Here is a 114,392-nt window from a genome sequence, read left to right on the forward strand (position 1 = left end):
GTTCAGCCATACGCCGGCCAGCCGATGAGCCAGGGAATGCAAGTTCAGCCATACGGCAGCCAGCCGATGAGCCAGGGAATGCAAGTTCAGCCATACGGCAGCCAGCCGATGAGTCAGGGAATGCAAGTTCAGCCATATGGCGGCCATCCGATGGGCCAAGGAATGCAGGGTCAGCAAATGTATGGTGAATATCCGCCAGGTCAAGTTTCTCAAGGTTATGGTGATATGTCCGGAGGGCAAGTATCTTACGGCGGTAATCCCCCAGCGCAGCAAGGACAAATGGGTCAGATGCAAGGAATGCCAAATCCATACTCACAGGCGCAATACCGTGATGGCTCGTTAGACAGCCAAGATCAAGATGAAGAGTAATTCATACGGAGACGGTTTCAAAAAAAAGCGTCTCTTCTTAAGTAGCCTTACTGAGAAAGGGCTGGATATTAAAAACCATTATTTTGTGAAACACAATGTTTGTATTATTGAAACCAAAGCAGGAACTTATGTGCTTAAAGGGTTCTCCAGAAAGGAAGAATGTCAGGAGCAATTGAAGCTGTCCCGGTGGTATTCTCAGCAATCAAGTCCGATGATGGGAATATATACGGCTTTTCCGACCGGAAAGAAAATACATTACTATGGGAACATGTATTGGGGCATCATGCCTTTTTATAAAGGTGATGAACTTGATCTGAATGACGAAAAGGACATTAGAGACGGAATCCATGCGATTCGAAAGTTCCACCGCCAGAGTATCTTTCAGTCTGACTCCTATCTCTCGCTTCTATCGAGCTATTCACTTATCGAAAAGTGGACCAAACGATTTAATGCTTTTAAAAGAAATAGTAAAAAACATCATATTTCTCATGAGATGAGTGAAGCTTTTCAGGAGATGATTGGGTGGGGGAAATGGTCATTGAGCAAATTGAACCGAAGAGAACTGGAAAAAATGGAACAGAACGCAAGACAAAAGGGTGAAGTATGCCACGGAGATGTAGCTCCTCATAATTTTATGCGCTTAAGCGGGGACAACGTAATCTTAATCGATTACGACCTGTTTTCCGTCGTCCCGCATGATTATGACATTCTTCAATATGTAAACCGGATCATGCCATATTGGGATTGGTCCCCATCCATATTGCGAAAATGCCAAGACCCTGAACTGGAATCGCTTCTTCGTAAAAAATGGTTTTTAATCGCCCTTGTTTTTCCGACGGATCTATACAGAGAATGGAATCGTGCATTCGAAGCGGGGAAAGATCAGATCAAAGAAATGACGGCCTTTACAGAAGAAGATCTTCCGTTCCGGAGAAAGTTTATAAAAACAATACAGGAATTGATCAAGAATCCCACGTAATATCCAGAAATTATATGTCTTACCGGTATGTAACAGAGTAAAAAGAACCTCCGAATGCCATTCTAGTGGTGAAAGGAGGTTTTTGCATTGAAGATTTTACTAAGTGGAATAACGGTTCTTGCATTAACAGCAGGTCTGGTGGGCTGTAACAACAACAAAGGTGCGCTCGACCGCAACGATAATGATGTAAGGCCGATCGGATATTATTCCAACGAGGGTGACAACCGCGGTGATTTGGACCGCAGTAAAGGCCCTGTTACTGACATGATGGATAATAACCGTACCGACCATAATGTAACGTATCATGAGGACTATGATGGTGCGCTTGCCGAGAAGATCAGGAACCGTGTCAACAGTATGAACAATGTAGACGATGCTCACGTTATTTTGAATGATAACAACGTCATTGTCGGAATAGATACCAGTGAAAACGATAAAAGCGCTGTCAATCAGAGAGTGTATAGAGAAGTGAAAAAGCTGGTTCCCAATCGGGATGTTCGCGTGACAACTGATGACTCGATCGTGAATCGAATCAAAAACGTAGATAATAATCTCCGTGACGGCAAAACAACCAATGAAGTCAGCTCTGACATCAAGGGAATTATGGCGGATATCGGAAAAGCAGGCACCAACTTAGGAAATGCAGTTAAACGACCTTTCGAAAATAATCGTTAGAGAACAGAATTTTTTCTGTTCTCTTTTTTTATTTCTTTGAACAGAAGCATTGCGATTTTTGTGTTAAACTCCCCGTTCGGGCTGACTCTGTGATACAATACTGACAGAAACGTATGGTCGCTTTTTGTGATGTCTAGCTCCAGCGCTTGTCGGCGCTTCCGCTTTTCTAGAAGGAGAGAACATGATTGATTGAACATATAAATGGAAAGATTGAACACGTGTCTGCTGAATATGCAGTTCTTGAAGCCAATGGGATTGGTTACCAAATTTTTTGTCCGAATCCATTCATCTATCGTCCCGGTCAAGCTGAGACGATCTACACATATCATTATGTGAGGGAAGATTTGATCGCGCTGTATGGGTTTAAAACACGCAAAGAGCGAGATTTATTCTTAAAATTATTAAACGTATCAGGAATAGGCCCAAAAGGAGCCTTAGCCATCATGGCATTCGGACAGCCAGAACAAGTGATCCGGGCCATTGAAGCTGAGGATGAAGGGTTTCTTGTGAAATTTCCGGGTGTAGGGAAGAAGACGGCCCGCCAGATGATATTGGACCTTAAAGGAAAGCTTTCGATCTTCACTGAAGAGCCAATGGAGGGATTATTTGCCGGCCAGGTTTCCGACAGTTCTGAACAGCTTGATGAAGCGGTTGAAGCGTTAACGGCTTTAGGGTATGCCAAGAAAGAAATTAATAAAGTGCTGCCTTCCCTTAAAAAGGAAGATCTGACAACAGATCAGTACATAAGGAAAGCGCTGCAGAAGCTAGTGAACCATTAGGGGCGTGATCGCTTTGGACGACAGAATAGTATCGGGTGAAAGCTCAAAGGACGATTTTTTTGAATTGAGTTTGCGTCCGGAATATTTGCATCAATACATAGGCCAAGAAAAAGTAAAAGAAAATCTAAATATCTTTATTCAGGCGGCTAAGCTTAGAAATGAGGCCCTTGACCATGTTTTGCTATACGGGCCTCCGGGTCTTGGGAAAACAACGCTCGCATTTATCATTGCGAAAGAAATGAACGTCAATTTCAGAACGACAAGCGGACCCGCAATTGAGCGGCCGGGTGATCTGGCAGCTATCCTCACAGCACTTGAACCTGGGGATGTGCTGTTTATTGATGAAATTCACAGGCTATCAAGAGCGATCGAGGAAGTGCTCTATTCCGCGATGGAAGACTTCTGCCTGGATATTGTAATCGGAAAGGGCGAAACAGCTCGATCTGTCCGGCTGGATCTGCCTCCGTTTACGTTAGTAGGGGCGACTACCCGTGCCGGGTCTCTGTCCTCACCGCTCCGTGACCGATTTGGTGTGCTGGCACGTCTGGAATACTACAATAATGAAGATTTAACCGAAATTGTTACACGGACCAGTGAAGTATTTGGCATGAAGATTGACAGGCCGTCTGCCCAAGAGATAGCCCGCCGTTCAAGAGGGACGCCGAGGATCGCCAATCGTCTCTTCAAAAGAGTACGGGACTTTGCCCAGGTCGATGGGACGGATACGGTGAGTATCAGCCTCGCAGACAGGGCGCTGGAAATGCTTCAAGTTGACCGTTTAGGATTGGATCATATTGACCATAAATTATTACAAGGGATCATCCATAAATATAAAGGCGGCCCGGTAGGTCTTGAAACCATTTCAGCTACGATCGGTGAGGAATCCCATACGATTGAAGATGTTTATGAACCCTACCTGCTGCAGATTGGCTTTATACAGCGCACCCCAAGGGGGAGAGTGGTGACTGCCCTTGCTTATGAGCATTTTAATATGGAGGTGCCGAATCCTTAATGGGAATACCCCGGCTGTTAATACTGATGGGAGTCATCTTGATCATTATCGGTGGTTTATGGACGTTCGTCGGCAAGATTCCCGGCGACATCGTTTTTAAAAAAGGAAACACTACTTTTTATTTTCCCATCGTCACATCCATTATCATCAGCATTTTGCTGTCTTTGATATTTTATGTGATCGGGCGTTTTAAATAGTTAGAGAAACAGGAGAAGAAAATGGACATCAATTTGTTTGATTTTGAATTGCCGGAAGAGCTGATCGCTCAGACACCGCTGAAAGACCGGACGGCTTCAAGGCTCATGGTGCTTGACCCGGTAACCGGACAGATACAGCATAATACATTTAAAAATATAATCGATTATTTGAACCCGGGAGACTGTCTTGTCCTGAATGATACGAGAGTACTGCCGGCAAGACTGCTCGGAGAGAAAGAGGATACAAAGGCAAAGATTGAAATATTGCTGTTGAAAGAAACAGGCAGCGACACGTGGGAAACACTGGTGAAACCTGCAAAAAGAGTGAAACCGGGTACCGTTGTTTCTTTTGGAAACGGTCTGCTTAAAGCTGTTTGTCTGGAGGAAACGGATCAGGGCGGGCGTATCTTTAAATTTGAATATGAAGGTATTTTCTATGAAATTCTGGACGCTCTTGGCGAAATGCCGCTGCCTCCTTATATTAAAGAGCAGCTGGAGGAGCGGGAGCGGTATCAGACGGTTTTTGCTAAACACCAAGGGTCGGCAGCAGCCCCTACTGCGGGTCTTCATTTCACCGAATCCTTGCTTGAAGAGATAAAGAACAAAGGGATTCATGTTGCTTTTATCACGCTTCATGTGGGATTGGGAACTTTCCGTCCTGTTTCTGTTGAAGACATCGAAGAACACGACATGCATGCTGAGTATTACCAGCTGACAAAAGGCACGGCTGCACTTTTGAATGAAGTAAGAAACAATGGCGGCCGAATTATTTCGGTCGGTACCACATCAACCCGCACCCTTGAGACCGTCGCCGGAAAATACGATGAATTCAAAGAGGATTCAGGATGGACAGATATCTTCATCTATCCTGGGTATACCTTTAAGGCCATAGATGGAATGATTACGAACTTCCATTTGCCTAAATCTACATTGATTATGCTGATCAGCGCGCTTGCAGGCCGTGAAAATGTACTGAACGCCTATAATGAAGCTGTGCGTCAACGGTACCGCTTCTTTAGCTTTGGAGATGCCATGCTGATTTTGGAAGGGGAGTACAAACATGACAGCAGCCGTTCGGTATGAATTAATCAAAACTTGTAAGCAGTCAGGAGCGAGGCTCGGAAAAGTCCACACGCCCCATGGCGTATTTGAGACTCCGGTATTCATGCCGGTAGGAACACTCGCTACCGTTAAAACAATGAGCCCTGAGGAGTTAAAAGACCTTGGCGCCAATATTATTTTGAGCAACACGTATCATCTCTGGCTTCGTCCGGGACATGAGATCATCCGTGAAGCTGGCGGCCTTCATAAATTCATGAACTGGGACCGTTCCATCTTAACGGATTCCGGCGGTTTTCAGGTATTCAGCTTAAGTGATTTGAGAAAGATCACAGAAGAAGGCGTGCATTTCAGGAACCATCTGAACGGAGAAAAGCTGTTCCTGAGTCCTGAAGGAGCCATGGAGATTCAGAATGCCTTAGGCTCGGACATCATGATGGCATTCGATGAATGCCCGCCGTATCCAGCTGAGTATGAATACATGAAATCCTCTGTAGAAAGGACGAGCCGCTGGGCTGAAAGGTGTCTGGCTTCCCATGAACGTCCGAATGACCAGGGGCTTTTCGGAATCGTTCAGGGTGGTGAATACGAAGATCTACGCCGTCAAAGCGCAGAGGACCTTGTTTCTCTTGATTTTCCAGGTTACGCGGTCGGCGGGCTTTCTGTCGGTGAACCTAAGGATGTTATGAACCGAGTGCTAGAATTTACGACGCCGTACCTGCCTGACAACAAACCAAGGTATTTAATGGGTGTCGGATCGCCTGACTCGCTGATTGATGGAGCGATCCGCGGTATTGATATGTTTGACTGCGTACTGCCTACACGTATTGCAAGAAACGGAACGCTTATGACAAGTGAAGGCCGCCTCGTCGTCCGGAATGCGAAATATGCACGTGATTTCAGGCCTCTTGATGAAAATTGTGATTGCTATACGTGCCGAAACTATTCACGTGCTTATATCCGCCATCTGGTGAAGAGCAATGAAACGTTTGGTTTCAGGCTCACAAGTTACCATAACCTTTATTTTTTGGTAAACTTAATGGAGCAGGTGAAGCAGGCCATCCGCGAGGACAGGCTGCTTGATTTCCGTGAAGAATTCTTTGAACAATACGGATTTAATAAACCCAACGCCAAAAACTTTTAATGGATGTTTAACTAATAGAAAGGGGTGAAATAAATGGGTTCTTTAGGTTCTCTTTTACCAATTTTACTGATGTTTGTTATTTTTTACTTTTTGCTGATCAGACCTCAGCAGAAAAGACAAAAAGCGGTTAAAACCATGCAGAGTGGCTTGAAAAAAGGTGATCACGTTGTAACTATCGGCGGTCTCCATGGCACAATTGAAGTGCTGGAAGAAAACACGGTGGTTATTAAATCGAAGGACGGTTCAGCGCTTACGTTTGACCGTAACGCGATCCGTGAATCAAGAGAAGTACAATAAAATAAAAAATGGCAGAAGCCCCGTTGCTTCCTGCCATTTTTTATTGAGCTATTTATGGCTGCTGAAATTGACGCCCATGATGGCTCCCAGCATACAAAGGAGTAAAAAGATTCCGTGATACATGTACTGCATGGATGTAAATGTGGTTTGGTATCCTAAATATTGCACTAAAAACACGAGCAAGGAGAAAAGCAGGGCTGTACCGGAACCAAGCATAATGCCTTTTTCTTTTCCCTTTTTACCTGAAAGAAATCCTCCAATAAAGAGAGAAAGAAAGGAAAGACCAGTCGTCACCCATTTTAAAGATGATTCTGTCAGAGAGGTGAACCGCAATAGAAGAGAAAGAATAAGACTGCTTATGATAATGGCAACTAAAATTGTGGCAACACCTTTTATCATTGAAGAAAACATATGTCGAACAGCCACTTGGATTCGTCCTCCTTTACATACAAGCCTTCCTTATATCCATATTCACCGTCCCGAAAAATAGACGAACATTTTTTGTCCTTCTCCCTGGAAAATGCCCATTATTTAATTCAATTACCAAAACATTCGCCTCATGTTCATTCATCACGATGGTCAAACTAATTATGATGAAAATGAAAGGAGGGAAAGCAATGGAATATTATACAATTATTTTGAGGACAATCTTTGTTTATTTTATTTTGATTGGCGTATTTCGGTTGATGGGAAAACGGGAAATTGGAAAATTATCTGTACTTGACTTTGTTGTTTCCATTATGATCGCCGAACTGGCGGTCATCTCGATTGAAGATCCGAAAGTACCGATGCTTAAGCATCTGGTTGGAATTTTTGTACTGTTTCTCATTCAAATTTTCCTTGCGTTCCTTTCATTAAAAAGCAAAAAGGTTCGAGAGATCGTTGACGGCAAGCCTTCCATTATCATTGAGAACGGACAAATTAATGAATCTGAAATGAAAAAACAGCGCTATAATTTTGATGACCTGCTGACTCAATTAAGGGAGAACAACATAAAGAATGTGGCGGATGTAGAATTTGGAATTCTGGAATCAACAGGGAAGCTTTCCGTCATTACAAGAGAAGTTGAGTGTGACAGGAAAACAAATTCAGCAGTAAGCCCGCTCCCTCTGGTGTTCCCGGTGATATTGGATGGGAAAATTCAGGAAGACCATCTAAAAAAACTGGATAAAACCTCTTTATGGCTACGCCAGGAACTGCGCAAGATGGGAATCAGGGATACAAAAAATATCTCTATCTGTACGATAAATAATAATGACTCGCTGTATGTAGACAAAAAAGATGATTAAAGCCTCTCTAGAGTTCGAGAGGCTTTGTTTTATGCAATCCATCTTTTAATTAGCGGAAGGTGAGCGAGGTCTTCTCTCTTCACCAAGCGGAAAAACAACAGAGCAAGAAGATAAACGATACTTGTTAAGACGAGGCAGAGGCACATTCCTGCCACCCTTGAGAACTGAGGGAAGATATACGTATAGATGAGCTGTGAAACAAATCCGGTGATCATGATGGAAAAGAAACCGTAGATGAAATCCTTAGCTTTGATCGTATAGCTGATCGCTTTGGCCACACTTGCAAAATGAAGGAGAGTGACTACGACGATGCCTAGAACGATGGCCATGGCCACACCCATGATGCCGAATTCAGGCCTTGTAGCAAGAGCAAAGACAGCAGCAAGTTTGACGGCTGATCCGATCAGGCTGTTCATCATAGCCGCTCTGGCAAGATTCATGGCCTGTAACACTGCCTGAAGAGGCCCCTGAAAATATAAAAAGAAAAACAGCGGTGTCATGACCTTTAAATAAGAAGCAGAAGCAGGAGAGTTATACATAAGGTCCATGATTGGAACGGCATACACGTAGGTAATTACTGCGGCGATGCCTCCAGACAGCATGGAAAGCCGCAAAGACTGATTCAGCCGGTGTTCAATCAAGGAATACTTTTTATTGGCGTTTGCTTCACTGATGGCAGGGACGAGTGAAACAGATAACGAATAGGTAATAAATGTAGGCAAGTAAAGCAAGGGAATGACATAACCTGCCAGTTCCCCGTACTGTCTTGTTGCGGCAATGATGCTCACCCCGGCAATCGCCAGACTTCGAACAACCACAATCGGTTCAAAAAAGTAAGAAACAGAACCAATCAGCTGGCTTCCGGTGGTCGGAAGAGCGATTCCGAGCAGTTCGTTTAATGTGGAGCGACCGCCTTTTAGCTGTCCGAAAAATCCTTTTCGGACCTTCATGTTTTTTTTTAACTTAAACATGGAGAACATATATAAAAGGGAAGCGAGCTCTCCGATGATAACTGAGATCATCGCTCCGGCCGCTGCATACTCGACACCATAAGGAAGAAAGAGTCCGGTAAGAAGTGCTACAAGAGTAATCCGCACAATCTGCTCAATGACCTGGGAATAGGCGGAAGGACGCATGTTCTGAAGTCCTTGAAAGTATCCTCTCAGCACAGAAGATGCAGCGATGACGGGCACTACCGGTGCAATTGCGATTAAAGGGTAAAAGGTTCTTTTGTCTGTAAAGAAATAATGAGACAATATAGGAGCAGCCGCGATCATGGCAGTTGTAAAAATGATGCTGAGCACACCAGTTACGGCCAGGGAGACGATCAGTATCTTTTTGATCTTTTTGCGGTCGCCTTTCGCATCGGCTTCGGCCACTAGTTTAGAGATGGCGATGGGAAGCCCCATTCGTGTCAAGGTGATGGCTAATAGCATCGTCGGCACAGCCATCATATAAAGGCCGACGCCTTCCTGTCCCATCACCCGGGCGACAACTATGCGATTGATAAACCCAAGGATCCGTGTGATCAATCCGGCGAGAATGAGCAGCAGTGTTCCCTGGATAAGGGTTTGTTTTGACATATCGGGCCCTACTTTCTTATCAGATATGAGTTTGACATCGGTTTTCCGTGTAACCCATTTATATGGAGAAAATGGACAAAGCATGACAAGTTGTTTTTTATCCGCAAAACGCAGGAGAGGTGAACGAATCATTGGATGTGATGAGTTTTGAAGACATGAAAACAGAGGTTGAACCAGCTCTGCAATGCAAAGCTGAAGAGTTTCATTTTCTTGGGTACGAGAGTGTTTCGAATGAAGAAGTATGGAATTGTGTGATGCGTAAGGCTCAAAAGAAAAAAGAGGAAGCAAAATTGCATGTTCTTGTTGGTCTGATACTTGGTTTATCATTGACCGATTTTATGAACTGGCTGACACTCGAAGCGTTTAAGAGGGATGTGGAATAAAAGGGCCATCCCCGGCGGGGTACCCTTTTTTGCTGCTTATCAAAGAAACGCAAAAGATAGGATTATGTAAAGTTTTACAAAGTTTTCGGAATGAAATTGACAGAAAAAAACAACTGTCGCTATAATGGGGAAGATTGCACTTTTCTATACATATTCATTATCGTGCTTAAAAGTGTGTCGGCAGCATGAAGGAGGAAAGAAGGAATGGTGAAGAAGAGCAAGATCCTTACATTTTTTATAATCCTTGCCGTAATTGTTGGTCTGATCGGCATGACAACAAAGGGGATTGTAAATAATATTAAGCTCGGTCTGGATTTACAAGGGGGATTTGAAGTACTTTACGATGTAAAACCAGCCAAAGAAGGCCAAAAGATTACAAACGATGTTCTAAAAAGTGCGGTAGAAGCACTCGATCGACGGGTAAACGTACTTGGTGTTTCGGAGCCGAACATCACAATCGAAGGGAAAAATCGGATCCGGGTTCAGCTTGCAGGAATCAAGGATCAGAACAAAGCAAGAAAACTCCTTTCTACACAGGCTCAGTTGACCTTCAGAGATGTCAATGACAAGGTATTGCTTGATGGATCGGACCTTAAAGGCGGCGGTTCAAAAGTAACCTTTGACCAGAACAATCCGAACCAGCCGATCGTTCAGCTGACTCTGAAAGATCCGAATAAGTTTGCTAAAGTAACGAGAAAAGTCATGAACATGGGGCCTGGACAAAATCAGCTCGTCATCTGGCTTGATTATAAAAAAGGCGATTCATATAAAGAAGAGGCGACAAAGAAAAAACCTAAATTTATCTCTGCGCCATCTGTCACTAAAGAATTGGATCAGAAAACTGTCGTTATTACTGGGCATTTTTCCCAGGAAGAAGCGAACAACCTGTCTTCTATCCTGAATGCCGGAGCACTTCCTGTGAAATTGGATGAAAACTATTCGAATTCTGTTGGTGCTAAATTCGGGAAACAGGCTTTGGATGAAACGGTCACTGCCGGAATTATCGGTATTGCTCTCGTCTTCCTTTTTATGGCGTTTTACTACCGGTTCCCAGGCCTTATCGCTATTGTCACACTCAGTTTTTATATTTATTTAAACCTTCTCATTTTTGATTGGATGGATGCGGTACTGACTCTTCCAGGAATCGCTGCCTTTATCCTTGGAGTAGGTATGGCTGTAGATGCAAATATTATAACCGCTGAAAGAATTAAAGAAGAAATTCGTTCCGGAAAATCAATCGCTTCCGCTTATAAGTCGGGGTCAAAGCGCTCGTTTGCTCCGATCTTTGATGCGAATTTAACCTCCATCATCACAGCAGCAGTTCTATTTGCATATGGTACAAGTTCAGTTAAGGGATTCGCTCTCGTACTAATTGTGAGTGTTGTAACCAGCTTCTTTACCAATGTGTACGTATCCCGAATTTTGCTGGGCCTCTGGGTAAACAGCAAGTTCTTGAACAAAAAACCGGGTTACTTCGGAGTGAAAGAGAGTGATATACATGAGCTTTAGAAACCCGAATTTTCATTTTGATGTTGTAAAACAGCGGAAGAAATTTTTTATTTTCTCCTCTCTTTTAACCATCGTAGGGCTCATTTGCCTTTTAACCATAGGTTTGAAATTAAGTATCGATTTTGAAAGCGGAACGAGGGTTGAAATCAGCGGGAACCATTTAAAAGCTGCTGAGCTCAAGAAAGATTTTGAAGACTTAGGTCTTAAACCGGATGGCCAGCCGCTGATCTCTGGTAAAAATAGTGACAGAGCGACAGTATCCTTTGTTGGTATGCTCTCACGTGAAGAAGTGGCAAAAGTGAATACGGCCATTAAACAGAAATACGGAGATGAGCCGAACATCAATACAGTATCACCAACGGTTGGCCGGGAAATGGCCAGGAATGCGATCATTTCTGTACTGATTGCCTCCATCGGAATCATCATCTACATCAGCCTGCGTTTTGAATGGCTAATGTCATTGGCAGCGATTGTTGGATTATTGCACAACGCATTTTTGATTGTAGCCGTGTTCAGCATTCTGCGGCTTGAAGTGGATCTTACGTTTATAGCAGCCGTATTAACCATCGTAGGTTACTCGGTACATGATACGATCATCACGTTTGACCGAATCCGCGAAAACATGAAGTTTACGAAGGTGAAAAATGTTGAGACCCTCTACAAGGTGATCAACGACAGTATTATGCAGACTCTTACCCGTTCCATTAATACGGTATTTGCAGTAGTGCTCACGGTAGTTGCATTGCTGATCTTCGGAAACGCGTCCATCATGAACTTCTCGATCGCCCTGTTGATCGGACTGGTTTTTGGAACGTATGCATCTATTTGTATTGCTTCTCAGCTCTGGTTTGTACTTAAATCCAGACAGTTGAAAAAACTTAAATTCAGTTCTGCCAATAATCAGGCATAGGAATTCATTGTCACCTCGTAACCCATTTTGTATAATAAATAGGTTATGAGGTGATTTTTTTATGTTGAAAGCACGAACGAGGTGGAATGTCCGAACTTTAGATGAAGATAAAGTAAAGGAATTAGCCTCTTCTTTAAAAATCCCAAAGTTAGTAGCCAACCTATTAGTTGCAAGGGGAATGGAAACAAAAACTAGTGCTGAACAGTTTTTGTCCAGTGGAACGGAGGCTTTTTATGATCCCTTCTTAATGGATGGGATGAGAGAAGCTGTTGATCGGATCCAACAGGCTGTTGCCAGCCAAGAAAAGATTCTTATTTTTGGTGATTATGATGCAGATGGAGTAAGCAGTACATCTGTTATGGTATATACATTAAAGGCGTTAGACGCCAATTTTGATTTTTACATACCAAATCGTTTTACAGAAGGCTATGGACCAAATGAACCCGCGTTAAGATGGGCGAAGGAACAAGGTTTCAGTCTTGTTATTACAGTCGATACGGGGATTTCAGCTGTGAATGAAGCACGTGCGGCGAAAGAGATGGGACTGGATTTTATCATTACTGACCATCATGAGCCTCCTCCTGTTCTGCCTGATGCTTATAGTATTATCAATCCCAAAAAACCTGGATGCCCATATCCTTTTAAAGGGCTGGCGGGAGTAGGTGTCGCGTTCAAAGTTGCGCATGCTCTGCTTGGCAAAGCTCCGCTGCACTTATTGGATATTGCCTCCATTGGCACGATTGCTGATCTGGTTCCTCTTGTGGATGAAAACCGCATCATTGCAAAAGAAGGAATAAAGGCACTGGAGAGAACCACTAAGACAGGATTAAAAGCACTTTTCGAGGTTGCTGGTTTAAAAGATACGGTGCTGAATGCAGAGCATGTAGGGTTTGCGATTGGCCCCCGTGTTAATGCGGTTGGAAGACTGGATTCTGCAGTTCCTGCGGTTGAGCTTTTTACGACTGATGACAAGGAAGAAGCTGCCATGCTTGCCGCTGAAATTGATCAATTGAACAAAACACGTCAAACCATTGTATCTGAGATCACAAAGGAAGCCATTGAATTGGTGGAACAAAAGTATCCACCTGATAAAAACAATGTTCTTGTTGTCGCAAAGGAAGGATGGAACGCAGGAGTCATCGGTATCGTAGCTTCCCGGCTAGTCGAACAATTTTACCGTCCGACAATCGTTTTAAGCATCGATGAAGAGAAGGGCCTTGCCAAAGGATCGGCAAGGAGCATTGAAGGCTTTGATATGTTTGAGAACTTATCGCTGAGCCGTGATATACTTCCACACTTTGGAGGGCATCCTATGGCGGCAGGCATGACTTTGGCCGTAAGTGATCTGGATGAACTGAGAAGCCGGCTTAACCGCCAGGCTGGTGAACAATTAACAGAAGAAGATTTTAAACCCGTGACTTCTATTGATTTGGAATGCTCACTTGATGAAGTATCCATTGAAACCATTGAACAAATGAACAAATTGGCTCCTTTTGGCGTCAGTAACCCTACTCCGCGCGTACTGATACCTGATGTTAGAATCAGCGAGATCAAGAAGATCGGCAGCCAGTCCAACCATTTGAAAATACAATTCTCAGATGGCAAATCGAAGCTGGATGCGATTGGTTTTCATAAAGGCCCGCTAATGGATGAGCTAAGCTATCATTCCCCGCTCTCAGCGGTAGGAGAGCTATCAATCAATGAATGGAACGGGTTCCGGAAACCGCAGCTTATGCTTAGTGATCTGGCCGTAAAAGAATGGCAATTATTTGATCTGAGAGGGATAAGGGACGCTCAGAAAAAACTGTCCGGCCTCCCTAAGGACAAGGTTCTTCTCATCGCCTTTGAGGCAGATACGAAGGAACATCCTGCGTTTTCAGACTTGAAAGAGCAGATCCGGCTTTATCCGCAGGAAAAAGAAAGCCTGAATTTTGAAGAAAAGTATGTTGTTTTTCTCGATGTTCCAAAAACAAGGGAAGAATTCTTTTATCTTCTGGAAAGCAATCCAGAACCCGAAAGAACATATGTCATCTTCCACCAGGAAAATGATCAGTTCTTTTCCACTGTTCCGACAAGAGAGCAGTTCAGATGGTTTTATGCGTTCTTAACCAAACGTAAAACATTTGATGCCAGCAAGCACGGAGAGGAACTGGCTAGACTTAAGGGATGGTCGCGTGAAGCAGTGCCATTTATGTCAAAAGTGTTTTTTGAGCTGGATTTTGTTACAATAGAAGATGGTGTTATTTCGATTAATGATCGTCCTGACAAAAAAGACCTGAAGCATTCATATACATATAGGAGTAAATTAGAACAAGCGGAGATTGAAAATCAACTTGTCTATTCATCCTATCAGGATTTGAAGAACTGCTTTGATCAGTATAAAGGGAAATAATCAGGCGTTGATACAGGAGGAAAAAAGAAGATGGATTACAAAAAATATATCTCTGTAGTGGAAGATTTTCCGCTTAAGGGTATTCGGTTTAAAGATATTACCACACTTATGCAAGATGGCGAAGCTTACGCTAAAGCTGTAGATGATATTGCAGAATATGCAAAGGATCTAAACATAGATGTTATCGTAGGTCCCGAAGCGAGGGGCTTTATTGTTGGCTGCCCGGTTGCTTATAAATTGGGGCTTGGTTTTGTGCCGGTTCGAAAAGATGGAAAACTTCCTCGTGAAGTGGTAAAAGTAAGCTACGGCCTTGAATACGGCAAAGACGTGCTGACAATGCACAAGGATTCTATTAAACCGGGACAAAGAGTCCTGATTACGGATGACCTGCTTGCGACAGGTGGAACAATCGGTGCGACCATTCAACTTGTAGAAGAACTTGGTGGAGTTGTCGCAGGGATAGCTTTCATGATTGAACTTACGTATTTGGACGGACGAAAAAAGTTATCCGGATATGATATTTTTACGTTAACGCAATATTAAAAGATGGAAAGGGTGCTCTCTGAAAACAGAGTACTCTTTCTTTTTCATATGGAATTGTAAATAAAGGAAATTCGACATTTTTCGTTTTTTACTTTACAGCTTCACTTTTTTTCATGATAATAGAAGCAATATACAATTTTTGACGTTAGGTGATTTTCAATGACCATAGATGAAGTGTTACAAAACGCGGAAAGCTATCTTTCCCATGACGATATACAGCTTTTACGAAAAGCGTATGAATACGCTAAAGAAGCGCATGAAGGCCAGTTTCGAAAATCGGGTGAACCATACATTCAGCATCCGGTTGAAGTAGCTGGTATTTTGGTCGATCTTCAAATGGATCCGGTAACTGTTGCAGCCGGGTTTCTTCATGATGTAGTGGAAGACACGCCGATTACGCTGAAAGATATCAGCGACCGGTTCAATGAAGAAGTGGCCATGCTTGTTGATGGCGTCACGAAGCTGAAGAAGATCAAGTTTAAGTCAAAAGAAGAGCAGCAAGCCGAAAATCACCGTAAAATGTTCGTAGCAATGGCCCAGGATATCCGCTGTATTTTGATTAAACTCGCAGACCGTCTTCATAATATGCGGACACTTAAGCATATGCCAAAAGAAAAACAGATTCAGAAAGCTAATGAAACACTTGAAATATTCGCTCCATTGGCACACAGGCTCGGAATTTCTACCATTAAATGGGAACTAGAGGATGTTTCTTTAAGGTATCTTAATCCACAGCAATACTATCGAATTGTAAACTTAATGAAGCAAAAGCGCGCAGAGCGTGAGCAATACGTCCAGGAAGTAATGGGAGAGATCAGCAGCCGGCTTTCCGAGGTTCAGATCAAGGCGGATATCTCCGGACGTCCGAAGCATATTTACAGCATCTACCGAAAAATGGTGAAGCAGAACAAACAGTTTAATGAAATCTATGATCTGCTTGCAGTGAGGGTTATCGTTCATAACATTAAAGACTGCTATGCCGCGTTAGGCATCATTCATACTGCCTGGAAGCCGATGCCGGGACGGTTCAAAGATTATATCGCTATGCCGAAAGCCAATATGTATCAGTCTCTTCATACGACAGTGATCGGCCCTAAAGGAGATCCTCTCGAAGTGCAGATCCGTACAAGCGAGATGCACAGAGTAGCCGAGTACGGGATCGCGGCTCACTGGGCGTATAAAGATGGTTCCAAGAAGGCTCCGGTCAACACGTTTGAAAATAAGTTAACGTGGTTCAGGGAGATCCTTGAGTGGCAGAACGATGTGGCAGATGCCGAAGAATTCATGGAATCTCTAAAAGTGGATTTGTTTTCAGACATGGTGTTCGTGTTCACGCCAAAAGGTGATGTAATCGAACTTCCTGCCGGTTCGGTTCCTCTTGATTTTGCTTATCGCATCCATACAGAGATCGGCAACCGCTGCATCGGTGCCAAAGTGAATGGCAAGATGGTAACCCTTGATTATACGCTGAAGACCGGTGACATTATTGAGATCATGACGAGCAAGCATTCCTACGGGCCGAGCCAGGACTGGCTGAAGATCACGCAAAGCTCTCATGCCAAAAATAAAATCCGCCAGTTCTTCAAGCGGGAACGCCGTGAAGAGAACGTCGCCAAAGGGAAAGAAATGATCGAAAAAGAAGTTACCGGACGGGGCTTCGAACTGAAGGATGTCTTCACACAGGAAAATCTTCAGACGGTTATTAGAAAATATAATTTTGCGAACGAAGAAGATATGTATGCTGCTGTCGGTTATAACGGAATTACCGGTGCACAGATCGCGACACGCCTGACGGACAAACTCCGCCGCAAAAAAGATCAGGAACAGGACAACAAAGAAATCCTTGATGCCATTTCAGAATCGAAGAGCTTGCCATCAACCAAAAAAACTGATTCAGGAATCGTCGTGAAAGGGATAGACAACCTTCTGATCCGTCTTTCCAAATGCTGCAATCCTGTACCTGGGGATGACATCGTCGGTTATATTACTAAAGGGCGCGGAGTTTCGGTACACCGCAAAGACTGTGTTAACGTCAACACAGATGATGCACAGGTTAGGCTACTGCCGGTAGAATGGGAAGGCAGCATCGAAAAACCGAAGAGCTACAATGTGGATATTGAAATCAGCGGCTTTGATCGAAGAGGCCTGCTCAATGAGGTTCTTCATGCTGTAGGCGAAACCAAGACGAACATTACAGCCGTATCAGGCCGTTCAGACCGCAACAAGATGGCGACGATTAGTATGTCCATTTCCATTCACAATGTAAACCACCTGCAAAAAGTGGTGGAACGGATTAAACAGATACCGGACATTTATGCGGTCCGCCGAGTGATGCAATAAAGATACAATTAAAGGAGTGCAACATGCGAATAGTATTGCAGCGCGTCACAGATGCTGCCGTTACGGTAGAGGGAAAAGTGGTCGGCCAGATCGGCCACGGCTTGATGCTCCTTGTCGGAGTGACGCATGAAGATACAGAAAAAGATGCGGCTTTTCTTGCTGAAAAAGCAGTAAATCTCCGCATCTTTGAAGATGATCAGCAAAAAATGAACCTGTCACTCATAGACGTGGGAGGTTCCATATTATCGGTTTCACAGTTTACGCTATATGGTGACTGCAGAAAAGGCCGCCGCCCAAATTTCATGGGTGCTGCCAAACCTGATCATGCTTCTGATTTGTATGATAAATTCAACGATATGCTCCGTGAAAAGGGCATTGAGGTCAAAACCGGAATCTTTGGAGCGATGATGGATGTTGCATTCACCAATAACGGTCCAGTAACGCTCATTCTCGACAGCAGGGAATAAGTCCTGTTAAAACCTTCACCTTTTGGAAAAACTATAGCAAAAGGTGAAAGGAAGATGATGATGCGGCACGGAGAAAAGGGTGAACATGTCAATTCGCATATAAACCAGCTGATGGGGATTGACTTTCATGACTTTATACAGAAAGAGGCGTCTTCGAGCACGATGGAACTCGCTGAGGAATTTGGCGTCCCTCTACGCAGTGTGATCAGCCTTCGCAAAAAAATGAAACGCTGACTGCAACTTTTTTGCAAAAGGGATTGACATAGCTCTTTTTGATGAGTAAGATAAATAACAATTCAATGAAATCACCAGTGACGGAGAAAAGTAGGTAAACTCCACATGCCAAGAGAGGAAATGCCAGAGGCTGCAAGCATTTCTGCATGATGATTTAGTGAAAGACACTCCCGAGGTTTCAATTCGAACGGAAAATGGACAATGCCCAGTAGAGTTGGACGCATGCAGGCGTTACGTGCAATTATGAGCGGAAGCATGAGCTTCAACCAGGGTGGCACCGCGGGTATATAACTCCCGTCCCTATTATTATTCAGATAATAATAGGGACGGGAGTTTTTTATTTTTCACGAAAGATTATTGGTTAACCAGGATGCAAGGAGGATGAAGGATGGGTTATCAAATCCCGAGAGGAACCCAGGATATTTTACCGGGTACAGTTGAAAAATGGCAGTTTGTTGAAGAGAAAGCACGAGAAATCTGCAGCAGATACAATTACAAGGAGATCAGAACACCGATTTTTGAACATACAGAACTGTTTTTAAGAAGTGTCGGAGATACAACTGACATCGTTCAAAAGGAAATGTACACGTTCACGGACCGCGGCGATAGGAGCCTGACACTGCGTCCGGAAGGAACGGCAAGCACAGTCAGGGCTTACGTCGAGAACAAATTATTTGGCCTGGCTCAGCAGCCTACTAAATTATATTACATCGGCCCAATGTTCCGTTATGAAAGGCCACAGGCTGGAAGATACCGTCAGTTTGTACAGTTTGGCATTGAAGCCATGGGCAGTGATGACCCATCCATCGATGCGGAAGTCATGGCACTGGCGATGGATGTCTACAAGGAACTTGGATTAAAAAGTCTTCGTCTCGTCTTAAATACTTTAGGAGACAAAGAAAGCCGAAAAGCGCATAGAGAAGCGCTTGTGGCGCACTTTGAACCGCGGATCGGAGAGTTCTGCCATGACTGCCAGAACCGTCTTCAAACCAATCCGCTCAGAATCTTGGATTGTAAAAAGGACCGGGATCATGAACTGATGAAAACAGCTCCATCGATTCATGATTATTTGAACGAAGAGTCACGGGAATATTTCGAAACAGTCAAGTCGACATTGACGGCAATGGGAATCGAATATGTGATCGATCCTAAACTCGTACGGGGCTTGGATTACTACAACCATACCGCTTTTGAAATCATGAGTGATGCGGAAGGCTTTGGAGCTATCACAACGTTAAGCGGAGGCGGCAGATACAACGGCCTTGCAGAAGAAGTTGGCGGCCCAGCCACACCAGGGATTGGATTTGCAATGAGCCTTGAACGATTATTGCTCGCTTTAGATGCAGAGGGTGTTAAGCTGCCGATCGAAGATTCTCTTGACTGTTACCTCATTACCATGGGCGATCAGGCGAAAGAGAAAGCACCGTCTCTTCTCTATCGATTCCGTAAAGCCGGATTAAAAGCAGATAAAGATTATCTGGATAAAAAGATGAAAGCTCAGTTCAAAGCTGCAGACAGGACAAATGCCAAATTTGTTGCGGTCCTTGGCGATGATGAACTTGCGAATGGCGTCATCTCTGTTAAGGATATGGAGTCTGGTGAACAAACGGAAGTCGCACTCGACCAAGTCACAGAATATATACTGAAGCAAATTTGAGGAGGAATAACATCATGTCGGAAAGAACACATCAATGCGGAACATTAACTGAGAAGCATGTCGGAGAAGAAGTAAAGCTTACCGGCTGGGTACAGAAGCGAAGAGATCTTGGAGGATTGATATTCATCGACCTTCGCGACCGTTCAGGACAGGTTCAGGTTGTTTTTAACCCCGAAGTATCCAGTGAAGCATTAGATATTGCTGAAAAAGTGAGAAGTGAATTTGTTCTCTCTGTTAAAGGAACTGTAATTGCACGTGAGGAAGGTACTATTAATGAAAATGTACCGACCGGCCGAATTGAGATTCAAGGTAAAGAACTTGAAATCATCAACAGTTCAAAAACACCTCCTTTTTCCATTTCGGATGATAATGAAATTAATGAAGATGTCCGTTTAAAATATCGTTATCTGGATTTGAGAAGGCCGGTCATGCAGGAGACGATGAAACTGCGTTACCGTGTAACAAAAATGATTCGTGATTTTCTTGATCAGCAGGAGTTTATGGAAATTGAAACACCAATGCTGACAAAAAGTACTCCAGAAGGAGCCAGAGACTATTTGGTGCCAAGCCGGGTGCACCCAGGACAATTCTATGCCTTGCCGCAGTCTCCTCAGCTCTTTAAGCAGCTCTTGATGGTATCTGGATTTGAACGCTATTTCCAAGTCGTCCGCTGCTTCCGTGATGAAGACTTACGGGCGGACCGCCAGCCTGAGTTTACACAGATCGATATCGAGACTTCATTCCTTGGTCAAGAAGGCTTGATGAGCATGATGGAAGACCTTATGGTTCAAATGGCAAGTGAAGTCCGCGGATTCTCCGTACAGACTCCTCTGCCTCGCCTTACTTATGCAGAAGCAATGGAGCGCTACGGATCTGACAAACCGGATACACGTTTTGGGATGGAACTGATTAACGTTTCTGAAATTGTAAAAGAATCAGGATTTAAGGTATTTGCTTCTACCGTTTTGGATGGTGGAGAAGTCAAAGCCATCAACGTAAAAGGGCAAGCGGGCAATTACTCTCGAAAAGACATTGATCTGCTTACTGAATTCGTGAAACGGTATGGCGCAAAAGGATTGGCATGGCTCAAGTTTGAAGAGCATGAATTAAAAGGGCCGATCGCGAAATTCTTTACTGATGAAGAAAAACAAGGCCTTCTTGCTGCTTTAGAAGGTGAAGAGGGAGATTTATTCCTGTTCGTCGCTGACAGCAAAAAAGTAGTTGCCGATGCTCTTGGAGCACTTCGCCTAAAGCTGGGTAAAGACCTTGATCTTATCGACGAAAGTGTGTTGAACTTCCTTTGGGTCGTTGATTTCCCGCTTGTTGAATATGATGAAGATGCAAACCGTTACGTTGCTCTTCACCATCCGTTCACGATGCCGAAAGAAGAAGATCTTGATCAGCTTGAGAGCAATCCCGGAGCTGTTCGTGCAAAAGCGTATGACCTTGTATTAAATGGGTATGAACTTGGCGGAGGATCTCAGCGTATTTATCAGCGTGATCTTCAGGAAAAAATGTTCAAGACGCTCGGATTTACTGAAGAGGCAGCAAAGGAAGAGTTCGGTTTCTTAATGGATGCTTTTGAATATGGTACGCCACCGCATGGCGGTATTGCTTTAGGCCTAGACAGACTCGTGATGATTCTTGCCGGCAGAAACAACTTGAGAGATACGATCGCATTCCCGAAAACAGCCAGCGCAAGCTGTCTGTTAACGAATGCTCCATCACATGTTAGTGAAAAACAGCTCAATGAACTTCACCTCGCCGTAAAAGTGGAAAAAGAGAACGGACAAAAGGCATAGGTAAGAAGTTTGAACTGTTAGAAAATTTAAATAATACGCTCCGATTCGCTTGTTTTCAATAAAACGATGTGGTATGATTTATACCAATAAGAGTCCTGATGTGTTCGTTAATACCGAATGTTTTGAGCCAACACTTTTTATTCGGGAGTCAGTGTTTCTGCAAGGCGTGCATGCCTCCGCGAAGAGGACGCATAAATTGCGGAACAGGGCACCCACCTGCGAGAGCAGGTTCAAAACTTAGGAACTGACGGCACAGTTGGGACTCTCATCCAACACTTAATCTAATACAAGAATATAGAGGAAACCCGGACGGTTTGTCCGGGTTTTTGTAGTTTTTTGCTGCAGGATTTGAGTAAAGGTTGTACATGACAGGGAAATAGTATATTCTTTTTAGGAAGTAAGCTAAGAAGGTACTATGAAGTAATGTCTAGCTTCAGCGCCTAGGGATGAAAATGAATTTCAGTTTTCAGTGTTGCTGAGTAAGAGTTCCAGCACTTGTCGGACCTTAGCAAGTCGCTTGCGCTTTTCTAGACTTGAAAGGAGAAGGTTCATGTTACATCAGTTTTCAAGAAATGAGCTCGCCATTGGCGAAGATGGATTAGCCGCTTTAAAAGGAAGCACTGTCGGAATTCTTGGTATTGGAGGAGTCGGTTCTTTTTCAGCTGAAGCGCTTGCTCGAGCTGGAATCGGCAAACTTATCCTTGTGGATAAGGATGTTGTGGATATCACGAATGTCAACCGGCAGATCCATGCTTTATTGTCCACGGTAGGCCAGTCCAAAGTAGAACTTATGAAACAGCGCATTGCGGATATTAATCCCGAATGCGAAGTGATAGCATTACAAATGTTTTATACAGAAGAGACGTATGAACAGTTTTTTGCGTACGGCCTTGATTTTGTTGTGGATGCATCGGATACGATCACCTATAAAGTGCATCTTGCAAAGGAGTGCCTGACAAGAAAGATTCCGATCATTGCCAGCATGGGAGTGGCGAACAAGCTGGATCCGACTAGACTTCGCATTGCGGATATTTCAAAAACGTCGTATGATCCGATTGCCAGGGTAATGAGGCAGCGTCTTCGGAAGGAAGGCATCCATAAAGGAGTAACAGTAGTTTTCTCCGATGAAAAACCTGTTCAGATCAGAGAAGACATCCGGGAGAAAATTGTTCCTGAAAATGCTCCAGGAATCAGAAAAGCTAAAATGCCGCCGTCCTCCAATTCTTTTGTTCCATCCGTTTCGGGACTGTTTATGGCAGGCCACGTGGTAAACAAACTGCTTGAAATTCATAACATTACCATTAATAGAATGAATTGATTCATGCAAAAAAGGGGCTGTCCTGAAAGTCGAAAATTGACCTTCAGCAGCTCCTTTTTAGCTTGAAAATCTTCAATGAAAAGTTGATTGAAGTGGAAGGTGCGAGACTCCTGCGGGACTAGCGTGACAGGTGAGACTCCCGCAGGCGCTAGCGCCAAGAGGCTCACCGCACGCCTCGCGGAAAGCGAGCACCCTGGAACAGAAATCAACAGCTTACAGACTTCTTGGACAGCCCCTTTATTTTGCAAGTTTTTCGAGGTTTCCATTTTTGTCCATTCTGAAACTTTGGTTATCTGCGGCATCATCCTGCAGCAGCACCATTCTTCTTGCACGGTCCATAATCTGCAGCAGTGCCTGGTAATCTTCTTTCATGGCCGCAAAGTCTTTTTCCACCTTGTTCAGCTGCTCAGTAAGCTTCTGGTTTTGATGGAAAAGTTCTTCATTTTGCCGTTTTAGTGAGGCATTCTCGCCTTCTATTCGCCCATTTGCGAGACCGTTTCTATTGATTTCCGATAAGTAATCAATCACGTCATTAAGGCATATATTCTCTGTCTGATAGGTCTGGTAGGATGCCTGAGCAGGCTGAATACTTGGAACAGGCACTGCTGCTGTATAGGCAGGTTCAGCCAGCTCCTGCTGAGGGGCAGTAGAGGTGAACGGTGTTCTGAAAAATTCTTCAGGATGGTATACTTCATCATCTGCTGGTACCGCCTGTTTAACCGGAGCTTTTACTGGTTTGCTTTGCTGCTGGCCTTTAGCGATCGCCCGCTGCCGTTCTTTTCGCTGTTTTTTGGCAATCTTCAATGCTTGTTCGTATTTCTTTCTTACGATCGCATTCCACCGGAAGCCTACAGCTGCGCTCGTGCGCTCCAGTTTATCGCCGACTTCCTCAAAGGCATGGAGCTGCGTACTGCCTTCGCGCACATGACGCAATACAGTTTCCGCAAGAAGCAGATCATCTTCTTCAGACCAGGCATCCTGTCTTACTTTTATCATATATATCCTCTCCTTGATTCATAATGTACGAGTTTATGTTCTCATTTTGAGCAAAAGGAGAGGATTCTATACGTGCTCAGCAAAAATTGATAGTTTTTTATTAGCAGAGTGCTAGATTACGTTTCACTTCGTTTTCTTTCGTTAAAGTAATCAAGCCTTTTCTGTATGCTTTTTTCAAAACCTCTGCCAGTCGGCTCGTAAAAGGTTTTGTTCTTCAAGTGGTCAGGCAAGTATTGCTGAACGACATACCCATCCTGGAAGTTATGAGGATATTGATAATCTTTGCCATGCTCCAGCTGGCTAGCCCCTTTATAATGCGCATCACGTAAATGGATGGGAACCTGTCCGCTTTTTTCTTTCTTCACAGCCTGAAGTGCATTATCGATGCCCATGATAACTGCATTGCTCTTTGGAGCGGTAGCGAGATAAACTACCGCTTCGGCCAGAGGAATCCGAGCTTCAGGCATTCCGACGAAATCCACCGCGTAAGCTGCAGCTTGCGCAACGAGAAGGGCGTTCGGATCAGCGAGGCCGATGTCCTCAGCTGCGTGGACATAAATCCTCCGGGCGATGAACCTTGGATCTTCACCGGCATAGATCATCTTAGCCAGCCAATATAGGGCGGCATCTGGATCAGAGCCTCTAATGCTTTTTATAAAAGCAGAGATCGTATCATAATGGTTGTCCCCTTTTTTGTCGTACTGCAGCACCCGCTGCTGAATGCTTTCTTCTGCAATTTCCAGGTTTATGCGAATCTGGCCGGAAGCGTCTGGTTTTGTCGTCAGAACAGCGAGCTCCAAAGCGTTCAATGCAGTCCTGGCATCTCCGTTGGCTACAGACACGAGGTGGCTGAGTGCATCATCATCCATTGTAATATTGTATTTTCCGTAGCCTCTCTCTTTATCTTCAAGTGTATGAAGGATTACAGAGCGTGTGTGTTCATCTGTTAAATGTTCAAAACGGAACAAGCGTGATCGAGAAAGCAAGGCAGGGTTAATTTCAAACATTGGACTTTCCGTAGTTGCACCGATTAAAATTACCGTTCCATCTTCAACGAAAGGCAGGAGGGCGTCCTGCTGGCTTTTATTGAAGCGGTGTATTTCATCTATAAAAAGAACCGTTTTCGTTTCATCCATCAACAGCCGTTCTTTCGCTTCACTCGTCACCCTTTTGATGTCAGCAACTCCGGAAGTGACGGCGTTTAATTGCTCAAAGTAGGCAGACGTAGAATTAGCGATGATTTTCGCAAGCGTCGTTTTTCCTGTTCCGGGCGGCCCAAAAAAAATCATCGGTGTGAGCTGATCCGCTTCGATAGCTCTCCTTAAAAGCTTTCCTTCACCTACAATATGGGATTGGCCGATAAATTCTTTTATTGACCGGGGCCTCATTCGGCTTGCGAGCGGTCCCATCGCTTTTTTTTCATGAGATTGGTGATCACTGAACAAATCCATTTGAACCCTCCTAATAAGAAAAGCGCAAGCGCCCTGATAAGGCTCTGCAAGCGCTGAAGCTAGACATTCCTGCATCTCATTCTTTTGTAATCAAAAGGTACTATACCGTTCATTTGAATGCAAGAATAAGCTGTTTCATGCTATAATAGTTTGGGTTTATATGCAAAAACAGGCACAGGGAAGGAAATACTAATGAAAATAGTAAACCGCCTCGCAAGGCCCTTCTTTGTCAAATGGCTTGTGTTTTTTATGGGTCTGCTGATCATGTCATTTGGAATCTCTCTCATGATTAAAGCCAATTTAGGCAGTGCCCCGTGGGATGTTTTACATATCGGTTTGTATTATCAGTTTGGTTTATCAATCGGTACTTGGTCAATTATTATTGGATTTCTTATCATTGGTGCGACCTCATGGCTTACTAAAAAATGGCCGCAGGCCGGAGCCTTTCTGAACATGCTGTTTGTAGGGATATTTATAGATGGTTACTTGATGCTGCCGTTTTTTAAAACACCTGATTCAACTGCGGCGGCAATTATTATGTTAGCAGCCGGGCTAATCATTAACGGTTTTGGAATCGGGCTATACATTGCAAGTGACTGCGGCGCCGGTCCGCGGGACAGCTTAATGCTGGCATTGACAGAGAAAACCGGCAAAAAGGTTGCCCACATCAGGCTGTTCATGGAACTTTTTGTTCTGGCAGGAGGGTGGCTGCTAAAGGGACCCGTTTCCCTCGGTACCATCCTGTTTTGTGTATCCATTGGCAGCATTGTGGGATATACCTTGTCTTTTTGTAAAAAAATCGTTAACTATTGGATAGAACGGAGCGTGTATGATGAAGATCTCAACAAAAGGACGATATGGCTTGACCATCATGATGGCCTTGGCAAAAAAGTTCGGTGAAGGGCCTGTCGCTTTAAAATTGATTGCGAAAGAACACAGTTTGTCTGAGCACTACCTGGAGCAGCTGATCTCTCCGCTAAGGAATGCAGGGCTTGTAAAAAGCATCAGGGGTGCCTATGGAGGCTATGTTCTTGCTCAAGACGCGAAAACCATCACTGCCGGGGACATCATTCGGGTTCTCGAGGGGCCGATCAGCCCTGTAGAGGTTATGGAAGACGAAGAGCCGGCAAAGCGTGATCTTTGGATAAAGATCCGTGATGCAGTAAAAGATGTACTCGATAACACAACATTGGATGATCTTGCGAACTATCAAGGCGAAGGAGAACAAGACTCCTACATGTTTTACATTTAATGAATGAAAAGAAAGCGGGTGATCCTATGGATCGCATCTATGTAGACCATGCGGCAACGTCCCCGATTCATCCGGACGTTGTGCAGGAAATGCTGCCTTATTTTACAGAACACTTCGGAAATCCTTCCAGCATTCATCAATTTGGCAGAAAAACACGCCAGCTGCTCGATGAAGCGAGAATTACAGCAGCAAAAAGCATCGGCGCCCATCCCAACCAGATCATGTTTACGAGCGGGGGAACGGAAGCGGATAATGCCGCAATTTTTGGCACAGTTTATGCCAATAGCGAACATGGCAAGCACATCATCACCACGCAGATCGAGCATCATGCCGTACTTCATGCTTGCGAGGAGCTTGAACGTCAAGGGTTTGAGGTAACATACCTGCCTGTGGATGAAACAGGGAGAATTTCAATTCAAGCTCTAAAAAAAGCGTTGAGAGAAGATACGATTCTTGTCACAGTCATGTATGGAAACAATGAGGTAGGAACAATCCAGGATATACAGGCGATCGGGGAGATTTTAAAAGATCACCACGCCTATTTCCATACAGATGCCGTGCAGGCATACGGAGTTCTCTCACTAAACGTTCAAGAATTGCAGGTCGATCTGCTGAGTGTATCCGGCCACAAGATTAACGGACCAAAGGGAACGGGATATCTTTATATTGGTGATGGGGTCTCCATTGCACCATCCTTTTTTGGCGGAGAACAAGAGCGGAAACGCCGGGCAGGAACAGAAAATGTTGCTGGAATTGCGGGTTTCGCGAAGGCCATTTCCATAATGGCTGAAGAAGGTCCTCAAAAAGCAGAAACATATGAAGGTTTTAAAAAGACCATGTTGTCCATATTTAAGGAAGAAGGCATTGAACACATGGTAAATGGTTCTGCTGAACACGGGCTGCCTCATATCTTAAATGTCAGCTTTCCGGGTGTGAAAACAGAAGTGCTGCTCGTAAACCTTGATCTGGCAGGAATTGCGGCTTCTAGCGGATCAGCCTGCACAGCAGGATCGATTGAGCCTTCCCATGTACTCACGGCAATGTTCGGAAAGACAGATCGAACAAAGAATGCGATCCGATTCAGTTTTGGATTGCATAATACAGAGGAACAAATCGAGAAAACGGCACGTGAGACAGCAAAAATAGTGAAACGTCTGCAAAAATAAGGTAAACTCTAAAATATGCATTTTTTCAAAAAAGCATAAGACATGCTCTCAATAGATTTTACGAGCCATTGAAAATGAAAGGGGGGTGAAAGAGAATGTCAGCACGACAATCAAAATCACCTGCAGAAACACGCGTCGTCATTGGGATGTCGGGCGGTGTGGATTCTTCTGTTGCAGCACTCTTGCTTAAACAGCAAGGCTATGACGTCATCGGGATTTTTATGAAAAACTGGGATGATACAGATGAATTCGGTGTCTGTACGGCAACAGAGGATTACAATGATGTAATCGCGGTTGCGAATCAGATTGGAATTCCTTATTACGCCGTTAATTTTGAAAAAGAATATTGGGACAAGGTTTTTACCTATTTCCTTGAAGAATATAAAGCGGGAAGAACTCCGAACCCGGATGTTATCTGCAATAAAGAAATTAAGTTTAAGGCGTTTCTTGATCATGCCATGAACCTAGGAGCTGATTTCGTTGCAACAGGCCACTATGCCCGTGTTGTGGAAGAAGAAGGAGAAGCAAAGATGCTTCGAGGTGTTGATGAGAACAAAGATCAGACCTACTTCCTGAATCAGCTGTCACAGGAGCAGATTGAGAAAACGATGTTCCCGATCGGCGAATTGAACAAGCCGGAGATTCGCAAAATTGCTGCTGAAGCCGGGCTGGCCACAGCGAAGAAAAAGGATTCCACAGGCATCTGTTTTATTGGAGAACGGGATTTTAAAGAGTTCCTCAGCAATTATCTTCCAGCAAAACCAGGTGAGATGCGTACGCTCAATGGAGATGTAAAGGGTAAGCATGACGGGTTGATGTATTATACCATCGGACAGCGCCATGGCCTTGGCATCGGAGGAAGCGGAGATCCGTGGTTTGTTGTTGGCAAAGACTTGAAGGAGAACGTTCTTTTCGTGGAACAGGGCTTTGATCATGAAGCGCTCTACAGTGAAAGTCTGGTTGCAGTTAAACCAAGCTGGGTAAGTCCGCAGCCAAAAGAAAAAACATTTCATTGTACAGCAAAATTCAGATACCGTCAGCCTGATAAAGGTGTTACCGTCACTCAACTGGATAATGGGACCCTTGAGGTGGTATTTGATGAACCACAGCGTGCGATTACGCCGGGCCAGGCCGTTGTCTTCTATGACGGAGATGTCTGCCTTGGCGGTGCTACCATTGATGAGGTTATCAAAAACGGAGAACCTATTTCTTATTTATAAGCCGACCAGTCCTTTGTATATGAAGGACTGGTTTTTTTTATTAAGGTGCTCCATTCTTTGTTATACTTTAATCAGAACAGATTTCAGGAGGATGGCAGTGGAACAGGATTATTTTAAAAAGGGTAAATTAGAGGAAACGGCAAAAGCACTTGAACAGCAGATTGAAAAAGAACCGGGCAACCCGGTACCTTATATTAACTATGGGAATTTGTTATCGGCTGTCCACGAGCACGAGAAAGCCCTCGTTTTTTTCGAAAAATCTCTTGAGCTTGATTCGGAAGCAGGAGCTGCTCTTTATAGTACGGGCATCGCATTCTATCAGCTTAGAAGGTTTCAAGAAGCAAGAGAATTCTTTCTCAAGGCGATGGAAAAAGGGGTGAATGAGGGCGACGTTCATTTTATGCTCGGTATGTGCTTTGTCCAAAAAGGGGAACAAATCAGGGCTCTGCCGCATTTTCTGCGTGCATCAGAAATGAACGAAAACGACACAGAGTCTCTTTTTCAATATGGGCTCTGTCTCGCTCAGCTCGAGCAGGTAAAACAGGCAAAAAACGTTTTTTTAACGGTAACTGAAAAAGATCCGGGTCATGCAGATGCATTTTATAACCTTGGTGTGGCCTGTGTTTACTTCGATGAACTGGACGCTGCCAATCATGCTTTCAGCAAGGCGCTCAGTATACAGCCCGATCATTATCTCGCTGCAAACGGAAAAAAGAACGTGGAAAATAAAATGCAATAATGGCTGTGGAGAAAAAAGCTGTGCAGTCTGAATTATTTTAAAGTCAGGAGACCAAAGATGGATAAACAGTCTTCTTTCGATTTATTCGATGAACAAGCAAAATATTTAAAAGGCACGCTGCTTACCACCATTTTCTTTAATCAGGAAAACTTGTACACTGTCGCACGCATCCGCGTGCATGAGACGAATGAATCGTACGATGAGAAGGAGGCAATAATCACAGGTACTCTTCCTCCGCTGTATCAGGATGAACGCTATATTTTCTTTGGCCATTTCAAAGAACATCCGAAATACGGAAAACAATATCATGTGACACAGTTCCGCAAAGATATGCCGCAGACCAAAGAAGGAATGGTTCAATATCTTTCTGGTGACCTCTTCCATGGAATCGGCAAGAAAACAGCCGAAGCAATCGTCAATCATCTGGGGGAAAACGCCATTTCTGCGATATTGGAAAATCCGGATGTGTTGAATGGCATCCCGCAGCTGAATGAAGAAAAAGCAAAGAATTTGTATGACGTTCTTATTGAGCACCAAGGGCTTGAGCAGGTCATGGTGACGCTGAATCCATTTGGTATCGGTCCCCAGCTCTCCATGAAAATTTATCAAACGTATAAGGAAGAAGCTCTTCATATCATTCAAAATAATCCATACCAGCTCATCTATGACATTGAAGGAATTGGTTTTCAGCGTGCCGACGAGCTTGGTAAAGGGATTGGGCTTTCATACAACCATCCGGAACGGATCAGAGCAGGCTGTTTATATATCCTTCAGGATAGGGGAACGGACGCCGGCCACGTTTATCTTCCTTCTGAACTTGTGATGGAAGAAGTGAAAAAACTGCTCACCAATGGAGAAGCTCCGATCAACGATTCAGATATTTTCCGTGAGATTGAGGCCCTAAGAGAGGATCAAAAAATCGTCATGGAGGATGACAGGCTCTATCTGCCCTCACTGTATTTTTCTGAAAAAGGGCTTGCAGAATCGGTAACAGGCATTGCCAGCCAGGAGGAGTATAAGGAAGCTTTTCCTCATTCCGAATTCCTAAAAGCACTGGGTGAACTGGAAGAAAGACTGGGAATCGAGTATGCGCCATCACAAAAGCAGGCGATCGAGACGGCTGTTTATTCACCGGTCATGGTGCTTACAGGCGGTCCAGGTACGGGTAAGACTACCGTTATTAAAGGGATTGTCGAAGTATATGCAGAACTGCACGGTGTTTCATTGGACCCTTCATCCTATAAGAAGGATGAACCGTTCCCTGTGCTGCTTGTTGCTCCAACCGGCAGGGCCGCAAAACGGATGTCAGAATCCACGGGTATTCCAGCATTTACGATCCATCGTCTGTTAGGGTGGAAAGGCGGAGCGGGCTTTGAACATAGTGATGAGAACCCGCTGGAAGGAAAACTCCTTATAGTAGATGAGATGTCAATGGTTGACATTTGGCTTGCACATGCCCTGTTTAAAGCAGTTCCAGGCAATATTCAAATCATTATTGTCGGGGACGAAGATCAGCTGCCTTCTGTTGGTCCTGGCCAAGTGCTGCGGGATCTGATTGCATCGAAAGTGATTCCCACGGTTGAACTAAAAGACATTTACAGGCAGGCAGAAGGCTCGTCCATCATTGAATTGGCTCATAACATGAAGAACGGCGTACTTCCGAATGATCTGAGAAAAAGAAAAGCGGACCGAAGCTTCTTTTCTTGCCAGCCGCAGCAAGTTCTGGAAGTGGTGAAACAGGTGTGCCAAAACGCGAGGCAAAAAGGGTATACGCCCAGGGATATTCAAGTCCTGGCTCCCATGTACAAGGGCAATGCAGGTATCGATATTCTGAATCAGACGCTGCAGGAACTCTTTAATCCTTCAGGGCCGCAAAAACGCGAGTTGAATATTCAGCAGGTGGCTTTCAGGGTTGGGGATAAGGTACTGCAGCTCGTTAATCAGCCGGAAGACAACGTGTACAACGGCGATATGGGAGAGATCGTATCCATTATTTATGCAAAAGAAACGACGGATAAGGAAGATCAGCTCGTGGTTGCGTTTGATGATGTGGAAGTCGTGTATACACGATCAGATTTTCATCATATAACACATGCTTACTGCTGTTCGATCCATAAGTCTCAGGGAAGTGAATTTCCGATCGTGATCATGCCAGTGGTGAAAAGTTATTTCCGTATGCTGCGAAGAAACTTGATCTATACCGGGATTACAAGAAGCCGAGAATTTTTAATTCTGTGCGGAGAAGAATCCGCCTTTGAACTTGCTGTTCAGCGTAATGATGAATCTGCCAGGTATTCGAGACTGAAGGAGCGGCTGACTCAGTTTAACATGGAAAACGTTTCAAGCATGAACCCTTAGAAGTCGTGGAATGATAAGAATGTTCGGAAGGGTGGGGGTTACTTTGCGGACATTTTCTTTTTTAAAAGGACGAAGAGCAATGCATGCCGATAGCCAAAAAATCATCGGACGAGTAGAAGATGTGGTGGTAGATTCTAAAGGAAACGTGCTTGGTTTCATAATTTGTGAAAAAAGTCTTTCCTTTTCCTTTCGAAAGAAGTATGTGCCTTACACTTCTGTGTCGATGGCTGGCCAGGATTCTGTATTGCTGTGCAGCTGCAGGCCGTACAAGATACCCTTCCAAGCTAAGGGGACTTTTACGATGGCAAAACATCCTCGCTGTATTTTAAAGCAGGCTCTCCTTTCAAAAGACGGAGAAACGAATGCCGTAGTAGAGGATGTATATTTTTCTGATGATTGGGGCAGGATTGTAGCAATTGAAGTGACAAAAGGTTTGTTTTCCGATTGGACGGATGGAAGATCTCTCATCTATTCCCACGAGCCGTTAACCATTGGGAAGCAGTCGCTTTTTGTACGATAAGTGCTATAAAGGAGGGCCCTCAATTTGAAATGCCCGAACTGCAGCTGCAAGGATATAGGCAAGATCGGTGTCAATCAGTATTATTGCTGGAATTGTTTTATCGAACTGTCCATTGTAAATGGCATGCTGTCCCTTCACCAAGTGGAAGAAGACGGCAGTCTGACTTCGCTTGATGATCTTTTTGAAGATCAAGATTTATCCTTTAATGCCGATGCACAATAACGTTAAGTGATCTTAATGAATGGGTGGGTGACAACATGAATAACATTTTAAAACCATTACTTGCCCTAGGCATCTGGGCAGCTTTCAAAGGAATGAAATCATCCAGAAAAAACGGGATGAATTTTATGAGGATGGACGACCTGTTATCTTCTAAAAGAGTAAGAAAAATGCGTAAGAGACTGGCAAAAGCCATTTATTAAAGAAATGAAAGTCCATGCTAAAAAAAGCATGGACTTTTTTTCATGAAATGAGAGGTTGGGGCAACAATATAAATGGAGGTGATTACTATACATCGAGAAAAGTATATGAAGTGGATCATCCGCCTGTCTCTGTTGGTACTTTTGTTTTTATGCGGCTGGCTGCTGCTTAAACTTGCCCCTTTCTGGACACCTGTGCTGACAACGGTCAAAGCGGTGTTTATCCCTTTTTTTATTGCGGTGTTCATCACCTACTTGCTTCATCCCCTCGTAGAAAAACTGCATCATTGGGGCGTTCCGCGGACGCTGGCGATTCTGTTTATCTACGTTTTGTTTTTTGGCGGTATCGGCTACGGAGTATACAAAGGCATCCCATACATGGTGCTTCAGATACGGGAACTCGTCTCAAATATACCTGCCATATCAAAAACGTACCGTAACTGGCTGCTGGAAGTGGACCACCATACCTCCCGGCTGCCTCGTTCCATCCATCTCCGCATTGAAGATTATATCCAATCGGCTGAACAATACTTGGAAAAAAGTGCGGCCAATGTGATCGGATCCATAAAAAAAATTGTCGATTATTTTTTTGTCTTGATTATCATTCCGTTCCTTGTCTTTTATTTTTTAAAGGATATTGATGCAATTAAACGAGCATGCTGGTATATAACCCCGAAAAAATGGCGGAAAGAAGGCATTCACTTATTGAAAGATATTGACCGGTCTCTTGGCGGCTATATACGCGGGCAGCTGTTTGTCGGGAGTCTTCTTGGTGCAGCTGCTGTGCTCGCTCTCTGGCTGGCAGGCATGCCTTATCCGATTATTCTTGGGATTATTATTGCCATAACCGATGTTATCCCTTATTTTGGACCAATTCTTGGTGCTGTTCCGGTTATATTCATCGCATTCACGATCTCTGTAAAAATGGTGCTGATTGTTGCAGGAATTATGCTTGTGCTTCAATTTATAGAAGGAAATATTTTAGGGCCTCTAATCGTTGGCAAAAGCCTTCATATCCATCCAGCTCTGATTATCCTCGCCCTCCTTGCAGGCGGAGAAATTGGTGGAATTCTTGGCTTGATCCTAGCTGTTCCTGTGTTTTCTATACTTAAAGTGATCGTTGTTCACATCCGTGATCACAGACTTACGGCAAAGATTGACAAAATGCCCTAGAAGGAATTATACTTACTGCAAGATAAAGCAAAACGATGATGGAGATAAGTACGTTTCTACCCTTTTATAGAGAGGAAACCCACGGCTGAAAGGTTTCTAAAAGTAAGAGGAACGGAAAGCTACTCCCGAGTGCAGTTAATACCTGCCGGTTAAACCCCGTTAACGTTTATTTAAGGTGATGATCCCCATTGAAAGCGGGTTCATAACCAGGGTGGTACCGCGTGAATAACAACTCTCGTCCCTGATGCAGATCAGGAACGGGAGTTTTTTTATTTGCCTGTCGTTTTTACACAGAAAGGAGATAGGAAAGATGAAAACTTTAACGTCTGCTCAAGTAAGACAAATGTTTCTGGATTTTTTCCAGGAGAAGGGCCACAGTGTCGAGCCAAGTGCATCACTCGTCCCCCACGAAGATCCGTCTTTGCTATGGATTAATAGTGGAGTAGCAACGCTGAAAAAATACTTTGACGGCAGGGTTATCCCTGAAAATCCAAGAATCGTGAATGCGCAGAAGTCAATCCGTACAAATGATATTGAAAATGTAGGAATCACAGCAAGACACCACACATTCTTTGAGATGCTTGGGAACTTTTCTATCGGGGACTATTTTAAAGAAGAAGCCATCATTTGGGCTTGGGAGTTTTTAACAGATCCAAAATGGATTGGCTTTGATCCTGAAATGCTTTCTGTAACCATTCATCCGGAAGATGATGAAGCATTCGATATCTGGAACAAGACAGTAGGGGTGCCTGCAGAACGAATCATCCGTCTGGAAGGAAACTTCTGGGATATCGGAGAAGGACCGAGTGGGCCAAACACAGAGATCTTCTATGACCGAGGAGAAAAGTACGGTAATGACCCAGAAGATCCGGAACTTTACCCGGGTGGAGAAAATGACCGTTATCTTGAAGTATGGAACCTTGTTTTTTCTGAGTTCAACCATAATCCTGATGGAACGTATACTCCACTTCCGAAGAAGAATATTGATACAGGAATGGGCCTTGAGCGCATGGTTTCCGTCATCCAGAACGTTCCGACCAACTATGACACAGATCTCTTCATCCCTGTGATTCGGCTGACTGAACAGCTTACAGGCAGCAAGTATGGAGTAAGCAAGGAAACGGATACGGCGTTTAAGGTAATTGCTGACCATATTCGAACGGTCGCTTTTGCGGTTTCAGATAATGCTCTGCCTTCAAATGAAGGACGCGGTTATATTCTTCGCCGCCTGATCAGAAGAGCGACACGCTTCGCTAAACAGATAGGCTTAGATCGTCCGTTCATGTTTGAACTTGTACCGACTGTTGCTGACATAATGGTTGATTTTTATCCTGAAGTGAAAGAGAAAGTTCCTTTTATTCAGCGCGTCATCAAGAACGAAGAGGAACGTTTCCATGAAACCATCAATGAAGGATTGGCGATTCTTGAAGATGTCATCCAAAAAGAAAAAGCATCAGGCAGCAGCACGATTGCAGGAAAAGATGCGTTTAAACTTTATGATACTTTCGGTTTTCCTTTTGAACTGACCGAAGAGTACGCTGCTGAACACAATATGGAAGTCGACCGTGCCGGATTTGAAAAAGAGATGGAAGCACAGCGTGAACGTGCTCGTTCTGCGCGCCAGGATGTAGATTCCATGCAAGTGCAGGGAGGCGTACTCAGCGATATCAAAACCAACAGTGAATTTGTCGGTTATGATGAAGAAAGAAGTACTTCAAAAGTGCTGGAGACTCTTCAAAACGGTGAGCGGGTAGACCTGCTAGGCGAAGGAGAAGAGGGGCAGGTCATCTTGGATCTCACTCCGTTTTACGCTGAAAGCGGCGGTCAGGTAGCCGATCAGGGAACTATTATTGGAGAAGGTGTAGAACTGTACGTGAAGGATGTACAGAAGGCGCCGAACGGTCAGAACCTTCATACTGTAACGGTAGTGAAAGGAAGCTTGCGCAAAGGGATTGAAGCCGTGGCACAAGTAGATGCTGAAAAGCGTGCTGCCATTGTAAAAAATCATACGGCTACCCACCTTCTGCATCAGGCGCTGAAAGATGTTCTGGGAACTCATGTTAATCAGGCTGGTTCTCTCGTCGCCCCAGGAAGACTTAGATTTGACTTCTCTCACTTCGGAAGTATTTCTCCTGAGGAACTGGAGCGCATCGAGGAAATCGTCAATCAGAAAATCTGGAAGACGATCGCAGTGGATAAGATGCTGAAACCAATCGATGAAGCAAAATCTATGGGTGCAATGGCTTTATTCGGTGAAAAGTACGGAAAAGTGGTCCGTGTCGTTCAGATTGGGGATTACAGCCTTGAGCTTTGCGGTGGATGCCACGTTCATAATACATCTGAGATCGGATTGTTTAAGATCCTTTCTGAGACAGGAATCGGTGCTGGAACAAGAAGGATTGAAGCTGTAACAGGACAAGAAGCATACCAGGCGATGAAGGAACAGGTTCAGGTTCTTCGTGACGCTGCTGCTATACTGAAAACCAATACAAAAGAAGTGCCGCACCGCATCGAAACACTTCAAAGCCAAGTTCGCGAACTTCTGCGTGAGAAGGAAGCTTTGTCTTCTAAATTAGGCAACTTGGAAGCAGGAAGCTTAATCAACGAAAAAGTAGAGGTCAATGGTGTTTCTCTGATTGTTAAAAAAGTAAATGCTGCAGATATGAATGGCCTGCGGTCCATTGTTGATGATTTAAAAAATAAACTTTCGAGCGGAATTGTAGTACTCGGAGCAGTAAATAATGATAAAGTAAACATTGTAGCCGGAGTTACAAAAGATTTGATTTCAAAAGGCTACCATGCCGGCAATCTTGTAAAAGAAGTAGCTTCACGCTGCGGCGGAGGCGGCGGAGGCCGTCCTGACATGGCCCAAGCTGGAGGAAAAGATCCCGAAAAATTGGAATCTGCATTGGAATCGGTGGTTGAAGCAGTTAAATCTGTTTGCTAATCACAGCATTAAGGGTACAATGACTGTATAAAGGGAAAATACATTCAGTCAAAAGGGAGAAGTTAGAGAAAGAGGTGTTGGCCGTGAGTTCTATGGATAAAACAATGAAGTTTAATTTTCATGACGATTCAATGGATCCAAATGTACAAAAAGTGCTATTCTCCGTTTATGAAGCACTGCAGGAAAAAGGCTATAACCCGATTAATCAAATTGTCGGGTATCTGTTATCAGGAGACCCAGCCTATATTCCGCGCCATAAGGATGCCAGAACGATGATTCGTAAAATTGAACGGGATGAACTTATTGAAGAACTGGTTAAATCCTATCTTGATACGAAGGAAAAGGATTCTCTCTAATGACCAGAATTCTAGGACTTGATGTGGGTTCCCACACGGTTGGAGTGGCCGTCAGCGATGCCATGGGCTGGACTGCTCAGGGAATTGAGACGGTCAGGAGAAAACCGCATCAGCCCGACGAAGTCTTTGAACGTATTGGCGAGTGGGTCAAACAGTACGAAGTTGAAGAAATTGTAGTAGGCTTACCCAAAAACATGAACGGATCCATTGGTCCGAGCGGTGAAGCATGCCAGGAATTTGCCCGAGAGGCTGAAAAGCGGTTTGAACTTCCCGTCGTGTTATGGGACGAGCGGTTAACGACGATGGCTGCAGAAAAAATGCTGATTTCAGCAGATGTCAGCCGCAAGAAGAGGAAACAAGTGATTGATAAGATGGCAGCGGTTTTGATTCTGCAAGGTTATTTAGACAGCCGCCAATTAAAAAATTGAGGTGATTCAAATGGCAAATGAAGAAAAAGAGCACATTATCATTCCAGGAGAAGATGGAGAAGAGAACCTGTTTGAAGTACTAATGACGATTGACGGAAGCACCACTCCGACAGGCCATTCTTACATTCTGCTCGTACCAGCTGGTGACGATCAAGAAGATGAGGAGAGCGAAGAGCAGGAAGTTTTTCCTTTCCGTTTTGTAGACAAGGGTGAAGGGGAAGACGATATCGAGCTTTTCCCTCTTGAAACAGATGAAGAATGGCAAATGATCGAAGAAACACTAAACGCTTTTCAAGATGAAGAAGAATAATCGATTGGCAGCTAAAGTCTAACTTTAGCTGCTTTTTTTTATGACATTGGAGCATACTAAAGGTCTTATCACTTCAAATCCCTTTATCTGGGAGTTGTGTCTGGCTGCAGCGCTAGTATCCGCAGGGCATAAGTCCGGCATCGATTAATGATGAACTTATTCTATATCGGACTTTAACAGAGACGCTTGCGCTTTTCTTAATTATGGAAGCTAGACATGATTTTTACTTATCAGTATAATTAAGCAGATGAAGGGAGAGAAAAAGGGTGTTAATATTAAATACGGTTTCGGGAGGCCCTCTTGATTCCGGCGGGAAAAACCGAAAAAGAAATACAGCAGTCGTTCTATTTCTGATCTTTGTGATCATTGCCGCAGCTGCTGTATATGGATATACATACATAAAAGATGCGCTTGGACCTGTAAACAAACATAACGATAAAAAGATTACGGTAGATATACCGATTGGTTCTTCAGTTTCCACTATCGGAAAAATTTTAGAAGACAAAGGGCTGATCACCAGCAGCATGGTCTTTCAGGTGTATGCCAAATCTAAAGAGTCTGGAAATTTGCAGGCTGGCGTCTATGACCTTAAGCCTTCAATGAATGTCGATCAGCTGATCGCCGCTTTAAAGAACGGTAAAGTATTTCGCCATCCTGAAACCTCCTTCACCATACCTGAAGGTTTTATCATTCCGCAAGTAGCCGAAGTAGTGGCAAAAAACACCGGCCAAAGCAAAGAACAAGTAATGAAGATTATGAACAACAGAACATTTGTGAAAGAGCTGCAGGCACAGTTTCCTATTATTGATAATAAAGTTTTTGACAAAAAGGTCTATTATCCTCTTGAAGGGTATTTGTTCCCTGCAAAATATGAGTTTGATGAGAAAAAACCTGATGTAAAAGCGGTTATAAAGAAAATGGTGGAAAAAACGCAAAGGGTCATGGATAACTACCAGGCTGAAATTAATAAAAGTAAGAAAAAGCCTTATGAAGTTCTGACTTTAGCATCAATGATTGAAGAGGAAGCTCAAAGGCCAGAAGATCGGCCTAAAATATCAGGTGTTTTTTACAACCGGTTAAAAAAGAAAATGACGCTTGATTCCGACCCAACCGTTAAATATGCACGTAAAAACTTTAAAGTACAAGTTCTCTACAAAGAACTAAAGTATGACTCACCTTATAATACGTATAAATATCCAGGGCTGCCCATTGGCCCGGTGGCATCTCCAGGAGAAGAGTCGATTAAAGCTGCACTGAAGCCAGAACCGTCGGGATATTACTTTTTCTATGCCCGCCCAAACGGTCAAGTGATTTATACAAAAACATACAAGGAACATACAAAGGTCGTTCAAAAATACCGGGATGAATGGCAGGCGCACGCAAGGAAAAGCTAAAAAGAAAACATAACATTATGCTTTTATGATATAATGTTCCGGGTTAAGTAAGGAGGCATCGCCTTGATCACAAAAGAAGTACAGGACTATATCGAAGAATTAATACCTGATCGAGATCCGAGAATAGTGGAAATTGAGGAGTATGCAAAAGAGCATAGTGTTCCGATCATGGAGCTCGTCGGCATTGAAGCCTTGCTTCAGCACCTCCGAATTATCCAGCCGAAAAAAATCTTGGAGGTAGGGACAGCCATAGGGTATTCTGCGATTCGTATGGCAGAAGCTGTACCGGATGCTTCGATCGTTACCATTGAGAAAGATCCGGAACGATACGAGCTGGCTGTGGCCAATATTAAGGAATTAGGATTTACGGACAGAATAACTGTATTGCTGGGTGACGCCAATGAATTAGCAGCAGAGGCAGAAAAACATGCACCCTTCGATGTTATATTTATAGATGCCGCAAAAGGACAATACCAGCGTTTTTTTGAGAACTATGGAAGGCAACTTCGGCCGAAAGGCATCATGATCTCAGATAATATTCTGTTTAAAGGCTATGTTGCCGATGACAGCGGGGTTGGAACGAGACGGCTGGCATCCTTAGTCAGAAAGATTCGTTCTTACAATGAGTTTCTCATGAACCACGAAGAGTATACAACTGCCATTCTGCCTGTCGGCGACGGCTTAGCCATCAGCATGAAAAAGGATAAAGAGCAGCGTTAGAGAGATTGGAAGGAGAAAGAACATGGTACACAAACCGATTGTCATAGGGGTAGCCGGGGGTTCAGGCTCTGGAAAAACTACAGTTGCCAAGGAAATCTACCGCCAGTTTGCCGATCAGTCGATTCTGATTATAGAGCAGGATTCATATTACAGAGATCAATCCGACAAAACGATGGACGAGCGTCTCAAAACAAATTATGATCATCCTCTGGCTTTTGACAATGAATTGCTTATTCGTCAAATAAACGAACTTTTGGAATATAAATCCATAGAAAAACCGGTTTATGACTATACAGCACATACAAGAAGTGATAAAATTATCCCAGTCGAACCGAAAGATGTAATCATTCTTGAAGGTATTTTAATTTTGGAAGATGAGCGTCTAAGGGACCTAATGGATATCAAACTATTTGTCGACACGGATGCCGATGTCCGGATTATCCGGCGTATGGTCAGGGACACTCGTGACAGAGGACGTACGCTCGAATCAGTAATCGATCAGTATACATCAGTAGTCCGTCCGATGCATAACCAGTTCATTGAACCTACAAAACGGTATGCGGATATCATTATCCCGGAAGGCGGACAAAACCGGGTAGCAATCGATTTGATGGTCACCAAAATTCAAACTATCCTTGAAGAAAAAGCAATCCTAAAAAAATGAGGCTGAGTCCTCATTTTTTCCGCATGGTTCGGTTTATTGCCACCAATAAATTTGGCAAGCGCTTTATTTTTTAGTAAGGTGTAAGAAATCCGATATACATATCAGATCTGTTTGACGACATATATAGTTATCAAGGGTACTGATTAATTGAAGGAGTGAATTCAGAATGTCAGAAGAGAAAAAACATTATATGACGCTTGAAGGCAAGCAAAAATTAGAGAACGAATTAGAACATTTAAAGACTGAAAAAAGAAAAGAAGTAGTAGAACGTATAAAAATCGCTCGCAGCTTCGGTGATCTTTCCGAAAACTCGGAGTATGATGCTGCAAAAGACGAACAGGCTTTTGTTGAAGCCAGAATCGTTCAATTGGAGAAAATGGTACGTGATGCCGTGATCATTGAAGAAAATAAAGCGGCAGGAGACAGCGTATCCATCGGAAAATCTGTAAAGTTTCTTGAGCTTCCAGATGGTGACGAAGAAACTTACATGATTGTCGGAAGCGCGGAAGCCGATCCGTTTGAAGGGAAAATCTCAAATGATTCTCCGATGGCAAAAAGCCTTTTAGGCAAGAAAGTCGGAGAGCAGGTTTCAGTACAAACTCCAGGCGGAGAAATAAGTGTACGAATTTTAGAAGTAAAATAAGGAAAACAGCGTCTTAGATGACGCTGTTTTTTGTTTTAGGCAGGCAGCAAGTTTATTTAGAGCCGGGAGAGACCACAATGAAAATGAGGTGGTCTTTATGAAAAGCATTCATAAACGCATAGTGATTTCCGGCTCGCTATTTCTTTTGGGTTTGTTTCTCCTTGCCGGGCGCCTGATTCAGATACAGCTAGTATCTACAGAATCCTTTTCAAAACATAAGGTCAATCTAATTGACGAGAGTGTAAGACAACGCACACATTCCTTTACAATCAATGAAGGAAGAGGGCTGCTGCTTGACCGAAATGGCGAGATGATCTCCGCGGAATTAAAGCCAGCTGTTATTTTATTCCCTTTTTTGCAGGGTGAAGCGCAGGCGATCGATAAAGTGGCGGATGTGCTGGGAAAAAGTCCTTCTGTAATTCGGAGAGCGGTTGAAGGGCACGAAGAACCCTTCGTTATCGCTGATGAGAAAGATGATATTACGACCCAGACAATGGAAAGAATCAATAAATTAAAGCTTCCAGGAGTTTATGCTCATTATATTGCAAGAAATAAGCACTCGGAGTTTGCCAGTTCCTTGCTCGGCGTAACGGGACAAGCCCCGGAAGTGATCAAGAAAAATTATAAAGATAAACTTGATAAAGGGATGATCAGTGTTAATACAAAAATTGGAAAAACGGGATTTCAGCAGGCGTTTGATCCGTTTTTGATCTCTGAAGGAGAGACGAAGCTGATCTATCATGTTGACCGGTCAGGGTCTCCCCTTTTCGGTCTGGAAGTTAAATACCTTGCTCCATCCAATCCCTTTTATCCAGTTAGTGTGAAAACCACGGTAGACAGCAAGCTGCAGGCCATTCTTGAGTGTGCTGTTGACGTAAGCGGTATAAAAAATGGCGGAGCTGTACTGCTGGACGTTTCGAGCAATGAACTGCTTGGTATGGTAAGTCGGCCATACAAAACAGGCTTAAGCAAAAACCAGATGCTGACTCGGCATGCTCCGGGTTCTGTTTTTAAAATCGTGACGGCGGCCGCTGCCATTGAGCATAAAGATCTTCAAAAAGAGAGGACGTTTGACTGTGACCTCGGGATCGATGGGAAGAAGGCCAAGCATCCACTAGGAAATTTGGACTTTAACAGCAGTTTCTCACAAAGCTGCAATCGGACATTCGGCCTGCTGGCTAATGATATGATGAAAAAAGATCATAGCATGTTGGATGACTATGCCAAGAAGCTTGGCTTGACCGGCAGATCAGGCTGGAACGGGCAAGTTTATCATTATCAAGACTTCAAACAGTTTCCGGAAGAAGAGCATGCAACGATCTGGGCTGACCGCTACGACAAAAATCAGCCATTAGCCATCTCTCAAACGGCAATCGGCCAAAAAGATGTCCAGGTTACACCTTTATCCGTTGCAAATATGATAGCTGGCATCGCTCGTGGAGGAAAAGTGGAGGAAGTGAAAGGTGCGACAAAAATCCTGTATAAAAACGGGAATACCTTGCTTACTTTTCAAGACCATAAGAAAAAAGCAAAAATACAGCCTTATACTGCGCAAAAGCTTCAGATGCTTCTTAACGGCGTGGTAACCGATCGAAAAGGAACAGGGAGGGCGTTACAGGGTCTGCCATATGCAGTGGCGGGCAAGTCCGGAACGGCAGAGAAAGGGAAAGCTAATACTTCAAATAAATGGTTTGCCGGTTATTTTCCTGCCGACCATCCAAAATATGCGCTCGTTGTTATTGATTTAGATTATACAGGTGCACGTACAACTGTTATTTCGGCTTATGCCGATATTGTGAAAAAGATTTACAATAACGATAAAGAAAAATAATAAGTTCTGCTACATACTCAAAATCTCAAACTTGTCGAATTCGTTTATCGTGGTAAAATTGATATAGCAAAACTTTTTTAGGAGGTTTGTATGAGCAGAAAACAATACCGTTCTCGCTTTGAAAAGCGAAAACAAAATCGAACATTAAACATTGCAATCGGAGTAGTTATCCTCTTGATTATAATTGTCGGAGCTAACATATTCATGAACGGAGGCAGCAGCCCGACGTCTTCTTCTCCTGCTCACGGTAATCAGGATAAGAAAAACCATTCCTCTTCCTCTAAAACCGATACAAAAAAGAAAGACGACTCGATCGTCGTAGATGAAGATAAGAACAAAGATTCCTCTGGTACGGATCAGAATTCTTCTTCGCAGAAAGATGACAGCGAAGATAAAAATAAAGATGATGCAGCTAAAAAAGAGACCGATAAACCTGAAGGGGGAGGCCCAGATGGTCCATGGGATCCTGTGGGAACCTCACAATCAGGAACACACACCAAATCGTACGATAAAGGAACTCCGGACTGGAACGAACAAACAAAGGCTTTATCCTATGCAACAGGAATACCCGAGGATCAAATGACATTATTGTGGCTGGGTAATGGAGGGGCACCGGACAAATCGGTAGGACGTGTCCTTTCAAAGGAAGATGGAAGCCGATATGAAGTTCAGCTTCAATGGGAAGACGGCAAAGGCTGGAAACCCACAAGCGTTACAAAAAATTAATAAAAGCTTAAGCCGTCTGAACATTTGTTCAGACGGCTTTTTCGTCCAAAAATGAGAGTGCCGTTTGATTGATTATTCCTGATTTCTGTGATATCTTGGAACCTGTAAAGTTTTAATTCATAGTATAGTGATAGGAATTATATATTTTAAATAGACGGAGTGGGATAAATGGGCAGAGAATTTATTTCGTTATTTGATGAGTGGGCAGAATCATACGATCAATCAGTGTCAGGCCAAGATGAAGAATATAAGGAAGTATTTGAACGATATGGAGAAATTCTTGAAGCGGTTGCCTCAAGGACGACAGGAACTGTCGCAGAATTTGGAGTGGGTACTGGAAACCTGACCGAAAAACTGCTGGATGCCGGGAGAACGGTTTATGGTATTGAACCTTCAAAAGGCATGCGGGAAAAGACAAAAGCCCGTTTTACAGACCTGCAGCTTTTTGATGGAGACTTTTTGGCATTTCCAGAACTTCCTGGAGAGATTGATGCTATCGTAAGCACCTATGCTTTCCATCACCTTACAGATAAAGAAAAAGACTCTGCTATCCAATTATATAGCCAGATTTTAAAGGAAAATGGTAAAATTGTATTTGCGGATACAGCTTTCATTAATGAGGCGGACCGGCAGGAAAGGTACCGCATCGTAAAAGAACAAGGTTATTTAAACCTGCTGCAGGATCTTCAGACGGAATATTATACGACGCTTGAAGTGCTGAATGAAATTTTTCAGAAACATGGTTTTGAAGTTTCTTTTGAAAAATTAAATACCTACGTCTGGCTGATGGAAGCTGTTAAAACGAAAAAAATTTAACAGAATATATTGGAGTTGTCGCTATGAAAATTGGAATAATCGGTGCTATGGAAGAAGAGGTCATCATTCTTCGGGATAAACTATCACACAGGCAGGACAAAACGCTCGCCGGCTGTGAATTTTATACTGGGAAGATTGATGGAATTGATATCATTCTCCTGAAATCGGGTATCGGTAAAGTAAATGCCGCTATTGGAACAACGTTGATGATTGAGATGTTTCAACCAGACTGCCTTATCAATACAGGATCAGCCGGAGGGTTTCACAAAGACCTGAATGTTGGAGATGTCGTCATCTCAACGGAAGTTCGCCATCATGATGTGGATGCAACCATCTTTGGCTATGAATATGGGCAGGTTCCACAGATGCCGGCCTACTATGTACCGGATGCCGATCTTGTTTCCATCGCTGTAAAAAGTGCGGAGAAGGTAAGCGGAATACAAGTAGCAAAAGGTCTGATCGCTTCAGGTGACTCGTTCATGAGCGATCATGAACGAGTGGAATTTATCCGGACAAAGCTTGCGGGATTGTATGCAGCAGAAATGGAAGCGGCGGCGATTGCTCAGGTTGCCTATCAGTTCAAGGTGCCGTTTGTCATTATCCGATCTCTTTCAGATATAGCCGGTAAAGATGCCCGCGTATCTTATGACCAATTTTTAGATACTGCCTCCAAGCACTCGGCAGAATTGATTTTATTAATGATAGAGGAGTTGAAACATAATGGTTAAAAAAATGAATGTAGAAAGCTTCAATCTTGATCATACTAAAGTTGCAGCACCTTATGTACGTCTTGCTGGTACAACCCAAGGTAAAAATGGAGATGTTATCCATAAATATGATATTCGCTTTTGCCAGCCGAACAAAGATCATATGGATATGGCGGGGCTTCATTCAATCGAACATTTAATGGCAGAAAATATCCGTAACCATCATGATTCAGTGGTGGATATCAGTCCAATGGGCTGCCAAACCGGATTCTATCTTTCAGTCATTAACCATGACAACTATGATGAAATCCTTGAGGTCCTAGAAAAAACATTGCATGATGTTCTAAAAGCGGAGGAAGTACCTGCCTGCAACGAAGTTCAATGCGGATGGGCTGCCAATCACAGCTTGGAAGGCGCAAAAGAGATTGCAGAAAAAATGTTAGCGAAAAAAGATGAGTGGAACAAGGTGTTTGCTGAATAAGAGGAGTTTGTGTGATGACGGTTTATAAAAATATACATGAGTTAATCGGTAATACACCGATGGTCCAACTGACTCAGTTCCCGTTGCCAAATGGGGTGCGGCTATTTGCCAAACTTGAATATTTCAATCCTGGAGGAAGCGTGAAAGACCGGCTGGGGAAAGAATTACTGGATGAAGCGTTCCGTACAGGAAAACTGGTGGAGGGCGGTACCATCATTGAACCGACAGCAGGCAATACAGGAATTGGTCTGGCATTGGCAGCTATTAACAGAGGTATTAACGTTACGTTTGTTATCCCTGAAAAGTTCAGTATGGAAAAGCAGGACATCATGAGAGCTCTAGGCGCAACCATTATTAATACGCCAACAGAGGAAGGTATAAAGGGAGCGATAAAGAAGACTGAACAGCTTCTTACTGAGATTCCTAACTCCTTTACTCCAGCTCAGTTTTCCAATCCGGCCAATCCTGCTACGTACTATAAAACACTTGGACCAGAAATTTGGCAGGACTTAAACGGCGAGGTTGACATCTTTGTTGCAGGAGCCGGCACTGGCGGTACATTCATGGGTACCGCACAGTTCCTAAAAGAAAAGAAATCGGAAATTAAAACGGTCATTGTAGAGCCAGAAGGGTCGATTTTGAACGGCGGCCAGTCAGGACCTCATAAAACAGAAGGAATCGGTATGGAATTCTTGCCAGGCTACATGAATTCTTCTTATTTTCAAGCGATCCATACAGTTAGCGATGTTGACGCATTTAACAGGGTGAAAGAATTGGCACAAAAAGAAGGCATTCTTGCTGCCAGTTCTTCAGGTGCTGCTCTTCATGCTGCATTGCTGGAAGCAGAAACAGCTCCTGCAGGTTCGTCAATCGTAACAATCTTCCCCGATGGAAGTGACCGATATTTAAGCAAAAAGATATACGAAGGAGGCATTTAACATGAAAAGGAAAACAAAATTGATACACGGCGGAATTCCGGGTGATCCAGCTACAGGTGCCGTGTCGTTTCCGATTTACCAAGTAAGCACCTACAAACAAGAAGAAGTGGGTGTTCATAAAGGATATGAATATTCCCGAACAGGAAATCCGACCCGTTTTGCACTAGAAGAGCTTGTTAAAGACCTTGAAGAAGGAAAAAGAGGTTTCGCTTTCGGTTCTGGTATGGCAGCCATTACAGCTGTTATGATGCTGTTCAGTTCAGGTGACCATGTGATCCTGACGGATGATGTATATGGCGGGACATACCGCGTTGTATCTAAAGTCCTCAACCGAATTGGTATTGAAGCCACTTTTGTTGATACAACCGATTTAAATGCAGTAAAAGAAGCGATCAAACCGAATACAAAAGCACTATATGTTGAAACACCGACAAACCCATTGTTAAAAGTAACCGATTTAAAAGCAGCTTCCCAATTGGCGAAAGAAAACAACCTGTTATTTATCGTGGACAATACGTTCAGCACTCCGTATTGGCAAACACCAATTACATTAGGAGCTGATATTGTTCTTCATTCGGCTACTAAATATATTGGAGGGCATAGTGATGTCGTGGCAGGTATCGTCGTTGTAAACGATGATAAGCTGGCTGAGGATCTTCACTTTGTTCAGAATTCTACAGGCGGCATCTTAGGGCCGCAGGACTCTTGGCTCCTTATCAGAGGTATTAAGACGCTCGGTCTTCGTATGGAAGCCCACGAGGCCAATACGAAGAAAATTGTAGAGTTTCTGTCCAATCATCCAAGCGTTGAAAAAATTTATTACCCTGGACTTGAAAGCCATCCTCAGCATAGCATCGCAAAAGCGCAGGCAGGTGGTTTTGGCGGGATGGTATCATTCGATGTAGGTAGTGGCGAGAAAGCTGCCCAAGTCTTGAAAAAGGTACATTACTTTACCTTAGCAGAAAGCCTTGGTGCAGTAGAAAGCCTGATTTCTGTTCCTGCTCAGATGACGCATGCGTCCATTCCTTCTGACCGCAGAGCAGAACTCGGAATCACTGATGGATTAATCCGCATCTCAGTCGGAATTGAAGATGCAGATGACTTAATTGAAGATTTGAAGCAGGCGCTTCAATAAGAGAAAAAACTCCCGGCAGATAGAACCGGGAGTTTTTTTATATATTTGTCAAATATTACGTAGTCGGCAGCCACCTGATATATGTTATTGTAATATAAGAGGTTAGGAGGCTGATTAAGTAATGGATTCAAAAGTTATTCAAGATATTAAAGTTAAAATTCAGGATTATCAGCACTACGGGATTATCCTTTTATCATTAAGCTCGTTTCTTTATTTAGGAACTGTGATTCCTTTTGCAGGGAAAGATACAGCAGATGCGATTGTCTGCGGAGCAACTTCCATGACAGGGCTTGGTTTTACTGCTCTTATGTATTATCAAGCGAAGAGATTAAAGAAACGTTTACAAGAGATACAATAAATAAAAAAATCCGGCAGCCATGATGGGCTGCCGGATTTTTTTATCTGGATTTAGCGCCAGAACAAGGCACTAAAGCTTATAAGTCTTATATTGAAATACCGATGAATGTACCGATGCATAGCAGAAGACCAAAGCCTAAATGAAGCATTGCTGTGAGTCCGAGTGCTTTGTTCAGTTCTTTAGGCTCCCAGGTGCGTGCTGCTATTCCTACTGCTTTTAATGCAATCGGCAAAGAAACGATGGCGATCAAACTCCATGCAGGAAGCAGTGAAGCAATTACGAGCAGCAACAGGATAATATACGTACCAAGCATTAAAATATAATACTCGATTCGAGCTCCTTTTTTGCCGATTAATCCTGCAATCGTAATCTTATTGATCAATTTATCCGTATCGATGTCCCTCAGGTTATTGGCGTGCAATATGGCCATGATCAAGTATGCATTTGGAAGTGAAATAAGTACCGTTTCCCAGTGAACCGTTAGCGTCTGGACGTAGTAGGAGCCAATAACAGCCAAAACTCCAAGTGTCGTTCCTGAAGCAAATTCCCCAAAGCCATTGTAGGCTAGCGCATAGCGGGTAGCCGTATAAAAGTACCCGATCAGCAGAGAAGGAATTCCGATATATAAAATAAAGCTGCCAGTCAGACTGGCCAAAATTAATCCGATAATACTTCCTAAAGCAAAGAAGATGAGTCCTGTAATATGGACTTGCACAGGTGTCATTTCCTTACGGTCAATCACTCCGGACGGGCTGAGCGAGCCAGGCTGGTCAGCACCTTTTTTATAATCAAAGTAGTCGTTCACCAAGTTGGTCCCGCACTGCATGAATATAGCGCCTGCGAGTGTTAATAAAAAGATTCCCCAGTTGATCTCCGTCCATTTCATGGCGAGAATGGTACCGAAAAGCACAGGTATGATAGAAGCCGTCAATGAAAATGGCCGGGTAGAGGCCAATATAGTCTTAGGGCTTATCATAATCGTTCCCCCTATCTTACGAAATACAAATTATTAGGCATATCCATTATAAAACAAATGTTTGTGAAAAGGTACACATAATGCTTGTGTTTTATACAAAAAATGAAATTTGTGATGGTAAGTATGGAATGTTTTTCTTTCTATGAAATTCCGCAAAACAACGGGTATCTTTCATAAGGAGGATGCATATAAATAAATTGTTTGGTAAAAGAGGTTTACAAGTTACCATGATGTGGTTATAATTACCATGTAAGAAAAATCAGAATTTATTGAAGGAGGTCGAACACCATGATGCAATGTAAAACAATTTCAACTCTGAAGCAACTGAATAAATCAAATCGATGTTCGGCCGTTGGACAGTAGTCTTTTTTAACAATTCATTTGGATAAAAAAGCGCCGCAGGCTGAACGATGCCTGTGGCTTTTTTGTGCCCATTTTTGGGTTGGCCGCAGGGGATCTTGTACTGCGGCCTTTTTTATAAATATCAACTTGAGGGAGGAGAGAAAAATGATGATTAGTATTGCTTTGTTGACTTGGTTCTCTTTGGAGAAGGATATGACCTGTTGATTTTAAAATTAAAGGAGGATTTATTATGTTTACACTACAATTATTTTTTGGCACAATTACTGTTTCTTTCAAACGAAAAATCAGAACGCATCAAGAAGTTGTACATCAGCAAGAGGTGAATGAGAGGTTCGAAGCCAGCCGCGATAAAGTCGTGAATACGGTCCTAACCTTTTAGTAAAGTTTGACAATAAAAATTAATGGAGGGATAAATATGATGGTAAAAAGATACCTGGCGTTTCTCAATTGGATCATAACGGAGAAAGATACGACCTGAAAGGATAACCAGGAAGGAAAGGAGGAACCTGTATGTTTACACTAAACCTTTTCTTTGCTACGATTACCATTTCATTAAACAAGAATGAAATGACGTACAAAGAATATGTCCACCAGCAAAATGTAAATGACTTGTTCGATGCTGCTCATGCAAAAGCAATCGACGCGAATTACATTCGTTAATAGATAGAAAAAAGCCCTGGCTTGCGCAAATTATAGTGCGAGGCAGGGCTTTTGCTGTATGATGAAGATATAAATCATAAAGAAGGGTTAAAAGGGTTGAACGTTTATGAAAAAAGATATTCATTGCTGTGCCACCTGCATCAATTTTAAGGTTTCAAGAACGGAGCAGGGGATGAAATATGAGTGTACAAGGCTTGGATATGAAACCCAGCCTTCCTATAAATTCAACTGCTGGGAACCAAAGGATCACGTGAAAAAGTGGCTGGAAGAAAAATAAATTTACCAGCCTCTTCCTGCCCCGCCCCCGCCGGAAGACCCGCCGCCGCCACCGCGCCGTCCACCGCCCCCGCCTCTGGATATCATGGAGAGGATCATGTAAGTTAGAAATCCATTAAAAAATTTTACATCCAAAAAGATAACCACTACGATGATAAGAATGTAAAACCACGAGAAAGGATCTTTTTTCTTTTCTTTAGGAGGAGGGTTATCCTGTCCCTTGTATTCTTGTTTGATCTCTTTAACAAGAGCCTGATACGTTTGTGTGACAGCCGAGTCAGGCTTCCCTTGTTTCATATAGGGAATCGCATTTTCGTCCAGAATCCTTCCAGCTTTTCCGTCTGGAATAGCACCCTCAAGACCATATCCAACTTCAATCCTGATTTTCTTCTGTGACATGGCAACGACGAGCAGTACGCCATTGTCCGCTTTCTTCGTGCCAAGCCCGTACGTTCTATAGGCTTTATTCGCATAGTTCTCAATGGGTTCACTTCCAATAGACTTAACGGTCAGAACAGCAAGCTGTGCTGTCGTCTGATCTTCCAGTTGTCTTCCCAATGACAGCAGCTCTGCTTCTTGCTGTTGATTTAAGATGTTCGCGTAGTCCTGAACATAAATATCTCCCGTTGGAGCAGGTATCTTTGCTGCTGATACCGGTTCTCTGGCTGTTAGTATGGTGAAAAAGAGAAACACCATCAAAAGGAGGGAGAATCTTTTGGAAAGCATTATCCGTTTCCTCCAAAGTCTACTTTAGGGGGCTCTTTTGCGTTGGCATTGGCCTTAAAGTATTCTTTTTTATCAAATCCTCCTATCCCAGCAATTAACGCTCCAGGAAATCGTTTTACTTTTTTATTATAGGAAGCCACTTCCTGGTTGTAATCCCTTCTGGCTATGGCGATCCGGTTTTCGGTGCCTGCAAGTTCATCCATAAGTTGAGTAAACTGTTTATCAGCTTTAAGGTTCGGGTACCGCTCCTGAATAACAAGAAGCCTGCTTAAAGCGCCGGTTAATTGGTCATTGGCTTGTGCCTTTTCCTGAGTTGATTGTGCACCGGCCAGGCGGGCACGCGCATCGGAAATATCCTTTATGACTTTTTTTTCATGTGAAGCATAGCCTTTGACGGTATTTACAAGGTTAGGCACCAAATCTACACGTCTTTGCAGCTGTGTCTCAATCTGCGAGTAGGACTGATCAACATCCTCTTCCTTGTTGACAAAACCGTTGTAGCTTGCTACAAACCAAATAACGATAACACCTATGATGACTACAGGCCATATCCAGCTTTTTTTCATATGTACACTCCTTCAGCAAATTTACATTAATTTTTAGTTTTCCCCTATCTTATGATTTAAAAACAGAAAATATGGCTTAGGTTCAACAAGATTAAAATGGCTTAATAGAGGGTAAACACCCTATGTAGACGGATATAAAATGGAGGAGGAATTGAAAATGAATGAAGATCAAACAAAAGGGAAAATGGATCAGGCCAAAGGTGAAGCAAAAAGAGAGCTAGGCAAGCTCACTGGAGATGAAAGAACAGAAGCGGAAGGCAACAAAGACAAAGCAAAAGGAAACATCCGTGAAGGTTATGGCGATGCCAAAGAAAAAGCAACAGATACAGTAAACAGCTTATTTGATAATAAAAGAGATTAAGTAAAAGTGAAACAAGGCCAGCTCCGAAAGGGACTGGCCTTGTTTTTTGATTAAATAACCCAATGTTGACGGAACCAAGTCACACGAAACTGGCAATTTACCCTTTAATCTTTGTTACAAAACGAGGGAGTTAATTGTCTTATTAGTGATTGCTAATTAAGGAGGAATTGAGTATGGAAACAAGATTTTTAATGGGAAAGGTCAATCCAGGAGGTTATGAGGCAATGTTGAACCTGCGTTCTTTTCTCCTGAAGAACGAGCAGTGTTAGCGCTGACTGAATCGATCACACTCGTAGCTGACTCCCATGTTCCAGAAGTATATAGGGAAGTAGCTGATCAGATTCAATAACTATTAAAATGCAAATGGAGATACGGAAGGTAGCTTTCGTATCTCCATTTTTATTGGAACGTAACAGGTTTATTGACGAGGGAGCTGCTTTCCAGTAATAATAATGGGTTCCCCAGCCATCAATAATGAATGCAAGGACCGAAGTGAAGGGGGTGACCAATAACACGAGTTTACATTTCTTATTTAAAAGAAATACACCTGCCAACCAAGGCAGCACCATATAAAGCAGATAAGAGGCCAACATGCCATCACCAAATTTATGACTTTGGTGATAGCATGTTTCATTTTCTTCGCTTTCATTCAAAACGAAGGGCATTTCTATTTTACAGGTGCAATAAAAAAGGAACAGTATTTTGAATTAATGAACAGTTGATGTAATCGAATATCCAGCTGTTCATCTATAGATTTCGGAATGGTTATCACTCCTTTTTTATTAATCTTTATATATTTGGCTCCCTTTACTTCGTTTATGGTATTGGCCTGAATGATGATTGAGTCGTCTTTTTTACATACAGTGAGGAGGTCATTTTCGGTTATATTAAATTCCTCTCTCCAAACGGCAGGCAGCAAGATGACACGATTTTTACCAGGCATATAGTATTTATCTGTCTCAACTATCAACTGTCAGACTCCCTTAATTAGTAGTTTTTAATAAATATTACCATTCCTAACATTTTTTCAAACTGATAAAAACGTTTCAATTTTACTTAGAAGATTTAGGTTAAAAGCTTTTAATTGCTTAATTTCTGTGCGTAAACCGACTATTTACCTGCGAATATGGTAAATGGAACCAGTGTTTTCTGAAAACCTCTTTAAATACAGGACTAAAATCATCTGGTGTAAATGTAATAAAGGTAGGTGCTGATTGAGAAAAACAAAAAAAGAAAAAAGTATCTCATCGTTTATCAGAAGAGTTAGCCCTTTTACTAAAGTACGTCCCGAGTTTTAACTTTCGAGTACCTTACCAATACAGCCGCCAATGTAATAAAAAGGTTAGTTGAAATTTTAAAAAAGCAATATTTTTTGAAATACCTATTGAAACATTCAGAATATTATTGTAGAGTATAAATTACAATTTGATACGTGATTTGTTTTCTTATCAAGAGAGGTAGAGGGAATGGCCCGATGATACCTCAGCAACCTTCAGCCGCGGATGGCTGAAAAGGTGCTAAATCCATCAAGTTCGTTAATGAACTTGAAAGATAAGAAGAACGACAATTGATATTTCTCAAAAGTCTTCTTCTTAGAAGGCTTTTTTTATTTTATTTATTAGGAGGATCTCCATGTATAAAACGGAAACAAAGCTTGCTCAGATCGGCAACCGAAGTGAAGACCGGACAGGATCAGTTAATCCGCCCGTTTATTTTTCAACCGCTTATCGCCATACCGGGATAGGAGAATCAAGCGGGTATGATTACATACGCACCGGCAATCCGACACGCCAGCTGCTTGAACAGGCGATCGCGGACCTGGAGGGAGCGGACCAAGGCTTTGCTTGCAGTTCGGGAATGGCCGCGATCGCCACCATCCTCTCCCTTTTTCAATCAGGGGATGAATGGATCGTATCCAGCGATTTATACGGCGGTACTTATCGGTTATTGGAAGAAGGCTATAAAAAATGGGGGCTGTCCTGTAAATACGCAGACACGGCGAATCCTCTTGAAATTAAACAGGCGATTACTGCGAATACCAAAGCGATTTTTCTGGAGACCCCGACAAATCCTTTAATGGAAACTTGTGATATCCAGGCGATTGCTTCTATTGGAAAGGAACATGGTCTCCTCGTGATTGTAGACAATACATTCTATACGCCTTTGCTTCAAAAGCCGATAGAACTTGGGGCAGATATCGTCATCCATAGTGCGACAAAATATCTTGGGGGACACAACGATGTACTCGCAGGACTCGTTGCTGCAAAAGGAGAAAAATTATGTGAAGAATTGTCCTATCATCATAATGCTACGGGTGCCGTTTTAAGCCCTTTTGACGCCTGGCTGTTGATGAGAGGCATGAAAACCTTGGCATTAAGGATGAAAAAGCATGAAGAAAACGCAAAGGCGGTCGTCGGTTTTCTCCAAGAACATGAAGCTGTTACGGATGTGCTTTACCCAGGAAAAGGTGGAATGATTTCCTTCCGGCTTCGTAACGAAGAATGGATTCCCTACTTTCTAAAAGGAATTTCACTGATCACATTTGCGGAAAGCTTGGGCGGTGTCGAAAGCTTCGTCACCTATCCGGCCACTCAGACCCATGCCGATATTCCGGATGACATTCGCATCAAGCGAGGGGTGTGCAACCGGCTCCTTCGGCTGTCTGTTGGAATTGAAGATGAAAATGACCTTATAGATGACTTATCGCAAGCACTTCAAATTGTTCAGAATGAGGCAATCCCCCATGAGTGACTATTCCTGTTATAATTTTCAAACCAAATTGCTGCATCATAAGCATAAGACCGATCCGACAACTGGTGCGGTCAGTGTACCGATGCACCTTTCTTCAACGTTTCATCAGGAGGATCTCGACAGTTTCGGAAAATATGACTACAGCCGGTCAGCCAACCCGACAAGAGAAGCGTTGGAGGAGCAGATCGCTCTCTTGGAGGGAGGCTGCCGGGGATTCGCTTTCTCTTCAGGAATGGCCGCTATATCGACAGCTTTTCTGCTCCTTTCTCAGGGTGATCATGTTGTGATTTCAGAAGATGTTTATGGCGGTACTTTCCGAATGGTAACGGAAGTGCTCACAAGACTGGGGATTACCCATACTTTTGTAGACATGACTGATCTGGATGCAGTTGAGAGAGCCATTCGTCCGAATACAAAAGCTTTTTACATCGAGACACCATCCAATCCACTGTTGAAAGTAACGGATATACAGGCGGTAAGCGAGCTTGCAAAAGAACAAGGAGCACTGACGTTTGTGGATAATACGTTCTTAACACCGGCTCTTCAGCAGCCTTTGCAGCTTGGTGCAGATATCGTTCTTCACAGTGCTACGAAATTTCTTGCCGGCCATAGTGATGTCGTTGCAGGACTTGCGGTTGTAAGGGATGGAGAGCTGGCAGAACGCCTTTATTTTCTGCAGAATTCCTTCGGAGCCGTGTTAGGGGTACAGGATGCCTGGCTTCTCATGCGCGGTTTGAAAACGTTGTATGTCCGGCTTCGCCATTCCTCAGAGGCAGCTGGTAAACTCGCTGATTACCTAAATCATCATCCTCTTGTTAAAAAGGTACATTACCCGGGGCTGAAAGAGCATTCCGGTTATCAATTGCAGCGCCGGCAAGCAGAAGGGCCTGGAGCTGTCTTTTCCTTCGAGCTTGAAAGCGAACAGCTGGTAAGGCCGTTCACTTCGCACCTTCAGATTCCGGTATTAGCGGTAAGCCTTGGAGCAGTAGAGTCCATATTGTCTTATCCGGCAAAAATGTCACATGCTGCAATGCCAGAGCATGAACGAAGGAAGAGAGGAATTACCAATACGCTTTTCCGTTTTTCAGCAGGGCTTGAAGACCCTGAAGACCTGATTGCTGATTTCGAGTTCGCATTAGCTCAAAGCACGATCCAGGCACTTGCAAAATAGAAGGTCATCGGATTTTGATTGCCGATGGAGCAATGGGGCATAAGAGCCCATGTTTCTCACGAGCCATAAAAAGTGGCTCTTTTTTTTGAATTATGCCTCATCGTTTTGTTTATAAAGAGGGACAGCAAATCAGTGTTTGCTGAAACACTGATTTGCTGTCCTATATAGATTTTGATGTCTTAAACCTGATTTTTCGTCCGTTTATATTTATATCCGACTAATCTTCGTTCAGACTGGATATCGTCCCATCTTTCACTAAACCAGTAGTTGAAGTATCATTACTGGTTATTTTCTCTGGTTCCTCTTGCTTCTGATCAGAGGCAAGAATTCTTATCCGACCATGAGTATCATGTTTAGACTTCATCATTTATCCCCTCCTAATTTTCCGCTTTATAAAGCATTACTGATTATTGGACTGTTGTTGATTCTGTCCCTGCATATCAGTTCCCAATCCCATCATATTTGAAGCAAGCGGCATCATGTTTTTCATTTTTCCTCCATTGCCACTCAGCATTTGATACGCAGCAATACCCACTCCTACCGAAGCGATAATTGGTAAAATCGTATTCATATTTGTTTTCATCTACATCATCCCCTTTTAGATTTTTGTCCATTGCTGAACCATATTATTTTGTCTAAAACAAACTGAATAAATTAAGTCGATTATTACCAATGAATAATAATCGGAGAAATTCTCCTTTGATGCATAATCCGGGGGGAATTCCAAAAGATAACGATAAAAGAAAGGAGAGAACATATGAATAAAAAACGAAATCTTATTCAATTTTTGGTGATCGTGTTCATGGTAGCTGTTTTAACAGCCTGTATGAATAACCGAGATAATAAGCAGGGAATGGATAATCAGAACAGAAATATGAGGAATATCAGTACTGATGAAAATACAGGTGACAATAATAACCAAGACAACCGACTGGATGTTGCAGATGAGGCTGCTGATCAAGTTGTCCAGCTTCCGGAAGTACGTCAGGCGAACGTCATCGTTACTGGTAATAATGCCTATGTGGCAGCTGTTTTGGAAGATGGAACAAACGGCAAGCTGACAAAGGAAACCGAGAAAAAAATAGCAGACAGAGTAAAAAGCACAGACCCTGATATCAAAGACGTATTTGTGTCCACTAACCCTGACTTTGTGGATCGTGTTCAAAAGTACGTGAACGATGTTCAGGCCGGAAAACCTGTCAAAGGTTTCTTTGAACAATTCAGCGAGATGGTTCGGAGATTATTCCCAACACAAAGATAAGTTTTCTAAAAAGCTCGAACTAAAAAATGAGGAAAAAGTGCAGATCACTCTTTCCTCATTTTTTTTATGTCTGGCAATAAGGCATTATTTGAATAGCTTTATTTATTCTGTATACTTCTCAACAAACTGTACAATAAGCCGATTTAGTTCATCCGCTGCTTTTGTGGGGATCTGGTGTTTGACTTTGGGAATGAACTTTAGCTCATTAAAAGGCAAATTTTCATGAAGGAGCTTAGCATAAATGTGAAAGGGTTTATCTTTTTTACCATAGACCAACAGAATGGGCAGATTAATGTTTACCAGTTGCTTGGTGCAATTATAGTGCAAACTAGAATTGTAATACTCCTTGATATTGTGAGAAGATCCTCTCCGGCCAACTTGAAACATCTGTATAAACAGCTCTTTTGTAATCGAATTGGTCCAAGAAGTGGACAAAGCCAAAACGGGGACAGCACCTATTTCCGCGAGCTTGACTCCTGCAGAAATCTTATCCTTAAGCTGTCTGTCCTTTACTTCAGAAATCCCTCCAATAATTATTCCCCCAAGCGCCCGGCTCGAATTAGTTAGCAAATACTCCAAAACGATAGAGCCGCCCGTCGAGTAACCGCAAATAAATGCTTTTTTAATTTCAAGATGATCCAACAGGCTGATAATATCATCAGCAATGAGTGGATAGGTCAGCGGCCGTTTTGAATACTGGCTTCTTCCATGACCTCTAATATCAAAAGTAATAATCTTATACTTTGTAGATAGCCCCTCTGCCTGATATGTAAAATTTAAGGAAGTAAGTACGGGAGGATGAATAAAAACAATGGGAATCCCTTCTCCTTGAACAGCATAGTACAGTTTAACGTCTCCAACATCCAGTATTGGCAAGATATAATTCACCTCAGCTTGAAATTCTATTCATAAAGTCTGCTAAGCTTGTTGAATTATTCATCAAAACCTAAAATTGCCAAATTTAAAGGGATCAGGGACTAACCCTTTACATAGACAGATGGCCTTATATATGCACAGTTAAGTGTGAAAGGTAAAAAATTATTGGCCTATTTGTTTTTCAGTGTCGAAAATGTATTGAAAGAAATATGAGTAATTTTACTTCCAAATGGATAAAGTAACAAAGGAAAAATAAGAGAGGGGCTGTGTATTAGTGGAAAATACAAGTGATTTTGTAGAAAAATTGCACGAAAACCAGGAAAAAGCAGAAAAAAATAAAAAGCATCAAGGCAATGGTAATCCAGGGACCAAGCTGCCAAATAAGCAGCACGGTACGAACAAGTAGCTATTGGGTACATTTATTTTATAGAGAAGGGGCTGTCCAGAAAGTCGAAAATTGACCTTCAGGCTGCCCCTTTTTGGCTTGAAAATCTTCAATGAAAAGTTGATTGAAGTGGAAGGTGCGAGACTCCTGCGGGACTAGCGTGACAGGTGAGACTCCCGCCGGTGCTTGCACCAAGAGGCTCACCGCACGCCCCGCGGAAAGCGAGCAGCCTGGAACGGAAATCAACAGCTTACAGACTTCTTGGACAGCCCCTTTTTTAAATAGGATATTTAAGTTGACGCTTAATTAAGTAAATGCTAAATTATATCTATGATTGAAAAAGCGATTCATTCATTATCCGTACCTACACGTCGTGCCATATTAGCTGTATTGAGAGGTCGAGAGTTGGCTTCTAGTGACATTGCTGCACACTTTGAGTTATCAGCGCCTGCAATATCTCAGCATTTGAAAGTGCTGCATGAGTCAGGTATGGTGGTTGTCCGCAAATCAGGAACTAAACGCTATTATCGAATCAGAAGGGAAGGTTTCGCAGATTTAAAAGAATTCGTAGATCAGTTCTGGGACAATAGCCTGTTCGCCTTGAAGGAAGCAGCTGAAGAGGAAGAAAGGAGAAAACATGAGTAAGCCTACCGAAAATCTTAGGAAAGAAATTTGGATTGATTGTAGTCCTAGTACGTTATTCACTTTTTTTTACAGATCCCGACAAAATGAACCGGTGGATGGGAAGACATGTATTGTTGGAGCCAAAAATCGGAGGGAAGTACCGGATTGACATAAACGGTGAAAACGTCGCTATTGGTGAGTACAAAGAGCTCATTCCAAATGAAAAGGTAGTACTTACTTGGGGATGGGAAGATTCTGAGGTAATGCCCCCCGGATCAACGACGGTTGAATTTTTGTTGAAGCCACAATATCAGGGTACTCTTTTAATATTAAATCATTATGACATCCCTGTTGAAAAAGTACTCACTAATCAAAAGGGATGGACTCATTATATTGACCGTATCAAATATTTAGGAGAAGGAAATGATCTCGGAGTAGATCCCTGGTCAGTACAAGGTAAATAAAGGGAGGAATAATTATGTCTACAACTATTCAAGAAAAAATCAAATTTAACACCACTCCAGAAAGACTATATCAAGCGCTAACGGATCCCAAGAAGTTCAGCGATTTAACTGGTGCACCTGCAGAAATTCATTCTGAAGAAGGAGGATCTTTTTCCTGTTTCGGTGGAATGATTGCCGGAAGAATGATTGAGCTCATTCCTAATAAACGAATTGTTCAAGCATGGCGTGCAGGAAACTGGGTTTCAGGAGTTTATTCAATAGTGAATTTCGAATTGTTTTCAGAAGGAGAAAATACTTTATTATACTTCAATCATATCGGTTTTCCTGAAGGACAAGGGGAGCACTTGAAGCAAGGATGGGAAGAGAATTACTGGAAACCATTAAAAAATATGTAAGTGAATAAGCAGTAGAGAAAGAGGGAGAACTCCATGTCTTTCTCTTTTTTTTCACTTGGGTTGCCTAAAAGACATTCCACTTTATTAAACAAAAAATGATTACTGAATATGGGTGTTTTCTAACACTAGTACCTTTTCTTGGGTAGAATGAGCCTTTTCTTTAGTATGATGAACTAATCTTATAATTTCACCCTGAGCCTGCTTGGCGCCCTTTACTAATAAGGGAACACCCAATGAATCGATTTTTAGCCTTCTAGATAATAAGCCTCCAATAGTCATGGCGAATGGTACCGTTGGCGATGTATTCGAAAAAATAATCCTTTCATTACTATCAAATTTTTCCTGTAACAATAAACTTAAATTTTTGAGGCTTGGAACTAAAACTTTCGAATTTCCTCGACCAATTGTATAAACGGAATCTCCGTCTTCATCAAAACCATGAAAAATAATTTTACCCATGTCTGATGTATTAAGTTTATTAAAATATCTGACGCTTAAGATATCTTCGGTTGTAAGAGGTTTGTTACTTTGTAATTCTTTTAAATGATAGGCAGCAGCTAAAGCAGTGGTATGCGTTCCACCATAGTCATTATAAATATAAATCATGTTTTCCTCCATCATCAGTAACGACTTGAGTATTTCTTTATTTTTAGCTATCCATAAAGAAATCATACTTAATGAGTACAGGGGTAGATGATTAGACTGGGGTGACGATAAAAACCATCTATAAATATTTCAGGTAATTTTAAACCATGAAGGAAAGATAATTTTATTGATTCCCAGCGCCCTATAGACTGTCCTAATTAATATCTGCAATCTCTACTGAGAAATCCCTTTGGTTCAAGCATAGATAAAAATAATTGTAAAACCTCCGATCAATCCTCCGTGTATAGCAATACCTCCAAACATTGAAAAAATAAAGCTATAAATTGAGAACTCACAAAAAAAATAAATATCTAAAAAAAAAGCCTATTTTAAGGCTTCTTTTTGTGCTGTTATCCTCTTGGCTACAAACTCTTCTGGTATCTCTAAATTATTAATTTTTTGACTGTCATCAGTATGACCTAATAAATAGTCAGAAGAAACGTCAAAGGCTGTGTGATCAACTGTTTTGCTCTCTTAAGGATTTTATTCTATAGCCAATTAATGACATGTTAATACGAAATGTTATCGGAATGTTGCCTGATATTAGTAATTTCTTCACAATGGAGCGGTTTCTTTTATTTCATATTAACAATCAAATGTTTTAATGAAATAGTTAAATCCACAAGGGGGTATTAAATATGAGGAAAAAACCAGTAACTTTAGGCCTGTCATTGGCTATTATGGCATCCAGTGCATTTCCCGCAATTGCCTCGGCTGCCAGCAATGATCAAACGTCACCACTTGACAACCTTAAACCGGTTCAAAGTGTTGAGTTTAATTCAATGAAAGCTCCAAGCACGATTGAAAATATGGTGAAGAATTACACAGATGCTACCATGAAAATTACTTATAAAGATGGCAGTGTCAAAGAAAAACCACTTAACTATCATTCGCTCTTTTTATCAAAAGACAAAATTGCAGAAAATAAAGGCGAAATGATCGCTGCTGGTACCCCTATTGATGCGAAAGGCAATCCAATTGTGGACAGAAGTGTTCCAGATCAACCATCCAATTTTGTATCTGATGCTCCTGACTCCAATAGCCTCCTTCATGCGGGTGGAAAATCTTTTATTGTTTCTCATTATGAGTACGATTCACAGGACAATGCCGGAAACAAAATTTCTGGATTACCGGCATCCATGACCCTTACTCAGGTTGATCGAAATCAGGACAATGGCGAGCTAACTGTTAATAATGCCAAAAAAATCGATTTTTCTAATGTAAATGGTCTATGGATTCCATGTAATGGTTCTACATCACCATGGGGCACTCATCTTGGTTCAGAAGAATATGAACCAGACGCACGGGCTTTTGAAGCGGATCCAACCTCACAAGCTCATAAAGATGTTTCAAACTTTGCTAATTACTACTTTGGGGATAAATCTAAAGCCAACCCTTACTTTTATGGATGGATTCCAGAAATTTCCGTTGACTATTCCGGCAATGCATCGGTTGTAAAACACTACAGCACAGGAAGATTTTCTCATGAAGTCATGCAGGTTTTACCTGACAACAAAACAGCCTTATTTGGTGATGATGGCGGAAACACGATGATGTTCATGTATGTAGCAGATGAAGAAAAAGATTTTTCTGCCGGGACACTATATGCAGCCAAATTTGATCAAACAAGCTCTGAAAATGGCGGAGCAGGAGATTTAAAATGGATAAAGCTTGGCCATGCATCCGATAAAGAAGTGAAGTCCATCATTGATAAGGGTACTAAGTTCAGTGATATTTTTGATACTGCTTCCGAACCGACTGATGGTTATAAGGCGGTCAAAACAGCAGCAAGCAAAAATGTCGAGTACCTTAAAGTTAAACCTGGAATGGAAAAAGCCGCTGCTTTCCTAGAGTCGCGCAGATATGGGGCATTGCTGGGCGCAACCTCCGAATTTAATAAAATGGAAGGTATCGCCGTCAATAAAAAGGATAAAAAAGCATATGTTGCAATGTCTTATGTAGAGGGAAGCATGAAAAAAGAGGAAGGCAGTATCCGAGACGATATTCAACTTCCAGAACGTAAATCAGGTGTCACCTATCAGCTGGATTTAGGCGGTTCGCAAAATGATATCGATAGCGATTATGTTCCATCAGCCATGAAAGGATTAGTTGTCGGACAGGATCTAGCAACACCTGATGCCTATGGTAATACAGCAGATCCAAATAAAGTAGCTGGTCCTGACAATATCAGCTTCTCAGACGATTTAAATACGTTATTCATCGGAGAAGACAGTTCCCTTCACACGAATAACTTTGTATGGGCATATAATGTAAAAACCAAAAAACTATCAAGAATTCTTTCCGTTCCTGCTGGAGCAGAAGCAACAGGCTTAAGAGCGGATGCCGATGTTGAGGATTCCCGTTATATCTTAAGTAACTTTCAACATCCAGGTGAAGACCTTGATGGAAAACAAATTACTGCAGTCGACAAAGCCAAATTAGAAGAAGAAATGAAAAGAACCATTGGCATCATGGAGACTGGTGGAGTTGGCTATCTGTCTGGATTGCCTTCACCAAACGCACTATCAAAATAACTGAATTTGTACTGAATAACGAACGGACCAAAAGCCCTTGAGTTTAGGTTTGCATAGCTGCTAACCATTGCCCTAAGGGCTTTTGTGTGTTAAGAGAAAACACACACTTTTTATACAAACCGTTGTAAATTTTTGCTCTTTTTGAAAGGCAGTTTTCGTAACCTTTGTTGCTCTAGGAGTGGTTGATTTCCGTTTCAGGATGCTCGCTTTCCGCGGAGCGTGCGGTGAGCCTTACCGGCGCCAGCGCCTACTTTCTCGGCGCACGCGCCTGTGGGTCTCACCTGTCCCGCTTCTCCCGCAGGACAAGGAAGGCTTCGGCAGCGTTATATCGCACGAAGAAAATGTGAAATTCATTTTCGAGGAGTCTCGCACCTTACACTCCAATCAACTTTTCAATGAAGGCTGTTTACAAAAATGACCCAAAAGCAACAATCTTTTAGAAAAGAGCTTTTTGAAAAAAGTAATAATCACTTCAGAAGATTGATTGCCAAAAGAGTAATAACGCTTTCTACATCGAAATATTGACCTTTTAAAATGGCTGCCACACAATTGTTTTTGCTTGATTGTATCGTTGCTCTACTTCTCTCCAATTCACGATTTTCCACCAATTATCAATATATTTAGCTCGTTCATTTTTATATTGCAGGTAGTAGGCATGTTCCCAAACATCTAGAACAAGCAGCGGAATAACATCCCATTGAGTCAGATTCTGATGCTTTTCAGCTGTTAAAATCTCTAAACGATGGGATCGGGGGGCCCAAACGAGAATAGCCCAACCAACAGCCTCAACATTTTTTGCTGCTTCGGAGAATTGCTTTTTAAATTTTTCAAAGCTTCCAAATGTGTTATATATCGCTCTACTTAGATGATCTGATGGTATACCCCCGCCATGCGGGCTCATAATACTCCAGAAAATTGTGTGTAAATAGTGACCGGAACCGTGAAACGCTGCTTCTCTTTCCCAATGCTTAATCAAATGAAAGTCTCCATTTTCACGTGCTTTTTGCATTTCTAATTCTGCTTTATTAAGTCCATCTACATAGCTTTGATGATGTTTATCATGATGTAATCTCATGATTTCTTCTGAAATGACAGGCTCTAAACCATTATATGGATAAGGAAGAGGAGGTAATCGATGTCCCCCAATTGGGACGACTTGAATTCTTTCATCTTCGTTATGACCGGATAACGGTTCAGCTCGGTTTAAGAAGCCATTAAGGTTATCATATAAGGAAATTGCTTTCTTACTTAATTCATGATGATCATGTATGTGGTTTTCCATTTCTATCTCATTTTTTAATAAAAAGAAGGTGTCTTCCCATTGTTGAAGAATAGGATTTTCGATATTTATTAACTGTTCTCGAACTGATTCCCAAGTTATTTTGATATCTTCACACCATTTCAATAATGACTCTCGATACGTTTTTTCATTTATATGCAATTGTTTCGCCTCCTAGGTAACCTGTCACTAACAAGATATGAGTAATTACCGTAAAAATTCACAGAGAAACATTAATAGGGAGTCACTGAGCCAGCACAGCCTTTCTTTTTTGTCTCTCTTTTAATTTCGGTAATTTAAATAAAGATGGATTCCCTTCCAAAGAAAAAACCTGTGGTTAGTACGAATTCATTCAAAATTAAAAGTCCACGATAAAAACGTGGACTTTTAATTTATTTACCTAATTTTATGTTCTACAAATTTATGAAGTCATTTTATTAATGATTTTTTGATAGATTTGTCAGGGAAATAGTAATATCTTTTAGTACGGAATTTCCTAGTTATTTGACTTTTTGGTACTCTAAAGAGAATGATTGCTATTACGATGACTTCATAAGATTAATGAATATATTTATAGAGCATTTCTAACTGAAATGATATTAATTTTATCATTTTCTTCATCAATGCGGATCCCATGTAGTTTACCACCAAAAACTACTCCACCATCAATGCCTATTTTGGTTTTACAAGGAGAGACCCAGACATCATCTGATGGAAGGGAATGGAGTTCCCTTGTGGCATTATGTCCAAAAAAGATTCGCTTTCCTGTGTTGTTCACTCTATTAATGAAATCCTCACGAATCCAATAGTAATCGGATTCCTCTGTATCCTTCCAGTCTTCTTTTGTTAAATCGACCCCAGCATGCACAAATAGATACTTAGGTGTTTCAAAGTAAAGGTGGGCTTGTTTTAAAAAATGAATTTCACTGTGAAAGTTTTTTAAAATATGTGCCGCTATCTGCTCTTTTTCGTATATATGAATGGCGTTCTCATCATTGTAGAAGGATTTTATGGTCGGTTCCAGGACATCGTACCAGTACAATCCCACATCTTTTTGGTGGTTTAGCCACATTAAGAATTCGCTCTCGTGATTCCCTTGAAGTATAATCGCTCCGTATTTTTCGTGCAGCTGTTTTGCCAGAACAATACATTCATAACTTCTGGGTCCTCTATCAATTAAATCTCCCGTTAAAATTAACTGTTCGTTATCGGAGTTCCAATGATTTCGAACAAGTTGAGAAAAGGGCTCGAAACAACCATGAATGTCCCCGATTGCAAAATATTTCATAGATAGTCATCCTCAAAAATTATTAAGTTAATTATCGCATAGCCCTAGAGCTTGCAAACTTTACAACATATTTTTAGTAGAAACCAAAAATACATATATAATTTATGAAGAAGAAGCAAATCCTGCTACAAAAAACAAAAGGAAGAGCAAAGAGAATTGATAAAAAATTATGTGTTTTATACTGAACAAGGGTATGTGAAAGATGAGGGTTTTTCTTTTGTGGAAATCGAATTAAAAATTAGGCTGTTTTCGTAAAAGTTTGTTGCTAACCTACTTAATTGTGATCCGAGTCCCGTCAAACTTAGTGAATGAGAAACCAGTGAATTTTTCATGATAGGTCGCCCTGTAGTCCCTGAGAATGCTTATTGCTACTGCTTCACCAAGCTTCATCCCCTCGATCCCATCTGAACGCCAATGGACGCCGGCTGTGTTGCGGCCTAGAGAGATATTGGCGGCAAGTTTATTCAATTCCCCGCCTATGGTCAATGGTTTTCCTGAATAAGGAAGTAATGAGAGGCCATCCGAACTGGCGGTGACTGGATTTGGAAGCTTAAACGATTCTTTAAAGAATGCTTTGAGAACGGTGGCTCCGGCCCCAGCGATTGCTGCGTGGCCAGCTGGATAAGCCGGATGAATGGGGCAGCCTTCCGGATACGACATAGGAAGCAAGTAGCTGCGGAACTGGCTGAACACTTTTGAAACGGCCTGGGAATGGAGGAGTTCTGAGTTGATCGGGTAGCTTGCGGCACCCATCATATGGTTGTGGACGCGTCCTCCGAACTCCTCGGGACGGAGTCTGCGGTGGACAAGATACTTTTGGAACCAGGCGGCCTCAAGGGCTGCCCGCGCCACTTTCGTAACTAAATCCAGAATATGCGGGGCGCCGAAGGTAATAAAACCATCCTGGGTTTCTGATTTAAGGTAGGGATTGTATATATCTAATGCTTCCCTTCCGAAACTGAGCAGAACTAAACAAGCGGAAAGCGGACCCTGGAAGGCAAAGTCCTGATGAACATATTCACCCAGATCCCTTCCATTGCGGATATAGCGGGGTGTGGGATCAAATAACGGTGCAGCAGGAGTTGAGCCGTTCTGGATCTCCAGCCATCGATCATAGGATGTCATATGATCAGACCCCGCCAAAGCTGTACGATAACGCTGAACGATTGTTGTCCCGCCATAGGGGACGTTTTTCCAAAGAAATTGAGAAATATAAGGGCCAATTAGGTCACCAGGTGTAATCCCGCGAAACAGCGTACCCGTTGTGACTTTGCCGCCGGCTTTTGGCCCGCGAAAATCAGAGAATGACGATAACTCTGAAGCTGCCTCAATGGTCAGTGGATGGGTGCGGTACTCATGAAAAGGCACATCGCGGGTCAGCGCCTGCCAATAAAGTTCAGCCATTTCACCAGCCGCCCAAGCACTTTTGAAGGAAGGAGGCACAGCGATACCCAAGTTGTGGCAGTCCGTTCCCGCAAGATCAAATACATATACGGCTTGAGGATTTGCAAGCTTGACGTCACCGCCGAGTGGAATGGATTCAAAATGGTCTTTGTTACCCGTTTTTAGAGCCTTAATAAGTTGGTTATAGGCATGAAGGTCAACCTCGCCAAGGGAATTATGTGGCAGCCCCTTAGAAAAGCTGGCAATTTTAGTTGGATACAATAGTTCCTCACCATTACATGGATGTTCAGTAAGGGGAAGTTCCATCTGGGAACATGCTGCCTTATGACGAACACGAAATGCTTTCTCACTGCGCTTTTGTCCATTTAAAGGTCCGATTAAACACTTTTTTTTATTATTGGACTTGTTTCTTTTTGCCATCTTATCACCTTTTTTATTTATCATGTTACTAGATAGAAATCCTACTTTCTCGATGTCCCTATCTGATGATTTGGCCATCCTGATTTCCTGCTTCAATCCGTTCATACTATTCATTTTTATTTTAAAAGTATAGGTTGTTCACCAATATGAATTACCCAATTATTCATTATTTCTACAAGAGTAGTTTTAGTAAAAATCAATATGTACTTGAAATCACTGCAAAAATAGATTTGGAAAATGAACATTACCTTGATATATTTGTGGAAAAAGAGGACAAGGTTATGTACCCCTGACTTGGAAGAGAGGTTTGTTTAAGCAGATCAAGTGATGCTTAAGGAGCTTTTTGTGCTTACTACAGAAGAAAAATGAAAAATAATAAATTAGCAATGATTGAACTTTAATATATCGCCCTTGAAATAGTGATAGATTTTTTTAGAAATATGTCAAGATAGGGAAGGAATATGAAATATATGCTGAGTGGTGAAAAAGATGACTTATAAACAAATTAAATGGTTAATTTTAATGCTGCCTACTGTATCTATAGGAATATGGGAGTTTTTAAGACATACCTTGCTAATGCCTTATATATCGATGGAAACAGGTAATTTTTTATCTCCATTGATTGTTTTTGGGGTCACCATAATTTTCCTATTGAAACTTTTTAATATGCTGGAAAAGATTCAAGCGGAATTAAATGAAGAGCGATCTCAAAAAGGAGCTTTGCAGGAGAGGGCTAAGATTTCAAGAGAACTTCATGATGGAATCGCACAATCACTATTTCTATTATCTATTAAGATAAATAAAATAGGCAAACAGGCTAATCTGGATAACAATCCTCATTTCATCAAAATGAAAAAAACACTTCAACATATCCATGAGGATACTAGACAAGCTATTAACAATTTACGTGTGCCACCTGTAGAATCAAACTTTAATTGGACAGATACGTTATTAAATCATATCCAAAGTATGGAAAAATAACATCAATTAAACGTTCAAATGACTTGGGAGATTGGAGAATCTTTGTTTTCAACGAAAGATAAGGTTGAGTTATATGCTTGCATAAAAGAAGCACTGATAAACTCATGAACATAAATAATAGTAAAAAAATCAGACAAGTGTCTGATTTTTTTATTTAATCGTAATAGAAAACGTGATGATCAAGAACCTTGTTTATTTATAACAGAGAGAAGACCAAAAAGAAGGATGAGTATTGACCTTATAAGATACATTATAAAACGTATCTCCAGTCGGCAGGGATTAAGAAGAACATACATCCACACCAATTAAGACATAGTTATGCAACACATATGATAAACAACGGAGTACCTATTGAAGTCATTCAAAGTCTAATTGGCCATGAGAAGAGTGAAACCACGAAAATTTACGCTCAGCTGAGTGGTAAACTAAGACATGATTTCTATACCAAATACTTTTAGAAAGCGCATTCAATCCGAGCGTGCTTTTCTTATTTAATGGAATAAATGATTTTGAAATAATTGGTACTAAGTTAGAGGGCAGTTTAGTTGAAGAGAGAGGGGGAATTCTCTCCCTTTTAATTCATATTTGGAAAAAAAGCGAGGTAATTATTTATTGTTCAAGTTACGGTCTATTTCTTATAACTTGATATCGGTTTTATAAGGCAATATTGGGCAGAGACTATTTCAGTCTCTGTCTTTTTTGTGGTCTGAAACCAGCTAAGTCTGAAGTCTGATATAAAAATCAGGCTTTAGCACAATTATGAAAGCTTTAGAAAAAAGGTAATATGGAGTCAAGATAACAACAAATACCCTATGGGGGTACCGCGAAACTTTGCGGTAATACACAAAAAGAGTGCGGTTTTTATCATGTTCAAACAATGTGAGTGTAGTTCACAAGGGTAGTCAATAACCAAATATCCATATTTTAGAAAGTGGAAAATATGATTTTTGTTCAGGATGTATCAAACGTTTATTCATTGGAATCGGGAAATCTTTGTCGTGTTAAAGAATAACAACATTCAAATCCGGAAAGGCGAATTAAGGAGGAATATAAAATGAAAAGGTTAATAGTACGTTTAGCTGTTTATGTATTGATTTTCGTTGTGTTTGTGGGGGGAATCGGGTTCTATGGCTTTAATCGTCATCAAAAAGATTTTTACTTTAACGTCCGCCATGAGCCAGTTCCTTCGCTACAAGGAGTGAATATACCTCAATACGATCCCAATAAACCTACAGTAGCAGTCATATTAGCGGATTCAAGTATACCAACCGAAGACTTTGATTTTCTTATTCCCTACGAACTGCTGTCGATGACAGATGCTTATAATGTATATGCCGTTGCACCGGACAAAAACGTTAAGTCCTTATCAGGCGGACTGGATGTAATACCACATTACTCTTATAAAGAACTGGATAACCTATTAAATAAAAGTCCAGATATTATTGTGGTCCCTTATATGCCCGGAGTAGATGAACAGAAATATCAACCAACTCGCGAATGGATTCAACAACATTCCAGCAGTAAAACCACCACTTTTTTCAGCATTTGTGGTGGGTCACAGAATCTTGCCGATGCAGGTTTATTAAAAGGGAAATCAGCCACCTCACACTGGCAATTCCTACCCATATTAATGAAGCAATATCCTGATACACATTGGAAAGAGGATGTGAGGTATGTTCACGAAGGAAATACCTTAACTTCAGCCGGTCAAAGCGCAGGTATCGATGCAGTACTTCACCTGATATCTCAGAAACTAGGAGAACCTGTGGCTGCAAAAATATCTAAGGAAATTAGTTATCCTTCTTACCAATTCGTTCAAAATCCAAAGGTGGACCACCCTTTTTACGTGGATATAAAATTTGCAACATATTGGCTAAATCTTGGATTCCATTGGAATAAGAAACAAATGGGGGTACTTCTGTATAAAGATATGGATGAAATAGCTTTATCTTCTATATTTGATTCTTATGGAGACACCGGAACGACACAAGTCTTGACCGTTTCTAGTTCAGATGCACCAATTACTACGAAACATCATCTTAATATACTGGCTAGGCATCAAATATCTAATGCTCCAAAATTAGACAAAATGATCATACCAGGTGGCGAAGCAAAATCACTATCGGCAGCAGATGTAAGACTTTGGCGTGAAAAGGGTAAAGCTAAAGAGACCCTCCTTATTCATAGTGATTCACCAAACAGATATGTATTCGAAGCACCATTGGAAGACTTAGCTAAACAAGAAGACCTTTTAACTGCCAAGCATGCTGTAAAACGATTTGAATATCGTGCGAATGGTATCCATTTTGAGGGCAAACCATTTCCTCTTGAAACTTACGGCAATGTACTTCTAATCGGCTTACTAGCTTTGTTGGTAACTTTCTGTATTGACAGACGATTCATTATGAAGAAACCGTAATTAAGAGAAAAACTAGACTCAAAAAAGAATTGTATTTCGTCTTAATAAAATATATGGCTTGACCTTTTCCGTACCATAAAAGATGTTTTCATATTGGCATTTTAACCGTCCGTTAAAAATCCTTAAATAAAGTTTACATTCTATATAAATCATTCGTTTATGCATACTGATATCAACGATGTATGGGGATTTTTACGTGTTCTATATAAAAAATTGTCTATTGGAGGAATGTTATAATGTACACCGTATGCTCCGTAGCATATAAGCAATTTCCCTTGTGTTTATTTAAAAAAATTTCCTGAACCGTAAATCACGAACTAAAATTTAGAGGAGGAAACATTTATGAAACGATTGGGGTTTTATTTTCTACTATCATCATTTGTTGTCAGCCTTTTCACAGGGTTTTCCGCACCTAAATCAGCGGACGCAGCAGAAACGGCTAAACCAGGAAAAATCCTTGGAGATTATGCCGGAGTAATACGTGAAACCACTCCCCGCTCCGATGGAATCTACCATATTGATACACCCCGTTCCATCGAAAAGATGAAGGAATTACATATTAACACTTATTATTATCTGATTTGGGACGAGAAAACAGATTGGGATGATTTGAGAAACGAATTTTTGCCTGCTGCCAAAAAAGCCGGGATTGATGTGGTCGTCTATGTTGTCCCCCCAACTGAATCAACCGGTGAACGGAAATCCTATCCTTATACGACAGATTACCTTGCCTGGTCCAGAGAAATAGCAAAACTGTCTGTTCAATATCCGAATGTAATCGGCTGGGCAATCGATGATTTTAATCATAACCTTAATAAATTCACCCCAGAATATATGGACCAAATGAAGAAAACGTCCGAAGCAATTAATCCTGATCTGTATTTTTCTCCTCTCATGTATACCGATTCATTAAATGAACCTTTTCTTCAGACACGGGGAGCATATATCGATGGCGTCATCCTTGCTTTCAGGGATGGAATATACAGGAATACCCAGGTATATGCGTCCGAACAGGAACAAATTGACAGCGCTTATAGTTTACTTAGCAAATATAACTTACCGTTGTATTGGATGATTTATGCCTCTCAATTATCCAAAACTCCTGCCAATCCTTCGGCAGACTATGTAAGAAAAGTGACCCAAATCGCCTTGGAGAACATGAAGAAGGGAAAAATCGAAGGGACTATCTCCTACGTCCTCAAAAAGAACTTTGAACCAGAACCAACCGACGATAAGGCATATGACGACACAGGCTATTTAAACTTTTTTATCGGCAGTGGCGTCCCAAGCTCAGCTGGCAATTACGCACAAGCTACTCAAAGAGTACGTGTGAATAAAGCCGACAACTATTCGTTAACGTTCCAGACGATGAACCTTGGAGCAGACGTATCTGGTTACCATAAAAAACAGTTGCTGATTGATGGAAAGGTGGTCTGGGAACAGGATACGGCTGAAATTGTTCCCGACCTCCTTTGGAAACCCGTTACGGTAGACCTTAAACCCTATCTTGCCGGCAAATCCTGGGCTGATGTATCGTTCCGTTTTTATGAGAATAAGGGAGTAAATAACTTCTGGACGTACGCAGGTTTTGATGCACTGCAGCCTGTTGGTTTTACCGTGAATAACGCAAACTTTGCCGATAACAGCAGCTGGAATTTCTCATCTAATTATTCCGGAATCATCGGAGAAATTTTGCAATATGATGAGCAGAGACGTGAGCGTGCTTATAATCATATAAAGGTTTCCTACGCGACATATGAATTGTATTCTTCCATTTACACTTCAAATGTTGAAGCTGCGACAAAAAGCAGCCTCCTTAAAAAGGCAGCTGATATTATGACCTACCACTTTGAAGAGCAAAATGACAGGGCCATTCAGGGTCTTAACAGTTTACAAAACCAGATTGCTTCGTTAAAAGGAAAGGAAATATCTGATGATCAGGCTGAAACCTGGGACGCCTTGATCAAGGAGCTAAAGGAATATTATTCTGCTGTATAAAGTCCCATCTGAAAAGTTATGACGAGATCGAAGCGGTTTTGGATGGCAATAGAGGATATTATAAATCATGACAACACATTGAGCTGATGGCCGGTACTTCACTGGCAATCGGCTTTTTACTGTATTTCCTTACCAATTGTCAAATTACCATAAGTATTTTTAGTCATATAGAGCATTGCATTTGAAAGTTGAAAAATTCTTGGCATACAAACAGTATTAGCTGATATGTATTTGCGAATTTATTGTGAGAAATATGGTTTTACTCCACAACTCCGCCGCGCCGGGTCTCTTTGTTGTGGATTTGTTCATTATTTGTAATTCCTAACATTAAACCGATCAGTCCTAACAAAGCGAAAAACAAACGCCAGGTAGGAAACGGGAAAGTGGCAGGCAAGACAATCATACCGATTAGAGATAAAACCAAGAGGATAAATAGCAGCCAAAATAGTTTTTTCATAGAATCATCCATTATATTAACTTAATCATAAAGAAGGACAACAGGACAAAGACCAGGCCAACCATTGAAATGTTATATATAAATCTAGAGGAAGGGTTTTTACCCTTCCTTTTTTATAATTCATAGAGTACATGCAAAGGCTTAGTGTGGTTGTTTCTCTTCGGGGAGAACGGAAGGGAAGAATTGGAAAATAGTCTTTAGACAGTATGGTCTAACACTAGATGGTCCCAATCAAAGATAAAAAAAGAGGCTTTGTTTAAATCGCTCAATGTAAAGAATATTTTACCTCTTCATTTTACCCCTTATGTTTATAAAAAACCTGTCGAATATTATTTAAACAACATCATTTCGATGTAAAAAAAGAATAGCATCGTGTAAAGAAGAGATCGAAACTTTTGTAAAACCATTGTGATTAAGTGATAGAACTGAAGGGAGATAAGATGAGATCAAGATTTCAACGCCAAAAGAGAAAAAAGATGCATATTACTCTGAACGCCCTAATTTGTGTCGTATTGGTCCTAATATTTATTGTAGCAGGAAAAATAATGTGGGGAGACAGCAATCAGGCCTCAACCGATAACGGACACAACCTAACCAAAAGTGAAAGTGAACAAAGGAACCAACAAAATAATGACACAAAGATCAGTAAAGATAAAGAGACCGAATTAAAAAACCAAGATAAAAAATTGAGGGAAAATAAAAAAACTAAAGAGCAGCAAGAAGCTAAAAGAATTCAGAAAGACTCCGAAGAACAAGCTACAAAAAAACAAAAAGCAGAAAAAGACAGAGAAGAGCAGAAAGCAAAAGAAGCCAAGGAAGAACGCGAGAAGCATAATTCTCAAGATGAGGAGAAAGTGACAGGACCTGGGTCGTCGAAACCCATTGGAACGAGTCAGACTGGACCACATACTTCGAGTTATGTTAAGGATTCAGTGGATTGGAACGAAAAAGTAAAAGCGATCCAAATGGCAACAGGTCTAGGGGACAACATGAACATCTGGCGTATTGAAAATGGCGGGGGACCTCAAAAATCAGTTGGAAAAGTGAGCCCTGACGGCGAAGATAGTTGGATGTACGTTGTGAATCTTGAATGGGTGGATCAAAAAGGGTGGAAAGTAACAAGTGTTAGTAAACAAAATCGATAATTTAAAAAGGCGAAAAAAACCCTAGATAATGGAAAACAAGAGCTCGATACATTGTAAAAACAATCGGGCACGATTGTGGAAGAACAGCTTATGCATAAACTGAATTAAATATATGAAAAGCCATTCTTTTTTAGAAGAGTGGGCTATTTTTATTTATTTAATTCAATGTGCATGCTTCTTTCGAGAGAGATATGCTTTACAAGAACTGTATATAATCCATTTGGTTGGAACTTTGATGAGTCCTCTATGGAATTTTTAATAGATCATCTATCCATCAGGGGAATATATATCAGTGGGACTCATTATGTTCTGAAATTTATCCGGAAGTTAAACGAATCTGATACAGGTTTAATAGAGAAGAATATCAAAATAAATTATTGGAAAAGGTTTAATAAAGGTAAATTTGCAGAATGAAAAAGTGCATTAATCCAGGATCGGATTAATGCACTTTTTTATACATATGTCGCCTTCAGGCGGTTTATATCTTTTTTTGGTGGTAAACCAAACATGCGGGAATATTCACGGCTGAATTGGGAGGGGCTTTCGTATCCTACCCTGAAGGCTGCTTCAGTGGCATCTGTAGACTCGGATAATAACAGGCGACGAGCTTCCTGAAGCCAAGCCTCAGTTGTTTTTGGAATTGAATAGGGCTCATTGCTGTTACCTCTTTAAAGTGCCTATGAAGCGAAGAAACGCTCATATTCGCAATTTCTGCAAGGTCCTCAATGCGAAGAGACTGGTCATAGTTATACATGATATGTTCGATAACGTCACTGATTTTATATGCGGAACTTCCTTCTATTGCAATTTGCCCCAGCGTAACTCCATGCTGCCCTTGTAAAACCCTATAGATGATTTCCTTCGTGATAAGAGGGGCGAGTACCGGTATATCATTAGGGTTTTCTAGCAAACGAGCTAATCTGGTTACCGCGTCCAACAGAGAGATCTCTATTTGGCTTACATACATGCCTCTTTTAGCATTTTCTTCCTGGTTAACAGTGAGTTGAGAATCTCGTAAAAACTCTAAGATTTGATTTGGAGTAAATTCGAGGTTGAGTGCTAAATATGGATTCTCGCAAGAGGCTTTTGTGACTTTTCCGGTAATTGGCAAGTTAACAGATGCAATAAGGTAATCGGCAGGACCATATTCATAGCGCTCCTGTGCCAGTAAAACCTCTTTGATTACTTTAAGTACCATTCCAAAAAGTTTATTTCTTGTAAATGTTGTAATCTCTGCGGTTTTTACTATAGCGTAATTTCCTCTATTTATGCCTCAATGTTGGTACCAAAAGATTATGCACAAACGGCTTTAATGTCATCTGGCATTTTAACGGTATTGCAACCATCCTTTTAACATTGTTCATTGATCCAAAAGCATCAGTTCTAGCTGACAGAGTGGTTTACTCGTTAACGATGAAAAATTTGTAGGTACATTAGTAGCACAACTTATCTTTATCCCTGCTGCATATTATGTTGCGTGGTTTGCAAAATGGATATAAAAAGTTTATTCAACAATCGGGCGCTTTCCTGTAACAAGGAACAGCGCTTTTTTAATTTTAGGGCCAGAATGTTGAGGAAAACTTTCGAAAACAATAGGTCTCAGATTGTGAAGGTTTGTGCAGGTTAGCTAACAATTAGTATCATAAAATAAAGGAATTTGGATTTTAGGAAAGAAAGAATAAATTTAGAAAGATACAAGGGTGGAATAGGGCTTCGGAACGAAACTGGTTACAGATTGGTTCACTTGGAATACGATAGGGGAAATTCGCATATATTTTTGATTCACGATGATAGGGGGAATATACCAATGAAAAAGCGAGCAATTGGTCATAACGGTCCACTGGTTTCAGAGATTGGTCTCGGTTGTATGGGGATGTCATGGCTATATGGTAATGCTGACCGAAGGGAAAGCATTGCAACAATTCACGCGGCATTTGGGGAAGGCATTACACTCTTTGATACAGGTGATTTCTATGGCGATGGACACAATGAATTACTTCTACGTGAAGCCTTTCAAGGAATTCAACGAGAAAGAGTGTTCATTTCAGTAAAATTCGATGGTAAGCTACACTCACAAGGCAAGAGCCATCGGGAGGGTGAAAACCATCCTCATACAATAAAGAATTTCCTTGAGGATACCCTAATGCGCCTAGGTGTTGAATACATTGACCTTTATCAACCAGGGACAGCCAGCCTCGATCCAAACGTACCAATTGAAGAAACGGTTGGTGCAATTGCAGATATGGTAAAGGAGGGATATGTGCGTTGCATTGGTCTTTCAGAAGTAGGAGTGGAAACAATTCGCCGCGCACACGCTGTACATCCAATTAGTTGGCTACAAATGGAATACTCACTATTTAATCGGAGTGTTGAATCAAATATTTTGCCGACACTAAGGGAATTAGGTATTTCTCTTTCGGCTTATGGTGTTCTCTCAAGAGGTTTGTTGAGCGGTACATGGTCAAAAGACCGGATGTTAGATTTAGATGATAAACGCAGAAATGGTCCTCGGTTTGCCAACGAAAATATTGGAAAGAATTTAGCCCTTGTAGAAGCATTGCGTGAAATTGCTGAAGAAAAGCAAGTAACCGTTGCGCAGCTTGCTATCGCATGGGTTCTATCTCGGGGTGAAGATGTTATCCCATTGGTTGGGGCAAGAAAGCAATCACAACTACAGGATTCACTAGGTGCAGTTAACCTGAACTTAAGTTCAAACGATCTTTTACGAATTGAAGAAGCAGTACCTCCAGAGCTTGTCGCCGGCGAATACTTCCCTGTACCACGGCAAAAATGGTTCTTTTAACAAATTATTATTGATATAAAGGTTGCTAAATTAAAGAATGAGCTTCTGGTTGAACTAATCGAGGATTATAGGCTGGACAGACTCCGTTTAGAGCGAAGTAATTCGTAAGACAATGAGTTGAAGAGATAAATCAATCTACTGATAAGATAGCCATCAAACAGGAAAATGATTGCGTTAGTAAAATAACTTAGAAGTAGCCATTTTTGCAGAACTTCTACATTATCAATCTTCCACAATCGGGCGCTCATCTTTAATTAGGTAAGCGCCTTTTTAGCAAAGAAGAATGGGAAGTAATGAATGCTCAAAAGAGCTGATATCGTTATGATGCAAAAAAGCCGGCACCTGCCGGTTTTTTTTATACGATCAGAATTTATTTCATTTCTTAACTCAGTTGGGGCACAGAATCTAGCTCCAGGTACCATTGGTTCGGAGACTACAGGCCAATCTGTTCAGAAGGTTAAAGAACAACCTTTAAGCAGGGGGCGGTACTTGTCGCGGATTGGAGGGTGCCTTGCGCTTTTTTAGTTAGGTTGCCCCATCCCTATAATAATTTAGTGTGGGTGTTGAGAATTGGTTTAGATGTATTGGGCTTGTGTGTTTTTCAACTAAAGGGCGCTTTCCTGTAACAAGGATTAGCGCTTATTACAGGATCACACACAAAACAAGGTGTTTGACATATTACATATGCGATATGTCAATCAGCTTTTATTATGGATCTTCAACCGGTATGAACGAAAGTGGGGGAGGGTTTACCAGAATTATTAGAGGAACTTAATCAAGGTAGAGGATAAACTCTTAGCAAAAAGCTTATATTTGTAGGCTTTTTTTATTTGGAATAAGCTCGCCCGCATAATGCAAAAGAGATGTATCTAGGACTCTTGTACGTTTACTACAATTTCCGTATACTGTGTCACCTACATAAGCAGACACCAGGACCCTTTTGAGGGTAGAGATATCGCAATCGCAGTAGAAAGATGTGCGTTTGCCCCATTAATAGGAGGACCTAGTCTTTCTATACTCCATACACATTTGCGGAGGGATTTCCTCCTTTTTCTGTTCTGTCATCAATAGAATGTTGTCTTCCGGTGTGTTTTCGTTTTTGCAATTTGGGAATAAATCAGTAAGGAGGGTGAGTATGACTGTAGAATTCCGTAGTATAAAAAACAAATGTGAACTAGAAGATGTATTTGTCCTGTTGGAAAAGGTATTCAATAAAGATAGAGCTTTTTTTGAAGAACGAATTAAGAGTAATCCTGCTTACCACCTGAAGACAACATGGGTTGCCATAGTTAATGGAAAGATTAGTTCGGTACTTCAAGTTTTTCCTTTTTGTATCAATGTTCCTCCTCTTACATTTAATGTAGCTGGTATTGGGAATGTTGCTACTATGCCGGCTAACCGTGGACAGAAATTAGGCCACCGCTTATTGGATAAAGCCCTCTCTTGGATGGAAGAGGAGGCGTTTGATTTATCGCTTTTATATACCGGTATTCCATCCTTTTATGAAAAAGCGGGCTGGCACTCAATCCCTGAAAATTATCACTACCTTTATGATAAATGTGAAGGGCAGACTCTTGAAGATGGAATGAAAATTACACCCGTACAGCATAATGATTTGCCAGAGGTAATGGAAATCTATCAAAACTATTCCCAGCGGCTAAACGGGCCGATGGTACGGACAAAAGAATATTGGACCCAGCAGTTAAACAGTATGAAAGAACATGATCATTTTTTAGTAGCGAAACACCACAACCAAGTGACAGGGTATATCCGTTTTCAAAAAGCAGATGCGACTATTGATATTATTGAATTATGTCATCAGAGCTGCTCCAATATCGTGTTTCGCTTGTACCAGGCCGCACTTTCACAGGAAGAAAATAAAGTGATTTTATTTCTCCCTCCGCATCATGAATTGTTTACTCATCTTAGCCATCAAACGTTATACCCTTTTGAACATCATGAATCCATGTGGAAAATTATATCCAAATCTTCATTCACCAACCAAGTAAACAACCTAATAAAGAAGGATAACGGATTAGAATATATTAAAACAGAAGATCATTATATAGATGGTTTTTATAAGAATGAAGTATGGACCAGATTGTCACATTCGGACTTTTTAACGTTTTTTTTACAGGGAAAAGACACAAAAGAAATGACGACAAAAGACAAATCGATATTAAGAGACACCTTTATACATCGTCCTTATATTTTTTGGAGAAGCGATCACTTTTAAGAGGAGGTAATTATGGCGGAAATTAATAAACTAATGGTTGTAGCCCACCCAGATGATGAAATTATTTTTGGCGGGGATGAATTGATACAGGAAAAAGGTTGGAAAGTGATTTGTATCTCAGAAGGAAATAATGATACTCGTTCACAAGAATTTAAAGCAGCTATGAAAAAGGTAGAAGCCGAATATGAAATCTGGAGTTTTAAGGATGCATGGACAGAACACGTTAACCGGCCGAAATTAGAACAGGAGTTACAACGGATAATCCACGAGCGCCCCTATCGCAAAATTGTTACGCACAATTTACAAGGTGAATACGGCCACCCTGAACATAAAGCTCTTTCTGAAATTATGAACTCTATAGTAAAAGAAAACTTATTTATGTTTGATTTATCGCTAGAAGAAGTATTACAAGTGGATATATTAAAGCAAAAACTTGAAATACTTGAAGTATATGAGAGTCAAAAACATGCTGTAGAACAACTCATTCCTTATGTAATTAAAGCCAGGTCTATTCAGGTAAAATAACTTTCTTAATGAAGAATAGCAGAATACCAAAAAGGTGTTTTATTTTAATTTTCGAAAAATATTGTAAAAATTAGCGGTTAAAAATTAACCCTTAAATACGATATCTATAATTACAAAAGAGATATTTGTATGTTTATTCAAAGGATTCTGACCGTAAAAAGGTCGAAATTTCTTATGACAGACAGTAAACAACCTAAGAAGGACTATATTAAGGGGAGATTAATTTAGGGGAAAATACTATAATAAGGAAAATAATAAAGAGAGAATGATTAATATAGTATCGTTGAAAGTATTTTCAGGTATATTAGCTATTTGTTTCTTGATAAAATTAATTGTTGATACTTACCTATTCCATAAGGAACTTGAAAAACACCTTACTTAATGTGATGGGAAGAGAATCTCCGACGTTTTTCAAAAGGTGATCCTTTTAATAAAAAAGCTACAAGAAAAATCTTGTAGCAGTCTTTACTTATTTGTGTGCTTCTTCTCGATCTCGGCGTCTTAGTCCTAAAAGTCCGACTAATCCAAGCAGCCCAATCCATTCCCAGTTTGAATCATTATCGTTGTTATCGTTAACTGTAGAGACATTTCTAGTAGCTGGAGTGCGATCATAATTATCGTTAGTGAATCTGTCACTGCGGTCCATCATGTCCGTTCCACGTTCTGCGTATGCTGGCATAGAAAATGTAATAATGGAAATAGTAATGGCACATATTAAAGCAGTTATTTTATTCATCAGTTATCCCTCCTTTCCAAACATCTATAATGTTTCCTAAAAGTAAAGCTTTATCCCTTAAAGCAAGGACAAATTTTTTACCTTTTGCAGTAAAACATTTCACGGATATCCTTTAGTCGATTAGACAATTCTATACATTGTGGCCTGATATCAAGAGAGAGGTGGTCCACATTGAATAAATCGAATTTACTGCAAATAGGGAGGACGATTATGGGAATCTTAAGCGGAAATCCACAAAATGAACCAATGCACTATGGGGAAGTTTTTAGTATGTGGACTTATCTTGCTGGAAATAAGGGATATGTCGCAGGTTATGAAACGCTAATCATACTGGAGTTGTTTAAATATAGTTAATAATTAAAAAGAAAACAGATAGAGAGCGTTTGTATTGAAGCATCCCTTTAGTTATGCATTTGTTAACCGATTGAGTTTGAAAAATCTTAATACGTTATAAAAATGAAAAAGGGAAAAAGTTGATTTATCAGGGCTACCCATCTATTTTAAAACATTTTGAAAACGGTAGTTAAGTACAGAAGGGTGAAGCTCAATGATTTCGATCTATGCAAGGGTGAGTACAGAGGAGCAGGTGGAAAAAGGTTACATGTGGTGGGTGTCTATCTGCACGTGATGATCAGCTCTCTATACATAAAAGAACGCCTAAAGGCGTTCTCTAGATATATTAAATTACCAGCGATTTTTCTTCTTTTTCTTTTTGCAAATTTTGCAATTACATTTTGGAAAGCCAGGGTCTTTGATGTCATCTTGATATTTCTTCTTTTTCTTTTTCTTTTGGCTGGAGCTGGAGCTGGAGCTGGAGCTCGATTCAACGTGTTTTTTGATGGAGCTGGAGCTCGATTCAACGTGTTTTTTGATGGGGCTGGAGCTGGAGCTGGAGCTCGACTCAACGTGTTTTTTGATGGGGCTGGAGCTGGAGCTCGACTCAACGTGTTTTTTGATGGAGCTGGAGCTGGAGCTTGACTTAACGTGCTTTTTGCTGGAGCTGGAACTGGAACTAGACTCATCAAATTCTTTCTTCTTTTTCTTCTTGCAATCACATTTTGGAAAGCCAGGGTCTATGATCTCATGTATTGATTCTTCTTTATAGACATGGCGAGGGACATATTTGATATGCTCTTTTTTAATACGGATGATAGGGTGAACGAATGTTACTTCTTTTTCGGTATATACGTCTTTAACAATATATTCCGGTTCACAATAAATCTTTTTTCGGGATTTCTTTTTTTCTCCCATTTAAATGCACCTCCTACTCTATTAAATGCATATAGAGAGACGTTGGTATGGACAAACTACTAATTACTAAAAAATTGTGCTCCAGATGTTTCATCAGGAAGTAAACCTGAAAGAGCGTTTTTTTACTTCTTGCTATTTAAAAGGAACAAAGGAGCGTATTGCCGCTCGAAGCGGCTATTTTATTCGGCACGGGCGCATTTGCATTTTTTGTGGGGCCTGTGGCAACGATTGCATTTAGAGCTTCCTTTTTTTTGATGTTTGCGGTGGCTAGAGCTAGAGCTAGAGCTTTCTTCTTTTTCTTCTCCACAGCAAATACAGAACGTTTTTTGAACAAATACGGTTACATTCGTAGTAGCCGTCGCCGTCACACTTAAGCTTTCAAAATCCTCGACTTGGATCACTCTTGTTTGACTAGGGCCAATGGTTTCAACGATCGCTTTTTGGCAGTCCCTTGTGCGAATGGTGATGATCACAGGAATTTGGGCGCTAGGGAATGAGTTGCTCCCGTTGAAAAAATTGATCAATGTTTTGTTGTGGTTGCATGTGAAATCTTCAAAAAGAGGCAGATTCGTAACCTCCATTAAAAAAAAATTGGCACCTTCCCCTGTTTCCGGGTTCCCCGATGGTATGGGTTTCCACATGGCAATTTTGATTGTCTTTAGAAGACATTTTCTTTTTCCTCCCTTCGAACAGGGCAGCAAAGCCTGTTCATCGAGGGCTTTAAAAACCCTCCAGTAAACATTTTGAGAAAAGAGAAAAACTCTTAATCTCTTAATATATTATGTAGAAATATGGAAGATGGTGGAACCAAGCCTTTAAAAAGAACGTTTTTTCCTTTTCACATCACTTGGTACTTTAAATGTGACAAACAAGCAATAACCATAAAGACCTCCGAGGAAATAGGCTTTTAAAGTGCACGACGATTTCTTATGAAAAGGTATTAAAATGAGCCACTCTATGTATAAATTTACTTTACCCCATATTTATTGTGGCATTACCTAAGTAAAACAGCATCGAATTTTACGTTGCTGTTTACTCATTCCCAAAAGTAGAGTTCATCACTCTCCTCACTCGTTAGATTTCATGTTGCATTAGAAATATTTGTCCACAGATTTGTCCAAAAGTTTATGGATTATAATTACTATTTCCTTCTTTTTTAAAAAAGATGAATGTGCGGCATGGTGTAATTCTTTTTCTTATTGAGCTCATTTATATCTCATGTTCTACGCTATCACCGATTTTTTCTAAGCTATTCTTGTTTCTATCATAATTGGCCACTCTTTTCTACTAAATGTATGTTTGTCCTCTATCATTCAACCATACATAGGATCATGAAATTAATATAATATAGAAGCTTTAAAAAGAAAGGTGGTAAAATTATGAAAAAACGTTGTCATATTCATAAAGATGAAAGTTCCAGTTCCTCGAGCTTCTTTAAGTGCAAAGTAGAGAGTTCCTCTTCCTCTAGCTTCTTTAAGTGCAAAGTAGAGAGTTCCTCTTCCTCGAGCTTCTTTAAGTGCAAAAAAGAGAGTTCCACTAGCTCCTGGAATAGAAGATTTAAAAAGAAAGGCCATTTTCATAAAAACGAAAGTTCCAGTTCCTCTAGCTCCTTAAAGTCGCTCCTCTAGCTTCTCGAAGTGTAAAACGAATGCAGACGGCGGCAAAGCTGGACTAGTATAGATAAAAAAGTATACCTAGAAACTCTTTTTAGCGGTTAAAACTTCTTTCTTGTTGGTATTTAAAATAATTATATAGACGGGAAGAAATAAATATTGGGCACTATCATTTTACAAATTGGGCAATATAATACCGATATTTATTATTCTTTAAATTGAGGAAACCATGAACCGAGAATGGATATGAACATTAACAAAGGTTGGCATATGGATTAGTAAATTAGTTGATCCTTACTTTGCTATCTTTCGGCGTTTTATCCCGCCGCTTGGTGTAATTGATTTTTCACCTATCATCGCTTTAATTGCATATAGATGTTTAAGGGGATTTGCTCTAGAAGATCTCCGCCAATTAATGAATATGATGGGCGTATAATAATGTAAGCAACCTGTCTAATAAAGCAGGAAACTATAAATCTAAACAGGGCTGCATGGCAGCTTTTTTTTATTGAACTAACTGGCGTTTAGTTGAAGAAGGTTTTCTGGAATTATTACAGAAGAAGTTAATAAAGTAATTATTATTGGATGCATTAAATTTAAAAGATTAAAAGAGCTTTCTGATGATGTTTACCATCAAGAAATTCAGAGCGTTTTCCCCTCTATATTGAAAGTGGTTTCTCACATGTACATCGTCGATCAACTTTGGTTTCATATTATTTCTGGTAAAGATATGCCCATTGGAAGCAGAAAGAAACAGGGGAAGGGAAAGGTATTGAAGAAATGGATAGGTTGTTTTACATTTTATCTCAGAGGTATCAAGAATTTTTAAACCAGCCAGAGGATTTTGAAAAGTTTAGGGTTCTTAATATTCCATCGGAAGAGAAACGCAAAACGAGTTTGTCTGAAATGGTAATGCACGCTTTTCACGACTGATTATTCGCGTCATTGGTATTCTGATAAAAATAATTGATTTGTACTGAAACTCTTAAATCCAGAAAATTGTGCAAATAATAAGTTTTATATGAAAGGAAGGAGGAAATGTTATGAATCCTAATTCCATCGTATTAGAAGTATATACTAGTAATCGGAGACTGCACCAAATAACACTGCCAGTAGAAAAGTGGAAAGAGTACAAAGAAAATGAACTGGATATAGAACATGAAGAATTTAGAAAAGAGCAAAAAATCGTGTCAATTACTAAATATCTTTATAATGTAAACGGAAATATAGTCGGATCCCGCCATTCTTTTTATAACGAGGAAGGCCGCCTAGTTCATTTTCAATTGTATGATAACAATTGGGAACCCCTTGAATCAGTTTCTCTTTATATTCCCGCACAGAAAAGTTAAAGAGGTTAGGGAGCGGGAGACTTGAGACGGGATATGAAAATGTACACAAAAACAAAGAAGAGAATAATTTTAGAGAGGAGATTTGATTGAATACAGGAGACATAATAGTTCAATTTGATGTTCGTCGTATTCTTTGCATTTCTTATTACTATGGTTGTATTGTTATTTAGAAGTCAAAGCAATCGAAACAAACAACTGAATAACATAGAAAGTAAAATTGACGAAGTTAGTTCTAAAATGAATAACGTCAACAACCTAACCTTAACAAACAGAGGTTGTAAACGAAATTAAGAAATCCACCCGAGAATATGAAACGAAGTATGACCAATGTAAGTTTGATGGTAAAATGATATCTATGAGCTTGACGAGCCGGACTACAAAGATTGGAAGCATTCAATAAAGGAACCACAAGAACCGGAGTCTTCCCAAGACTAATGCTGTTCGATGGTTTAAGGCTAGTAGATACATAAAGGGGAAATCAACATATGAAATCAATCAAGATCAACATGTTCTTCAGTGTAGGGGAGGGCTATTTAAGAAGGGCCATAGAAGCAATGAAGCGGTCGTCCGATCTCGATGAAAAAACATTTAAAGAGTATGATGAGGCTTGTTTTGTAGCGGGTTATCTAGCAGGAGATGGAAATAAGGTCACCGTAGAAAAAAATAGAGACGATTGGACAGTGAAAATTCTTGAACGGAGAACTTAAAGAATCTAAAAAAACTTTGCTCGAAATGAGTTCTAAATAGCGCAATCATAAATAAGAAGCAAAATCTAGTTTTTGTTGTTTCACTTAAAATGTAGAAGTAAAAATATATCAAAGGTGTTTCTTCATACATGAGGAAACACCTTTTTCTCTAACTGCCTACTGTTACCTCTTACTATCTATACAACAATCGGTTAGTTATTTAATTAGCATCACTCTTTGAGAATACTACAATCTGAAAACATAGAAATATAAAAGTTTATTTGTCTTTATATAAACTTGCGAATAGAAGGAGGGCCAGTGCAACAACAGTTATGGAAAGAATAGTCGTCATATCCATACCCCCTCTCAATCCTCCACCGATATTGAGATCAAACCTTCACTTAAACATAATCTTTTACAGGTTGTCCGATTTTTTAAGGAGAATTACAGGATTTATCCTGTAATCTATTCTATGCGTGAGGATGGAAAACGGTATGCGTAAAATACATGTTTGCCTTTCCTGACCAAGTATTTTTCGAAATGGAGCTATATTCAGAAAGACCAATTCTTTTTTAACGTTCCTAACGAGATCAGTAAAGCTGCAAATATGCATTCTAATTAAGGATCAGGCTTTCACCATGGCAAACCGGTACCGAAGTCCTTTGCTAGGTTCCCACTTTCTTTTCTTCTTTTTTTTCGGTTCGTTGCTCTCTCCGCTGCAGAATTGAATAATCCTTTTTCCTCATTCGTTTCTGGAATGACTTTTGGCACGTGGGTAGGCTTACCGTCTTGATCAACTGCGACCATTGTTAAAAAAGAAAGTGCGCATACATTCCGTTCTCCTGATAGTAAGTCCTCTGCTATTACTTTAACAAATACTTCCATTGATGTTCTGCCTGCATATGTAACAAAAGCCTCTAGACAGACGGCATGACTGACATGAATAGGGTGCAAGAAGTCTACAGAATCAGTCGAAGCTGTAACAGTATTTCTACGGGAATGGCGCATTGCGGCAATTGAAGCTACATCATCTATATAAGCCATTAGTTTTCCACCAAACAACGTTCCATGATTGTTTGTATCAGGTGGTAACACAATGCTCGTTTTTACTACAAAAGAATCCCTGCATTTTTTTTGATCTATCATAAAATAACAACCTTTCTTTTCTTTTTATAGGAAGTTAGCAGTTTCCTGAAATAAGCATAGGGAACTATTTATCATCTTGGTATTTAATAACTTCTATATGTTCATAGGTTTTTTAACAACCATTAATAGTTGTTCATCATCCATATGGTTAGTAATTTCATTCGGTTTTTCACTTCTTTCCTCCGCCAAAAGAGTCAACTCCTTTCTCAACCACAGTATTAACGTTAGTTTTCTATTTCAATCAATTATAATTTCTACTGTCCAAATTGTTACTTACTGCAAGGGGATGTTGCAACAGGTTTCCTTTCCATAAAATTCGTATTACCTTTAAGTTAAAACTTGAGAAATATGCATGAGAATTGACCCATTTATCTAATGATTGAGCATTAATTTTCTCAGTACCCAGTTTTTGAACAACATGGTAGAATTTGACTACAGAGTAAAAACTGTAAAAATTGTAGGCGTATCACATCACCATGAAAATCAACAATCCTCAATTCCTTTTTATGCTGAACCACAGCATGAACCTTCCCGATTAATAAATGAAAATCTCCCCGTTCAAAATATGTAAAGCACAAATCCAAATTATGTTCCATTGCCTCACCAATTGTGTCTTCCATCAGTACCAGCTGCTGTTCATCTAATTCCGGTTTCACTTTTTCTCCTGGTCCCAGTCAAACTGCCGTAGTGCTTTCACATGTTCAGGCAGCATCATAGCAGTCCATTTTATGGATTCTCGATCACGAAACATATTTATTCCTCCCTTTATTTTTATTTTCTTTATTATATGCGAATGTTTGTTCGTGTAGTAGTGGAAAAAAGGCCCTCTAAAAGAGGTCCATAACTTATGTCAAATTTCCGTGCTGTTATGAGTACCAATATTACTGACTCTTCTTGAACTAACTGGGCAGGATAGTTGAACAAGAAAGACGAATATTATTATCTGAAAATGCACTTTTAAGGTGTAATTTTGTGAATATATATATATTCTTGTAAAAGAAATGATTGATGAATGGAACCCAATAGGCTTGCTTAGTTTGGGATGCCTGATAATACTGTACATTAAGCCAGTTAGTAATCCAGATTTTGGAGGAACTCAATTATGAGAAAAATTATTGTGCTTGAACATGTATCTCTTGATGTATTTATACAAGCCCCAGGCGGGCCAGACGAAGATATCACCCGATAACGATCTCCTGGCCGATCTTCTGGTTCAGGCTTCAAGCACTCTGTAGCAAAGTAGGGGAATAGTTTCCTTCAAAAAACAAGGAGGATTTTCATGGATAACAATCTGAATCAATCGTTCGAGATTGCAATTACGCGTGTATTCGATGCCCCTCGCGAACTCGTATTTAAAGCATGGACAGAGCTCGGGCATTTCGCGAAATGGTGGGGACCAAAGGGGGTCACCCTCGAAATCGTTAAAATGGACGCTCGATCAGGTGGCGAGTTTTTAGGTATTCAGACGTCTCCTGACGGAAATCAGGTTATGTGGGGAAAATTTGCATACCAGGAGGTTGTCGAACCTGAGAAAGTGGCTTATATCCGATCCTTTTCGGATGAGCAAGGCAATACGGTCTGAGCGCCTTTTAGCGTGAGCTGGCCTCTTGAAACTATGAATATCATAACGCTAGAAGATGACGAAGGTAAAACTGTTTTAAAACTAAAAGGTTGCCATGTGAACGCTTCAGCTGAGGAACAAGAAACCTACAAAGGTATGGCTCCAAAGCTTCAACAAAATCTTGAGGGTACTTTCGATAAACTTGCCGACTATCTTGTCTCCCTGAATTAGAATGGTTATTCCTTCAAGGAAAATCCATACTTCAACGGCCCCGTTCCGAAGGATAGCATGCTCCAACAGCACATGCTGAAATTCCGAAAGCAAGTGGAACTCACGTTTGCACAAGAATCGAATCAACTTACTTCCCTCATGAAGCATAAGAAGGTGCCGATTCGCACAACCAAGCGTGTGGAGAAGTGGTTCATTCTGCGGGATGCATTCCGATTGATTGAGCGAATGATTCAGCACGTGAGGGCAACAGTCTTGCCTCCGAATCATGTAGCTGCCCTCAAAAAGCTACAAGAGTATTGTGTATAAACCTACTAAAACGCTTGAATATTTAGGAGGAAAAAATTATGAATAACAAAATCCAAAAAATCACGCCAAACTTGGTTCGATACACAAGCCGAACAGGCGGCAGAGTTGTACACTTCTATTTTTAAAAATTCGAAGATAGGAAGAATCACTCACCATGGCAAAAATAATCACGGGATACCAGAAGGAACCGTAATGACTGTGGAATTTCAACTGGACGGGCAAGAATTCGTAGCCTTAAATGGCGGTCCGTATTTCAAATTCACAGAGGCAATATCATTTATCGTGAACTGTGAAGATCAAGATGAATTGGACTATTTTTGGGAAAAACTCTCCGAAAGCGGAGATGAAAAGGCTCAAAACTGCGGTTGGCTAAAAGATAAGTATGGCGTGTCGTGGCAAATTATTCCTTCCACTCTAACCGAGATGGTAAGCGACCCAGATCCAGAAAAATCAGAAAGAGTTATGAAAGCATTGCTCCAAACGAAGAGTAAAATTGACATAAAAACTTTGATGCAAGCGTATGAGGGATAAAGTGCACTTTGCCGTTACAGACTGGGGGAAGACCGTACCACGAGTCATTGATAACGGAAAACGTTAGTTCAGAATTTACCTCCTTATGATTGATAGAGCGGTTTTTCTTTTGGCCAGAAATCAACAATCAAGGATAACAGAGCCTAAAAAAGAAATGAATCACCAACGGGATAAGTCTGTCCAAAATTGGGTACTGTCCAAGGTGTCTATGTTGTCACAAACCACACCCGACCGTCATATCGCCCTTTCATTTCCAATATTGAAGTCTATACAGGTTAGTTACCCTGCTGTTATTTAGAATGAGAGTAGGCTTTTTGAACAAGCTCTTATATTAAAGTTATGAAGTACTATAGTTCATACTATAAAAAGTACATGTATGATTTCTATTACAACACTTATGACAGCGATGGTAAAAAAGGTCTTTTACGTGTCGATATTGCCTATAAGCTAACTAAGACGTCTGCTGAATGGATCAGAGACCGTTACGTTAGCTAACACCTTTAAGGAGGTGATCACCATGGAAAAGAGAAAACGCAATGTACTAAAAGCAACCCTCATTGGTATGTTCTTCACCTACCTTATCGTATACAATGGTAAAACTGTTGCTCATTTCTTATCAAACGAAAACGTTAGTATTGCAGTATCCGTTTTTGTATTAGTAACTGTGATATCGTTTGTATTCGAAGATTTACTGGGATTACCTTTGAGAAACCCAAAAGGTAAAACAAGTAAAGATGCATAAACCTAACCAAAGCAATAGAAAAGCAGCCAGGACGATCTGGTTGTTTTTTTATGTCTAGGTACTTGGATAAGGCTTCACGGAGTTTGGTAACTAATGACATGGCCAAGGAGGTCACATTTATTTGTCGATAGCTGCTTATTTCCGACAGTGGCTACTTATGATAAATTAAGATGGTTAACATTCAGAGTTTCATAATCTTTGCTCAACTAACGATGCAGGATTGTGGAATAAGAACTAACAAAAAAATCAATTCTGAGGTGACAAAATGAGCGATAATAAGGAAGCTTGGGAACCTCTTTCTGTTTCTGAAATTCAAGATATTTTTAACAAGATTCATATGCAATGGTGGATTGCTGGCGGATGGGCATTGGACTTATATTTAGAAAGAATCACCCGTGAACACAGAGACATAGACACTGTGATACTAAGGTCTGAACACTTAATCTTGCAAAAGTATTTGTATGGTGATTGGGAATTGTTCAAAGCATTCAAAGGACAATTAATACCTTGGAGACTGGAAGAAAAGCTTGAATCTCAATACGATAATATATGGGTAAAGAAAAAAGGTGAAACAACGTGGGCTTTCCAAGTAATGATATTAGATTCAGAGGAAGAACATTGGATTTATAAACGAAATGGTACAATAAGAAGGTTGTTAAAGGATATTGGATTAGAATCTTCTTCTGGAGTCCCTTATATAAGACCTGAAATCCAGCTTCTTTATAAAGGGGAAAGTTCAGTTATTAGAGAGAAAGATGTTATTGATTTAAAGAATGTACTACCAAAGTTAAGTGATACAAACCGAAATTGGTTAAAAGATTCTTTAACTATACAGTACCCTAATGGGCATCAATGGGTTGATTTTTTAAATTCCTATGCCAAAAACAAATGGAAAACAGAAACCGCCTAATATTCTGTAATCGGGTGCGTTAGCTGAAGATTGGAGCTGTCTATAAGGCAGCTTTTTCTTATGGAACTAAAGGGGCAGGTTAGTTGAAGAAGGAATTCTTGCCTTGGCTATGGATAACAGATGTTATAAAACTATGCAGAACCCGGAGGAACAAAAGCGGAAGCGCGTAGATGAGAGGCGTGAGTCCAGACAAGCTGGCGAGAAGGTTTGCTCTTTAGTCTTCTTGACGGATTGGCATATAACCGCGCCGGAGCTGGACATCTCATAAAATATAAAAAAATAAGCACAGGGACAGCTCTACTTCTTCAAAGAGGAAAGAATTCGTCCCTGTGATTAAAAACTTATTTTCTTTTGAGAAGCCAGTCTTGAAAATCGGTGGCAACTATTCTTTCACCTGTGAATCCCTCTGCAGCAGCTGAGGCTAAAAAAACAATCGGCTCGGCCATAACCCTTGGATCTAATAGCTGGAATTTTGATTCAATCTCTTTTCGAACTTCGTCCGGAATCATCCCGGTAGTAGTGGCACCACCCGGTAAAAGCATATTCACCATAATTCTATATTCCTTTAAATCTTCTGCCATTATATATGAGAGTGATTCAGTGGCTGCCCTCGATGGTCCATAAGGTACAAAACCCTTTCTTTTCATAGTCTCATGATTCATAGAAATATTAATGATTCGCCCATTACCTTGTTCCATCATTAAAGGAGCAAACCCTCGAGCTACTAAAAAATATCCTGTGAGATTGGTATCAATTAGATCTCGAAACCCCTCTGGTGTTACTTTGAAAAATGGCTGAGGCTCGACTAAAAAACGCGGATTTACTGTCCTCATCCCAATTCCCGCATTATTGACGAGAACATCCAGCTTCCCCCATTCTCTTTTCACCCATTCAACTGCCTGATTGACGGATTGTTCTGATCGAACATCCAAAGGAATTCCAACAGCAGGATAACCCTCGCGCTTTAACTTCTCTACTGCTTGATCCAATTTAGTTCCAACTCTAGAAGCTAACGCCACCGTGGCTCCAGCGTGAAGCAAAGCCTCCGCCATGGAAAATCCTAGGCCACTTGAAGCACCTGTTACGAGTGCATGGATATTTCTTAACTCTTTTGTATTCATTGGCATTTTTCCTCCGAAATGTTATTAGACCACTGACTAATACAGTATTCTATCTAATCATCACTTTTATACTTTGCCAAAAAAGTAAGCTAGAGGGTTTTCGGACGTAGTAAAAAAGGGAAAGAGACACCTTTTTTCTTTATTGAACTGATCTTTAGGCGTCACCCGATAGTTAATTGTTCAGTGTTGCTCGAAATCGTGATCCGCCTCGCTTAAAAATGGATTTTTCCCTATTTGGCTAAACGGAATCCTTTCCAACAAGGTGTTTATGAAAGCCAGTTATTCAGTTTGGATATGTACATCACTATGCTCCTTCAATACCAAGAACACCTATCCAGCTTGGAGTGGCAGATAGATGTCCTGGCAGAAGAAATTGAAGAATGTAAGATAATCCAATCAATTCCCGGTATAGGAGAAAAAATCCCGGCCACGATTATTTCTGAAATCGGGGAAATTGACCGGTTTAATCATCCAAAAAAACTTGTAGCTTACGCTGGAATAGATCCGAGTGTCCATTCATCAGGTAAGTTTACAGCTACGATAAATCATATTACTAAACGAGGTTCAAGCCGGTTACGACACGCTTTGTATATGGCCGTATTTTTTGGAATAAGAAGCTCTCGAAACAAGAAGTTAAAAGAATATTATGATCGAAAACGAAATGAAGGAAAACCCTCAAAAGTAGCGATGATAGCTTGTGTAAATAAACTCCTACACTTGATTTTTGCAATACTAGGAGTCAATAGTTTTTTATTAAAAAGAATTATCTCTCGTGGTATACTTTTTACGACAGGCCAAATAACCCTCCAAATATGTTGGAAGGTTTTTCGTAGGCTGTATTTTTTTGTGGATTAAGCCAAATCTAGGAACTGCTCATTGCTGGTTTAGCTGAAGATAGGAACTGTCTGTTAAGGCAGCTTTTTTCTAATGCAACTATCGGGGCAGGATAGTTGAAGAAATGGGTAATAAATTGATATGTATCGGAATAGGTTTCGGTGGGAATTACGAACCCGGCAGAGAGCAATGCCATCTTGAACGCATATCAAATTGCCGTCGAAAATCCACCAGCGGAATAATTGGTATAATATAAAAAAGCGTACATTCTTTGGAATGTATGCTTTTTTGACTATTATTGTTTATCTTGGTTCTCCTGAGACTTGTCCTGTTGAGCACTTCTTACATCCCGTTTAACAGGAGTTAATTCAGAAGACGCTTCTGTTTGAAATTGTGGTCTTCCAGTTTGCATGGTTTGTCGCTGATTGGAAGCCTGTTTGCCAGGTTCTTTTCCTAATAAGCGATGGAAGAAGATTTCAAAAGCTGTGATTGCTATCGAGCCAATAAGTGAAGCGGATAACACGTCATCCTCAAAGGTCATATTATCGATCATTAGGTAGAGAATTACAAACGCTAAGGCAAAATCAGCAATAGTTGCCACTGTGTTATTGGTAACCCGTAAAAAAAATAAGTCACCCACTACATAACTAACAATAGCTAATACCGCTGAAATCCCTAGGATATCAGAAGCACCCAAATCGTAGCCCAACGCATCGATAATGCCCAGAACAACAGCAGCTGCAATAAACTTCATGACAATTCTTAAAATATGCCTCATTTCTTACACCTCCTTTGTTTATTTTTCGATAAAATCTTTTTAGATATACACTGAGATAAAAAGAATTTCAGGAGGTTAAATTGGATGCTAACTTGAAGGTCATTTTTTATTGTTGTTGTACTAAGTACGTAAAGGGATAAGAAGACGGGTTAATTAATGCTGCAATGAATGTTGGTGTAGGTTTATCCATTATCGATATATTATAGCGGAGAAACAGGAAGCGTAGGTTCTAGAATTTTGCTTGGATTTGGAGGATTAACGGATTCCGGCACGAAGTACGCTGTGCGTGCCATCTCCGAGGGTTTGCGGCAAGAGGCGGGTGATAAGCTGCGGGTGACGATCATTTCACCTGGTATGACACGGACGAATGCCGCGGATTCTATGACAAATCCGGAGATGAAAGCCCGGCTCGAGGCGTTCCAGGATATCGCTATGCCGCCGGATGCAATCGCCCGGGCGATTGCGTTTGCGATTGAACAGCCATCCGATGTTGATGTGAACGAGATTATTATCCGTCCAACTGCACAGGGTTAGACTACTCCCTTTTCTCAAGTGAGCGAGGGCAATTCAGGTAAAATAGTTGCTATATATTTAGGTACTTTCTAATCCGGCACAATCGGGTGCATTTCTCTAAGAAGGAGAAGTGTACTTTTTTATTGAAGTAAAGTGCAAGATAGTAAAAGAGGGTTAAACTTTGAGATAAAGTGTTGAGTTTTATATCGTTTTTTATGTTAAATTAGCAAATTAATTGGGTGGGAGGAAGTTTAATGGCTGATGAAATTTTTGAAAACCCTAGATTGGCTGATATCTATGATCCATTTGATTCAGACCGTTCTGATTTAGACGCTTACGAGTCTATGATTAACGAGTTTAGTGCAATTTCTGTACTTGATATTGGTTGTGGAACAGGAACTTTTGCTTGTCGACTTGCAGCCAGAGGAATCGAGGTTTTTGGAATGGATCCAGCTGAAGCTTCACTAAAGGTGGCTAAAACAAAACATTGGTCTGACCGAGTCAAATGGATTCACGGCAATGCAATAGACCTTCCAAAATTGAAGGTTGACCTTGTAACGATGACTGCTAACGTTGCTCAAGTCTTTCTGACCGATGAAGAATGGAAAGAAACTCTACTTGCGATTCGGGATGTTTTGCGGTCAGGTGGACGATTGGTCTTTGAAACACGGAAACCTGAGTCACAGGCGTGGCTGAAATGGAACAGGGAGAATACCTATAAGCGAATTGATATACCTGACAGTGGCGTTGTCGAAGGTCGGGTTGATGTTACCGATGTTCAAGGCTCATTGGTGTCTTTTCGATGGACTTATGTTTTTGAGAGCGATGGTGCAATAATCACATCAGACTCTACTTTGCGGTTTAGGAGTCTTAAGGAAATTAGCAAATCTCTTTGGGATGTAGGACTGTCTGTTGAAGGTGTAAGAGAAGCCCCTGATCGTCCAGGACTGGAATACGTTATTATTGCACACCGCCTGACAGCTTAACTATGTTTAGGTGATAAGAAAAAGATCATTTGTTGTATATGATACTTTATCTTTATTATCTTCCACAATCGGGTGCATTTCTCTAAGAAGGAGATCTGCACTTTTTTATTGAACTTATTGAACAAACGAGCAGGATTATTGAATAAGCAAGGGTGGGTTTTATTAAGGTAGATATTTCTAAAGCGTAAAGTTCTGGCAGGTCAAACAGGCTTTCTTGTCGAAACTTAGACCTATGAAATTCATTAAATTGGAGGAAAAAACGATGGCAGAAGTTTTGTTGTTACACCATGTTTTAGGCCGAACGAAGGGGATTGAAGCAATCGCCGATCAACTGAGAGATGCGGGACATACTGTACACGTGCCAGATTTATTTGACGGCCGCATGTTTTCCACGCTGGAGGAAGGCTTGGTGTTTGTTAAGGAAATAGGATTTGAAGAAGTGACGGCGCGCGGCGTTCGGGCAGCCAGCGAGCTTTCACGCGATGTCGTCTATGCTGGTTTTTCACTCGGTGTCCCGGCAGCACAGCAGCTCGCTCAAACTCGTGAAGGCGCCAGAGGCGCACTGTTTTTTCATGCCTGCCTCCCGACCTCGGCGTTCGAATCTCAGTGGCCGGCCGACTTGCCTGTGCAAATTCACGCCATGAGTGCAGATCCTTTTTTCGTTGAAGACGGCGACATCAACGCGGCCCGTGAGCTTGTGGCGTCGGCCAATCACGCTGAACTTTTTCTGTACGAAGGCAAGGAACATCTCTTCACCGACAGCAGTTTACCATCTTACGATGCTGACGCGACGAAACTTGTGATCAAGCGGGTTCTCGACTTTCTCGAGTAGTTGTTAAACTTTTAAGGTCTGTTTTTTAAATACCCACAAAGTACCCACAATTATTTTATTTAATTTGAAATATTATAAAACAATATCAAAAATCCCATTATACCAATGATTTGAAAAGATACAAAAACACCTGAAAACCTAAAACTAATCAAGTTCGAGATGAAAGGTTCAATCGGTTAAATAACGAAAAGCCTTGGTGTAGGAATATGCCAAGGCTTTTTATATGGAGATTTATATAGTACAAACATTGATTATTACTGTTAATCTTATTCCATAAAAAGGTCAAACAGAGATTCTGGCTAACCTTATATTACGATCGGGTGCATTTCTCGATGAAGGAGATTTGCACTTTTTTATTGAGCTTATTGGACAAACGAGCAGGATTATGGAATAACGGACACTGGATATCTCTGTTAATTAAAGAAAATTTAAGTTAGAATAAATCTAATATTAAGACATTAGGGTCAGTGGGGTGTGGGTATGATGGAAGGGGTATTTTTGGACGAGACAATTTATGGGTATGAAGATGTTTTAAAAATGTTGGATTCTTTGTTGCAAGACTTTCCAATCGTATATGTCTGCTACGCCTAAGTCTCCACCTTGTAGAAAACAGGTGATTGCAAAGAAGCCATTCAGTTTTAAAGCTTTCTTGATTAGACCTATGTAGTTCATTCTACGGTGAGGAGCAATATGGTGAAAGCAACCCAAATCATAAACAACGTCATATGCACCCTCTTCAATATCTAATTCAAAAATATTATGAACAAAGGAGAACTGAAAATGAGAAAGCTCGTTCTATTTCTGCACGCATCGCTCGACGGTTTTGTAGAAGGGCCGAACGGTGAAATGGACATTGGCTGGGTTTCCTACGATGCTGAATTGGAGAAACACGCGAAAGAAATTCTGAGTACTGCCGACACTGTTATTTGGGGACGTGGGACTTATCAGATGATGCTCAATTACTGGCCATCTGTGCCTTCGAACCCATCAGCTTCGCAGCATGAACGGGATCATGCCGAGTGGATCGAAAAGACATCCAAAATCGTTTTTTCCACGACGCTGGAGAAAGTCGAATGGAACAATTCCAGACTGGTGAAAGAAGATGTCGAGAAAGAGATCAAGAACCTCAAAGAGCAGCCAGGCAAGGATATGGTCATCCTCGGAAGTCCTAGGTTCGCACACTACCTTATGCAGCTTGATTTAATAGATGAGTATAAAATTACGGTTTCACCCGTCCTGATTGGCAGCGGGTTGCCGTTATTCCAAGGTCTCAAGGAGAAGATCATTCTTAAACTTATCGAAAACAAGACATTTGATTCTGGAGCCATAGGCCTCGTTTACCAGACGGTTAGATGAACTTGTCTCCTAAAGTAGATTACGCTAACCGGATTACGTTAGCACAATAAAAGCAGCGGCAGTCTAGGTCTTTCGAGTTCCTAGTCCGTCACTGCTTTTTTTACGAGTCAGTCTAATTCAGTTTGTCGGGTGATCGTGTCGTTAAGATTGGATCTTCCACAAACGGATGCATTTCTCTAAAAAGGAGATATGCACTTTTTTATTGAATTTATTAAACTAACGAGGAGTTTTTCTAAAATAAAATGTTTCAGTATTTATCACAAAAGTGAAACATTGTATTGCTATCCGAAATTCAGTACAAATCTTATAAAAAAACGTCTAAATGTGGTCACCATGATCTGTATAAGCTTTTCTGTGAAATAACAGCTAATCTATTTGGAATAAATAATACTCACATGCCCATATTTCCATTTAGATAATTTGACAAAGATTTTTTATGATTGTTGTCGATTTTGCTTTTTCTTGTTCGTTGTATTTATACAAAGGCCGAGCATGAATGGTCTTCTAAAAAGAAAGTGACTAAGAATAAGGAGGAAGATGTATGCTGTTTATGTTGATTGTCAAAGCCTCGAAAAATTCGGAAGCTGGAAATCGCCCGAGTTCTGAGCTTAATGAAGCTATGAGTAAGTACAATGAGGAATTAGTTAAGGCAGGTGTCCGGGTCGCAGCTAAAGGACTTCATCCAAGCTCAAATGGGATTCGCATTTCCTATCCAATACCAGGGGAAAAGCCAGTGGTGACTGATGGCCCATTCACGGAAACGAAAGAATTAATTGCCGGGTTCATTCTGATTGATGTGAAGTCGAGGGAAGAAGCCATTGAGTGGGCGATGCGGATGCCGGACCCGCAAGGACATGGGGAAGGTCAGATTGAATTGCGTCAAGTTTTTGAGGCGCCGGAGCTGACCGAAATGTTGGCAAAAGAAGCTGAATTACGCGAGAAATCAAAGTAGTGAAGACATATGAAACCCATCGTACCATTGAAGGGGTCTGGACAGTCGAATCAGTCAAGATCATTGCTGGTGTTGCCCGAATTGTTCAAGATGTCAGTATTGCAGAAGATTTAGCGCAAGATACGTTGGCCATTGCACTTGAAAAATGGCCGGAGTCAGGCATACCGGAAAAACCGGGAGCATGGCTTATGACTGTTGCCAAACGTCGGGCGATTGATTTTCTGCGTCAAAACAAATTACGTGATCAAAAGTATGAGGAAATCGGGCGTAATATGGAATTCAAAATAAAAACGGACTATGATTCAATTGAAGAGGAAATCAATGACGATCTCCTGCGTCTCATCTTCACCACATGTCATCCGGTGCTTTCCAGGGAAGCTCGAGTCGCGCTAACGCTTAAACTGTTATGCGGATTAAAGACTGATGAAATTGCGCGAGCATTTCTTATGTCGGAATCAACCATTGCACAACGAATCGTCAGAGCAAAGCGTACACTTTCTGCTTCAAAGGTACCTTTTGAAGTTCCCCATGGACTTGAGCTTTCAAGCCGTATTTCATCAGTTCTGGAAGTGATCTATCTCATGTTTAATGAAGGATATGTTGCAAACGGCGGTGAGAACTGGATTCGTCCAACACTGTGTAATGAAGCCATACGTCTTGGCCGGATTTTGGCGGAAATTCTCCCTGAGGAACCGGAAGTGCATGGCCTGATTGCCCTCATGGAAATCCAGGCCTCACGTTTCAAAGCTCGCATTGGTCCATCGGGAGAGCCGATATTGCTTCAGGATCAGAATCGGGTGCTTTGGGATGATCTTTTGATTCACCGTGGCTTTTCGGCGCTTAAGCGGATTGAGCAAATTGGTGGTACCTATGGTCCGTACTCACTGCAAGCATCTATAGCTGCTTGTCACGCCAAGGCACGAACAGCAACGGAAACGGATTGGCAAGAAATTTCCGCCCTATACGATGCCCTTGCCCAGGTGGCACCTTCTCCCATAGTGGAATTGAATCGTGGGGTTGCTATATCGATGGCATTTGGGCCAGAGGCAGGGTTAAAGATTGTTGATTCTCTACTTTTGGATCAGGCGTTGAAGAACTATCATTTGCTTCCGAGCGTAAAGGGTAATTTTCTTCTAAAGCTGGGGAGAAAGAGGGAAGCATTTGAAGAATTCCAGCGTGCTGCTTCGTTAACACAAAATGTACAGGAACAGAAATTCCTATTAAAACAGGCGAAAGATTGTATGGAATAAAAATACATTAAAGTTTTGTCGATTTCACAATTATTGTCTTTTGACATAAAAAATCCTCCGTATGCTGTTATTTTGGTTGGCGAACCAAAAATATTTTAGCACCTCGGGAGAGTTTTTTTCATACAACGCTGAAAGCTTTTTGGAACCCTAGGCCTAGCCTAGGGTTTTCTTTTCTATAATAAAAAGGAGCTGATTCAGCGCATCGTGTGCAATGTATCAGCTCCTATAAAATTAAAACATGCTCCCATAATCCTAGCTTTCCCTTTGCTGGAATAAATTCATCCAGCATCTGCATATCCTCAACTACCCAAGCATAACCTCCCACTATAAAGTCACCCATAAAATAGTCATTCCCTGATACGATTCGACCATCCTCCAGAATGGCCCATGTCTCATTGTTTTCAGTTACCTTCAAACAATCTACAAGTTTGCATACAGCAATGATCTGGCCAGTTGGAAGATTCTCTGGTGTGTATCCGTGCTTACCAAGCAACGACTTTATGGCTATATGGTTAGAGACGTCTTTATCTATTTTTTTACTTGTGTGAATGGCAAGTGGCCCCCGATAATTCGTTCTCCATGACCTTGTTTCATATGTTGCCTCTCTAAGGACAAAAAGGCTTGCCCATGGCTGGATCATTGATAAAACCTTCATTCTGACAGCCTCCAACCTATAGAAGTTTATTTTGATTATAGAGTGTCCCTGTAAAGGAATATTATGAGCAAAAGGCAGAATATCAGTTCACGGAGATCCAATTTATGAGGCATGAGTCATGACCAGTGATCATTAATATCATATATTAATCAGTGAACTATTTTTGTTGGGTTTTACAAACTCACTAGATGTGATTGGGCACGAACTTACACATGGAGTGACCCAGTTCACAAGCGGGCTAGAATATGAAAAGCAGCCTGGAGCTTTAAACGAACATCACTCGGATGTTTTTAGGATTGCTATAAAGCAATATCATTAAAACAATCAGCACAGGATGCAGACTGGTTAATCAGTGCTGAGATAATGGGACCCTCATTAAAAGGGCAAGCACTCGTTCTATGTAAGCACCTGGCACAGCTTTCGACAATAAATTAATAGGCAAGGATTTGCAGCCAGATCATATGAGAAACTACTTTGAAGGGTCGCAAGATAACTATGGTGTCCATATCAATAGCGGTATACCAAATAAAGTATTTTACCTGGTGTCTATGGAGATTGGCACTTACAAGGCGGCTTAGATATGGTACCATGCCATGCAAAACTTGTTTGCCGCGACAAATTTCAATCAATTTGTCCAACTCGTATTAAAAGCAACACAAAAACTTGCTGATAGGGGAAAAATCCCCCAAACGGCTACAAAAACAGTAGAATCTGCTTTTCATGCAGTTGGATTACCGCCTTAACTTATCTAAATTGGGATTAAACTAACAGCACATCCAATTCTGCTGTGACGGAGGCATCGCTAATCTGAACTTAACCTTTGAGGCAGATGCAGACCAGCTGCAGGTGGAAAAAGCTGAGAAATTACAACATCTAATAACACATGCCAACCTTTCAAATATTGCCCCTTTATGGAAGCTGCAACGCAAAGCCTTGTTATTCCATTAAAGGGCCATTTTCTTAAATAAGAAATGGATTATGATATCGAACATACAAAAAGGGTATATTTCATTTTGGTGTGACCGATTTTGCTCAAATATACCGAGTTTTTGTTTGCTTCCAAACAATAAATGATTTGGTCAAAAACGGGTGGACGCTTATACCCATTATTACATGAAGCGTCTCTCTTATTCCTAGCTTCATCATTACAAAGCTATGTTTATGATAAAAGTCTTTTTGTGGTTCAAGATATGAGACATATGTACAAGCAATTTTTATTATCCCTCATAGTATAAAATAAGAAAAACTATTTAGAAGGGGATAAAATAAAATGAGTTGTAATTCTGGCTGTAATTATTATCCCTACTGTAAATGTGGCTCTCGCTGTAATTGTGGATCTCATTGTGAAAGCTACTTTATTTAGGGGGGGTTAGTGGATGTTATTAATTATAAGTACATTAATAGTATTAGGTTATACTACTTTCTTGATTTACAAAATTTCTTCCAATATAGATAAATTAACAGGCATGACAGGCATGATAATAGTGATGTCATTGGGAATGGTGTCAAGTTTGGCTATTGGATTAATTTCAGGAATTGTTTATAAAAATGATTTAACTTCTTCAACGATTCTTGCCATGATTTTAAGTTTGATTGTTGGATATTTTTTAGGTGAACGGTTGGGCTTGTTTGTAACAATTGAAGGAATGGCAGCTTCACTAATGGGTAGCATGATGGGAGCAATGCTGGGAGAAATGTTACCTTCAGGGAACTTTAAAATAATGTTAGCGTTTATGGATGTCCTATATATCATAGTTGTGTCTTTAATCTTTTTTCTAATCAGTAATATTTTAAGGAAAAGTAGTGATGAAACTCCCACTTTTAATCATACCTACAATTCAATCTTCATAATGGTTATTTTAACAGTTATCGTATTGATTACTACTTTTTATGATGTTAATTATGTTAAAAAGCAGATTAATCATCGCCCTGTTGAAAACCCTGTGCATGAGCATTATCAACATTAAAAATGGTCATCATCAAAGGGTTTATTTTACTAACGGGTTCATTACTTATGTGAAAAAAAGAGGTAAAGTATGCGACGAATATCATTGATTTTATCAACTGTTTTATCTTTTATAGTTTCAATATTGACTATTACAGCTCATAGATATATATATGGTACATTTATGGTGATTGTTTTTGTTTCAGCCTTATTTGCACTAATAGTAGAATTTTTAAATCAAACCAAAAAATAAGTTCTTCAACTAACGGGGGCTTTCCTGGAACAAGGATTGCGCTTTTTTCATTTTAAGGCCAGATTGTGGAGGGAACCAGGAAGAGTAATAATACTGAAAGTTTATTTGTGAAGCGTTTTACTTAAACCAATGGGCAGCATTCCTGTAATGAAGAAAAACGAGGTTTGAGAATAAAAATAGCCTCCTGATAAGATAGAGATGCCCTGAAGCTGGCCAGCGAAAGGGACAAATTATCCACCTCATGGAAAGGTTGGACGAAGGAATTTTGGAGCAAAGACTCTGTGAGATATGGGAAGGTTAACCTTCATGAGAGATGTGGAAATCCACTTAGTGCGATTATAAATTAACTAATATCCACCTTTTGGTTAGTGGTGGTTTGGTTGACTATGAATTGTTTTTTCTCTTCAACTCCAAAATTATCCTTTATTTAATTTTTATTGCAACATCCATGCGTTTCAATCTTCAATCCTTTATGAAATCTTGAGAATAGTGTAGGAATCGAGAGATATCCGTTTCTACATAGAGGGAGTTTAGTTCAATTTGAAATCACAAAAACTAAATAACCAAGGCACTGAAATTAGTGCCCTTTATAATCTTATTGTGCAATCAGCAACTCTTATATTTGAACTTTTTGGGGAATTGTTTCACAATTCCAACCGTTATTGTGTCCGCCATTTGTAAAGCTTCCACCTCAATTTTATCAAACACAGCAATACTTGATTTAAAATCTTGTTGGAGTATAAATACTGCTTCCGATGTAGTAAGTGCCAGATGCTCAAAAAACATTTCTTTGAATTTCTTTTTTGATATAAAAGGATTTATTGTACTTAGGAATTCGGCAATTTCTTTTCCGTTTGCATACCATCTTTTCTCTATAGCTGCTACAGCTATTTGATCGCCTGCTTTTGCAGCTTTGACAAGTTCCACAGCAATTACCAGGTGCTCCCTTATTAAGTTGCTGAACTTTGCGGCTATTCTATTTCCATAGTAAGGCTTTAGTAAATTTCCCATATCTGTAGCGTTCCGGAGAAGACGTGCGGTAACAAAGTCTACATCAGGTAAATTAAAAGCCAGGCTTATGATCGTCAATCTTGTCCAGTATACGTGTTGTTCCCAAACTAAACGCATGGAACTTTTTAAACTAACTTCCTGTTGACTAATACAAGAAGAGTTGGACCGAGGATTCATGGTTTCACCCCCTTACTCTAATACATATATTCAGTATATTCCGATTCTAAAAAGCGGTTTGTACTTTAGTTATTGGCTAATCAAAAAAGAATCGGTTGATTTTACGATAGAGATTAATTCCTTATTGAAGTAACGGGTGCGTTTACTTAAAAACCCCTCAGCAATGAAGATGAAGATCCTTCTACAACAATCGGGCGCTTTCCTGAAACAAGGACTAGCGCTTATTTTCATTATAGGGCCAGATTGTCGAGCAACTCATTTAAAGAGAAAATTAGATCTCTATGCTAATTTTTAGAGGAGATTGTGAAATTTGCACTTAAAGTAATGGTGCAGTTTAGTTAAATAAGGAATCGGAGTCAATATAGTAAAGAAAACTCGAAGAGCAAAGTATCGATAAACGAAACTGTCGATGAACAGGAGAGTGAAGAAGAATCATGATCAATGCTGCACACATTATTCTCTACAGTACCAACGCTGAGGCAGACCGGGTATTCATACGCGATGTACTCGGGTTAGCTGGGGTTGACGCCGGCGATGGTTGGCTAATCTTCAAACTGCCTCCTGCCGAAATCGCCGTGCATCCTACAGACGGGCTTGATAAACACGAGTTTTACTTGATGTGCGACGATATCGAGAAGACGATCACAGAACTAACCGCTAAGGGCATCACGATCTCGGAGCCAATCAGCGAGCAGCGTTGGGGTCGGCTTATCTCCATCAAGCTTCCCAGCGGCGCTGATCTCTCAATTTAACAGCCACGCCATCCCACCGCCTACGATCAAGAGGGCTGAGTCACCGTACATCCATTTCTTTCTCTCCGCTAAGCGCACAATAACTAAAGAGCAATTTTAATCTTCTGCAATTGGGCACCTTCTTTATTAAGGTGGCGTCTTTTTGTATTGGGCCAGATAGCTTATTGAGAGTCATTTAATTAACAGACAATATATTCAGCATAAAATTCTTTATCCTTTTGGGAACTTAAAATCAAAAATAAAAAATGAGGAAAACACTTGAAGCTAACGTTGCGTCAGGTTGTATAGTAAAGTTGCCGGCAATAATGAATCGTTGACATGAGGGGATGATCATTAATAGAAAATGGAGAGTTGGAGAATTAGCAAAGCAAACCGGATTAACAGTACGTTAAGTAGTTAAAATTCCTATTTTTCACCATGTTACCAAATTTTCACACCCAAGGGTGAGTACAGAGGAGCAGGTGAAAAAAGGCTTCATCTTGGAAGATCAGATCAAGGAATGCCGGAAGAATAGTTTTCAGATCCACATTTTTTAAAATGCACTTTGATAAATCAAGTGTAGCTTTGCACAGACCACTATAGTAATTTTGAATATCGAGACAATGTTTATACAATAGTACAGACACCTAACAAGCCCAACCCGGCATACAGATAAGAGTAACGAAAAAAGCCGGGAGGTGTCTGTATGTCCGGGTTGCTAGCCGTGTTAGCGTACTTTTTCAAAGAGGTAATGCTGTTTGTTTCGTATGTAAAAAACAATGCGTTTCCGCAACCCCTCTCCGAAAATGAGGAGAAAGAATACTTAAAGCTGATGGCCGAGGGAGATCAGGAGGCCAGAAGCAAACTGATCGAACACAACTTGCGTTTGGTTGCACATATAGTAAAGAAATTTGAAAATACAGGTGAAGATACCGAAGATCTGATTTCAATCGGAACCATTGGGCTGATCAAGGCAATTGAAAGTTATTCGAGAGGGAAGGGAACGAAGCTTGCGACGTACGCTGCGCGATGTATCGAAAATGAGATTCTTATGCATTTGCGTGCGTTAAAGAAGACCAAGAAAGATGTTTCTCTTCATGATCCGATCGGTACCGATAAGGAAGGCAATGAAATCACCTTGATTGATGTCCTGAAAGCGGAAACCGAGGATGTCGTCGATGCCATTCAGCTGAAAATGCAGAAAAAGAAAATCTATGATTACATTCATGTTTTGGATGATCGGGAGAAAGAAGTCATCGTCGGTCGGTTCGGACTGGATCTTCAGAAGGAAAAAACACAGCGGGAGATCGCGAAAATGCTGGGAATCTCCAGGAGCTATGTATCAAGGATTGAAAAGCGGGCCTTAATGAAACTGTTTCATGAATTTTACCGAAGCCGGCAGCAGGGGCAGAAAGAAAAGCCCTCCTATTAATTAAATACAATAAAAGTGCTGGCCAGAGAATGGACTCAGTACTTTTATTTTTGTTAAAGCTCTGTTAGCCGATGTTTATTGATTTGTTGTAGGTTGTGATTGAAGCGCCGATTGAAAAGCAGAAGGGTATAAGCAAGCATTTTCCCATCTGTTTTCGGGCATTCATTTATTTCACAAATCTGCCGGGTCTAAATTAAAGAACCTCCTGGGTGTTATTGCCATTATTTTCAGCAAGTTCTTATAATGAAGCATAATAAAACAAGCCAGTCTATGCTGGCTTGTTTCTTGTTTATTAGAAATTCCCGCCGAATGTCTGGTAAATCAGAAGGGCATTCAAAAAGATAATGAGTGTGGCTACAATACATAATAAAACGTTCGTCAATGGACGATTCGCATAATTGCCCATAATCTTTTTATTGCGTGTAAACATGATAAGCGGAATGATCGTAAACGGCAGCTGCATGCTGAGCACAACCTGGCTGACAACGAGTGCTTTCCACGTATCAATTCCCATCCCAATGATGATAAGAGCGGGAATCATCGTTACAACCCTTCTAACCCAGATAGGCAGTTTAACATTCAAGAATCCTTCCAATATATACTGTCCTGCCATTGTTCCTGTTACTGAGGACGATAGGCCGGCTGAGAGCAGCGCGATCGCAAAAGCAAGGCTGGCAAACCCGCCAAGCAGAGGAGTAAGCGTTGAATAGGCATCCTCGATCGATTTGACGCTCACTCCATTTTTGAAAAAGACTGCAGCTGCGACAATGATCATGGCCGAGTTAATGAACCAGGCAATGTTCAAAGCAAGAAGGGAATCTACGATGGCAAACTTATATACGCGATGATTATGTTTTGGCTGGTCCTTCTTCAAACGATTTTTCACTACCGAAGAGTGAAGAAAGATATTATGCGGCATCACGGTCGCACCGAGCATACCGATGGCCACTAAGATGCTGGCTGAATTAAGTTGAGGCACAACCATATGATAGCCTACTTGGGCAAAATCTGGTTTAGCATAAAATAATTCCATGATATAAACAGCGGCTACGACTAACACGAAAGCCAGTATGATCTGTTCGATGAAACGATATCCATACTTATGAAGAAGCAAGATTCCAAATGTTACAGCAGCTCCGATTAATGCGGCTGGAAATAAAGGGATTCCAAGAAGTATATAGATCCCGAGTGCAGCACCGAGAAACTCCGCAAGATCGGTAGCCATGGCAGCAAGTTCTGCTGTTATCCATAAAAAAACAGCAACCGGCTTTGAAAAATGCTGGCGGCAGTTTTCTGCCAATGATTTCCCTGTAGCTACTCCGAGTTTGGCAGCTGTAATCTGTAAAAGAATCGCCATTAAATTACTAAGCAGGAGAACCCATAACAGCGTATAGCCAAACGTGGCGCCGCCTTCAATGTTGGTTGCCCAGTTACCAGGGTCGATATAGCCGACACTCACAAGAAACGCTGGTCCAAGAAAAGGAAACGCTCTGCGAAATTTACCCTTCTTAGGGATAGCAGCAGCCAGTGCTTTACTATTCATTGTTGCTCACCTTCCTTGCAAAATAGGTCACAGGGTGTCCTTCAGGTTAAAAAGTTTCCTTTGTTCAACTTTTTGAGATTTGACTATAATATATGCGAGTAATCAGGAAAATGCAACAAATAAGAAATAAAAAAGGAAGCAGGCTTATCGATTGGTATTTACTATATACATAATGAATAGAAAAATAATCGTGGGTACGACCCAGACTAATGCAGTGACCAGCATGAGAAAGAAGAAGATGACAGACATCAGGGTAGAATAACAAGCGTTGATCCAATCTTGTTTGGTCAAAGTTCGGCGGATCTCAATTTCTTTTGGATCAGTCGTAGTTCCTTTTAACGTGTAGAGGTCTTCATTTTGTTTTTCTTCTCCGGCAAAGTCAAGCCAGATCATCGTGTTTCCGGACAGCTGAAGCGGAGAAAGAGGCAATTTGTCATTCATGCTTCGTTTCTCGGACACCCACTAGATAGAGTTGATACTTTCCGTTTTTTACTTCAGTGAAGGCAATTTGCTTTTCACTGGTAACGAGAGGCAAAGATACGGAGCGGCTCCAATGTGGATCGGGGAGTGAACGCTCCTTTTTTAAGTTCTGGACAAGTGTCATCGAGAGGATGGTGAGTAAGGATAATACCGGCAGCATGAAAATTTTTATTTTTCCTTTTCAATGTGCTCCCCCTTTAAAAAAATGAATTAAGCAAGCTCTCTTGAAATATAACGAAATAGTAAGAAATTTACAATTTAATTAAAAGGAAAACAGGAATTAGGATTGAACCTATTATTAAAGGGAATAGATGAAGTAAGAAATATACATAAGGAGGCTGCGGAATATGCAGGAAGTTTTGTTATTTGCAGTTATGATCCTGACATTAGTCTATTTCATGTATCTTTGCATCGCAGAATAGGTTTTTTGCTCTTTTCCTGTACGGGAGAAGAGTTTTTTTATTTTAAATAAACTAAATAGTCGATTTTTATTGGGAATTTCATTATAATGGAAAAAGATCGAATACTTTATTTACAAGGGGGATTACCATGTTATTACAGGGATTGCGCGAGAGCTGGGATTTGGATTCTATATTCAGCGGAGGAAGCCGATCGGAAGAGCTTTTATCTGCCATCTCCAGCATTGAAGCACAGCTTGCGGCTCTAAACAAAAAGGTAGAAGACTTTCAATTTTCAAAGGAATCATTTCAGGTGATCGTGAAGGATGTTCAAGAAACAGCTGCCTTATTGAATGAATGTATATCCTATGTTGGGTGTCTTGCTGCTCAAGATGTTAATGACAAACAGGCTTTAAATCTTCGCGGAAAGCTCGAGTCTATGAATGCGGCCTACACTACCATTCTGGTGCTTCTTGATAATAAGATGGCTGAAATTCCGGATGAAGAGTGGAACGAAGCCCTTCAAAGCGAATATTTGTCCAGCATTGCATTTTCTTTAAATGAGAGACGTAATCTAGCGTCTCAAAAATTGTCTTATGAACAAGAAGCTTTGATGAATGACCTGGCCGTGGATGGATATCATAGCTGGTCTACCCTCTATGACACAGTCGTAGGGAAAATCGGCATCGAGGTAGAACTGAACGGCAAGAAGGAAACGCTTTCTGTCGGCCAGGCAGAAAACCGGATGACTAGTGCGGACAGGCAGGAAAGAGAAACGGTTTTCGCTAAATATACGGAAGCATGGGATCAACAGGGTGATTATTGTGCAGAAGCTTTAAATCATATTGCAGGATTCCGAAACAGCCTATATAAGCATCGCAAGTGGGATGAAGTGCTGAAAGAACCGCTTGATATCAACCGCATGTCCGCTGATACGCTGAACGCCATGTGGCAGGCAATCGAAGAGAATAAAGGTCTTTTCGTGTCCTACCTGGACAGAAAAGCTTCTCTCCTTGGCTTGGATAAATTAAGCTGGCACGATGTTGATGCACCGTTATCAAGTGCCGACAGCAAAATGAGCTATGATGAAGCGGCCAACTTTATTGTCGAGCAGTTTCAGTCCTTCAGCCCTAAGATGGCAGAGTTCTCAAAACAAGCGTTTGAAAAGCAATGGATTGAAGCTGAGGACCGTACAGGTAAACGGCCTGGTGGGTTCTGTACTGGTTTCCCAGTAAAGAACGAAACACGAATTTTCATGACGTTTTCGGGCACACCAAGCAATGTCTCTACTCTAGCACATGAACTTGGCCATGCCTTCCACTCATATGTAATGGAAGATATGCCTTATCTGGCTACTGACTATGCGATGAATGTAGCAGAAACTGCGTCTACTTTCGCTGAAATGGTCGTATCAGATGCTGCAGTAAAGAATGCGAAAACAAAAGAAGAAAAGATTGCCCTGCTAGAAGATAAAGCACAGCGCTCTGTAGCCTTTTTTATGAACATTCATGCCCGGTTCTTGTTTGAGACAAGATTTTATGAAGAGCGCAAAAAAGGGCTTGTACCTGTTGAGCGTTTGAATGAACTGATGGCTGAAGCACAAAAAGAAGCCTTCTGCGGCTCTCTTGAAAGCTATCATCCATATTTCTGGGCTTCAAAGCTTCATTTCTATATTACCGACGTTCCATTTTACAATTTCCCATATACGTTTGGGTATTTGTTCAGTGCCTGCATTTATGCTATTGCCAAAATAGAAGGCAGCAGTTTCGAAGAGAAGTACATCGCTCTTCTCAGAGACACGGCAAGCATGACGGTCGAAGAATTGGCGATGAAACACTTGAATGAAGATGTAACCAAACCGGCGTTCTGGAAAAAGGGCATAGAGGTTGCAATGGAAGATGTGAAGGAATTTCTTGACCTGACAAAATAATAAGCCACAACAAAACCATGGCCCAAGTCGGCCATGGTTTTTAATTACCGTTTCTGGATGGAGATCGAACTGATCATTAGAAAAGCAAAAGCGATGATGAAAAACATAAAAACATATCCTGGAACAAAAGGGATAAGAAGATAGCACATGGCGATGATACATCCTGCCACTGTGATTGGAACACCAACGAAGGAACCGTTGAATTCGGTAATATTGAATCGTGCCAGACGGATCGCTCCACACACGATAAATAGAATGGTAAAAATAATGCCGGGAACCCCAAAATTGAAAAGAGAGCCCTGATACAGCAAGAATGCAGGTGCAATCCCGAAGGAAATTAAGTCACAAAGTGAATCCAGCTGCTTACCAAATTCTGATTCTATGTTTAATTTCCGTGCAACCATACCATCAAATCTGTCAAAAAGGCCTGCTAGAAAAATTAGAATAAAGCCAACTTTTAAATCATCTTTAAAAATAAACATCAAAGCGAGAGCACCTAGTGAAAGGTTGATCAGCGTAAGAACGTTGGCCGTTTGGCCTTTCATTTTCTTAACTGTAGAGTCAACCCGCTCTCTTGCAATCATGGACATAACATCACATCGCTCCCTGTACCTTTCTTCATCTGAATGGAAAGAGTACTTGTGTATTAATATTATTCACTGTTAATGAAATATATTTGATTCTTATCATTATATGTTAATTTTATAAAATTGGAAAGGGGATAATTGGAAATAAGTCCCTGTTTCTGTTTCTTCCTATTTAATAGAAAAATAAAAAAAGGTAAGACTTTGGAATAGAACACTGTATCATTTCAAGAAAGCATGCCTACTATTAAAACATAAAAAAAAGCCCATTTTTTAGTGATGGGCTTTCCAAAAGTGAGTGCTGAGACGGGTCTGAAGTGATCTGCGTTCGATCTCTTTTTGAATCAATGAAATAAAGTCTGTACTTAATTGAAGTTCTTTCGCTTTAAAATAAGATTCGATCAACAGTTCGTCCGATAAGTTTTCCATAAGTGAGATGCCAATCGGGTGGCATGTTCACCTCCTGTTTTTAATGCATATTGATGCATTTTCATCGCTGTATGTGTCATGATTTCTCATAGATCCGCATAAACTATATGTTCTGGTAGTTTTCTAAAATCAGCTTAACATGAAACATTAAACAGAACAATCGTTCGATTATCCACAACGTTTGGTGGATAACTTGTGGGTAGACTGTAGATAAGACAGAAAATTCTGCTCATTGCATAGAGGAACAATGTTAATAAAGTTATCCACATTGTCGGAATGCGAACATTTTGTCGAAAACTTTTCTTTAAAAGGATGCATCCTTTCCAGGCAAATGTAACTGAAAACAATAAAAAAGTTGTTACCCGTCGAATAACTGGTACAATGTAAAAGTGTAATCTGAATGAATAGTATAGAGGTGTCCAGCATGTTAAAAAATTTTTTGCCGGATGAACATGTCCAGAGCATTTTTGATATAACCCCTGAAATGCTAGTGAAACGAAATGTAAAAGGGATCATTACAGACCTGGATAATACCCTGGTTGAATGGGATCGGCCGGAAGCTACTCCTGAACTTTTAAAATGGTTTAGCTCTTTTAAAGAGAAGGGAATTTTAATTACCATTGTTTCAAATAACACGCAGCAGCGTGTGAGCAGCTTCTCCGATCCTGTAAAAATCCCGTTTATTTATAGTGCCAGAAAACCAATGTCCCGTGCATTCAAGCGGGCTATTCGCGATATGAAACTTCAACGAGAAGAAATTGTAGTTATCGGCGATCAGCTCCTGACGGATGTCCTTGGCGGGAATCGGCTGGATCTCCATACGATCATGGTTGTACCTGTGGCAAGCACCGATGGTCTATGGACAAGAGTAAACAGGAAAATTGAAAGAATGATTTTATCATGGATGAAAAGGAAAGGCATGCTTAACTGGGAGGAATAAGATTGAAGGAACAAATTAAGTGTATTGGATGCGGAGCACCCATTCAGACCGAAAATAAGGACGAGCTAGGATATGCACCGCCGTCCAGTTTAAAAAGGGATGCTGTGATCTGCCAGCGTTGTTTCCGTCTTAAGCATTATAACGAGATTCAAGATGTCAGTCTTACCGATGACGATTACCGGAAAATTTTGTCAGGCATTGGAGAAACAGATGCCCTTGTCGTCAAAATTGTAGATATCTTTGATTTCAACGGCTCGTGGCTTCCTGGTATACACCGCTACATTGGACGCAATAAGCTTATACTTGTAGGAAACAAGGTGGATTTGCTTCCAAAATCGGTCAATAAAAACAGGATGACTCAATGGATGTCAACTATGGCAAAGGAACTTGGTGTAAAGGCAGAAGAAGTACACCTTGTTTCTGCAGCGAAAGGCACCGGCCTGTTGAACGTAGCTGAACGGATTGATGAACTGAGAGATGGCAAGGATGTCTACGTTGTCGGCTGTACCAATGTAGGAAAGTCCACTTTCATTAATGGTCTGATCAAACAGCTTGGAACAGAGAAGGATGATATTATCACAACCTCTCACTTTCCTGGTACAACATTGAATTTGATCGATATACCACTTGATGCTGAAACAGCACTGTATGATACCCCGGGAATCATCAACCATCATCAGATGGCTCACTTTGTCGGGAAGAATGAATTGAAAATCATCATGCCCAAAAAAGAGATCAAGCCGATGGTTTATCAGGTAAATGAAGGCCAGACTCTATTTTTAGGCGGACTTGCCAGGTTTGATTACATCAGTGGGGGACGAAGATCATTTGTCTGCCACGTTTCCAATGAGTTAACCATTCATAGAACCAAGCTTGAAAAGGCGGATGAACTATACAAGAACCACCTGGGTGATCTTTTATCGCCTCCTTCAGAAGCGGAGAATCTGCCGCCGCTCAGGAGACATGAATTTAAAATCAAAGATAAAGATACTGATGTTGTCTTTTCTGGACTTGGATGGGTGTCGGTTAAAGAACCGGGCGCTCAAATCGCAGCTTATGCACCTGAAGGCGTTGCGGTAACATTGAGGCCTTCACTCATATAGCCGGGAGTGATCAAAATGAAAAAATTAGTCGGTCTAATTGGATATCCTGTCAGCCATTCCATGTCACCGGAGATGCATAACGCAGCTTTCCAAAAATCAGGGCTTCCTTTTTATTATGACAAATATGAAGTTCATCCTGATCGTTTGGAAGAGGCAGTTTACAATATGAGAACAGAGGGTTTTGCAGGCTGGAATGTGACGATTCCGCATAAACAAACCATTATGCCTTATCTGGACGAAATTTCGGACGAGGCTAAAAAGATCGGAGCCGTAAATACGGTGGTGAATGAGAACGGAAAGCTGATTGGATACAATACGGACGGGGCCGGTTTTGTAAAAGGATTAATGCGGCATGTCCATTTTCCTATTGAGCAAGCGAAGGTTCTTATTATTGGAGCAGGCGGGGCATCTAGAGCCATTGG

118 protein-coding genes, 1 other RNA gene, 11 pseudogenes, 1 riboswitch and 2 other annotated features (1 of these 133 running past the window's edge) are annotated in these 114,392 nt (G+C 41.1%); of the genes and pseudogenes, 98 read left to right on the forward strand and 32 right to left on the reverse strand.

Annotation, left to right across the window (positions count from 1 at the left end; genetic code table 11):
* The 9 genes and pseudogenes from P4361_RS08975 to yajC all read left to right on the forward strand — a co-directional run.
* Positions 1 to 369 (forward strand): annotated as a pseudogene (locus P4361_RS08975) (hypothetical protein); the annotation flags it as partial.
* Positions 359 to 1,348: a phosphotransferase gene (locus P4361_RS08980; RefSeq protein ID WP_328089102.1), complete on the forward strand. Its 990-nt coding sequence runs from the start codon at positions 359 to 361 to the stop codon at positions 1,346 to 1,348. The pseudogene P4361_RS08975 and the gene P4361_RS08980, both read left to right, overlap by 11 nt.
* A gap of 87 nt (positions 1,349 to 1,435) precedes the next feature.
* Positions 1,436 to 2,023: a YhcN/YlaJ family sporulation lipoprotein gene (locus P4361_RS08985; RefSeq protein ID WP_256226193.1), complete on the forward strand. Its 588-nt coding sequence runs from the start codon at positions 1,436 to 1,438 to the stop codon at positions 2,021 to 2,023.
* A 185-nt stretch (positions 2,024 to 2,208) separates the two neighbouring features.
* Positions 2,209 to 2,802 (forward strand): Holliday junction branch migration protein RuvA, encoded by a 594-nt coding sequence (gene ruvA / locus P4361_RS08990; RefSeq protein WP_256226191.1) that lies wholly within the window; start codon positions 2,209 to 2,211, stop codon positions 2,800 to 2,802.
* A 13-nt stretch (positions 2,803 to 2,815) separates the two neighbouring features.
* Complete coding sequence (gene ruvB, locus P4361_RS08995; RefSeq protein WP_328089105.1) at positions 2,816 to 3,814, forward strand: Holliday junction branch migration DNA helicase RuvB; 999 nt, start codon at positions 2,816 to 2,818, stop codon at positions 3,812 to 3,814.
* Positions 3,814 to 4,011 carry a DUF2905 domain-containing protein gene (locus P4361_RS09000; protein ID WP_328089106.1) on the forward strand — a complete coding sequence of 66 codons (198 nt, stop codon included), beginning with the start codon at positions 3,814 to 3,816 and terminating at the stop codon, positions 4,009 to 4,011. Before ruvB ends, P4361_RS09000 begins: the two co-directional genes overlap by 1 nt.
* A gap of 21 nt (positions 4,012 to 4,032) precedes the next feature.
* On the forward strand, positions 4,033 to 5,094 hold the full coding sequence (gene queA / locus P4361_RS09005; RefSeq protein WP_328089107.1) for a tRNA preQ1(34) S-adenosylmethionine ribosyltransferase-isomerase QueA: 1,062 nt from the start codon (positions 4,033 to 4,035) through the stop codon (positions 5,092 to 5,094).
* On the forward strand, positions 5,072 to 6,214 hold the full coding sequence (tgt, locus tag P4361_RS09010; RefSeq protein WP_328089108.1) for a tRNA guanosine(34) transglycosylase Tgt: 1,143 nt from the start codon (positions 5,072 to 5,074) through the stop codon (positions 6,212 to 6,214). Before queA ends, tgt begins: the two co-directional genes overlap by 23 nt.
* Positions 6,215 to 6,247: 33 nt before the next feature.
* Complete coding sequence (gene yajC, locus P4361_RS09015) at positions 6,248 to 6,511, forward strand: preprotein translocase subunit YajC (RefSeq protein WP_328089109.1); 264 nt, start codon at positions 6,248 to 6,250, stop codon at positions 6,509 to 6,511.
* Between the two features lie 48 nt (positions 6,512 to 6,559).
* Here the strand turns inward: yajC and P4361_RS09020 are convergent, their stop codons facing one another.
* Entirely contained in the window at positions 6,560 to 6,922 is a 363-nt protein-coding gene (locus P4361_RS09020; RefSeq protein ID WP_053358516.1) for a TIGR04086 family membrane protein, read from the reverse strand.
* Positions 6,923 to 7,128: 206 nt separating this feature from the next.
* Here P4361_RS09020 and P4361_RS09025 point away from each other — a divergent pair, with 206 nt between their 5' ends.
* The gene (locus tag P4361_RS09025; protein WP_053357721.1) at positions 7,129 to 7,800 is read left to right on the forward strand and encodes a DUF421 domain-containing protein; all 672 of its coding nucleotides are present in this window, start codon (positions 7,129 to 7,131) and stop codon (positions 7,798 to 7,800) included.
* Positions 7,801 to 7,829: 29 nt separating this feature from the next.
* Here P4361_RS09025 and spoVB read toward each other — a convergent pair whose 3' ends face one another.
* Positions 7,830 to 9,383 (reverse strand): stage V sporulation protein B, encoded by a 1,554-nt coding sequence (gene spoVB / locus P4361_RS09030; RefSeq protein ID WP_328089110.1) that lies wholly within the window; start codon positions 9,381 to 9,383, stop codon positions 7,830 to 7,832.
* Between the two features lie 119 nt (positions 9,384 to 9,502).
* Here spoVB and P4361_RS09035 point away from each other — a divergent pair, with 119 nt between their 5' ends.
* The 11 genes and pseudogenes from P4361_RS09035 (at position 9,503) to P4361_RS09085 (ending at position 22,938) form a co-directional block, all read left to right on the forward strand.
* Entirely contained in the window at positions 9,503 to 9,766 is a 264-nt protein-coding gene (locus tag P4361_RS09035) for a post-transcriptional regulator (protein WP_231689225.1), read from the forward strand.
* Between the two features lie 204 nt (positions 9,767 to 9,970).
* Positions 9,971 to 12,185 (forward strand): annotated as a pseudogene (secDF, locus tag P4361_RS09040) (protein translocase subunit SecDF).
* A gap of 61 nt (positions 12,186 to 12,246) precedes the next feature.
* Positions 12,247 to 14,577 carry a single-stranded-DNA-specific exonuclease RecJ gene (gene recJ / locus P4361_RS09045; protein WP_328089111.1) on the forward strand — a complete coding sequence of 777 codons (2,331 nt, stop codon included), beginning with the start codon at positions 12,247 to 12,249 and terminating at the stop codon, positions 14,575 to 14,577.
* 30 nt (positions 14,578 to 14,607) lie between these two features.
* Positions 14,608 to 15,120, forward strand: coding sequence for an adenine phosphoribosyltransferase (locus P4361_RS09050; protein ID WP_053357724.1), 513 nt, complete (start codon positions 14,608 to 14,610; stop codon positions 15,118 to 15,120).
* Positions 15,121 to 15,279: 159 nt separating this feature from the next.
* The gene (locus tag P4361_RS09055) at positions 15,280 to 17,460 is read left to right on the forward strand and encodes a RelA/SpoT family protein (protein ID WP_062234214.1); all 2,181 of its coding nucleotides are present in this window, start codon (positions 15,280 to 15,282) and stop codon (positions 17,458 to 17,460) included.
* Between the two features lie 23 nt (positions 17,461 to 17,483).
* Positions 17,484 to 17,927: a D-aminoacyl-tRNA deacylase gene (gene dtd, locus P4361_RS09060; RefSeq protein ID WP_053357726.1), complete on the forward strand. Its 444-nt coding sequence runs from the start codon at positions 17,484 to 17,486 to the stop codon at positions 17,925 to 17,927.
* A gap of 54 nt (positions 17,928 to 17,981) precedes the next feature.
* On the forward strand, positions 17,982 to 18,161 hold the full coding sequence (locus P4361_RS09065) for an RNA polymerase subunit sigma-70 (protein ID WP_309144587.1): 180 nt from the start codon (positions 17,982 to 17,984) through the stop codon (positions 18,159 to 18,161).
* A gap of 68 nt (positions 18,162 to 18,229) precedes the next feature.
* Positions 18,230 to 18,466 (forward strand) — a binding site (T-box leader).
* 83 nt (positions 18,467 to 18,549) lie between these two features.
* On the forward strand, positions 18,550 to 19,818 hold the full coding sequence (gene hisS / locus P4361_RS09070; RefSeq protein ID WP_053357727.1) for a histidine--tRNA ligase: 1,269 nt from the start codon (positions 18,550 to 18,552) through the stop codon (positions 19,816 to 19,818).
* Positions 19,819 to 19,832: 14 nt separating this feature from the next.
* Entirely contained in the window at positions 19,833 to 21,620 is a 1,788-nt protein-coding gene (aspS, locus tag P4361_RS09075; protein WP_328089115.1) for an aspartate--tRNA ligase, read from the forward strand.
* An 89-nt stretch (positions 21,621 to 21,709) separates the two neighbouring features.
* A non-coding RNA gene (ssrS, locus tag P4361_RS09080) (6S RNA) lies at positions 21,710 to 21,887 on the forward strand.
* Positions 21,888 to 22,170: 283 nt separating this feature from the next.
* On the forward strand, positions 22,171 to 22,938 hold the full coding sequence (locus P4361_RS09085) for a tRNA threonylcarbamoyladenosine dehydratase (RefSeq protein ID WP_053357729.1): 768 nt from the start codon (positions 22,171 to 22,173) through the stop codon (positions 22,936 to 22,938).
* A 237-nt stretch (positions 22,939 to 23,175) separates the two neighbouring features.
* On the opposite strand, the gene P4361_RS09090 is transcribed toward P4361_RS09085, so the two are convergent.
* Complete coding sequence (locus P4361_RS09090) at positions 23,176 to 23,934, reverse strand: RsfA family transcriptional regulator (RefSeq protein ID WP_328089116.1); 759 nt, start codon at positions 23,932 to 23,934, stop codon at positions 23,176 to 23,178.
* A gap of 116 nt (positions 23,935 to 24,050) precedes the next feature.
* Positions 24,051 to 25,385, reverse strand: a complete 1,335-nt coding sequence (locus tag P4361_RS09095) for an AAA family ATPase (protein WP_328089117.1) — start codon at positions 25,383 to 25,385, stop codon at positions 24,051 to 24,053.
* Positions 25,386 to 25,577: 192 nt separating this feature from the next.
* Here P4361_RS09095 and P4361_RS09100 point away from each other — a divergent pair, with 192 nt between their 5' ends.
* The 26 genes from P4361_RS09100 to P4361_RS09225 all read left to right on the forward strand — a co-directional run bounded on the left by P4361_RS09100 (position 25,578) and on the right by P4361_RS09225 (position 48,686).
* Positions 25,578 to 26,285 (forward strand): YitT family protein, encoded by a 708-nt coding sequence (locus tag P4361_RS09100; protein WP_328089118.1) that lies wholly within the window; start codon positions 25,578 to 25,580, stop codon positions 26,283 to 26,285.
* Positions 26,218 to 26,637: a cysteine metabolism transcriptional regulator CymR gene (gene cymR / locus P4361_RS09105; RefSeq protein WP_053357733.1), complete on the forward strand. Its 420-nt coding sequence runs from the start codon at positions 26,218 to 26,220 to the stop codon at positions 26,635 to 26,637. Before P4361_RS09100 ends, cymR begins: the two co-directional genes overlap by 68 nt.
* Before the next feature lie 26 nt (positions 26,638 to 26,663).
* Entirely contained in the window at positions 26,664 to 27,803 is a 1,140-nt protein-coding gene (locus P4361_RS09110; RefSeq protein WP_062236971.1) for a cysteine desulfurase family protein, read from the forward strand.
* A gap of 95 nt (positions 27,804 to 27,898) precedes the next feature.
* The gene (mnmA, locus tag P4361_RS09115) at positions 27,899 to 29,023 is read left to right on the forward strand and encodes a tRNA 2-thiouridine(34) synthase MnmA (protein ID WP_053357734.1); all 1,125 of its coding nucleotides are present in this window, start codon (positions 27,899 to 27,901) and stop codon (positions 29,021 to 29,023) included.
* 91 nt (positions 29,024 to 29,114) lie between these two features.
* Positions 29,115 to 29,762: a tetratricopeptide repeat protein gene (locus P4361_RS09120; protein ID WP_425590241.1), complete on the forward strand. Its 648-nt coding sequence runs from the start codon at positions 29,115 to 29,117 to the stop codon at positions 29,760 to 29,762.
* A 57-nt stretch (positions 29,763 to 29,819) separates the two neighbouring features.
* Positions 29,820 to 32,120 (forward strand): SF1B family DNA helicase RecD2, encoded by a 2,301-nt coding sequence (gene recD2 / locus P4361_RS09125; protein WP_256226175.1) that lies wholly within the window; start codon positions 29,820 to 29,822, stop codon positions 32,118 to 32,120.
* Positions 32,121 to 32,139: 19 nt separating this feature from the next.
* On the forward strand, positions 32,140 to 32,640 hold the full coding sequence (locus tag P4361_RS09130) for a PRC-barrel domain-containing protein (RefSeq protein WP_328089449.1): 501 nt from the start codon (positions 32,140 to 32,142) through the stop codon (positions 32,638 to 32,640).
* A gap of 24 nt (positions 32,641 to 32,664) precedes the next feature.
* Entirely contained in the window at positions 32,665 to 32,862 is a 198-nt protein-coding gene (locus P4361_RS09135) for a hypothetical protein (protein WP_053357738.1), read from the forward strand.
* 35 nt (positions 32,863 to 32,897) lie between these two features.
* Positions 32,898 to 33,062 carry a hypothetical protein gene (locus P4361_RS09140; RefSeq protein WP_156316357.1) on the forward strand — a complete coding sequence of 55 codons (165 nt, stop codon included), beginning with the start codon at positions 32,898 to 32,900 and terminating at the stop codon, positions 33,060 to 33,062.
* A gap of 72 nt (positions 33,063 to 33,134) precedes the next feature.
* On the forward strand, positions 33,135 to 34,232 hold the full coding sequence (locus P4361_RS09145) for an AI-2E family transporter (protein ID WP_256226174.1): 1,098 nt from the start codon (positions 33,135 to 33,137) through the stop codon (positions 34,230 to 34,232).
* A gap of 26 nt (positions 34,233 to 34,258) precedes the next feature.
* Positions 34,259 to 34,478: a binding site (T-box leader), on the forward strand.
* A 64-nt stretch (positions 34,479 to 34,542) separates the two neighbouring features.
* Positions 34,543 to 37,179 (forward strand): alanine--tRNA ligase, encoded by a 2,637-nt coding sequence (gene alaS, locus P4361_RS09150; RefSeq protein ID WP_328089124.1) that lies wholly within the window; start codon positions 34,543 to 34,545, stop codon positions 37,177 to 37,179.
* An 83-nt stretch (positions 37,180 to 37,262) separates the two neighbouring features.
* Positions 37,263 to 37,535, forward strand: a complete 273-nt coding sequence (locus tag P4361_RS09155; protein WP_053357741.1) for an IreB family regulatory phosphoprotein — start codon at positions 37,263 to 37,265, stop codon at positions 37,533 to 37,535.
* Positions 37,535 to 37,963, forward strand: coding sequence for a Holliday junction resolvase RuvX (gene ruvX, locus P4361_RS09160; RefSeq protein ID WP_091004271.1), 429 nt, complete (start codon positions 37,535 to 37,537; stop codon positions 37,961 to 37,963). The genes P4361_RS09155 and ruvX overlap by 1 nt, the downstream gene beginning before the upstream one ends.
* Before the next feature lie 10 nt (positions 37,964 to 37,973).
* A complete protein-coding gene (locus P4361_RS09165) occupies positions 37,974 to 38,273 on the forward strand; it encodes a DUF1292 domain-containing protein (protein WP_053357743.1) in 300 nt (99 codons plus the stop codon).
* 266 nt (positions 38,274 to 38,539) lie between these two features.
* The gene (gene mltG / locus P4361_RS09170; protein ID WP_328089126.1) at positions 38,540 to 39,667 is read left to right on the forward strand and encodes an endolytic transglycosylase MltG; all 1,128 of its coding nucleotides are present in this window, start codon (positions 38,540 to 38,542) and stop codon (positions 39,665 to 39,667) included.
* Positions 39,668 to 39,730: 63 nt separating this feature from the next.
* Positions 39,731 to 40,387 carry an O-methyltransferase gene (locus P4361_RS09175; protein WP_328089128.1) on the forward strand — a complete coding sequence of 219 codons (657 nt, stop codon included), beginning with the start codon at positions 39,731 to 39,733 and terminating at the stop codon, positions 40,385 to 40,387.
* A gap of 22 nt (positions 40,388 to 40,409) precedes the next feature.
* The gene (gene udk, locus P4361_RS09180; protein ID WP_328089129.1) at positions 40,410 to 41,051 is read left to right on the forward strand and encodes a uridine kinase; all 642 of its coding nucleotides are present in this window, start codon (positions 40,410 to 40,412) and stop codon (positions 41,049 to 41,051) included.
* 166 nt (positions 41,052 to 41,217) lie between these two features.
* Positions 41,218 to 41,694, forward strand: a complete 477-nt coding sequence (gene greA / locus P4361_RS09185) for a transcription elongation factor GreA (protein WP_053357747.1) — start codon at positions 41,218 to 41,220, stop codon at positions 41,692 to 41,694.
* Positions 41,695 to 41,791: 97 nt separating this feature from the next.
* On the forward strand, positions 41,792 to 43,525 hold the full coding sequence (locus P4361_RS09190) for a penicillin-binding transpeptidase domain-containing protein (RefSeq protein ID WP_328089131.1): 1,734 nt from the start codon (positions 41,792 to 41,794) through the stop codon (positions 43,523 to 43,525).
* A gap of 90 nt (positions 43,526 to 43,615) precedes the next feature.
* Positions 43,616 to 44,251 carry a YrrS family protein gene (locus P4361_RS09195; RefSeq protein WP_091004289.1) on the forward strand — a complete coding sequence of 212 codons (636 nt, stop codon included), beginning with the start codon at positions 43,616 to 43,618 and terminating at the stop codon, positions 44,249 to 44,251.
* 168 nt (positions 44,252 to 44,419) lie between these two features.
* Positions 44,420 to 45,067, forward strand: a complete 648-nt coding sequence (locus P4361_RS09200) for a class I SAM-dependent DNA methyltransferase (RefSeq protein ID WP_062234261.1) — start codon at positions 44,420 to 44,422, stop codon at positions 45,065 to 45,067.
* 23 nt (positions 45,068 to 45,090) lie between these two features.
* Positions 45,091 to 45,795: a 5'-methylthioadenosine/S-adenosylhomocysteine nucleosidase gene (gene mtnN / locus P4361_RS09205; RefSeq protein WP_328089132.1), complete on the forward strand. Its 705-nt coding sequence runs from the start codon at positions 45,091 to 45,093 to the stop codon at positions 45,793 to 45,795.
* Positions 45,788 to 46,255, forward strand: a complete 468-nt coding sequence (locus P4361_RS09210) for an S-ribosylhomocysteine lyase (RefSeq protein WP_053357752.1) — start codon at positions 45,788 to 45,790, stop codon at positions 46,253 to 46,255. Before mtnN ends, P4361_RS09210 begins: the two co-directional genes overlap by 8 nt.
* A 14-nt stretch (positions 46,256 to 46,269) precedes the next feature.
* Positions 46,270 to 47,193, forward strand: a complete 924-nt coding sequence (locus tag P4361_RS09215; RefSeq protein WP_328089135.1) for a cysteine synthase family protein — start codon at positions 46,270 to 46,272, stop codon at positions 47,191 to 47,193.
* A 1-nt stretch (position 47,194) separates the two neighbouring features.
* Positions 47,195 to 48,328, forward strand: a complete 1,134-nt coding sequence (locus P4361_RS09220; protein ID WP_062234270.1) for a bifunctional cystathionine gamma-lyase/homocysteine desulfhydrase — start codon at positions 47,195 to 47,197, stop codon at positions 48,326 to 48,328.
* A gap of 121 nt (positions 48,329 to 48,449) precedes the next feature.
* Positions 48,450 to 48,686: a YrhC family protein gene (locus P4361_RS09225; protein ID WP_053357755.1), complete on the forward strand. Its 237-nt coding sequence runs from the start codon at positions 48,450 to 48,452 to the stop codon at positions 48,684 to 48,686.
* An 85-nt stretch (positions 48,687 to 48,771) separates the two neighbouring features.
* Here the strand turns inward: P4361_RS09225 and menA are convergent, their stop codons facing one another.
* Complete coding sequence (gene menA / locus P4361_RS09230; RefSeq protein ID WP_328089139.1) at positions 48,772 to 49,662, reverse strand: 1,4-dihydroxy-2-naphthoate octaprenyltransferase; 891 nt, start codon at positions 49,660 to 49,662, stop codon at positions 48,772 to 48,774.
* A 592-nt stretch (positions 49,663 to 50,254) separates the two neighbouring features.
* Between menA and P4361_RS09235 the strand changes: the two genes are divergently transcribed.
* The 3 genes from P4361_RS09235 to P4361_RS09245 all read left to right on the forward strand — a co-directional run bounded on the left by P4361_RS09235 (position 50,255) and on the right by P4361_RS09245 (position 50,962).
* Positions 50,255 to 50,404, forward strand: coding sequence for a hypothetical protein (locus P4361_RS09235; RefSeq protein ID WP_175501805.1), 150 nt, complete (start codon positions 50,255 to 50,257; stop codon positions 50,402 to 50,404).
* A gap of 131 nt (positions 50,405 to 50,535) precedes the next feature.
* Positions 50,536 to 50,685: a YrzI family small protein gene (locus P4361_RS09240; protein WP_082316189.1), complete on the forward strand. Its 150-nt coding sequence runs from the start codon at positions 50,536 to 50,538 to the stop codon at positions 50,683 to 50,685.
* A 106-nt stretch (positions 50,686 to 50,791) separates the two neighbouring features.
* Positions 50,792 to 50,962 (forward strand): hypothetical protein, encoded by a 171-nt coding sequence (locus P4361_RS09245; protein ID WP_197275507.1) that lies wholly within the window; start codon positions 50,792 to 50,794, stop codon positions 50,960 to 50,962.
* Positions 50,963 to 50,964: 2 nt separating this feature from the next.
* On the opposite strand, the gene P4361_RS09250 is transcribed toward P4361_RS09245, so the two are convergent.
* Together P4361_RS09250 and P4361_RS09255 are read right to left on the reverse strand one after the other, a co-directional pair.
* Entirely contained in the window at positions 50,965 to 51,687 is a 723-nt protein-coding gene (locus P4361_RS09250; protein ID WP_425590242.1) for a TPM domain-containing protein, read from the reverse strand.
* Positions 51,687 to 52,253: a LemA family protein gene (locus tag P4361_RS09255; protein ID WP_256226169.1), complete on the reverse strand. Its 567-nt coding sequence runs from the start codon at positions 52,251 to 52,253 to the stop codon at positions 51,687 to 51,689. Before P4361_RS09255 ends, P4361_RS09250 begins: the two co-directional genes overlap by 1 nt.
* A 157-nt stretch (positions 52,254 to 52,410) precedes the next feature.
* Here P4361_RS09255 and P4361_RS09260 point away from each other — a divergent pair, with 157 nt between their 5' ends.
* On the forward strand, positions 52,411 to 52,614 hold the full coding sequence (locus P4361_RS09260; RefSeq protein WP_062234282.1) for a CsbD family protein: 204 nt from the start codon (positions 52,411 to 52,413) through the stop codon (positions 52,612 to 52,614).
* Between the two features lie 229 nt (positions 52,615 to 52,843).
* Positions 52,844 to 52,945 (forward strand): annotated as a pseudogene (locus tag P4361_RS23230) (carboxymuconolactone decarboxylase family protein); the annotation flags it as partial.
* Between the two features lie 336 nt (positions 52,946 to 53,281).
* On the opposite strand, the gene P4361_RS09265 reads toward P4361_RS23230, so the two are convergent.
* The gene (locus P4361_RS09265) at positions 53,282 to 53,584 is read right to left on the reverse strand and encodes a hypothetical protein (protein WP_091004315.1); all 303 of its coding nucleotides are present in this window, start codon (positions 53,582 to 53,584) and stop codon (positions 53,282 to 53,284) included.
* A 472-nt stretch (positions 53,585 to 54,056) separates the two neighbouring features.
* Positions 54,057 to 54,172: riboswitch (SAM riboswitch) on the forward strand.
* Positions 54,173 to 54,246: 74 nt separating this feature from the next.
* Here P4361_RS09265 and P4361_RS09270 point away from each other — a divergent pair.
* Together P4361_RS09270 and metC are read left to right on the forward strand one after the other, a co-directional pair.
* Positions 54,247 to 55,365 (forward strand): methionine biosynthesis PLP-dependent protein, encoded by a 1,119-nt coding sequence (locus P4361_RS09270; protein ID WP_328089144.1) that lies wholly within the window; start codon positions 54,247 to 54,249, stop codon positions 55,363 to 55,365.
* Positions 55,358 to 56,536: a cystathionine beta-lyase gene (gene metC / locus P4361_RS09275; protein ID WP_256226163.1), complete on the forward strand. Its 1,179-nt coding sequence runs from the start codon at positions 55,358 to 55,360 to the stop codon at positions 56,534 to 56,536. Before P4361_RS09270 ends, metC begins: the two co-directional genes overlap by 8 nt.
* A 217-nt stretch (positions 56,537 to 56,753) precedes the next feature.
* Here the strand turns inward: metC and P4361_RS09280 are convergent, their stop codons facing one another.
* Both P4361_RS09280 and P4361_RS09285 read right to left on the reverse strand, forming a co-directional pair.
* A complete protein-coding gene (locus P4361_RS09280) occupies positions 56,754 to 56,903 on the reverse strand; it encodes a hypothetical protein (protein ID WP_256226161.1) in 150 nt (49 codons plus the stop codon).
* Positions 56,904 to 56,936: 33 nt separating this feature from the next.
* A complete protein-coding gene (locus P4361_RS09285) occupies positions 56,937 to 57,119 on the reverse strand; it encodes a hypothetical protein (protein WP_091004325.1) in 183 nt (60 codons plus the stop codon).
* A gap of 174 nt (positions 57,120 to 57,293) precedes the next feature.
* Here P4361_RS09285 and P4361_RS09290 point away from each other — a divergent pair, with 174 nt between their 5' ends.
* The gene (locus P4361_RS09290; protein WP_062234299.1) at positions 57,294 to 57,797 is read left to right on the forward strand and encodes a YhcN/YlaJ family sporulation lipoprotein; all 504 of its coding nucleotides are present in this window, start codon (positions 57,294 to 57,296) and stop codon (positions 57,795 to 57,797) included.
* Between the two features lie 102 nt (positions 57,798 to 57,899).
* Here P4361_RS09290 and P4361_RS09295 read toward each other — a convergent pair whose 3' ends face one another.
* Complete coding sequence (locus tag P4361_RS09295) at positions 57,900 to 58,673, reverse strand: alpha/beta hydrolase (RefSeq protein ID WP_328089150.1); 774 nt, start codon at positions 58,671 to 58,673, stop codon at positions 57,900 to 57,902.
* Positions 58,674 to 58,947: 274 nt separating this feature from the next.
* Here P4361_RS09295 and P4361_RS09300 point away from each other — a divergent pair, with 274 nt between their 5' ends.
* From P4361_RS09300 to P4361_RS09315, 4 genes are all read left to right on the forward strand, one after another.
* Positions 58,948 to 59,079 (forward strand): DUF4023 domain-containing protein, encoded by a 132-nt coding sequence (locus P4361_RS09300; RefSeq protein WP_256226157.1) that lies wholly within the window; start codon positions 58,948 to 58,950, stop codon positions 59,077 to 59,079.
* Positions 59,080 to 59,388: 309 nt separating this feature from the next.
* Entirely contained in the window at positions 59,389 to 59,703 is a 315-nt protein-coding gene (locus tag P4361_RS09305; RefSeq protein ID WP_256228151.1) for an ArsR/SmtB family transcription factor, read from the forward strand.
* A 32-nt stretch (positions 59,704 to 59,735) separates the two neighbouring features.
* Positions 59,736 to 60,146, forward strand: coding sequence for an SRPBCC family protein (locus P4361_RS09310; protein ID WP_328089153.1), 411 nt, complete (start codon positions 59,736 to 59,738; stop codon positions 60,144 to 60,146).
* A gap of 14 nt (positions 60,147 to 60,160) precedes the next feature.
* Positions 60,161 to 60,541, forward strand: a complete 381-nt coding sequence (locus tag P4361_RS09315) for an SRPBCC family protein (protein WP_328089154.1) — start codon at positions 60,161 to 60,163, stop codon at positions 60,539 to 60,541.
* A gap of 99 nt (positions 60,542 to 60,640) precedes the next feature.
* Here the strand turns inward: P4361_RS09315 and P4361_RS09320 are convergent, their stop codons facing one another.
* The gene (locus P4361_RS09320; RefSeq protein ID WP_328089156.1) at positions 60,641 to 61,147 is read right to left on the reverse strand and encodes a DUF3189 family protein; all 507 of its coding nucleotides are present in this window, start codon (positions 61,145 to 61,147) and stop codon (positions 60,641 to 60,643) included.
* 677 nt (positions 61,148 to 61,824) lie between these two features.
* On the opposite strand from P4361_RS09320, the gene P4361_RS09325 reads away from it, so the two are divergent.
* Positions 61,825 to 63,720 (forward strand): PhoX family protein, encoded by a 1,896-nt coding sequence (locus tag P4361_RS09325; RefSeq protein WP_328089158.1) that lies wholly within the window; start codon positions 61,825 to 61,827, stop codon positions 63,718 to 63,720.
* A gap of 529 nt (positions 63,721 to 64,249) precedes the next feature.
* On the opposite strand, the gene P4361_RS09330 is transcribed toward P4361_RS09325, so the two are convergent.
* The 3 genes from P4361_RS09330 to P4361_RS09340 all read right to left on the reverse strand — a co-directional run bounded on the left by P4361_RS09330 (position 64,250) and on the right by P4361_RS09340 (position 68,111).
* Complete coding sequence (locus P4361_RS09330; protein ID WP_425590247.1) at positions 64,250 to 65,155, reverse strand: superoxide dismutase; 906 nt, start codon at positions 65,153 to 65,155, stop codon at positions 64,250 to 64,252.
* A 415-nt stretch (positions 65,156 to 65,570) separates the two neighbouring features.
* Positions 65,571 to 66,287: a metallophosphoesterase family protein gene (locus P4361_RS09335; RefSeq protein ID WP_328089161.1), complete on the reverse strand. Its 717-nt coding sequence runs from the start codon at positions 66,285 to 66,287 to the stop codon at positions 65,571 to 65,573.
* A gap of 270 nt (positions 66,288 to 66,557) precedes the next feature.
* Entirely contained in the window at positions 66,558 to 68,111 is a 1,554-nt protein-coding gene (locus P4361_RS09340; RefSeq protein WP_328089451.1) for a vanadium-dependent haloperoxidase, read from the reverse strand.
* 489 nt (positions 68,112 to 68,600) lie between these two features.
* Here P4361_RS09340 and P4361_RS09345 point away from each other — a divergent pair, with 489 nt between their 5' ends.
* The 4 genes and pseudogenes from P4361_RS09345 (at position 68,601) to P4361_RS09360 (ending at position 73,509) form a co-directional block, all read left to right on the forward strand.
* The gene (locus P4361_RS09345) at positions 68,601 to 69,092 is read left to right on the forward strand and encodes a histidine kinase (protein ID WP_328089163.1); all 492 of its coding nucleotides are present in this window, start codon (positions 68,601 to 68,603) and stop codon (positions 69,090 to 69,092) included.
* Between the two features lie 168 nt (positions 69,093 to 69,260).
* Positions 69,261 to 69,550 (forward strand): annotated as a pseudogene (locus tag P4361_RS23235) (tyrosine-type recombinase/integrase); the annotation flags it as partial.
* Between the two features lie 596 nt (positions 69,551 to 70,146).
* Entirely contained in the window at positions 70,147 to 71,511 is a 1,365-nt protein-coding gene (locus P4361_RS09355) for a DJ-1/PfpI family protein (protein WP_328089164.1), read from the forward strand.
* Between the two features lie 342 nt (positions 71,512 to 71,853).
* Positions 71,854 to 73,509 (forward strand): hypothetical protein, encoded by a 1,656-nt coding sequence (locus tag P4361_RS09360; protein WP_328089165.1) that lies wholly within the window; start codon positions 71,854 to 71,856, stop codon positions 73,507 to 73,509.
* A gap of 259 nt (positions 73,510 to 73,768) precedes the next feature.
* Here P4361_RS09360 and P4361_RS09365 read toward each other — a convergent pair whose 3' ends face one another.
* The gene (locus P4361_RS09365; protein ID WP_328089168.1) at positions 73,769 to 73,966 is read right to left on the reverse strand and encodes a hypothetical protein; all 198 of its coding nucleotides are present in this window, start codon (positions 73,964 to 73,966) and stop codon (positions 73,769 to 73,771) included.
* Between the two features lie 440 nt (positions 73,967 to 74,406).
* On the opposite strand from P4361_RS09365, the gene P4361_RS09370 reads away from it, so the two are divergent.
* Positions 74,407 to 75,111 carry a YrrS family protein gene (locus P4361_RS09370; protein ID WP_328089169.1) on the forward strand — a complete coding sequence of 235 codons (705 nt, stop codon included), beginning with the start codon at positions 74,407 to 74,409 and terminating at the stop codon, positions 75,109 to 75,111.
* Between the two features lie 452 nt (positions 75,112 to 75,563).
* Here the strand turns inward: P4361_RS09370 and P4361_RS09375 are convergent.
* A pseudogene (locus tag P4361_RS09375) lies at positions 75,564 to 76,297 on the reverse strand (AraC family transcriptional regulator N-terminal domain-containing protein); the annotation flags it as partial.
* Here P4361_RS09375 and P4361_RS23240 point away from each other — a divergent pair.
* From P4361_RS23240 to P4361_RS09400, 4 genes and pseudogenes are all read left to right on the forward strand, one after another.
* Positions 76,293 to 76,610: pseudogene (locus P4361_RS23240) on the forward strand (lipid II flippase family protein); the annotation flags it as partial. The pseudogenes P4361_RS09375 and P4361_RS23240 sit on opposite strands and share 5 nt — an antisense overlap.
* 308 nt (positions 76,611 to 76,918) lie before the next feature.
* Positions 76,919 to 77,914, forward strand: a complete 996-nt coding sequence (locus P4361_RS09390) for an aldo/keto reductase (protein WP_328089171.1) — start codon at positions 76,919 to 76,921, stop codon at positions 77,912 to 77,914.
* Between the two features lie 1,135 nt (positions 77,915 to 79,049).
* The gene (locus P4361_RS09395; protein WP_328089172.1) at positions 79,050 to 80,150 is read left to right on the forward strand and encodes a GNAT family N-acetyltransferase; all 1,101 of its coding nucleotides are present in this window, start codon (positions 79,050 to 79,052) and stop codon (positions 80,148 to 80,150) included.
* Positions 80,151 to 80,162: 12 nt separating this feature from the next.
* A complete protein-coding gene (locus tag P4361_RS09400) occupies positions 80,163 to 80,675 on the forward strand; it encodes a PIG-L family deacetylase (RefSeq protein WP_328089174.1) in 513 nt (170 codons plus the stop codon).
* Between the two features lie 469 nt (positions 80,676 to 81,144).
* Here the strand turns inward: P4361_RS09400 and P4361_RS09405 are convergent, their stop codons facing one another.
* Positions 81,145 to 81,411: a WGxxGxxG family protein gene (locus P4361_RS09405; protein WP_425590243.1), complete on the reverse strand. Its 267-nt coding sequence runs from the start codon at positions 81,409 to 81,411 to the stop codon at positions 81,145 to 81,147.
* Between the two features lie 210 nt (positions 81,412 to 81,621).
* Between P4361_RS09405 and P4361_RS09410 the strand changes: the two are divergent.
* Positions 81,622 to 81,738, forward strand: a pseudogene (locus P4361_RS09410) (DUF3231 family protein); the annotation flags it as partial.
* A gap of 357 nt (positions 81,739 to 82,095) precedes the next feature.
* Here P4361_RS09410 and P4361_RS09415 read toward each other — a convergent pair.
* A complete protein-coding gene (locus tag P4361_RS09415) occupies positions 82,096 to 82,662 on the reverse strand; it encodes a hypothetical protein (RefSeq protein WP_328089176.1) in 567 nt (188 codons plus the stop codon).
* A gap of 158 nt (positions 82,663 to 82,820) precedes the next feature.
* Here P4361_RS09415 and P4361_RS09420 point away from each other — a divergent pair, with 158 nt between their 5' ends.
* Positions 82,821 to 83,036: a hypothetical protein gene (locus P4361_RS09420; RefSeq protein WP_328089178.1), complete on the forward strand. Its 216-nt coding sequence runs from the start codon at positions 82,821 to 82,823 to the stop codon at positions 83,034 to 83,036.
* Between the two features lie 963 nt (positions 83,037 to 83,999).
* On the opposite strand, the gene P4361_RS09425 is transcribed toward P4361_RS09420, so the two are convergent.
* Positions 84,000 to 84,242: a hypothetical protein gene (locus P4361_RS09425; RefSeq protein WP_328089179.1), complete on the reverse strand. Its 243-nt coding sequence runs from the start codon at positions 84,240 to 84,242 to the stop codon at positions 84,000 to 84,002.
* 307 nt (positions 84,243 to 84,549) lie between these two features.
* Here P4361_RS09425 and P4361_RS09430 point away from each other — a divergent pair, with 307 nt between their 5' ends.
* From P4361_RS09430 to P4361_RS09440, 5 genes and pseudogenes are all read left to right on the forward strand, one after another.
* Complete coding sequence (locus P4361_RS09430; protein ID WP_328089456.1) at positions 84,550 to 84,711, forward strand: YggT family protein; 162 nt, start codon at positions 84,550 to 84,552, stop codon at positions 84,709 to 84,711.
* Positions 84,712 to 84,864: 153 nt separating this feature from the next.
* Positions 84,865 to 85,104: a DinB family protein gene (locus P4361_RS23245; protein WP_425590248.1), complete on the forward strand. Its 240-nt coding sequence runs from the start codon at positions 84,865 to 84,867 to the stop codon at positions 85,102 to 85,104.
* Positions 85,026 to 85,208, forward strand: a pseudogene (locus tag P4361_RS23250) (DinB family protein); the annotation flags it as partial. The gene P4361_RS23245 and the pseudogene P4361_RS23250, both read left to right, overlap by 79 nt.
* A gap of 110 nt (positions 85,209 to 85,318) precedes the next feature.
* Positions 85,319 to 85,624 (forward strand): hypothetical protein, encoded by a 306-nt coding sequence (locus P4361_RS09435; protein ID WP_062234413.1) that lies wholly within the window; start codon positions 85,319 to 85,321, stop codon positions 85,622 to 85,624.
* Positions 85,625 to 86,109: 485 nt separating this feature from the next.
* Positions 86,110 to 86,331: a hypothetical protein gene (locus P4361_RS09440; RefSeq protein ID WP_062234420.1), complete on the forward strand. Its 222-nt coding sequence runs from the start codon at positions 86,110 to 86,112 to the stop codon at positions 86,329 to 86,331.
* A gap of 612 nt (positions 86,332 to 86,943) precedes the next feature.
* On the opposite strand, the gene P4361_RS09445 is transcribed toward P4361_RS09440, so the two are convergent.
* Together P4361_RS09445 and P4361_RS09450 are read right to left on the reverse strand one after the other, a co-directional pair.
* The gene (locus P4361_RS09445; RefSeq protein ID WP_328089181.1) at positions 86,944 to 87,456 is read right to left on the reverse strand and encodes an acyl-CoA thioesterase; all 513 of its coding nucleotides are present in this window, start codon (positions 87,454 to 87,456) and stop codon (positions 86,944 to 86,946) included.
* A gap of 395 nt (positions 87,457 to 87,851) precedes the next feature.
* Positions 87,852 to 88,112: a YolD-like family protein gene (locus P4361_RS09450; protein WP_328089182.1), complete on the reverse strand. Its 261-nt coding sequence runs from the start codon at positions 88,110 to 88,112 to the stop codon at positions 87,852 to 87,854.
* A 623-nt stretch (positions 88,113 to 88,735) separates the two neighbouring features.
* Between P4361_RS09450 and P4361_RS09455 the strand changes: the two genes are divergently transcribed.
* The 6 genes from P4361_RS09455 (at position 88,736) to P4361_RS09480 (ending at position 91,737) form a co-directional block, all read left to right on the forward strand.
* Positions 88,736 to 89,038, forward strand: a complete 303-nt coding sequence (locus P4361_RS09455) for an SRPBCC domain-containing protein (RefSeq protein WP_328089183.1) — start codon at positions 88,736 to 88,738, stop codon at positions 89,036 to 89,038.
* A gap of 33 nt (positions 89,039 to 89,071) precedes the next feature.
* Positions 89,072 to 89,248, forward strand: a complete 177-nt coding sequence (locus P4361_RS09460) for a hypothetical protein (protein ID WP_328089185.1) — start codon at positions 89,072 to 89,074, stop codon at positions 89,246 to 89,248.
* A gap of 57 nt (positions 89,249 to 89,305) precedes the next feature.
* Positions 89,306 to 89,554 carry a hypothetical protein gene (locus P4361_RS09465; RefSeq protein WP_328089186.1) on the forward strand — a complete coding sequence of 83 codons (249 nt, stop codon included), beginning with the start codon at positions 89,306 to 89,308 and terminating at the stop codon, positions 89,552 to 89,554.
* Positions 89,555 to 89,659: 105 nt separating this feature from the next.
* Complete coding sequence (locus tag P4361_RS09470) at positions 89,660 to 90,085, forward strand: VOC family protein (RefSeq protein ID WP_328089188.1); 426 nt, start codon at positions 89,660 to 89,662, stop codon at positions 90,083 to 90,085.
* Positions 90,086 to 90,602: 517 nt separating this feature from the next.
* The gene (locus P4361_RS09475; protein WP_328089190.1) at positions 90,603 to 90,827 is read left to right on the forward strand and encodes a hypothetical protein; all 225 of its coding nucleotides are present in this window, start codon (positions 90,603 to 90,605) and stop codon (positions 90,825 to 90,827) included.
* 265 nt (positions 90,828 to 91,092) lie between these two features.
* Complete coding sequence (locus P4361_RS09480) at positions 91,093 to 91,737, forward strand: nucleotidyltransferase domain-containing protein (RefSeq protein WP_328089192.1); 645 nt, start codon at positions 91,093 to 91,095, stop codon at positions 91,735 to 91,737.
* Between the two features lie 341 nt (positions 91,738 to 92,078).
* Here P4361_RS09480 and P4361_RS09485 read toward each other — a convergent pair whose 3' ends face one another.
* Positions 92,079 to 92,858: an SDR family oxidoreductase gene (locus tag P4361_RS09485; RefSeq protein WP_328089193.1), complete on the reverse strand. Its 780-nt coding sequence runs from the start codon at positions 92,856 to 92,858 to the stop codon at positions 92,079 to 92,081.
* Between the two features lie 237 nt (positions 92,859 to 93,095).
* On the opposite strand from P4361_RS09485, the pseudogene P4361_RS09490 reads away from it, so the two are divergent.
* Positions 93,096 to 93,593, forward strand: a pseudogene (locus P4361_RS09490) (IS110 family transposase); the annotation flags it as partial.
* 394 nt (positions 93,594 to 93,987) lie between these two features.
* Here P4361_RS09490 and P4361_RS09495 read toward each other — a convergent pair.
* The gene (locus P4361_RS09495; RefSeq protein ID WP_328089195.1) at positions 93,988 to 94,470 is read right to left on the reverse strand and encodes a YndM family protein; all 483 of its coding nucleotides are present in this window, start codon (positions 94,468 to 94,470) and stop codon (positions 93,988 to 93,990) included.
* Between the two features lie 264 nt (positions 94,471 to 94,734).
* On the opposite strand from P4361_RS09495, the pseudogene P4361_RS09500 reads away from it, so the two are divergent.
* From P4361_RS09500 to P4361_RS09510, 3 genes and pseudogenes are all read left to right on the forward strand, one after another.
* Positions 94,735 to 95,004 (forward strand): annotated as a pseudogene (locus P4361_RS09500) (oxidoreductase); the annotation flags it as partial.
* Positions 95,005 to 95,237: 233 nt separating this feature from the next.
* On the forward strand, positions 95,238 to 95,969 hold the full coding sequence (locus tag P4361_RS09505) for a class I SAM-dependent methyltransferase (RefSeq protein ID WP_328089196.1): 732 nt from the start codon (positions 95,238 to 95,240) through the stop codon (positions 95,967 to 95,969).
* Between the two features lie 262 nt (positions 95,970 to 96,231).
* Entirely contained in the window at positions 96,232 to 96,801 is a 570-nt protein-coding gene (locus P4361_RS09510) for a dienelactone hydrolase family protein (protein ID WP_256228197.1), read from the forward strand.
* 558 nt (positions 96,802 to 97,359) lie between these two features.
* Here the strand turns inward: P4361_RS09510 and P4361_RS09515 are convergent.
* Positions 97,360 to 97,563 (reverse strand): annotated as a pseudogene (locus P4361_RS09515) (SAM-dependent methyltransferase); the annotation flags it as partial.
* Positions 97,564 to 97,581: 18 nt separating this feature from the next.
* Here P4361_RS09515 and P4361_RS09520 point away from each other — a divergent pair.
* The 3 genes from P4361_RS09520 (at position 97,582) to P4361_RS09530 (ending at position 100,359) form a co-directional block, all read left to right on the forward strand.
* A complete protein-coding gene (locus tag P4361_RS09520) occupies positions 97,582 to 98,157 on the forward strand; it encodes a dihydrofolate reductase family protein (RefSeq protein ID WP_328089198.1) in 576 nt (191 codons plus the stop codon).
* Between the two features lie 541 nt (positions 98,158 to 98,698).
* Entirely contained in the window at positions 98,699 to 99,109 is a 411-nt protein-coding gene (locus P4361_RS09525; protein ID WP_256228199.1) for a YciI family protein, read from the forward strand.
* Positions 99,109 to 100,359, forward strand: coding sequence for an RNA polymerase sigma factor (locus tag P4361_RS09530; RefSeq protein WP_328089201.1), 1,251 nt, complete (start codon positions 99,109 to 99,111; stop codon positions 100,357 to 100,359). Before P4361_RS09525 ends, P4361_RS09530 begins: the two co-directional genes overlap by 1 nt.
* Before the next feature lie 223 nt (positions 100,360 to 100,582).
* Here P4361_RS09530 and P4361_RS09535 read toward each other — a convergent pair whose 3' ends face one another.
* Positions 100,583 to 101,014, reverse strand: a complete 432-nt coding sequence (locus P4361_RS09535) for an ASCH domain-containing protein (protein WP_211079357.1) — start codon at positions 101,012 to 101,014, stop codon at positions 100,583 to 100,585.
* Positions 101,015 to 101,204: 190 nt separating this feature from the next.
* Between P4361_RS09535 and P4361_RS23255 the strand changes: the two genes are divergently transcribed.
* From P4361_RS23255 to P4361_RS09545, 3 genes are all read left to right on the forward strand, one after another.
* Positions 101,205 to 101,333: a M4 family metallopeptidase gene (locus P4361_RS23255; protein WP_425590249.1), complete on the forward strand. Its 129-nt coding sequence runs from the start codon at positions 101,205 to 101,207 to the stop codon at positions 101,331 to 101,333.
* A 142-nt stretch (positions 101,334 to 101,475) separates the two neighbouring features.
* A complete protein-coding gene (locus P4361_RS23260) occupies positions 101,476 to 101,592 on the forward strand; it encodes a M4 family metallopeptidase (protein WP_256228202.1) in 117 nt (38 codons plus the stop codon).
* 798 nt (positions 101,593 to 102,390) lie between these two features.
* Positions 102,391 to 102,981 carry a hypothetical protein gene (locus tag P4361_RS09545; protein ID WP_328089203.1) on the forward strand — a complete coding sequence of 197 codons (591 nt, stop codon included), beginning with the start codon at positions 102,391 to 102,393 and terminating at the stop codon, positions 102,979 to 102,981.
* Positions 102,982 to 103,818: 837 nt separating this feature from the next.
* Here the strand turns inward: P4361_RS09545 and P4361_RS09550 are convergent.
* Positions 103,819 to 104,400 carry an acetylglutamate kinase gene (locus tag P4361_RS09550; protein ID WP_256228237.1) on the reverse strand — a complete coding sequence of 194 codons (582 nt, stop codon included), beginning with the start codon at positions 104,398 to 104,400 and terminating at the stop codon, positions 103,819 to 103,821.
* 434 nt (positions 104,401 to 104,834) lie between these two features.
* Here P4361_RS09550 and P4361_RS09555 point away from each other — a divergent pair, with 434 nt between their 5' ends.
* Together P4361_RS09555 and sigK are read left to right on the forward strand one after the other, a co-directional pair.
* Entirely contained in the window at positions 104,835 to 105,152 is a 318-nt protein-coding gene (locus P4361_RS09555; RefSeq protein WP_328089205.1) for a hypothetical protein, read from the forward strand.
* A gap of 685 nt (positions 105,153 to 105,837) precedes the next feature.
* Positions 105,838 to 106,563: an RNA polymerase sporulation sigma factor SigK gene (gene sigK, locus P4361_RS09560; RefSeq protein ID WP_053357801.1), complete on the forward strand. Its 726-nt coding sequence runs from the start codon at positions 105,838 to 105,840 to the stop codon at positions 106,561 to 106,563.
* Positions 106,564 to 106,855: 292 nt separating this feature from the next.
* On the opposite strand, the gene P4361_RS09565 is transcribed toward sigK, so the two are convergent.
* From P4361_RS09565 to P4361_RS09575, 3 genes are all read right to left on the reverse strand, one after another.
* On the reverse strand, positions 106,856 to 108,106 hold the full coding sequence (locus P4361_RS09565) for an Nramp family divalent metal transporter (protein WP_256226098.1): 1,251 nt from the start codon (positions 108,104 to 108,106) through the stop codon (positions 106,856 to 106,858).
* A 144-nt stretch (positions 108,107 to 108,250) separates the two neighbouring features.
* Complete coding sequence (locus P4361_RS09570) at positions 108,251 to 108,547, reverse strand: hypothetical protein (RefSeq protein ID WP_328089206.1); 297 nt, start codon at positions 108,545 to 108,547, stop codon at positions 108,251 to 108,253.
* Between the two features lie 74 nt (positions 108,548 to 108,621).
* Positions 108,622 to 108,771, reverse strand: a complete 150-nt coding sequence (locus P4361_RS09575; protein WP_156316361.1) for a hypothetical protein — start codon at positions 108,769 to 108,771, stop codon at positions 108,622 to 108,624.
* Between the two features lie 364 nt (positions 108,772 to 109,135).
* Here P4361_RS09575 and P4361_RS09580 point away from each other — a divergent pair, with 364 nt between their 5' ends.
* Positions 109,136 to 110,914 (forward strand): M3 family oligoendopeptidase, encoded by a 1,779-nt coding sequence (locus P4361_RS09580; protein ID WP_256226094.1) that lies wholly within the window; start codon positions 109,136 to 109,138, stop codon positions 110,912 to 110,914.
* Between the two features lie 44 nt (positions 110,915 to 110,958).
* On the opposite strand, the gene pssA is transcribed toward P4361_RS09580, so the two are convergent.
* Positions 110,959 to 111,498 (reverse strand): CDP-diacylglycerol--serine O-phosphatidyltransferase, encoded by a 540-nt coding sequence (gene pssA, locus P4361_RS09585; protein ID WP_062237009.1) that lies wholly within the window; start codon positions 111,496 to 111,498, stop codon positions 110,959 to 110,961.
* Between the two features lie 273 nt (positions 111,499 to 111,771).
* A complete protein-coding gene (locus P4361_RS09590) occupies positions 111,772 to 111,927 on the reverse strand; it encodes a sporulation histidine kinase inhibitor Sda (RefSeq protein WP_053357805.1) in 156 nt (51 codons plus the stop codon).
* A gap of 424 nt (positions 111,928 to 112,351) precedes the next feature.
* Here P4361_RS09590 and P4361_RS09595 point away from each other — a divergent pair, with 424 nt between their 5' ends.
* The 3 genes in view from P4361_RS09595 to aroE are tightly spaced (at most 15 nt apart) and all read left to right on the forward strand, a layout consistent with a single transcriptional unit that may run on beyond the window.
* Entirely contained in the window at positions 112,352 to 112,867 is a 516-nt protein-coding gene (locus P4361_RS09595) for a YqeG family HAD IIIA-type phosphatase (protein ID WP_062234812.1), read from the forward strand.
* A 2-nt stretch (positions 112,868 to 112,869) separates the two neighbouring features.
* Complete coding sequence (gene yqeH / locus P4361_RS09600; protein ID WP_256226093.1) at positions 112,870 to 113,970, forward strand: ribosome biogenesis GTPase YqeH; 1,101 nt, start codon at positions 112,870 to 112,872, stop codon at positions 113,968 to 113,970.
* Positions 113,971 to 113,985: 15 nt separating this feature from the next.
* On the forward strand, positions 113,986 to 114,392 hold the start of the coding sequence (aroE, locus tag P4361_RS09605) for a shikimate dehydrogenase (RefSeq protein WP_328089208.1). Its footprint extends 436 nt past the window's final position; the window shows 407 of its 843 coding nt (coding positions 1-407); it begins with the start codon at positions 113,986 to 113,988; its stop codon lies off the right edge, out of view.

Origin of the sequence: Fictibacillus sp. B-59209, from assembly GCF_036216745.1 — a bacterium.
Taxonomy (GTDB): Bacteria; Bacillota; Bacilli; order Bacillales; family Fictibacillaceae; genus Fictibacillus_C; species Fictibacillus_C marinisediminis.

Excerpts from the sequence above, each read along its gene's own strand:
- P4361_RS08980 (WP_328089102.1), top strand. The coding sequence starts at position 359 with ATGAAGAGTAATTCATACGGAGACGGTTTCAAAAAAAAGCGTCTCTTC.
- P4361_RS09000 (WP_328089106.1), top strand. The coding sequence starts at position 3,814 with ATGGGAATACCCCGGCTGTTAATACTGATGGGAGTCATCTTGATCATT.
- queA (WP_328089107.1), top strand. The coding sequence starts at position 4,033 with ATGGACATCAATTTGTTTGATTTTGAATTGCCGGAAGAGCTGATCGCT.
- tgt (WP_328089108.1), top strand. The coding sequence starts at position 5,072 with ATGACAGCAGCCGTTCGGTATGAATTAATCAAAACTTGTAAGCAGTCA.
- yajC (WP_328089109.1), top strand. The coding sequence starts at position 6,248 with ATGGGTTCTTTAGGTTCTCTTTTACCAATTTTACTGATGTTTGTTATT.
- P4361_RS09020 (WP_053358516.1), bottom strand. The coding sequence starts at position 6,922 with ATGTTTTCTTCAATGATAAAAGGTGTTGCCACAATTTTAGTTGCCATT.
- P4361_RS09025 (WP_053357721.1), top strand. The coding sequence starts at position 7,129 with ATGGAATATTATACAATTATTTTGAGGACAATCTTTGTTTATTTTATT.
- spoVB (WP_328089110.1), bottom strand. The coding sequence starts at position 9,383 with ATGTCAAAACAAACCCTTATCCAGGGAACACTGCTGCTCATTCTCGCC.
- recJ (WP_328089111.1), top strand. The coding sequence starts at position 12,247 with ATGTTGAAAGCACGAACGAGGTGGAATGTCCGAACTTTAGATGAAGAT.
- P4361_RS09050 (WP_053357724.1), top strand. The coding sequence starts at position 14,608 with ATGGATTACAAAAAATATATCTCTGTAGTGGAAGATTTTCCGCTTAAG.
- P4361_RS09055 (WP_062234214.1), top strand. The coding sequence starts at position 15,280 with ATGACCATAGATGAAGTGTTACAAAACGCGGAAAGCTATCTTTCCCAT.
- dtd (WP_053357726.1), top strand. The coding sequence starts at position 17,484 with ATGCGAATAGTATTGCAGCGCGTCACAGATGCTGCCGTTACGGTAGAG.
- P4361_RS09065 (WP_309144587.1), top strand. The coding sequence starts at position 17,982 with ATGATGATGCGGCACGGAGAAAAGGGTGAACATGTCAATTCGCATATA.
- hisS (WP_053357727.1), top strand. The coding sequence starts at position 18,550 with ATGGGTTATCAAATCCCGAGAGGAACCCAGGATATTTTACCGGGTACA.
- aspS (WP_328089115.1), top strand. The coding sequence starts at position 19,833 with ATGTCGGAAAGAACACATCAATGCGGAACATTAACTGAGAAGCATGTC.
- P4361_RS09085 (WP_053357729.1), top strand. The coding sequence starts at position 22,171 with ATGTTACATCAGTTTTCAAGAAATGAGCTCGCCATTGGCGAAGATGGA.
- P4361_RS09090 (WP_328089116.1), bottom strand. The coding sequence starts at position 23,934 with ATGATAAAAGTAAGACAGGATGCCTGGTCTGAAGAAGATGATCTGCTT.
- P4361_RS09095 (WP_328089117.1), bottom strand. The coding sequence starts at position 25,385 with ATGGATTTGTTCAGTGATCACCAATCTCATGAAAAAAAAGCGATGGGA.
- P4361_RS09100 (WP_328089118.1), top strand. The coding sequence starts at position 25,578 with ATGAAAATAGTAAACCGCCTCGCAAGGCCCTTCTTTGTCAAATGGCTT.
- cymR (WP_053357733.1), top strand. The coding sequence starts at position 26,218 with ATGAAGATCTCAACAAAAGGACGATATGGCTTGACCATCATGATGGCC.
- P4361_RS09110 (WP_062236971.1), top strand. The coding sequence starts at position 26,664 with ATGGATCGCATCTATGTAGACCATGCGGCAACGTCCCCGATTCATCCG.
- mnmA (WP_053357734.1), top strand. The coding sequence starts at position 27,899 with ATGTCAGCACGACAATCAAAATCACCTGCAGAAACACGCGTCGTCATT.
- P4361_RS09120 (WP_425590241.1), top strand. The coding sequence starts at position 29,115 with ATGGCAGTGGAACAGGATTATTTTAAAAAGGGTAAATTAGAGGAAACG.
- recD2 (WP_256226175.1), top strand. The coding sequence starts at position 29,820 with ATGGATAAACAGTCTTCTTTCGATTTATTCGATGAACAAGCAAAATAT.
- P4361_RS09130 (WP_328089449.1), top strand. The coding sequence starts at position 32,140 with ATGTTCGGAAGGGTGGGGGTTACTTTGCGGACATTTTCTTTTTTAAAA.
- P4361_RS09140 (WP_156316357.1), top strand. The coding sequence starts at position 32,898 with ATGAATAACATTTTAAAACCATTACTTGCCCTAGGCATCTGGGCAGCT.
- P4361_RS09145 (WP_256226174.1), top strand. The coding sequence starts at position 33,135 with ATGGAGGTGATTACTATACATCGAGAAAAGTATATGAAGTGGATCATC.
- alaS (WP_328089124.1), top strand. The coding sequence starts at position 34,543 with ATGAAAACTTTAACGTCTGCTCAAGTAAGACAAATGTTTCTGGATTTT.
- ruvX (WP_091004271.1), top strand. The coding sequence starts at position 37,535 with ATGACCAGAATTCTAGGACTTGATGTGGGTTCCCACACGGTTGGAGTG.
- P4361_RS09165 (WP_053357743.1), top strand. The coding sequence starts at position 37,974 with ATGGCAAATGAAGAAAAAGAGCACATTATCATTCCAGGAGAAGATGGA.
- udk (WP_328089129.1), top strand. The coding sequence starts at position 40,410 with ATGGTACACAAACCGATTGTCATAGGGGTAGCCGGGGGTTCAGGCTCT.
- greA (WP_053357747.1), top strand. The coding sequence starts at position 41,218 with ATGTCAGAAGAGAAAAAACATTATATGACGCTTGAAGGCAAGCAAAAA.
- P4361_RS09190 (WP_328089131.1), top strand. The coding sequence starts at position 41,792 with ATGAAAAGCATTCATAAACGCATAGTGATTTCCGGCTCGCTATTTCTT.
- P4361_RS09195 (WP_091004289.1), top strand. The coding sequence starts at position 43,616 with ATGAGCAGAAAACAATACCGTTCTCGCTTTGAAAAGCGAAAACAAAAT.
- P4361_RS09200 (WP_062234261.1), top strand. The coding sequence starts at position 44,420 with ATGGGCAGAGAATTTATTTCGTTATTTGATGAGTGGGCAGAATCATAC.
- mtnN (WP_328089132.1), top strand. The coding sequence starts at position 45,091 with ATGAAAATTGGAATAATCGGTGCTATGGAAGAAGAGGTCATCATTCTT.
- P4361_RS09210 (WP_053357752.1), top strand. The coding sequence starts at position 45,788 with ATGGTTAAAAAAATGAATGTAGAAAGCTTCAATCTTGATCATACTAAA.
- P4361_RS09215 (WP_328089135.1), top strand. The coding sequence starts at position 46,270 with ATGACGGTTTATAAAAATATACATGAGTTAATCGGTAATACACCGATG.
- P4361_RS09220 (WP_062234270.1), top strand. The coding sequence starts at position 47,195 with ATGAAAAGGAAAACAAAATTGATACACGGCGGAATTCCGGGTGATCCA.
- P4361_RS09225 (WP_053357755.1), top strand. The coding sequence starts at position 48,450 with ATGGATTCAAAAGTTATTCAAGATATTAAAGTTAAAATTCAGGATTAT.
- menA (WP_328089139.1), bottom strand. The coding sequence starts at position 49,662 with ATGATAAGCCCTAAGACTATATTGGCCTCTACCCGGCCATTTTCATTG.
- P4361_RS09235 (WP_175501805.1), top strand. The coding sequence starts at position 50,255 with ATGTTTACACTACAATTATTTTTTGGCACAATTACTGTTTCTTTCAAA.
- P4361_RS09240 (WP_082316189.1), top strand. The coding sequence starts at position 50,536 with ATGTTTACACTAAACCTTTTCTTTGCTACGATTACCATTTCATTAAAC.
- P4361_RS09245 (WP_197275507.1), top strand. The coding sequence starts at position 50,792 with ATGAAAAAAGATATTCATTGCTGTGCCACCTGCATCAATTTTAAGGTT.
- P4361_RS09250 (WP_425590242.1), bottom strand. The coding sequence starts at position 51,687 with ATGCTTTCCAAAAGATTCTCCCTCCTTTTGATGGTGTTTCTCTTTTTC.
- P4361_RS09255 (WP_256226169.1), bottom strand. The coding sequence starts at position 52,253 with ATGAAAAAAAGCTGGATATGGCCTGTAGTCATCATAGGTGTTATCGTT.
- P4361_RS09260 (WP_062234282.1), top strand. The coding sequence starts at position 52,411 with ATGAATGAAGATCAAACAAAAGGGAAAATGGATCAGGCCAAAGGTGAA.
- P4361_RS09270 (WP_328089144.1), top strand. The coding sequence starts at position 54,247 with ATGTATAAAACGGAAACAAAGCTTGCTCAGATCGGCAACCGAAGTGAA.
- metC (WP_256226163.1), top strand. The coding sequence starts at position 55,358 with ATGAGTGACTATTCCTGTTATAATTTTCAAACCAAATTGCTGCATCAT.
- P4361_RS09280 (WP_256226161.1), bottom strand. The coding sequence starts at position 56,903 with ATGATGAAGTCTAAACATGATACTCATGGTCGGATAAGAATTCTTGCC.
- P4361_RS09285 (WP_091004325.1), bottom strand. The coding sequence starts at position 57,119 with ATGAAAACAAATATGAATACGATTTTACCAATTATCGCTTCGGTAGGA.
- P4361_RS09290 (WP_062234299.1), top strand. The coding sequence starts at position 57,294 with ATGAATAAAAAACGAAATCTTATTCAATTTTTGGTGATCGTGTTCATG.
- P4361_RS09305 (WP_256228151.1), top strand. The coding sequence starts at position 59,389 with ATGATTGAAAAAGCGATTCATTCATTATCCGTACCTACACGTCGTGCC.
- P4361_RS09315 (WP_328089154.1), top strand. The coding sequence starts at position 60,161 with ATGTCTACAACTATTCAAGAAAAAATCAAATTTAACACCACTCCAGAA.
- P4361_RS09320 (WP_328089156.1), bottom strand. The coding sequence starts at position 61,147 with ATGATTTATATTTATAATGACTATGGTGGAACGCATACCACTGCTTTA.
- P4361_RS09325 (WP_328089158.1), top strand. The coding sequence starts at position 61,825 with ATGAGGAAAAAACCAGTAACTTTAGGCCTGTCATTGGCTATTATGGCA.
- P4361_RS09335 (WP_328089161.1), bottom strand. The coding sequence starts at position 66,287 with ATGAAATATTTTGCAATCGGGGACATTCATGGTTGTTTCGAGCCCTTT.
- P4361_RS09340 (WP_328089451.1), bottom strand. The coding sequence starts at position 68,111 with ATGGCAAAAAGAAACAAGTCCAATAATAAAAAAAAGTGTTTAATCGGA.
- P4361_RS09345 (WP_328089163.1), top strand. The coding sequence starts at position 68,601 with ATGACTTATAAACAAATTAAATGGTTAATTTTAATGCTGCCTACTGTA.
- P4361_RS09355 (WP_328089164.1), top strand. The coding sequence starts at position 70,147 with ATGAAAAGGTTAATAGTACGTTTAGCTGTTTATGTATTGATTTTCGTT.
- P4361_RS09360 (WP_328089165.1), top strand. The coding sequence starts at position 71,854 with ATGAAACGATTGGGGTTTTATTTTCTACTATCATCATTTGTTGTCAGC.
- P4361_RS09365 (WP_328089168.1), bottom strand. The coding sequence starts at position 73,966 with ATGAAAAAACTATTTTGGCTGCTATTTATCCTCTTGGTTTTATCTCTA.
- P4361_RS09370 (WP_328089169.1), top strand. The coding sequence starts at position 74,407 with ATGAGATCAAGATTTCAACGCCAAAAGAGAAAAAAGATGCATATTACT.
- P4361_RS09390 (WP_328089171.1), top strand. The coding sequence starts at position 76,919 with ATGAAAAAGCGAGCAATTGGTCATAACGGTCCACTGGTTTCAGAGATT.
- P4361_RS09395 (WP_328089172.1), top strand. The coding sequence starts at position 79,050 with ATGACTGTAGAATTCCGTAGTATAAAAAACAAATGTGAACTAGAAGAT.
- P4361_RS09400 (WP_328089174.1), top strand. The coding sequence starts at position 80,163 with ATGGCGGAAATTAATAAACTAATGGTTGTAGCCCACCCAGATGATGAA.
- P4361_RS09405 (WP_425590243.1), bottom strand. The coding sequence starts at position 81,411 with ATGAATAAAATAACTGCTTTAATATGTGCCATTACTATTTCCATTATT.
- P4361_RS09415 (WP_328089176.1), bottom strand. The coding sequence starts at position 82,662 with ATGGGAGAAAAAAAGAAATCCCGAAAAAAGATTTATTGTGAACCGGAA.
- P4361_RS09425 (WP_328089179.1), bottom strand. The coding sequence starts at position 84,242 with ATGAAAATGGCCTTTCTTTTTAAATCTTCTATTCCAGGAGCTAGTGGA.
- P4361_RS09435 (WP_062234413.1), top strand. The coding sequence starts at position 85,319 with ATGAATCCTAATTCCATCGTATTAGAAGTATATACTAGTAATCGGAGA.
- P4361_RS09440 (WP_062234420.1), top strand. The coding sequence starts at position 86,110 with ATGAAATCAATCAAGATCAACATGTTCTTCAGTGTAGGGGAGGGCTAT.
- P4361_RS09445 (WP_328089181.1), bottom strand. The coding sequence starts at position 87,456 with ATGATAGATCAAAAAAAATGCAGGGATTCTTTTGTAGTAAAAACGAGC.
- P4361_RS09455 (WP_328089183.1), top strand. The coding sequence starts at position 88,736 with ATGGATAACAATCTGAATCAATCGTTCGAGATTGCAATTACGCGTGTA.
- P4361_RS09460 (WP_328089185.1), top strand. The coding sequence starts at position 89,072 with ATGAATATCATAACGCTAGAAGATGACGAAGGTAAAACTGTTTTAAAA.
- P4361_RS09465 (WP_328089186.1), top strand. The coding sequence starts at position 89,306 with ATGCTCCAACAGCACATGCTGAAATTCCGAAAGCAAGTGGAACTCACG.
- P4361_RS09475 (WP_328089190.1), top strand. The coding sequence starts at position 90,603 with ATGGAAAAGAGAAAACGCAATGTACTAAAAGCAACCCTCATTGGTATG.
- P4361_RS09480 (WP_328089192.1), top strand. The coding sequence starts at position 91,093 with ATGAGCGATAATAAGGAAGCTTGGGAACCTCTTTCTGTTTCTGAAATT.
- P4361_RS09485 (WP_328089193.1), bottom strand. The coding sequence starts at position 92,858 with ATGAATACAAAAGAGTTAAGAAATATCCATGCACTCGTAACAGGTGCT.
- P4361_RS09495 (WP_328089195.1), bottom strand. The coding sequence starts at position 94,470 with ATGAGGCATATTTTAAGAATTGTCATGAAGTTTATTGCAGCTGCTGTT.
- P4361_RS09505 (WP_328089196.1), top strand. The coding sequence starts at position 95,238 with ATGGCTGATGAAATTTTTGAAAACCCTAGATTGGCTGATATCTATGAT.
- P4361_RS09510 (WP_256228197.1), top strand. The coding sequence starts at position 96,232 with ATGGCAGAAGTTTTGTTGTTACACCATGTTTTAGGCCGAACGAAGGGG.
- P4361_RS09520 (WP_328089198.1), top strand. The coding sequence starts at position 97,582 with ATGAGAAAGCTCGTTCTATTTCTGCACGCATCGCTCGACGGTTTTGTA.
- P4361_RS09525 (WP_256228199.1), top strand. The coding sequence starts at position 98,699 with ATGCTGTTTATGTTGATTGTCAAAGCCTCGAAAAATTCGGAAGCTGGA.
- P4361_RS09535 (WP_211079357.1), bottom strand. The coding sequence starts at position 101,014 with ATGAAGGTTTTATCAATGATCCAGCCATGGGCAAGCCTTTTTGTCCTT.
- P4361_RS23260 (WP_256228202.1), top strand. The coding sequence starts at position 101,476 with ATGAGAAACTACTTTGAAGGGTCGCAAGATAACTATGGTGTCCATATC.
- P4361_RS09545 (WP_328089203.1), top strand. The coding sequence starts at position 102,391 with ATGTTATTAATTATAAGTACATTAATAGTATTAGGTTATACTACTTTC.
- P4361_RS09550 (WP_256228237.1), bottom strand. The coding sequence starts at position 104,400 with ATGAATCCTCGGTCCAACTCTTCTTGTATTAGTCAACAGGAAGTTAGT.
- P4361_RS09555 (WP_328089205.1), top strand. The coding sequence starts at position 104,835 with ATGATCAATGCTGCACACATTATTCTCTACAGTACCAACGCTGAGGCA.
- sigK (WP_053357801.1), top strand. The coding sequence starts at position 105,838 with ATGTCCGGGTTGCTAGCCGTGTTAGCGTACTTTTTCAAAGAGGTAATG.
- P4361_RS09565 (WP_256226098.1), bottom strand. The coding sequence starts at position 108,106 with ATGAATAGTAAAGCACTGGCTGCTGCTATCCCTAAGAAGGGTAAATTT.
- P4361_RS09570 (WP_328089206.1), bottom strand. The coding sequence starts at position 108,547 with ATGAATGACAAATTGCCTCTTTCTCCGCTTCAGCTGTCCGGAAACACG.
- P4361_RS09580 (WP_256226094.1), top strand. The coding sequence starts at position 109,136 with ATGTTATTACAGGGATTGCGCGAGAGCTGGGATTTGGATTCTATATTC.
- pssA (WP_062237009.1), bottom strand. The coding sequence starts at position 111,498 with ATGATTGCAAGAGAGCGGGTTGACTCTACAGTTAAGAAAATGAAAGGC.
- P4361_RS09590 (WP_053357805.1), bottom strand. The coding sequence starts at position 111,927 with ATGGAAAACTTATCGGACGAACTGTTGATCGAATCTTATTTTAAAGCG.
- P4361_RS09595 (WP_062234812.1), top strand. The coding sequence starts at position 112,352 with ATGTTAAAAAATTTTTTGCCGGATGAACATGTCCAGAGCATTTTTGAT.